The organism is Leptolyngbya sp. Heron Island J (genome assembly GCF_000482245.1).
GTDB lineage: Bacteria > Cyanobacteriota > Cyanobacteriia > Phormidesmidales > Phormidesmidaceae > Leptothoe.
The window spans coordinates 115,344-225,345 of the sequence record NZ_AWNH01000060.1; the positions used below are offsets into that span (position 1 = coordinate 115,344).

Here is a 110,002-nt window from a genome sequence, read left to right on the forward strand (position 1 = left end):
TTTTCCCAAAGCTGCATTGAAAGTAGGCGCTATGGGGTCGGATCTTTGGCGTAAGAGCACGGCTTGGGTAAATGATTCTGTAGCCCAGTGAGGTCGCTATAAGCTGTCAAATCGTAGTGTAAGGGTGTAACGGTAATGTAACCTGCTTTGAGGGCCTTCACATCGGTTGTAAAGCGAGTCATGAAGTCCATATTCTGAGCGTCACTGAGACTATTGGGTAAGGTATGGGAAATGTCACCATCTTCCTCTTCGATCACCTCCCCGGCTAGCCAATAGTAGGTTTTTCCGCGAGGGTCAATCCGTTTTTCAAAGAGATCTTTATAGCGACGTACTCCCAGGCGGGTCACGGCAACACCTTGGATGGTTGATTTAGTGATGGGTGGAATATTGAGATTGAGTAACAAGGGCTGATCAAGTTGTGCCAGCCTTGGAACGAGCTGACAGGCATAGTCAGCTGCTGGTTGAAAATCTGAATGGCTAAAACTGGCTAGACTAAGAGCCAGGCTGGGCACCCCCTCTAGTAACCCTTCCATAGCGGCTGATACAGTTCCTGAGTAGAGAACGTCATTCCCTAAATTAGCCCCGTGGTTAATCCCTGATAGAACGCAGTCCGGTGTACTATCCAGCAACGCATCCAGGGCAAGCTTGACGCAGTCGGCTGGGGTGCCAGAACAGGCCCAAGCTTGAATGCTCTGATGGTATACGGAAGTAACTTGTTCGGCCCGAATTGGATGGTGCATTGTGATGCCATGCCCTGTGGCCGAGCGTTCTCGGTCGGGACAGACGACGGTAACTTGGTGCCCTCTGGTTGCTAGAGTATTGGCGAGACTTCGAATACCGGCTGCAAAGATACCGTCGTCGTTGCTGATTAATAGTTTCATAGGGAATCAAAACTTCGGTGTAGACTAAAGACTGTTCTTTGTGCCCTCCCATTTCAACCTTTTGGCCAGTATGACCACCGACCTAGAGCAGCAACTGAGTACATTACAGCAAGAGGCGAGCGATGCGATCGCGACCCTGGGCAGCCTAGATGAACTTGATAAATTTCGGATTGGCTACTTGGGTAAAAAAGGTAAGCTCTCTAAAATCTTAGGTGGCATGGGTAAGCTGTCTGCCAAAGAGCGCCCTCGCATTGGAGCCCTGGCTAATCAAGTCAAGACAGCATTGCAGAATAGCATTGATGAGCGTAAAACTGCTCTGCAGAATGCCAAAATTCAGGCCCAGCTAGAGGCTGAAACCCTGGATGTGACTATGCCAGGTACCTATTTGCCCCAGGGAAGAGTGCATCCCATCAACAGCATTATCGACCAGATTACCGATATTTTTGTGGGGTTAGGTTATACAGTGGCCAGCGGCCCTGAAATCGAAGAAGACTACTATAACTTTGAAGCGCTTAACTTTTTGCCTGATCACCCTGCTCGGGATATGCAGGATACCCTCTACTTGCCCAATGGCAAGATGATGCGTACCCATACGTCCAATACCCAAATTCGCTACATGGAAAATCATGATCCACCACTGCGGGCATTGGCGACAGGACGTTGCTACCGTCGTGACACGGTGGATGCTACCCATGCAGCCGTCTTCCACCAGATAGAATTCTTTGCGGTCGATAAAAACATCACCTTTGCAGATTTGCGAGGCACTATTCAGCTTTTTTTAGAGGCCCTGTTTGGAGATATTGAAGTGCGGTTGCGACCTAGCTATTTCCCGTTCACTGAGCCATCGGCTGAAGTAGATGTGAAATGGAATGGAAAGTGGTTAGAGGTGCTGGGCTGCGGCATGATTGATCCCAACGTGCTCAAGGCTGTTGGTTATGACCCAGAAGTTTACAGTGGTTTTGCGGCTGGTTTGGGCGTGGAGCGTTTAGCCATGGTTCAGAGTCAGATTGATGACATTCGTCGACTCTATGCCAGTGATTTACGCTTCCTGAAGCAGTTTTAGACTGCACGGAATAACATCCTAGACCCACGTCCACAAAAAATTATCGCTGAGCTATATGTGTCGGCGATAACTCTTTGTGGACGTATATGTTTTTGATAGTCCGATCAATAATTAGCTATCAGAAGCTACACCAACACCAATAGGACAGCTGACATTGGTCCCACCAAGACCGCAATAGCCACCAGGGTTTTTCTCCAGGTACTGCTGATGATAGTCCTCAGCATAGTAAAACTCGGGGGCATCCAAAATTTCAGTGGTGATAGTACCGTACCCGGCCTTACTTAGTGATTCCTGATATAGCGATAGCGATTTTTCAGCAGCGGCTTTTTGTTCTGGAGAGTAAGTGTAAATCCCGGACCGATATTGGGTGCCGACATCATTGCCCTGGCGCATACCCTGGGTGGGGTTATGACTTTCCCAAAAGACCTTCAGCAGCTGTTCATAGCTGATAGTGTTAGGATCAAACACGACCAAGACTACTTCATTATGCCCAGTCATGCCTGAGCACACCTCACGATAGGTCGGATTGGGTGTGTAGCCAGCACTATAGCCAACTCCGGTTGAGAAGACGCCCTCTTGTTGCCAAAAGCGGCGTTCAGCTCCCCAAAAGCAACCCAGACCAAACATAGCTGTTTGCATACCCTCAGGAAAGGGAGGCTGTAATGGGTTGCCATTAACGTAATGCTGCTTAGGAACAGGCATTTTTTCGGAACGGCCTGGCAATGCATCGGTAGGGGACGGCATTGCCGCTTTTTTGCCTAAACCACCAAGTCCAAAAAGCACCATAGATTTGTAATAGATTTAAGAACGCTCATGTCTTAGTCTAATCAATCTAGTTAGTAATCGTCGGATTGACTTGGGCAAAAGTGCTAATTTCATAAATTTAATGACCTGTTGATAATCAGCAGGTCATTAAATCATTGCTTTATTATGTGATGGTCTTATTTGAGGACGGCTGCTTCAAACGCTGCCCGATCTTCAAAGATTTCAAAGACTCGATCCATGCTGGTTAGTTCGAAGAGCATACGGATCTGATCGTTGATCGAACATACATACATTTTGCACCCAGCTGTGCGGGCATTCTTCAAGCATGCGACCAGAACTCCCAGACCAGAACTATCCACAAATGTGATGTCCTTGAGGTCAATAAGCAGTACCTTGGCATCTTTTTCGAGAGCAACATCCACCTGCTGACGAAATGCAGCAGTCTGGGTGCCGTCTAAAATACCACTGGGCTCAATTACATGAACACCTAAGTCCATAGAGATTGTCATAGCTCAATATCAGTAACTTATAGTTTAGCTTTACAGATGTTCAAAACTAGCACTCTTACCGGGTTCATCGGCCGAGGCCTTTAAACTAGAGTAATAGAGCAGTGCCTATCCCCACGTCCGTCAAACTGCTCACTGTTGGGTTTTATGTACAGTTTGGAACATTCAATCCTTCAAAAGAATTGAGACCGTTCCGGTCGATTGATTGACTGTCTGCTCGTAGCTAGTTATTGCGATCGCATCAATTGATTGACTCCAGGGCTGCAAAATAGGCTGTACCAAGGAAAACCAACGATTACTAGATAGAAGACGCCCAACCTCATCCAAAGTTCCGTACATATATCCATAGTTGGGAGTATCCATGGGCTGTACCGTGTACCGGAATCGTTGAGTCTCAAATAAGGGATCATTAGAAGCCTTTAGAGCTGCTGTCAAGCTGTCAATAGATGTGGCAAACACATCACAATCACGGGTTTTGGTGTGTAAGACCACCAAGTCCGTTTCCACTGTGGTTTCCCGATTTCGAGCGTCCAATCGTGTATTTAATCGACTCCAGGCGGTTACAGCTTGACCCATGATCGATAGTTGACTAACTGTCAGACCTTGCTCCATAGCGATGTCATCCAGTCGTTTTGACACCGTTGGGTTGGTATTCATAACAGTTATCAGCCAATTGCCATCTTGCCATTGACCAATCGCGTAATTGCTGGCTAAAAGCTGACTGAGTGGTTCTGAAAGTGATGTGGCTAATTGTGTTGAGAGCCATTGCTGCCCTTGTTGCAACGGCAGCGGTAATTGGTCATAGTGGGCAAGTTCTTCCCAGAAACTTGTCCACAGTGAGGGAAAGTCTTGTCCTATTGCTGCCCAAGCCAAAGAGTCAGGCAAATATTGATGCGATTCACCTAGGGTGTCTGATGAGTCAATATTTAATGATTTTGTCGGTGATAGAGGCAAATTACCTAAGGATGTTAGCTGGGTATTGATGACTAATCTTTGTGGATAAAATGTGGTGGTTGCATGTAGTTGCTGCCATTTTGGAGCTGACATCAAGCCAAAATTGGTCGGGGCTGCTAACCCCAGCCAATCAACAAAATCCGGAATCCGTAAACTTAGCCAGATAGGATGACAACAGTCCTGGGATGATAGCTGTAAACTTGGGGACTGAGCTACCCGCAGACTCTGCTGCAAAACTTTTACGTCATTAGCAATCAGCAAAGTATGATCACCTACAACTGCTGTCGCTAGCTGCTGTTGGCTTGTAGGCAGAAAACCCACAATAATTGGAACGCCGCTAACGGTAGTTAAGGTTGTTTTAGTGCCAGCAATTGCCTGGCGTTGCCAGAACAGTTCTAAAAACTCACGTAGCTGCTCGCCATCGGTTGTATCAGTCGCTAGAAGATACCCAGCTTGCCGTCCATTGCTTTGATCTCGATCTAGATCTTTGCTAGTGATAGCAAAGGCAATATTATTACCTAACCAAGGTTGAATGTCTTGATTAAAGTCGATGTCTAATGGGGTTAACCAGGCATCGATCGATTGGGGTAGGGCTTTAGAAAGATTGGATCTCACCCATGTTTTGTCGGTCGATGCTGCCGTGTTGATGACGCCTGCTAACACTGACTGTTTTGGCACAAACTCTAGCGGAATGTTTTCTGCAGACAGAGGTGATTGTCCTGGAGTGAGGGGCAGCTGTTTGCAACTACTTGTGCTAAAGCTAATGAATACTAGTGCGATCGCAATAATCACTAGCCGCCAGCGCTGCCATGATTCCCCTAACAAATTCACCATAGATAGCTTTACTACTCACTCCTGTGCGCCTCTAGTTTAGTAGAGCAAAGCCATCGAAATGAGGGCTACCAGCTTAATTTTCTAAGATTGAGATAGTTAGTATGTGCCACATCTCCATAGGTCAGCCGCAGGTGCCCTGATGCGCCTAAATTAAATCTTGGCTACGCCAGACTGCCAGGAGACGGCCTTGAATATCAACATCTTGAGCTGGATACACCATGGGCTCATAGTTAGGATTTGCTGGTCGTAGTACAACATCATCACCCTGACGGTACAAATACTTAAGCGTTGTAGCGCTTTCGACACGAGCAGCAACAATAGTGCCATCTTTGACAGTATTTGGATCTTCCACCGGACGCATAATCACAAAGTCGCCATTATCAATCAGGGCGTCGACCATGCTATCCCCCCGCACTCGCAAGGCATAGTCACGAGACTTAAGCGGCAGTGAGGATAAATCAAGACGTTCTTCAGCTACATCTGCAAAGGCTTCAACCATGGAACCTGCTGCAATGGTCCCTTTGATTGGAACTCCACTACCCTGCAAAATCCGAATTGTTCTGGCTTTGCCCTCATTCCAGTCAATATAGCCCTTCTTTCTGAGGTGATCGAGACGACTTTGAATGGGTGCCGGAGACTTTAACCCCATGGCCCGCATCATCTGCCGAATGGAGGGCGAATGCTGATGTTCACGAATATAATCAGCTAACCAGTTGTAAAGCTCCTCTTGAGCGTTGGTAAGAGGTTCCATAGGTTACTCACAGGACGAACCGTAAGGGAACAGACGTACCCCTACAAGAACAACAGTACCAACAAAACAGTCTTTTTGTCTACTTGGTTTTGCAATGCTGCCCCAGCAAATGACCATGACCAGATCATGGCCAAAAAAATTGGGATTGGAGATGTACCTCCAATCCCGAATCAACGATTTGAAAACCGTTAAAGCTAGCTATGGCAAATAGATCTAACGAATATACTCTTTGAGAACGCTATTGCGGTTAGGATGACGTAGCTTACGTAGGGCTTTTGCCTCAATTTGGCGAATTCGCTCACGAGTCACATTGAAGATCTGACCAATTTCCTCCAGGGTTTTCATGCGACCATCGTCCAAGCCATAGCGTAAACGCAATACATCCCGTTCACGAGGACTAAGGGTACTTAGAACACCCTCTAGGTCTTCGCGCAGTAAACTCTTTGAAACCTCGTCCTCAGGGGTTTCACCGTCAGATTCAATGAAATCGCCAAGACGTGAGTCTTCTTCTTTACCAATAGGCGTTTCGAGGGAAATAGGCAACTGAGCGGATTTTGCGATAAACCGCAGCTTCTCAATAGTCATTTCCATCCGAGTCGCAATTTCTTCTTCAGTTGGCTTGCGACCCAATTCTTGCGACAAGAGCTTAGTTGTTTTCTTGATACGAGAGATAGTTTCGTACAAATGAACAGGCAAGCGGATAGTCCGAGATTGATCAGCGATGGCCCGAGTAATTGCCTGACGAATCCACCAAGTGGCATAAGTTGAAAACTTATAACCCTTTTCATGGTCGAACTTCTCAGCAGCACGGATCAAACCCAGGCTACCTTCCTGAATGAGATCCTGAAAAGATAGACCACGATTCATGTACTTCTTAGCAATGGAAACAACCAGTCGTAGGTTGGATTGAACCATTTTGTCTTTGGCACGACGCCCCAAATGCAGCCGACGCCGGAAAGCAGGTAGTGGCATATCAACAGCCGCTGCCCAATCAGCATCATCTGGCTCATGGTCCATGCCATCAGACAGATCATCGCGAATCCGTTCAAGTTCTAATAAGTCAGCAATTTTACGAGCCAGTTCAATTTCTTCCTCTGCACGCAGCAGACGAATACGCCCAATTTCCTGGAGATAAAGCCGAATAGAGTCTTCGGTGTAGTGTTTTTTCTTCGACTGAGCTGATGAGTTACGACGTCGAGATACACCCTTAGCAGCTTTAGCACCCTGGATATCTTCCTCAGAACTTGAAAAAGTTTTCCCAGCTTCAGGATCGATTAGCGAATCCAGCTCATTTCTGGGCCTCAAGTCCTCAAGAACAGTATTTGCTTGGGTCATGCCGCTTTCCTCGTATTCCTTAGATGAAACAGATCAAGATATCGAGACAACAGATCACCAAACTTCAGTAAGCCCAAACATAAAACGCTTAACAGTTAACAACGTAATAACGTCAAAGCAGTTGCATGGGCCTCGTTGAGTTATCAATTGGTGAAATGCTTGCCTGGTGATGTAAACAGTGCGCACAGTGAGCAAGACCTTAGTTTACACCAGTAGACATTTACCAACAGGCTGAACGTAAATTCCGTAGTTAGCAAAGCTTTAATTCCACTACCAGTGTAAAATCATGGTCCAGCTGAGAAACTGTCCGTGTTTCTACAGTAGTAACACGCTTTTCAGTAAAACGCCCAGGGGAATTTGGGCTAGTTGTCATAAATCCATAGCTTTTGATGAACATTGCTTAGCCCAGTTCCTTTTATTTCAAGGCTTACGCGACTGTATCAATGTACACATTAATATTGCCTATCAAAAACTAAATAAAATATAAAAATTTTATTTTGAATCGAATGTTGATATTTCTACTAAAGCGGCTGTAATTAGGAACATTAGTTCTTACATGCTTGAAAATTATCAGAGCTGCATTTCTAATGACTTGTGTTTAAGATTAAGCCATAGGTGACAGTCCTTATCTTCATAGGTTACTAAGATGTCTGCCCCTTTTTGAGCTAGTTGATTAGCGTGTTGATAGAGCTCTTTACGTTGGCTGTAGTCTGAGGTCTGTATGCGTTGAAAGAGAGCATACTGATACTGCATCCCATCTTGCAAATCTTCCTCTAGCCAGAATTTAAAGTGTTTGATTTGCTGTGATTTAAATGATTTAGCTGTCATAGATATTAAGGAACTAGAACTGTTCCATATCTTTTTTGCCGTTGCTGATTTAGAGGAGGATAAATCGGTCTGAAAGTAGTTCAATTGGGCCAGACTGTACAGGTGAAATCATAGTTCGAATCGGCAAAGCCTCTTTATTTAATTGGATTTAATTGGCAAAACCCTATCAGTTCTAGCTGTACTAGATAAAATGCGCATCCTGACCTTTTGCTAGATGGCTAACCAACGACAAGGGATGAGATCCTAAGTGTAGTGCGACTGACGATCTTGCAGCACTCTAAGCAGTCTTTGCTCGATCTATAGTCGTGGGAGCTCTAAAGAATAGTTTTGGCAACAGCCGATTTAACTAGTAGGTGTAAGACCTCATTGCTAATAGGCTCAACTAAAAAGCCATCAATGCCTGGATGTTCTTCTTGAAGAGGCCAGCTGGGCTCATGGGATTCTGTCAGGGCAACGATAGTTGTACCCAAGGGTTTAACGGTTTCTCTTAGTCGATCTACAAAGGCAGGTGACCAGTTGTGATGGGTGCCTGAGAGGATAACTAGGTAAGGAATACTTTGTTCGATGCGAGCCACAGCTTGATCTGCAGAGTGGGCGACAAAAATAGAGCCTTCAACCTGATTCGAAAGCGATTGGACCATCATGTCTGCTCCACAGTTCTGACCCAGCAATAGTATGTAATTGTCAGAACTGTTCATATGCCGTTACCCAGCAAACCTATTTCAGCACCTTCAGTCTATGGGGTGCGGTTGAAAATCGAAGTTGAGTGCAAGGTATTGAAAGGGTTCTTAGGATGGATTATCAAAGTTGGGAACTACTATATCCAAGTTAATGAATTGCAAGATAAGCTAAATGGCTTAGATTACATCTCAGGGGGCAAGGCGTGCTTTCTTGAGGCGATTGCTTTCATACCAGTTTGCGATCGCAGGTACCCACGTCTGAAAATGGGGCCAAATCACCTCGCACAACTTTTGTGCTTCCAGTTGTGCATCTGCTTTCCAACGCAAATCTAGTAAATGCATTAGCGAACGAACATTGGCAGACATGACCCAGTGCTGGCGGACATCAAAGGGAATCAGTCCTCGGGCATGTTCTTCAGAAAAGCCTTGTTCAATACGAGTTTTATATCGCTCACAGGCTGCTAAGCACCAAGCAATATCTTGCTGACGAAGGTCCTCAGTATAGGTGTACTTTTTGCCTTGCCGATCGCTATAGTCTCCAACCGGTCGTAGATAAAATACTTCTTCAACAGTGCGTTTACCGGCTACAACATCCAAAATACGGGAACCTGTGTAGCGAAAAGACTGAACATCAAAGGAAATGCCCACCCGGTGGGTGCGTATCTGCTGCATTGTAGAGTGGGGTAACCAACCGCAATTTAGTACAATCTGCGGATGTTCCAAGGGGCCATAGTGTCCTCGTCCACCCCTGAGCAAGTTGCGAATTACCAGTTCGCCGCATTTTTCTTCAGATGGCCAGTCGTGCCGCTCATTCCACACAAATCCTTCCGCATAGTCTTGGTGCATGGCAGCATAAATGGTCTGCTGAGGATTTGGTGTTTGAGAAATAACTTCGACAGTAAACCGATGCATGGGCAATCGCTGAAAGGACTTGTTGTAAGGAAAACGTTAATGATTACACGAGCTCCTTGGAGACCATTTACTGGCAATTAACTTACCGATAAATAGTTAACCGGTATAGTCTATCGGTAGAGGAGCATCAGCTCAAGACAGTCTGTCAATACGTGTATTTTCCTGAAACTAAGTGACAAAAATCAGGTTTGAACCAGGTAAGTATTATCAAATACTTACACATTGAAACAAAACTATCCTCGTCTGAGTTTCTGCTGTAGTTCATGCTTAAGGCGAGCCATGATAGAAGCCTCGTCTAAGTTATCGATAATTTGAGCGATAGCTGCTTTGGGGCTCTGGTCTCCCCAGCTAGCTCCATTTACCAAGTAAGTCCTGGTAACCTGGCCGATGGCAATTGTGGCAAAACCGGCCACAGTTGCTTGGGTAAGGGCAACAGAAAAATAAGGTGCCAGGCTAAGACCTCCTGTTGCTAGGCCAGCAGCTCCCAAAATGCCCTTTAAAGAACTAAGTCCCAGGGTGATCAACAATTCGCTAACAGAAAGGCTGCCGGTTGCGATCGCAATTGTCTTTAAAAGCTTGAGTGACTCCTGCTGAGTCATAGGTAGTCCATATAGTCTGGATAGACTGACCACTAAGCCTAGGTCTACTGTGACTCCGCCAAAGACATCAGCTAGTAATACCGGATTAATTGCCACTGCGATCGCTTTAGTCAGCGCAGTTTGCCAGATTAGATCATCAGCACGCCGCTGACGAATTTCTAACTTGCGTGCGACGAGTTTGGCTTGCACATCATCTGTGTACAACAAGGTATTCAGCGCAATCAGCGCTTTCCCTTCCCGTGCTAGTACATCTAAGATTTTAAGTTTGAGCGCCTGAATATCCGGTGTCCCTCGGGTCCGTCGACGCTGCCGAGTGCCATCGGCCTTTTGTATAACGGTGCTGCTGAGCGGTGCAGCCGCTGCCAACACAATATCCTCTGACAAAATGCTCAGGGGAGCCACTCGCTGTTGAATTTTTTCTATTAGTAATGCTTGTTCATCTGGAGAATACTGATCAGCTTTGTTGAGGACGAGCAAAATAGGTTTACCTACCTGGCGTAACCAGCTCAGAGCGTCATATTCTACCTGAGTTAAATCAGCTGCAATGACAAATAAGATTAAATCGCTTTGCTGGGCTACGCGTTCTGCCAGGAGCTGACTTTGTTCGCCACCAACTTCATCAATGCCGGGGGTATCAATTAGCTCAACTTGAGCCCTGGTTTTGCCAGTGGCATCAGCCAGGGCGACCCGTTGAATTGAGCTGTTGTCAGGAACTTGCCAGCCGACACTGGCGATATCCTGGGTGACGCCATGAAGGGGACCTGTGATAAAAATTGGTTGACCAACTAAAGCGTTTAGTAACGATGACTTACCCCGACCCACCATCCCAAAGACAGCCAGGTGTAACGTTCCCTGCTCTAGCTTCTGTTGCAGACCAAGTAAGTTGTCAATTTCAGGCTGTAACCCCTCGCGTTCTCGAGGGGTTAAGTCCAGGTGTTCAATGACCTGTTTCAAACTAGCTTGAGCCTGCCCGTAATAAAGCTCGGCCGCAATCTGGTCAAACTCTGCCAGGTTATCGGAGGATAGCTCTGATGGTAAATCAGACAAATTAGTCAACGTACGGTTCTTTACCTAATATTGCAGGCTCTATCAGTTTAGTCTGGGCTGGGCTGCAGCGACATTATCGAGAAACTTTTACGCAGGAAAACATAGGTGAGAGAATGTTGTCTGGATGATGCTCAACATCTCCCCAAGTTGTGAATCTTGCTGCTACTCCATGGATTTTCAAAGTTCAGCTCAGAAAACTTGCTACGATCGTATTGCTCCCTGGATGGATGAGCTATTTGGGGAGGCGACAGTAGCCTTTGAAGATGAGCCCCTCTTTATTATTACGATTGGGTCTGCAGTAGCGTCTACTCGTGTAGTGCCTTGGGGAGAAAATGAGGCGTTGATTACGACTCGTTCCTATGTGGTCACGGATGTGGATGCGACCTCAGAGCTGACTTACTACTTATTGCGGGCAAATGACAATATTTTGTTTGGTCGTTTTGCCCTAGATAGTGAAGACGATATTGTCTTTGAGCACAGTCTGGTAGGCTCCACATGCGATCGCATCGAACTGAAGCATTCCGTCACTACGGTCGTCCGTCTTGCCGACGACTATGATGATGAGATCGTTGCTCGCTGGGGAGGAAAACGGGCTCTCGATCGTTGGGCTTCACCCGATTCTAGGGGCTGAACTACAGGGGGGTGATTTCTTAGCATCGCATATGAAGGGTTCATCAGGGCAATTTTTATCAGGACAATTTAGAGTCCTAAAGCTTTTCTACTTCAAGCATTTCCCTCGACAAACAAAAAAAGGGGCGTTGAACCAACGTCCCTTTTTTCAATTTCTCAGCTACGCAAAAAAAAATGACGGCGAAGTTGTGCCGCGCCGTTTTCTAATGACCTACCCCAATATAAGTAAAGCCACTGTCTTCCAATGCCTTGCGGTCTAGGAAGTTGCGGCCATCAATCAAGTTGGGGGTGTTCATGAGTCCAGCCATCTTACCGTAGTCTAAATCCTTAAACTGTTTCCAGTCGGTTACTAATACCAACGCATCGCAACCATCGGCCAGACGCTCAACATCAGTTTCTACAATCACACCGGTCATGCCATTACGCATGCCGCTTTGGGACACGATTGGGTCATAGGCCTTAACCTTTGCACCGAGACGATTCAAGTGCTCAATTAAGATCAAAGATGGTGCATCGCGCATGTCGTCTGTGTCGGGCTTGAAGGTGAGACCCAGCAGGCCAATAGTTTTACCTTTGAGGATTTTTAGTGCCTGCTGCAGCTTCTCAAGGGAAAGCAGTCGCTGCCGTGTATTGACGTCAATGGTTGCTCTGAGGAGCTGAGCTTCGTAGCCGTAGTCATCAGCGGTATGCAAGAGCGCCGATACGTCCTTGGGAAAACAAGAACCGCCCCAGCCAATGCCTGCTTGCAGAAACTTGTTACCAATGCGGGAATCAAGGCCAATACCCTGGGCAACTTGGACGACATCAGCACCGACACGATCGCAAATATTTGCCACCTCATTGATAAAGCTAATCTTCGTTGCCAAAAAGGCATTAGAGGCATACTTAACCATTTCGGCTGAGCTGAGGTCAGTAACCAAAATGGGTACTTGAGGGGCCGCTTGATCTTCAGCAAACTTACGTTCAACGATGGGCTCATAGAGCTCTTTCATCATGGCAATAGCCTTAGGATTGCTACCACCTAAAACAATCCGATCAGGGTTAAAGGTGTCATAAACCGCTGACCCCTCACGGAGAAACTCAGGATTGCTAACGACATCAAACATGGGAGCTTCAGGTTTGCTTGCTGGTGCGCCTGCGCCTACGGGGACTTGCTGGCGTTCAGCAATGCCATCCATGACAATCATGCGTACCCAGTCACCCGAACCAATGGGCACTGTAGACTTGTTGACAATTACCTTGTAACCGCCGTCTAGGTGTTCACCAATACCCCGAGCAACCGCCTCGACATAGCGAGTGTCGCTTTCCCCTGTTGGTAAAGGAGGGGTGCCCACTGCGATAAACAAAATATCACCATGGGATACACCTGCTGCTAGGTCAGTTGTAAATGTAAGACGCTTAGCTTCCATGGAGGATTGCATCAGTTCAGACAGCCCTGGTTCAAAAATAGGGGACTGCCCTGACTGCATCAGCTTGACTTTTTCCTCGTTGTTATCAACGCAAATAACATCGTGACCAATATGAGATAGGCATACGCCCGTTACTAAGCCAACATAGCCTGTACCAATAACGCAAACACGCATATAAATACTCCTTACTTAAAAGATAAATCCGGTGAAACTAGTCCCAGGAAATTACTATGTTTCCTAAGTTCAAGGGGTTCTCGGCACTGCTGTGCCGAGAACCAACGTCAGAATTCAGAGAAGCGTTTCAACTGCGACCTCAGCACAATCCATTAAGAAGATGATTTTGCTACTGTTGGTACCGCCAGTTTACCCGCTGCTTCAAGACGAGCTTTAAAGTCAGCGATAGTTAACTCCAGTCCTTCTTTGAGGGGGACTGTCGGTTCCCAATCCAGCATAGCTTTAGCCTTGGTAATGTCAGGCTGACGACGGCGTGGATCATCTTGAGGTAAAGGTTCAAACTTCAGCTCAGCATCGGGGTTAATCATCTTCTGAACGGATTGAGCCAGCTCTAGGATGGTGTATTCACCTGGGTTACCCAGGTTCATAGGTCCGATATAGTCACTATTCATCAAGCGGATAAAGCCTTCCACTAAATCAGAAACGTAGCAGAAACTCCGGGTTTGAGACCCATCACCATAAACAGTCAGGGGAACACCCTGTAATGCTTGCACAATAAAGTTGCTGACCACACGACCATCGTTTTCTAGCATGCGAGGCCCGTAGGTATTAAAAATGCGGACGACGCGGATATCGACGTCATTTTGGCGATGGTAATCAAAGGCGAGGGTTTCAGCAACTCGCTTACCTTCGTCGTAACAGCTGCGAATACCAATAGTGTTAACACTACCCCGGTATTCTTCAGGCTGAGGATGAACTTCAGGATCACCGTAAACTTCAGACGTAGATGCCAGGAAAAAACGAGCCTTGACGCGCTTGGCCAGTCCCAACATATTGAGTGTGCCCATCACATTAGTTTTGATGGTTTTTACCGGGTTGTACTGATAGTGAACCGGTGAAGCAGGACAGGCTAAATGATAAATCTGATCGACTTCTAAACGAATTGGCTCTGTGACATCGTGACGAATTAGCTCAAAACGAGGGTGATTCAACCACTGCACAACATTTTGCTTACGGCCTGTATAGAAATTATCCAGGCAGATAACCTCATGATCATCTGCCATTAAACGATCAATCAGATGAGAACCAATGAAACCGGCTCCACCGGTAACTAAAATTCGCATAATACTTTTGAACTAGTAAAGCACTAATATGTAGTCTGCATTTGTTGCTAAGGCTAGAACGTGGTTCATAGCGTTAGATAGGTAGACGTAGTTTTGCGAGCATGTTCGCAAATTATAAAGACCAATCCTTTAATCAGTGCTTTGATATTATCGCTAGCCGTCTTAAAGGTGCTGTGACCATAAAACACCCGTAGTATTTCTGCAATTTAACAAAGTTTGCTAATTAAACAATCGCCTCAAATCAGCGTTCACTACAACTTCAAATCCTTTTTACAGGAATACCCAAAATTTGACTGTAAGTTACCAAGTGCTTGAATTTGCAAGCACATCGGCTGAGCACAAGGCTTGATTTGTCTAGAGTTTGGCTAAGACATCTAGGTCAGTTTTAACCCAGTCGATCCCTGAGCGGCTACCCTGACGCGTATAAATATCGCTAGCTGCGACGAAATCAGCTGCGGCATCTTGTTTTTTGGCTAAATTTGCTTGGGCACGGGCACGGTTGTGAAAGGCTTCAGCCAGTGTGGGTTCATGGTCAATGACTTTTGTGAAGCATTCAATAGCTCGGCTGTAGGCTTTTTCTCGGTAGGCCCATATCCCTTGGTTAAATTGATGACGTGCTGCGCCACCGATAGGGGTAGATAAGTCGGTAATTGGTGTTGTAAAGGGAATATTTTGGCCTAAAGGTCGGAGAATAGAAACTGCGATCGCACCACCACCAATGCCCAAAATTCCTATCATTACAGCGATTACCACCCAGCCATTATTTGAAATTTCCATAATTCCTTATAAAGCTAACTAAAGCCTGACTTTTCCAGTAATATCTGCTGATGCTTGCTAAAATCCTGTTTTGTCGATGGGATCTATGAAAAGGGTTTATGAAGTCCTACAGGTCGCATAAATGTTTAACCGTCTACGGCGATTCCGCTCCACTATATTGCCAGTAGCTTTATCGAATCTTCATTTTTAATGTTGGTCAAGTATTTGCAGGTGTGTACGCAGAGCCTTACGCTAAAATGCTCGTAAATTTGAACAATTTGTGGATACTGCGATCGCTACTTGCTAAAATTTCATGAGGTTCGTTCCAGGCAGTTTGGTTAGCAACAGGGCCAGCAGCCTAGTTTAGAGAATTCGTCATTACGCTCAGCTATCGACTATTTAGAGGATAGTTAATGCCTGATATGTTTCCCGGCATGAACCCTTATTTAGAACATCCCGACCTTTGGCCTGAAATTCATCCGCCACTTATTAGCGCGTTGGCCAGGCTGCTGCAAGAGGATGTGTCTGAACGATACAGTGTCCTTGTACGTCAACGCGTCTATCGTGTTAGCGGTGAAGACAGCCTTGTTGTGGGGCAACTGGCCCATGAGCAGCCCAATCATATTGCAAAAGCAAACGGTTCAAAAGCAAACGGTTCATCCGATTCCTCCTCACAACCAATTCCAACCTATATTGCTGTTCCTCAAACTATCAAGGAAGACTACATCGAGATTGTTGACTGTCAAATTGGTAGGACAGTCACCATTATCGAAGTCCTGACGCCTCAAAAAAAACGTCCTGGACGTGGTCGTGAAAGTTATGAACAACGCTGTGAAGCTATTTTTGGGAGTGATACCCACTTTGTTGAAATAGATTTATTGAGGGGCTGGGAACCAATATCTGCCTATGCTCCTGGTAATGTTGATTATCGCGTGTTGGTTAGCCGTAGTGATCAGCGTCCTAAGGCAGATCTGTATGCATGGCAAGTCAATGCTCCAATTCCACCCTTGATGCTCCCCTTAAACTGTTCTCAAGAGGATGCAGATGCCCAAGCCTATTGCACTGTTGATCTCAAACGTGCCCTTGATGAGGTCTGTATTGAGTCTGCCTGCAGTTCCTTAATCGATTATGACCGCGCCCCGATTCCGCCCCTGCCACCTGAGGCGAATCAATGGTTGACAACTTTATTGGAGCAATCAGGACTGCGACAATCGAGCCAAAGCACAAACCTATATGATGAAGAAAAACTCAAACAACGTAGTGCATATCTGCAGGCATGATTGGCCAGACCATTATTAATAAACCCGTTAATTTAGCTGATTTGACCTGGAATTGGCGAGGCTATGATATTCATTACACTGTTGAGGGATATGGTACCCCTCTATTGCTGATCCATGGTTTCGGAGCATCTATCGGACATTGGCGTAACAATATTCCTGTTTTAGCAGCGGCAGGCTATCGGGTCTATGCGCTGGATCTATTAGGATTTGGGCGGTCTGAAAAGCCAGCCCTGGATTACTCACTGGATCTTTGGGAAGGTTTGCTACGAGACTTCTGGCAACATCATATTCGGGTGCCGACAGTCTTTATTGGTAACTCCATTGGCGGTTTGCTGGCTCTGATGACTTTAGCCAACTCTCCTGACATGGCGCGAGGTGGAGTTTTGCTGAACTGTGCTGGCAGTCTTAATCATCGCCCCGAAGACTTACCTCGGCTCCTCAGTGTTGTGATGGGAGTGTTTGGCAAAATAGTGAGCATGCCAATTATGGGACCGCTGATTTTTAATCAAGTACGTCAGCGATTCCGTATTCGCGGTGCTCTAAAGCAAGTTTACGGCAATCGTGATGCGATTACCCCTGAATTAGTAGAGATGCTTTATCGTCCTTCCTGTGATGTCGGGGCTCAAAAAGTTTTTGCTTCGATTTTGACTGCACCGCCGGGACCGCGCCCTAGCCAGTTACTGCCTAACATTCAGCATCCGCTATTGGTGCTGTGGGGTGAAACTGACCCTTGGACACCGATTCAGGGAGCTAAGCTTTATCAAACTATGGCTGACGACTCCAATCAATCCGTCACTTTTCACTCTATTCCAGACACGGGTCACTGCCCCCATGATGAGCGTCCGGAGGTGGTAAATGAACTAGTACTTGAATGGTTGAGTGCTCACAACATCTGAGTGTTGTGTTCTCTATCCTTGATTGGCTGATGGCTCCTAGATTAAAGAATTTTCGTCTATCACAAATATTGTGAGATGCTTATCTTTATGCGGGATAACAGCTACATGGCTGGCGATGTTCAGGGTGTCAGATTGACGATAGGGGTCTGGTAAGGCTCTAATCTGTTTGTGCTGAATGTCCATCAGGTTAGGGGACGTTATGACTGGGATGGCTAATAGATCACCTGTTTGAGGTTTTATCAGCACAAAATATCCTGGCTCATCCGCTAGGGGGGTATTGAAAAGCTTGCGATGTAAGTCAATGACGACAGCAGTGTGCTCGCCTATATGGGTTAATCCTGTGTAGCCTAGTCCGCTGCTGTGGATTTGGGAACGGTTGACAATTTTGTAAACTGTCTCAATCCGACAAGCAAGGGTTAGCTGACCTAGACTCATGACAATGAGCTTCAAGGTATTTAGGGAGTTGACAGGTGCTCTAATATTCATGGGTGTTGTTGGAGTAGATTTGCGATCGCGCTGACAAATTCTTTTTCGATGTAGGGTTTAGTAAAGTAGTCAGTGGCCCCTAAATGTTTAGCTAACGTTCGGTGCTTTTGATTGCCACGGGATGTGAGCATCACAGTCGGAATCTGAGACCATACCGAATTAGCCCGACGCTGACTCAAAAATTCAAATCCATTTAAACGAGGCATTTCCACATCACAGATAATCAACTCTGGGATTGCTCCTCGCTGTAGCTGATCTAATGCATCACGACCATCTTTCGCCTGCAGTACTTGATAGCCTGCTTTGTGTAAAGTTAAAGCTAGGGTCCGTCGTAGTGCTGATGAATCATCAACAATCATCAGCGTTTGAGCGTGTCGGTGCGGCTGAGGTTGGCTGGGCTTCAATGGTCCAGCATCAAAATGCACCAGCGCAGCTCCATCAATAACCGGTACTAAGCTGCCATCTGCTAATACCGTGCAGCCGTTGATATAAGGCGGTGCTGCAATGGCTTTACCCATAGGCTTAATAACTAATTCTTGCTCTGTCACAATTTGTTCTAAACTCAGCGCGAACATTTCTTGTCCTTGCTGAATAATGAGCATTGTTTTCTGCTGATTTTTAATGGCTCGATTTGCTTGTAGTTCCTGGGGCAGATGTTCTGGAGCCTGGTATTGATAGCTTAAAAGTTTATCTAATTCATAAACTGGGATCAGTTGCGATCGCCAATGGAGAAATCGTTTTCCTCCAGATTGTTTAAGTTGGTGATTAGCAGGTCTTAGAATTTCCTCAATACTGTCAGAGGCAAGTGCGATAGCCGTAGTACCAACACTACCAACCACTAATTTCGTGAGTGTGAGAGTAAGCGGTATTTTAAGAGAAAATAAGGTGCCTTGTCCTTGATTCGTTGTTAGCGATAGCTTGCCGTTAAATGTTTGTAAACTCGCTTTAACAACATCAAGCCCTACGCCACGACCTGAGAGTTCGCTAACTGTTTCTACTGTTGAGAAACCTGGCTCAAATATCAACTGCTGAAGACGCTGTTTGGGCATAGTTTCTATTTGTTCTGACGAAAGCAATTGCCTCTCAATAGCTCGCTGAACAATCTTATTGATATCTATACCTTGACCATCATCTTCAATGTCAATGACAGTATGGTTGCCCTGGTGATAGGCTCGAATTTCAATAGTACCTTGATCAGATTTGCCTAAAGACCGTCGGATCTCAGGCAGCTCAATACCATGATCAAATGCATTGCGTAACAGATGTAGGAGAGGATCATAGAGCTTTTCGAGCATAACTCGATCAACTAAAACACCTGTGCCAGTCAACTTGAGTTGAACAGGCTTTTGATAGGTATTTGAAAGTTCCCGTATGATTCGAGGAAAACGTTTTAATACTCGATCTAAAGGAACCATGCGTGACCACATCAGTTCATCACGAAGCTGGGTAAGCGTACGACGCTGACGCTCAAGTAATTGGTTTGATTGCCCTGCAAATAAAGCAACATCATCAATGGACTCTGCTAATTGAAAAACCTCTTCTAGTACCCCCTCTAACAATAAATTTATTTCGCCATAGCTATCCATTTCCAGGGAGTCAAATGTAGTATGAGTAGAACCTGTCGTACTTTTAGATAGCTGCTGGTTGGGAGAGATCAAAATTTGATCAGAAATGTTTTGTAGCTGTTTGACAATGGCACGAAATGAGGAGAACCGTTGTCCCAGACGACGAACTGTACGCTGAAATTGGTGATTATGTAGTGAGAGGCTGTTACGGTTAATGGCTAGCTCTCCTACCAGGTTGTCCATATGCTCTAGACGCGCTAGTCCAACTTTGGCAGATAGTGTAGATTGTGTCTTCGATTTAGTTTGTAGATTCCTATTCTTTTTGTGCTGTTTCTGATCAGGAACCGGTTTTTTCTCTTCAATTAGTTCTGGTAGTGAGTCGTATACGTTCTCGATGAGACGTATCGCCGATTCAGTGCGATCTAAAATCTCTTGATCGAAAGATAAAACTTGTTCTGTATCTTGAGCGTTAGTGTAATCAGGATGATTGCTTGATAGTGCTGCATTGGGAGAGGTTGAATTTGCCTCAAGCTCTATTCTGACCTCTGGTAAACCATCTGCGATGACAGTTTTAAAATCTGTTTCTTCAACCTCTGATTCTGTCACTGCTGATGTTGGATTACCCCAAACATCTGCTAAAGCTTCGATATCCGACTGTGTTAGGTCTGAACTAAGACCGTTTTCTAATTTTTCTGCTGAAGGCAATTCGGTTGCCTCTATCGACCAAATATCCTCTAGTGTAGAGATCTGCTCAGTCGTACTATCTGATGATGCAAGAGCAAAATCCTCTGTTTCAGAGTAGGTTGCTTGTTCCAGCATATCGAGACTGAGATCAGACAAATCAAAGTCATCTAGTTGTCCGTAAATCTCGCTAGTGTCCGACTCGGCCAACAACCCAATTGCTTCCTTGTTTGCCAATGCTAATAAAGCTTCTGAAGGACCATCGAGTATATTTTTGTTGCCAGTCAGGACAGATGTACGAACGCGGTCTGTGTCACAGAGCACTTGTTCAATCACAGGTAATGGCTGACTAGCATGCCTACTTGCTGCAGTCTGTGCTGTGGTTATAATTGCTATAAATTCCGGGATGTCTACAAGTTCAGCAAAGCCGGTTAATATTTCAATTTGAGATTGTAGCTCTTGGCCACAGTTATAGTTTTGAGGATTGGCTAATATGTCCTTTAGATTTGCGATCACTTCAGCCACATCCACTTCAAAAATTGAGGCTACAATGTCTATCCCCAGATCCGCAGCACTCGGAATAAAACTGTCGGTAGTATTCAAGGCTGGGCCAAGTCGGCTTTCTAACTTGTTAAAAATGTTCTCGCATGCGACTAAAGTTTGTTGCTCATTAAACGTACCTGTGTCAATTTGAGATTGAAGTGGATGTCGTAGGCAATCATAGGCACGAAGCAGCAGCGTCTCTAGGTCTGAATCAACCACCACAGTGTCGCTGTACAATGCCTTGAAAGAATCTTCCAATCGATGGGCAATTGTCTTAATTGTGTTTAGTTCTACACTGGCTGCTCCACCTTTGATAGAGTGGGCTGCTCGCATAATTTCATGCACTTTTTGTACGCTAACATCTGGGCGTAGATTGAGCAGTCCAGTTTCAATGATGTCTAGCAGTTCAGACGCTTCTTCAATAAAAAAATGATAGGCCTGATCGCGAATATCGGGATCGATGGTCATAACCTGCAGTTCATTGAGGGTAAGAATTCAAGCATTGTGGTTTTGACTTAACTCACCTTAAATTGACTCACACTTTCCTGGAGAGCCTGGGAGATTTCTAAGAGTTCTTTAAAGGATGTAGAGACCTTATTAGCATTGGATGATGTTTTCTGGGCAATATTGGCTACACCCTTCATCACTTTAGTAACACTTTCGGAATTCTCAGACTGGGAAAGAGTGGCCTGGTTGATCGAGTTGACTAGGATTTTCATATCGGTGGTCACTTGGGCAATACTATTTAAGCTTTCCCGAGTCTCGTCTACTAGCTGGGTGCCTACAACTACCTGTTCAGTTCCCATTTCCATTGCTTTCACTACATCATTGGTTTCTGCTTGAATTTCAGCGACTAGATTCTCAATTTCTGTGGTTGCTTCTGCTGATTGTTGTGCCAGTGACCGAACTTCATCTGCTACTACGGCAAATCCTCTTCCTTCTTCCCCAGCACGAGCTGCCTCAATTGATGCGTTTAAAGCCAACAGGTTAGTTTGAGCTGCAAATTCATTAATGAGGTTTACTACACCGGAGATTTTTTGGGATGATTCACCTAAACGCTTAACTTTTTTAGCTGTGGCGGCCACTGTTTCCCGAATTGCGAGAATACCTTCCACCGTACGGTTCATAGCTTCATCACTGGATGTTACTGTTGCTGTTGTCTGTTTTACAATAGCTTTGGCTTGATCGGTGTTTGCAGCTACTTCTCGAATAGAAGTAACCATTTGAGCTAGTTGATCAAGTGCAGCAGCAATTTCTTGTGTTTGTTGTTGTGCTGCTTGGGATAGATCTAAAACAGAGGATTCATTTTGGTTGGCAGTAGTTGTTACCTGTTGTGAAGCTTGCTGAACCTGGCCGACAATTTTTTTCAGACTGGCGATAGTAGCATTATACGAGTCTGCGATTGTGCCAATTTCATCAGCTGTGACCTGGGCTCTGACAGTTAAGTCACCCTGGCTTACTGGATCGACTTCTAGCATGAGTTCTAAAGCACGTTTCTGCAGATTTTCTTTAAGAGCTTTCTGTTCAGATGCTAGAGAAGAGAACTGCTGCACCGTCATTAAAACACCCAGTTGATGACCTAGTTGAGTGCAAAAGCCGATTTCTGCGGCTGCCCAAATGTGCAAACTTTTAACATGATGAATGGTAAGCAAACCAAACAGGCGGCCTTGGCCCATGATCGGTACTACTAAAGCAGACTTTACCTGGAGAGTTTGCCATCGATTTCGTAAACTATCCACTAAATCAGCAGTGGCTATATCATCGGCAATTAATAATTGACCATTGGTATAGTTCTCAATTTCTGTTTGAGAAATAAGTAAGGTTGGCACCGCTTCATCCAAAACGCTGGTTTGGTTGATAGTGATTGATTCATTCTGCCCTATTACTTGAGCGCCTTCTATGCGATATAAGACAACACGGTCAGCTTGTAGAAATGTGCGGACTTGCTCAACAAAGAGATTTAGCTGCGCTTGATTATGCTCACTGCCTGGGTCGCCATTCATTGAAGTTGCGGCCGCTAGTAGCTTAGATTGTTGAGCTGTAGTCTGTTGCTCATTGTTAAACTGTTTGAGCTGTTCAGCCATTTGATTGATGTTGTTGCCGAGTTGGGCAATTTCGTCTTGGCCGGTAACTTCTAGACGTGTGTGTAGATCTCCTTGACCAATCTGAGTCACAATATTCGCGGCCTGCAAAATTGGCTGCGTAAAGCGACGAGTTGCCCAAATTGCTAAACCTGTGGCTATACCTGCAGCCGCCAACGTACCTAGTGCGATCGCAAAAAACAATCGTCGCTGAGTTGTCGCTACCAACGCCAAGTCGACTGATTTTACTACACTCCAGTTCAAATCAGGTAATCCATCGACATGTATGAAAGGTGTAAATGCTGCAATTTCGTAGTTGTCTGTCAGTGTATTTTTTGTTTTAACAGTTTGACTACTATCCCCTTGGACAATACCAGAAATATCCGGAAAAATATCTGCCAGGGTTAAAACCTGAATGTCTACAGATTCAGATATATCGACGGGTTGACCTGCAGAATTTATAGGGATAGTGTATGCGGATTCGGTAGAGAGAAATATAGTCCCTGACTCATTAGCCAGATAAAACTCGTTCTCGATGTCTCCAAAGTTATCGAGAGTGGCTTTCAACGCCTCTACAGGAATACGTGCACGGACATATCCTACTGGTTGGCCAGTCATTTTATCTTTGACTACAGAAGCTGAGTAAATACTAAATTCTCCTGAGGTTTTAGAAATTGATGGTTGACTTAAAATAGCACCATTGGCTACCTTCGCAGCCTGAATATATGAACGTTGGAGGTGATTAGAAAGCTTTTGACCTTGAGATGTCTGTGCTACCGGATTACCTTGAAGATCAAAAAACGCAATACTACTGTAAACGCCATTATAGGCTTGCATCATTTGATCTAAAAGCTCAGACTTTTGTTGAGCTGTTACTGTATTCCGCAGTTTAGGATCAATAAAGAGCTCTAAGTTTGCTAAAAAATTGATATCTGAATAGCGATCTTGCATAAAACGTTCTACAGCTGACTGTAGATCATTTGCACGTATTCGTTCTAATTCTGCTAACTTTTCTAAGGTTCCTTGGTTGGCAACATTATAGGCAATTGCGCCTACACCAACGACTGGCAATGTTCCTAACAACATTGCTAAGACTGATGCTTTTGCCCTTAAGCCTATTCGCTGCCACCAAGTCTTGAGTGTACCTTGGCGAACGCTTGATTGATGTTGCCAAGGTAATTGTACTGCAGCCTCTGAGAGGGAGTTGGGAGCTAAACTAGCAGATAATTCATCAGATTGAAATGCAACAGCTTCTTGGCTAGGAACATTACCATTACTGTCGGGATGTTGGGATGTGCTTAACGTCATGGAAGATCCTCGAACTCTTATAATGAAATGGTTTAGGAAATTAAGTTGGCATATAGTCAAAGATTGCTGACCCATCAAGCAATAGCAACATCTCAGCGGCAGCCCCTAGCCAATATCCTTGCAGAAACGGTACTAATGCTTCAGATACAGCAGAGAGCGACTGAATGGTGTCGCGAGATAGTAGCTCTAGGCCCTCTATTTGATGAACTACTAGACCAAGACGACGTTGCTCAGATACTGCTGGCGATGATTGCTCTAGTAATAAAGTGTTGTAATATGTTGGTAGTATTTCCTGTTGATATAGTGGTTTGGCTCCTAGCAAATGCCCCATATCTACAATCCAAAGAACTTCACCATGCCAGTTGTAAACCCCGATGATCCAGGGTGATAAGTGAGGAATAGCTGTGATTTTTGCTACTTCAATTTTCAGTGCTGCGGCCAATTCAGCTACTGGTAATAGTGCTGTGATGTCGGTCAGTACATGAAACTTTAGGTACTGGACCTTATCTGCTGGCTGAGATAACACCTGTGTAGGTGATTGCATCATTGGTTATATCTCTCTAGTGTTAGTTCAAACCTATCGGCCCGACAGCCATACTGATCACCTCTACTAAGTTTCTCTAGCGATGGATTAATTGTTGGACTGTTTTCGATAACTCTTCTTGATCGATAGGTTTTGTCAGATAAGCGTCGGCTCCCTGTTTTTTGCCCCAAAATTTGTCCATATCAGTATCTTTCGTAGAACAGATAATGATAGGAATGTCGCTGGTTGCGTCCTTAGCTTTAAGATCACGACAAATTTCAAATCCACTACGGTCTGGCAATACTACATCCAAAACAATGATGTCAGGTATTTGAGTGGTTAACTGTGCTAATGCATCGGCACCGTTAGTTGCTGTTATTACTGTCAAACCGTCGTGAGTTAGACATTTAACAAGCATCTCCAAAATCGTTTTAGAATCATCAACAACTAGTGCTAGTCCCATGGATTTACTCCATTCCAATAAACAAAAAAACCTTTGAGCTACCCCTGAACAAATGCTTAGAACACTTGCTTAGCAGTATTCCCATCTGTAAGGCTTGATTAGTGATTTGTGTTCGAAGCAATGTGATAACCGTCATAGTATCTAAAGGGGGTATCTAGATTTCAACTATTCCTTGTTTGGAGAGTTGTCTTTCAACAACAGATAAAACTTGATGAGGATTGATGGGTTTTCCCAAGAATGCGGATGCGCCTACCATTCTGGCGCGAACTCGGTCAATAACTCCATCGTTGCCAGTCAAAATTATGATAGGTGTTTCTTTAAAGCAGGAGATTTTTCGTAGTTGGCTACACAGCTCATAACCATTAGTCCCAGGCATAACAAGATCTAAAAAAATAAGATCGGGCTTTCGAGCTAGTAAAATAGCGATTGCTCTTAATGGATCTTGAATGCATTGAGTTTGATAGTCTGCTGTTGTTAGAACTCTTTCAAGAGCTCGACAAATAGCTGGGCTATCATCGATACATGCAATTAAAGGACCTGTAGACGATGGCTCTACTGGTTTGGATGAAAAGACTGGTGCCTCTAAGTCCTCAATTTCAATAAGTTCGACCGCACCCTGTTGGATGTATGGCAATAAGGAGGCTGAAAGAGATACAGTATCGCGACTAATCTTAATACTCAGATCTCTCAGAGTTTGTTGCCCTGTCAGCATCATAGTTAGGTTGCGATATAAAGCCTCGGGTACCCATTTTTTGAGTTCTAATGGATGACGAATAATGGGAGCTAAATCAGGAGAGCGGTCACCTAGTTTAGCTTCAAGCCAGGATTGCCAGAGTTTTTTGGCCTTGTGAATGATAGCCTCAGCGTTGATTAATAAAAGCTGATTGGACAGCTGATTGTCGTTTTGAACTTGATAGACTACCCCGCGCGCTTGATTGATATCAAAAAAGACTTCTATGAAGATATTTTCAATGATTTGGCTGATTTGTTGGCGAGATATCTTTTGTTGGTCGTACCAAAAACTCAAAAGCCTGTATTCCCAACAGTATAGATTTTCCTTGCTGTCGAGCTTATGCAGTTTTTGTAGTTCTGTTTGAAGACTGGAAATTTCTAGGTAAAGATCAGGACAGAAGTGTTTTACATAGCGATACCAACGACGCATTGGCTGTTTGCCACCCGTGACATACAACAAGCGCCCCATGTAGAATTCAAATGTCCACTGATTGTTATTGGCAGTTAAGTGTAACTGCCCATTGAACTGGCTCTGTTTCAGCAGTCCAAAAAGTCGATTTTGTTTTGCTGCTGTAAAATCACTGATAGTGACAACAGGTTTTTGGGTGGTCATTGATATTGACATCGCATGGACAGGGTAAACAGACTTATGAGTGCTATTGATTAGTCCCCTGTGGCAATCACACTTCAGGATTAGCTGTAAAAGTATCGCTTGACTCTTTACTGGTCCGAAGCTGGGCCTGATGATGGAAATAGGTTATTTGTGATGGGTTCTAAGAAAGTGTTGAGTGGTTGAGAGCGTTGAGAAAAATCTGGATAGGCTTCAAGGCCATGTTCGCTCAGGTCTAGGCCGATTGATTCAGCGTGGTTAGACACGCGTAACCCAAATGTGAGACGAAGTATAGACCAACTAAATAGCGTGCTGATGCCAACAAAGACTGCAACGATCGCAATCCCTGCCAGTTGAATGAGCACGGGTTGGATGGTGCCGCCGAGTAAGAAACCTAGAGCTGGACCTGACGTTGCGGAGTGCCAACTGTTGATATTAGGACCAACGCTAAATAATCCGACGGTAATGGTTCCCCAGATTCCTCCTACCAAGTGTACGGGCAGAGCACCTACAGGGTCATCAATGTGCAATCGATAAAACAAACGCTCTGCGAAAACCGCCAACATCCCTCCTATAAACCCGATGAGAATTGCGCTTAGAGGGGTGACATATGCACAGCTAGCTGTGATCGAAACTAGACCTGCTAATGTGCCATTGATAATCATGCTGAGGTCTGGCTTACTGGTGACTAGCCAGGATACGATGGCGGCGGCTACTGCTCCAGTCGAGGCTGATAAATTGGTGGTTAAGATAATCCGGCTAGCTGCTACTGGATCGGCTGTCATTGTTGAACCGGCATTAAACCCAAACCAGCCAAACCAGAGAATTAAGCCGCCTAGGGTAGCGATCGCAAGATTATGGGCTGGCATCGTCTTTTGATTGTCATGGTTGTAGCGACCAGCCCGTGGTCCTAATAACCAAGTACCTGTCAACGCAGCCCAGCCACCGACACTATGGACGACTGTTGATCCAGCAAAATCATAGAATCCTAGAGTCTGGAGGAATCCTCCACCCCAGATCCAATGACCTACTGTTGGATAAATGAACAGGGATAGAATTGCACTAAAGCTAAAGAAGGCAAAGAATGAAATGCGCTCAGCAACTGCACCGGAAACAATGGTTGCGGCGGCTCCAGCAAATACAAGTTGAAAAAAGAATTTTGCATCTAATGGTATGCCAGCTGTGGCTAGGGAACTGAAGACACCGCTGTAGCGATCGCCGGTTAAAGGGCTTAAATCTAAACCCCGTAAAAAGAAACCAGAATGACCAATGACAGCATTGCCATCGCCAAACATTAAGGCAAAGCCGATGGCCCAAAAACAGAGGGAAACAACACCAAATACAATTAAGTTTTTAGACAAGACATTAACGGCATTCTTGCTTTGGCATAAACCTGTTTCTAACATGGCAAACCCGGCATTCATAAAGAATACAAGTACTGCACATAACAAAACCCAGATTGTATCTACGGTCACCTGCAGCGATTCGGGGAATGGTTCAGGGTGGCTATCTGCAGCTAATACAGCTCCATTCCAAACCAGCCAAATGGCAACGGCCAATAGCAGGATAGATTTGCCTCCTGCAAGGCGCTCGTGCAACTGTCTTATCATAAGGAAATCAGTCTAAACCCACATGATTGCTATATGTGAGGGTGTGATAGACCTATATTTCCCAGTGAGAATTTGTTCTCTCATTTGATGAACAAGTCTCATCAAAAAAATTAGAAGAAATGGCTTAACGTGGCCCGGCTATACTCTTTTCTGGAGCCACTTGGGATATGTACGTAAGAGATTTTACGGTTTGGCTAATGTCAAAATCCGTTTCGCTACATCCTCTGTAATTGGCATAACGGATAAGCGATTGCCGCGCTTAACTACCTGTAGTTCATCAGGATCAAACTTACTTTTGAGTTCATCAAGGCTGATGTAATGCTCAAATGTCTCCAGGTAAGTAACCGTAACGGTATGCCAACGCGGGGTTTCGGGGGTGGACTTGGGATCGTAGTATTTACTACTTTGGTCAAATTGGGTGGGGTCGACCACCATTTCTTTGCCAATTTTCATCAGGCCAGCAATACCGGGAGGTTTGGTGTTGGAATGGTAAAAGAAGGCGATATCGCCAATCGCCATGGATTTTAGAAAATTGCGAGCCTGGTAATTACGCACGCCGTCCCAGATTTCATTGCGATCGCGTTCCAAATCGTCAATGCTGTACACGTCTGGCTCAGACTTCATCAACCAGTACTTCATCGTTCTTTAATGTCTCCTGTAAATTGTGCCATAGCGTATCGTGCCAGCCCATGGGCCAGCTCAGCTCAGCCTGGCGGCCAACGTCTGCGTAAGCTAAATTCAACCTAATGGGACTATCCGGCAAATACTGTAACCTTTCGACCCACTCGATCACTAATATTCCAGGGTCTACGTCTTCCCCGTCCCAGTAGGTCTCTAAATAAAGACTATTGGCCCCTGCCCTATCCAAACGATATAAATCAACATGGTAGAGAGGTACCCGTCCCGTTAGATACTCATTGATCAGCGTAAAGGTGGGGCTATCAATAGTCTGCTCAATGCCTAGCCCTGCTCCTAAACCCTGAGTAAAGCTAGTTTTACCACTACCTAAAGGTCCTGACAGTAAGATCACTGCTCCTGCTGGCAAGCGCTGTCCCATCAGCCAGCCCAGGCGATGGGTTGCCTGCAGATCCGGTAACTGAATTGAAATGACCATTGGCATTACTAACGTTGAAGCAGGTTGAGTTCAGGAAACCAACCTTGGATGGGCAACCCTCCAACTGTATCGTTAATCTAATAGCGAGTTACACCGAGTTCAGGACAAGCAGTACTGCATGATTATCACGGTAGCCAGTTTCAAAGGGGGAGTCGGCAAAACCACTACCGCCATTCACCTGGCCGCATTTTTCCAAGGTAAAGGAAAAACCTTATTAATCGATGCAGATCCCAACTGTTCAGCTTTAGGTTGGGCCAGTCGTGGGGAACTGCCGTTTACAGTGGTTAATCAGTGGCAGGCAGAAGCTCAGACTGAAACCTATGAGCATGTCATCATTGATACTCAAGCGCGGCCCACCACCGAAGATTTAGCAGCTTTAGCCAATACGTGTGATTTACTGGTGTTGCCCACCATGCCAGATATTTTGTCTTTGGATGCCCTGGTTTTAACTATCGAATATCTTAAATCTATTCAAACAAGTCAGTATCGCATCTTAATTACGTCCATTCCGCCTAAGCCGAGTCGAGCAGGGGATGAGGTGAAAGAACTACTTAAGGAAGCGGATATTCCTATCTTTGATGTGGGCATTGGCCGTCTGGCCGCGTTTCAAAAAGCAGCTATGCAAGGTGTGCCTGTCTATGCCATTAAGGATCAGCGATCTGAGAAGGGTTGGCAGGAATATGAGGCAGTTGGCAATGAAATTCTTAATTTGATCATGATGAAAGGACAATAACCTTTGGGAGGCAATGGAATTGTCCAGATGAATGCCTGCGTTAACAGTCACTTAAACAAATCCCTGACCATTTGGTCAGGGATTTGTGCGTTTTGTGGGGTGTGGCTATGGTGATTAGCGGCGAGAAGACATCAGGATACGTAACACATACCAGAACAGGAGCATCACTGCAGCAAACAACTCTAACGACGCTGCCACATGTTGGGTTGTGGAATAGCGATACATCACGTTAGATGTTTTGTACAAAATGGCTGCACTTGCGAAGGCAACCATAAAGAAAGAAAAGATTAACCCCAAGGAAAAACCAAAGAGCAAGCTACAGACAATGAGTCCGAGGGCTACCATGCCTGCAATTTTGAGGATGCCCCCTAAAAATGAAAAATCTTTGCCTGAGGTAAAAGCAACTGCTGTTAAACCACCAAAGAGAAATAGGGTAATCACTGCAGCAGTGGGCAAGACTGATGGGTCAGACCTTAACACTGCTACCACCAGCAATGGTGCAAAAATAATTGCCTCACCAATAATGTATAGACCTAAGCCCATATACTGAGCGTTGATATCATCGGCTTTAGCTGCCATGTTACTAGCCAGGTAACCTAGCAAAGCAAATCCTCCCAACAGGGCTAACCAGCCAATCCGACTGCCAAGGAAGAAACTAGCCAGTAATGGGGCAATCCCCAGCTGGAAGAATAAAAATTCAACCACTACAAACGCACCTACTGCCCCAGCAAGATGGGTGTAGGTACGCTTAATAAATTCTGCCCGCTCACTAGGGCGAGCCTGAGCCACCATAACCATTAAAAATGCCTCCTGTAGGCAAAAAAAGATGAGTCAGTGTGACAGCATGCAAATAGCAAACTGTCAATTAGCGATACCTCAATCAGAGGCTAACATACTTACCTGAGGGGCTGCTTCTTCCTAGAATAGGAACGATCTTGGACCCAAACCCTACATCTTTAGACATATAAAAGACATTTGAAAAAACGTTATATCGGATACAAAGATAACGTTTTAGGATATAAAGCTGACAATAAAGTCCTGTATTGCTGATTTCGGTAGAAGTACTGGAATTGTATGATGATTACCACATTGTTCAATATTCACAATGGTTGATTCAGCCACTGCTCGCCTAGGCCAGATGGTCTACGCTCCCAGCCTTTCGGAAACCTCGGTTGAGCTACGCCAATTGCTTCAGGGAGAGCGCATCTTAGCTGCCATTGATGTTGGAACCAACTCAGTCCATATGGTGGTTGTCAAGATTCAACCAGAGTTGCCTGCGTTCACCATTATTGGTCGTGAAAAAGATACGGTACGCCTTGGTAATTTTCGTCCGGGTACTAATTGTCTGTCGGACGAAGCCATGGCGCGAGGGATTGCTGCTCTAAAGCGGTGTAAACAAATTGCTGACAGTCATCATGCTGATGATATTGTCACGGTTGCGACTAGTGCTACCCGTGAAGCTAGTAATGGTCAATTGTTTATCGAGCGGGTGAAGCAGGAGGTTGGCCTTGATATCAGCCTAATTTCTGGTCTTGAAGAAGCCCGACGTATTTATCTGGGTGTGCTGTCTGGTATGGAACTGCACGGCAAACCTCATGCCATCATCGATATTGGCGGTGGTTCTACTGAACTCATTTTAGGCACTGGAGAACGCCATCGGTTTCTGAGTAGTACTAAGGTGGGAGCTGTCAGGCTGAATGCCCAAATGGTGACGACTAATCCCATCAGTCACGAAGAATTCTTGCAGCTGCAAGCCTATGTGCGAGGACGGCTTGAGCCTAGCGTTGATGAGCTAAAAGCTAAGCTGTCTGCAGAAGAATCTTTAGCGTTGGTGGGGACCTCTGGGACGGTGGAATCCCTGGCAATGCTAACAGCTATTGAGAAGCTAGGAACGGTGCCTGCTCGCATTAATGGATACACCATGACGCTGGCAGAGTTGGAGCGGTGTACCCAAAAACTGCGGCGGATGAGCTTTAGTGGGCGGCTCAAGCTGCCGGAGATTTCTACCCGACGAGCTGAAATCATTGTGCCTGGGGCTGTCATCCTACAGGAAGCGATGCGAATGCTGGGTGTTGATCGCATTACTGTGTGCGAGCATGCTCTACGAGAAGGTTTGGTAGTGGACTGGATGCTCACCCATGGTCTGATCGAAGACCGGATGCAGTATCAGCAGTCAGTGCGTGAACGCAGTGTCATGAAAGCTGCTCATAAGTATCGGGTTGATAAACCGCATAGTGAGCTAGTGGCTAAATTTGCCCTGGATTTATTTGACCAAACTCGGGGACTGCTCCATGAGTGGGGGCCTTTAGAGCGGGAAATCTTGTGGGCGGCTGCGATGCTTCACAACTGTGGCCATTTTGTTAGTCATGGTTCTCACCATAAGCATTCTTATTATTTGATTCGCAATGGAGAGTTGTTGGGGTTTACTAGCATCGAAATTGAGTTGATTGCGAATCTTGCTCGCTACCATCGGAAGAGTTCACCTAAACTCAAGCACGACCCGTATAAGGCGCTGACTAAAACAAGTCGCAAAATTGTTAGCCAGCTGAGTTCGATGTTGCGAGTTGCAGTAGGACTGGACCGGCGACGATTGGGTGCGATCGCAAGTTTCCAAACCAGCTATGATCCCCAGACCCATAGAATGACCCTGCGCTTTACCCCGGCCCGCACTAACGAAAAGTGTGAGCTAGAGGTTTGGAGCGTGAATGACAAGAAAGCCTGCTTTGAGCAAGAGTTTGATCTAAAACTAGAAATTCACCCTGCCAGTTGATCTAGAGTTGTTCTGGAACTTAAAGAGTTTGTTCAGCTGTAGACTGCTCTGCACAAATCCCTGCTTCAAATCTAATGGCTATGGCTTCTGATTCTGTTGATACTCCGCAAGTTTGGGATACCGCTCGCTACCAAGACCAACACAGCTTTGTTTGGCAGTATGGGACTGCTCTAATCGACTTGCTCGCTCCCCAGCCAGGGGAGCGCATTCTAGATCTGGGATGTGGCACCGGACAGCTAACCCAGGCTTTAGCAGCAACCGGTGCGATTGTGAGTGGGATCGATGCAGATGCTGCCATGATTGCTACGGCTCAGCAGCACTATCCCGAGCTATCGTTTGCTGTAGCTGATGCCTGTAATTTTCGAGTAAAGCAGCCCGTTGACGCTATCTTTTCCAATGCTGTGCTGCACTGGGTTAAACCACCGGAACAGGCTGTTCAAGCGGTCGTCAATGCCTTGAAACCGGGTGGTAGATTTGTAGTCGAATTCGGCGGCAAGGGCAATGTACACGCTATTGTCAAGGCCGTTGAAACGATTCGACAACAGGAGAATTTGAGTCCCTGGTACTTTCCCCGTATTGGCGAATATGCCCATCTGCTAGAAACCTACGGTTTAGAAGTTACCTTTGCAGCCATGATTGATCGCCCTACGCCCTTAAATGATGGTGAGCAAGGGTTGGCCAACTGGCTCAAGATGTTTGGCAATGCCCTGCTGGCAGGACTGAGTACAGACGATGTAGAAGTCTTGCTGCGAGAGGTTGAAGCCTTTTTGCGACCTCAACTACACGATGGCCGCCAATGGGTCGCAGACTACCGTCGACTACGTCTAGTAGCGATTAAATCATCTGCATGACTTCTGTATAACTGCAGAGAGGTTGGATGAGCTGGTTATCTCAGGAGCGGTGCAGCTGCTGAGCGTGCTGCCATATGATCAGCTGTTTCTAGATAAATCAACCCCTGCAGATTGGTATTTATAAACAAATTTAAGTGAGGCTTTCCGTTATGATGCGATGATGGGGCAAGTCCATTTGGTACCTGAGCATCGTGATCGCGTTGCCTACCATGGGCTCCATAACACCTCACGTTGGCACCACGGAGCGGCTGAAACTATGGCAAATGCAGTGCTAGAAAGCGATTTAGATCTTGAAGCACTCAATAAGACCCTAGCGGATATGGATGCCTCCAAACTCGTAGCCTGGGGCGTTGAGACCTTTGGTGAAACCCTAGTAATGAGTACTAGCTTTGGTATTCAGTCAGCTGTCATGCTGCATCTGGTTACTCAGGTGATGCCAAATATTCCGGTAATTTGGGTAGATACGGGCTATCTGCCTGCAGAGACCTATCGCTTTGCTGAGGACCTGACTAAGCGACTGCAGCTCAATCTGCAAGTGTATCAATCCTCGATGAGTCCGGCTCGTATGGAAGCGATCTATGGGCAACTCTGGGATCAAGATAATGTCAGTGCCCTCAACCGCTACGACTATATTCGCAAGGTTGAGCCTATGCAGCGTGCCCTCAAGGATCTGGGGGCAAAAGCATGGCTGGCTGGATTGCGAGCTAATCAGACATCGCATCGTCAGACCCTGGGGCGGATTGCTCAGCAGAATAATATTTATAAGCTGCATCCAATTTTGTCCTGGAATTCGCGGGATGTGTATAAGTATTTGACGACCTATGATTTGCCGTATCATCCTCTGTTTGATCAGGGATATGTAACGGTGGGTGATTGGCATTCGAGCCGTCCGATGACGGCGGCTGACGAGGATGAGCGGGCGACCCGCTTTAAGGGTTTAAAACAGGAGTGTGGGCTACATTTACCTCAAACTCAAGGGGAAGCAGAGAGTTTGAATTCAAGTTCGTTGTAGGGTCAAGGGAATCGGAGAGACGTTGCAGGCAACGTCTGTACATGATGGCGATATCTCATTTGACAGAGCCTTTAATCTCCAAAGCTAAATCTGCTGACAAGCTTGAGTATCTGGGGCTATTGGTGTCAGGTATTTTGATGGGGCTATGGCCTGCATGGCCACTAGCTTGGGTAGCATTGGCTCCACTTTGGTATGTGATTCATCGTGGAGGCAGTCTGCGTAGGAGTGCTTTCTGTGCTCTGATGTGGGGGGTGGGATACCATGGCGCGATGTTGGAGTGGGTACTACATTTGCATCCGCTGATGTGGTTAGGGGTGCCTTGGTTAGGGAGTATTGCGATCGCACTCTTTGCCTACACCTTTGTTACTCTCTGGGGAGCCGGTATCGCTGTTATGTGGGCTGTTGGTATGGCAGTTCTACGACAGATAGCTTCTTTGGGTAATCTCGGTCGAGTATTTGTTGGCACCGCTCTATGGTGTGGTATCGAGGCGTTGTGGAGTATTGGCCCACTGTATTGGACGTCATTAGCCATCACCCAGAGTCCTAGTAATTTGGTGATTGTGCATTTGGCTCGATTATCGGGACATTTGACAATTACAGCTGCCATCGTGGCGGTCAATGGGGTGTTGGCTGTTTCAGCTGTTCGTTCTTACTCTCGTCGCTGGCTGATGGCGGCTGTAGGATTGTTTGCGATCGCGCACCTGATTGGCTGGGGACTTTATCAACAACCTCTACAGGACCAACCAGCAGCAGCCCTAAACATTGGCATCATCCAGGGCAATATTCCTAGCCGAGAAAAGCTTACCTATCGAGGTGTGCGTCAGGCTGAAGATGTGTATCGCAACAACTATCGCCAGCTAGCGCAGGACGGAGCGGATGCGGTGCTTACACCGGAGGGAGCGATTCCCACCCGGTGGAATCGCGAGACCAGCATTTTTAGTCAGGTTGTGCGCGAGGTTGGTGTCCCGCTGTGGCTGGGGACATTTGTTCCCACAGACAACGCACATATTTACCAAAGTTTGGTGGAGGTTGCTCCTAATAGCGCAGCACAATATAACAAGATTAAGCTGGTGCCACTAGGAGAATATATTCCCCTGCAGTCTGTATTAGGAGATTTAATTTCTCGACTTTCTCCTATCAGTACAGATATGCTGCCAGGGCAGCTTAGCCAACGATTTGACTCTGCTCTAGGACAGGCGGCTGTCGGCATCTGTTATGATTCCGCCTATGATTGGATTTTTCGGCGGCAAGTGGCTCAAGGCGGAGAGTTTATTCTGACGGCGTCTAACAATGATCCGTATCCGCTTCGGATGATGGCGCAGCACCATGGACAGGATGTTATCCAGTCGATTTCGACGGATCGGTGGGCAGCACGAAGCACCAATACTGGACTATCAGCAGTTGTTGATCCCCATGGACATACGCGATGGATGTCAGCTCCTTTGACGGTGGACACGCATATCGCGACTATTTATCGGCGCGATACTCAGACACTGTTTGTCAAACGGGGAGCCTGGTTAGTGCCAGTATTATTGATGTTGAGTGGTGTTTGGGTAGTGCGATCGCGAGACTGAACGATGAAACTACTACATGACCTTTCAGAGTTTAGCTCAGGGAACGATCTATCGTCCGCCCTGCATTATACCTACACGGCAAAATGTTCTCAGACAGGTATGTTATGGCAGTTGCCCCGTACCGATGTAGTGGAGTCAATTGCTAAGGGGCTCATACAGCAACTGGCGATGACAACATCTGACCAACTAGAGACCGGGAACCTCTATGGGGTGCTCTTAGCGCAGACAACGCATGGAGATAGGGTAGTTCTCAAAGGATTTTCCGGGTCATTAGCTGGGCAGAATCAAGGGGCAGGTTGGGTGCCTCCAGTGTCTGCTCAGGCGAAGCTGGCTTTGACTGAGACCCAGACGCTAGCCAAGCTTGATCGGTTGAAGCAGGAACTTGTTATGTTCCATCAGCTCCCTGTGCATGTGGCTTATGGACAGATGGTTCAGTACTATGCTGAGCGACTACAACAGCTAACGGTGAGGCATCGGCAGAGGAAACAGGGGCGCGATCGCGATCGCAGCCATTACCACAACATCCTACAAGGAGATGCCCTAACCAAAGCGCTAAACAGATTAAAAAGAGAAAGCCAACAAGACAGCATTGAACGTCGTCACCTAAAACAAGAGCGTGCTCGGGAGCTTGCGCCCTTGACTGAAGCAATCGCCCAAGCCGAGCAACACATGCAGTTGCTCAAGCAAGAATATACAGCACTTTCTCGACAGTGGCAGGTTCAACTTCAGAGTGCTTATGCGATTCAGAGAATTGGAGACAAAATAGAGCCTAGTGGTAAGGACATTCCAAATACTATCTACGATGCTGTCATAGAGAGAGTTTGTCAGCGGGCTGCTGCTAAACTCTTACACTATGCAGCTACTCACGATCTCAAGCCTCTTGCTATGGCAGAGTTTTGGTGGGGAAAGCCACAAGGAGACTGTTTTTCAGAACAATTTTATGGAGCCTCTTTAGAAGACTGCCAAACCTTGATGCATATCTCTCAGCTGTCGGTTTTACCTCCACCAAAGAACCCATCGTTATCCCTTCCCATTCTCTATCAAGATGATGCAATCATCGTGGTCGACAAACCAGCAGGACTGCTCTCGGTGCCGGGACGTAGGCATGATCTTCAGGACAGTGTGCTCAGTCGTCTTCGGTATCAGTTACCGGACTATGATTTTGTACAAGTTGTGCATCGTCTGGATCAGGCGACGTCTGGCCTTTTAGTCTTATCCACATCCCGTAGTGCTCATAAAGCGTTAGGACAACAGTTTGCTGATCATCAAATTTTTAAAACCTACGAGGCTGTGCTCCGACAACCAATTGCTCCAGTAGTGGGTGTGATTGAGTTACCCCTTTGGAGCAATCCGAATGAACGTCCCAGACAATCGGTCAATGCCGAGTATGGTAAACCAAGTGTGACTCACTTTAAGGTGTTGCAAGCAGGTGATAGCCCCAGGGTTCAGTTTGTACCCCATACAGGACGAACTCATCAGCTCCGGGTGCATGCAGCACATCCACAAGGGTTAAATTCACCCATCGTTGGCGATTCGTTATATGGGCAGCCTAATCAGGCAGAACGGCTACATCTGCATGCTAAGTCTCTTCAGTTAATTCATCCAATTACGAAAAAGCGCTTGCAGTTCACTAGCGAGGTTCCATTTTAAGGGTGATTCTGATTGAGGGACTACAATGTCTGAAGGCATATCTGAGAGTAGGCACAAGGCTTTATCCCTACGAAAGTATCAGTTTTGTTGGAAGATAATGACTAGCTCAACGCTGACATCATTGCTTGCTGAGCTACGCTTTGATAGAGACTGGTAAAATGTCCGCTGAGAACTTGGGCATCGCTAGCAGGTAGAGGCATCGGTCCTAAGAGATCCAATACCGTTTGGTCGGCTGGTGTAATCACTACTAAAGACGAATCTAGAGCGTCATCATATTGCCAAAAGTTTTCTAGGTTCAGTGTTTGAGATTTAGGCTCAGGGGCAACAATAACTTCTTCGGTGTCTTCAGCCACGGTTTCTACAGGATTCTCTTCTACCTGCTGCTTTCGTTTTTCACGAATGGCATCAATGATTTGTTCCTTGGTGCGACCACGTAGCTGGAAAAGAACAAACGGCTCTTCTCGGAAGGCGTCTGCGAGCTGATAATAGACAGCGGCAATGTGTTTGCAAGGATTTTTGGGATCAGGACAATTGCACTTGGAGTGTACATCTGCCAGGGTAAAGGGGAATAAACTGAGCCCATTGGCGGTGAAAACGCTCTCAATATCGGTGGGCATTTCCCCTGCAAGCAGCTGAGCTGAGTAGAGTGCTTTTTGAGATAAGGTATCGATGACAAAGTCCCAGTCTTCGTCGGTGAAGCGCTCAATCCAAATGGAGAGCTGGTAGGGATCAGCGGCGGTTCCTTGGACAGCTGCGAAGACTTTAGATTCTTTAAAGTCTAGTTTGAGAATATGGCCTTCACGGGCATAGCGACGACCTCGTTCTAGCCGCTTTTTGAAGCGGTAAGAGTTGAGCAGGTCCACCCATTGTTGTACCCACCAGGTTTCGGATTCGAGTTCGTAGGGGTTGGTGGGAGCTTGGTATGAGGTCATGGGTGTTAGAGGTGGTGGTTGTGGTTTTGGGAAAAGGGTTGGTTGGGTTGCAATATGAAACCCAACCATTTTTTGGGGGTTAATTTTTGGGGGGGTGGCAATGTTGGGTTTCGCGGGCTCAACCCAACCTACGGCTTTGGGGTGGGTTACTGTGGGAGTGAGTGAAACCTACACCGCCCGTTGGTTAACCCTCCCGAGAGGGGGTTATTCAGGAATTTTGCTCATTTTCTCTAAATCAAGCACTTCATTTAGTTTATCTGCGGGCATCAGATTTTTTTCTAACACGAGTTGACGCATGGATTTGCCGGTTTCTAAGGATTCTTTAGCAATGGCGGCAGCGTTGAGGTAGCCAATATGGGTGTTGAGAGCGGTGACCAGGGCCAGACTGCCTTCGGCAAAGTCGCGGCAGCGGTCAGGACGGGCGGTGATACCGGCTAGACAGCGTTTATCAAGGGCGCTGATGGTGTTGCCGAGGATTTCAATACTGTGGATCAGGTCATAGGCGATCAGGGGCATCATCACATTGAGTTCTAGCTGACCGGCCTGGGCGGCACAGGCGATGGCCTGATCGTAGCCCATGACTTGGAAGCAGACCATGGAGGTCATTTCAGCCATCACCGGATTATATTTGCCCGGCATGATGGAGGAGCCTGGCTGCACCGGGGGTAGCTGGATTTCTTTGAGGCCGGTTTTGGGGCCTGAATCTAATAAACGCAAGTCGTGGGAAATTTTGACCAGGTCCTGGGCCAGGTTACGCAGGGCACTGGAGACGGCAACAAAGGGGGCCATGCTTTGCATAGCGGCCATCAGATGGGGCGCGCTAATGAGAGGTTGACCGGTAAAACCTGCTAGCAGTTCTGCAACACGATAACGATACTGGGGATGGGTGTTGAGACCAGTGCCAGTGGCGCTACCGCCCAAACCGAGAACGCAGAGATCTTGAGCCGCCGCGCGGAGACGACGCAGGTGATCGGTCAAAATGACTGCCCAGGCACGAAAGCTTTCTCCCAGACGGATGGGGACGGCGTCCTGCATGTGGGTACGACCCGAACGAACAATGTCTTGAAATTCATGGGCTTTGGTTTGGAGCGTTGCGATCGCACCCTCCAAGCTTGGATATAGCGTATGCTCCAACGCCAGTAGCCCCCCAATCCGAATCGCTGTCGGAATCACATCGTTGGTGGACTGGCCATAGTTGACATGGTCATTGGGGCTAATGTGACTATAGTTACCCTTCTCATCTCCCAGTAGCTCCAGCGCCCGATTGGCCAGCACCTCATTCACATTCATATGGTGGGAGGTACCGGCCCCTGCCTGATACACATCTACAATGAACTGATCGCGCAAGGCACCCTTAAGGATTTCATCAGCCGCAGTCACGATGGCCTGGGATATTTCAATCGGTATGCAGGCTAATTCTCCATTTGCGATCGCAGCAGCCTTCTTAATCAGCAAACAAGCATCTACGTAGGTAGGCAGTGGCTTTAACCCGCTGATGGGAAAATTCTCTACCGCCCGTAAGGTTTGAATGCCGTAATAGGCAGCTGAGGGAATTTCTTTTTCCCCCATAGAATCTTTTTCAATACGGTGGTTAGCGGGTGCAGTCATGGGGTTGGGTCTGGGATAAAACGAGCCAATGTTGATAGTAGCGGTAGAGCGAACCTCTGTGTATCTCTACGTTACTAAACATGGCGGTGGTTCACAGGTGAGGGTCATGGGTTTGCCGGTCGGATGGATGAATGAAAGCCGATGAGCATGGAGCCAGTAGCCACAGTCGCCAGGAATAGCTTTTCCGTTTGGGTGGGGCTGACCACCAGCAACATAAAGCGGGTCCCCCAGGAGTGGATAGCCCAGAGTCGCCAAATGAATCCGAATTTGATGGGGTCTACCGGTGAGGATGGTGACATCCAGCAGGGTGGCCTCGGGCTGGCGCTGGACTACACTACAGTCGCTGTGGGCGTCGAGGCCATCTGGTTTTGCCCCATAGATATGTCCTAGCTGAGGATAGGGAATTTTGCCGATGGGATGGGTAATGCTGAACTGATCAGGCAGGTCAGCCGCTGGGCCGATCAGGGCGCGATAGGTTTTGCCAAAGCGATGCTGGCGCATTTGCTGACTCAAGTGGGCACGGGCCGTTTTGGTTTTGGCGATCATCATGATGCCTGAGGTGCCCCGACCCAGACGATGGATGGGAGCTGCGGTTGGGTGGCGTTGCCGGACCTGCCACAGAAGCGTGTGTTGCAGGAAATTGCCACCGGGGAGGACGGGTAAGCCTGAGGGTTTGTTAACCACTAGCACCACGTTATCTTCGTGAATAGTGGTGATATCAAGGGGAACCGGAGGCTCCTGCCAGGGGGGCCGGTGGTAGCTAAGATTTTGCCCAGGTTTAAGCGGTGTATCGGCTGCTATGGGCTGGTTATTTAGAAGAATCTGGCCTGTTTCGATGCGAGTTTGCCAGGTGGCGCGGTCTGAATGGCGGTAGCGATGGGTGTAGTAGTCGAGGACGGTGGCGGGTGGATGATTTTTGGGGATGCGATCGCAATATACCCAGCCATCATTAAAAGTCGCAGGGTGAGTAATGTTCACCCTGCGAGGACTGACACATTGTTTAAAGGGGTCTGTTTTGTCCAACTAGTTACCGCTTAAACAATCCAGTTACGCTATTTTTCACCTGGTTAGCAATCGCCTGAACACCACCAGCCATGCCTGGTTTGGGTGGTACAGCTATGGTAATCGGCTCATCCTTAAACGCTTTGACTCGGTAGCCATATTCCAGATTAGTCTTATTCTTCCGCAGGATTGGATAAATCCGAAACGCCCCCTGGAGCAAGTCTTCTTCACTAGCAAAAATTGCTCGATCAATATCAACAGAGCGCTTCACCGCGATGACACCAACTGGGTACCACTGCTTTTTGTCCTTGATGCGAATGTGGACCTCAAATTCAGGATCACCAGAAGCCCGTCGCTCATCCATTTCCTTAGAGGCTTCCTGACGGCGTTTGGTGCGCTCAGACACCTGGGGTTTAGGTTTAGCTTTGCCAAATCCGGTAGCCATAGGAATACCTCTTAGAGTGATTATTTATTAAAAGTTTACATCTTTTTAATTATAGAACCCTATCAATGTGGTGCATGGTGGTCACAATCAGTAGCTGTTAGGGTTAAATGCGCTCTACCGGCATACCGTCTTGAATACCAACTTAAATCCAAAAACAGGTTCACTTTATGCATTTCTTGCCTACGGGTCTTGGGGATTACTCCCCATTTATTGGAAGTTTTTTAAGGCAGCCTCACCCATCGAAGTGCTGAGTCACCGCATGGTGTGGTCGCTAGTGTTTCTGGGGCTAATCTTGACGCTGCAACAGCGATTATCAGAACTGCGCAAACTACCGCGACGTCAAGTACTGGCGCTATTGGCAACAGCTTTGCTGCTGAGTTTTAACTGGGGGTTGTATATCTATGGTGTGAATACAGACCGGGTTGTTGAAACCAGCCTCGGTTATTTTATCAATCCGTTGGTGTCGGTCATGCTCGGGTTTGTTGTCCTGCGAGAGAGACTCTATCGCGGGCAGCAGATAGCTGTCGTGATAGCTACCCTTGGTGTGGGCTACTTTATCTGGCAGTTTGGAGCAGTGCCCTGGATTGCGCTGGGTTTAGCCGGAACGTTTGCGCTATATGGATTGTTGCGCAAAATGGTAGCCGTGTCGCCAATGGTAGGGCTAGCGGTGGAAACTGCATTGATGACACCCGTGGCGCTGTTGATGATTGCTTATTGGGGGGCAACCGGGACCGGCAGCTTTGGCAACGGTCTTGGACTGACATTATTATTTGTTGGTGCGGGTGTTGCAACATCAATGCCGCTGTTATGGTTTAATAATGCTGCAAAGCGGCTGTCGTTAGCGACGTTAGGGTTTTGTCAATATATCGCCCCGTCGATACAGCTCATGCTAGGTGTGTTTTTATATCAAGAACCGTTTACCCAAACACATCTAGTGAGCTTTAGCTTCATTTGGACAGCCTTGTTGATCTATTCAAGTTCATCTTTGTTACGGCCAAAATTGACATCTATGAAGTCGTGATAGGTTGTCTGTTCAGACGCTTTCTCATTCTCAAACGTAGGTTGGGTTGCGCCTTACCCACATACTAAAAATTCTATCGAGATTGTTGTAAACACAACATTGCTGTACCCAAAAAGAACAATTGTGTATTAAGACCATTGATTAGCATCAGATATTGGCGGTGAACTGTTATGGGTTGGCATGTTGGGTTACGCTGACCGCTAACCCAACCTACATCTTGTTGGCTATAGCTAGAATCGTCGTACCAACATGCTGATTAGCTCGTCAGGTTGGGGTCTTAAGATCAATCGGTTTTCGGGTACTTCGATGAGGGGGCTCCACTGGCTGATTTCTACGTAGCGTAGATTGTGCAGCAGGTGGATGGTCTGACGGATATGGTCAGGGTGACCGAGCAAAATATGGCGGATGGACCCGCTGGGGGGTAGGCTGCTGGAAAAGTCGGCAGGCAAATTGGGCGGCACTGGGGTGCCAGATGGGGAAGATGAGAAAGTCATAGGGGCGTTTTCCTTTAGATGTTGGGCAATTGACCCACGAAACGACAGGGAGGAAATGCCCCCAAAAAGATAGCCACCCTGCAACTAAACTCAGGGTGGCTGTAAAATGCTCACAGCTCACCAACTGGGTAAGACAGTTGGCCGGGTTAGCGGGGTGGCGGTGTTGGTAGCACTGCCATCTCGCGCAGCTAAATTTTTGGGTGCGGAAAGACAGCTGTTATCAGTTGCCTAATGTGTAGGCTATCAGGCACAGATTGTTGAGTCAAGCAGGCCATAGCCGGTCTTTTGTTCCCGCATACATTGCCAAAAAATTAGTTAGGGCAGTGCATTGTTAATGCACCTTACGGTTTCTCGGAGGATAGTCAGCTCCTAATAGTCATGGTCTTTCGACGTTTTGGGTAATTTACTCTCGTACCTGCTCAACAATCAGCTGTCCGTCTTCTGACCAGTAGGAATAAGTACCCGCTTCAAAATCCCACTCGCCGACAAACTGCAGCGATGCGCCAGTGTCTGTCCATTCAAGGCTATGACCATCCCGCACAAAATCAAGCGAGTCGCCACCATAAAAAGTACCCTCACGGTCATAGATAGCGATATTGCCGCTCATGTCACTGCCTTGACCGGGCATAGCTGGAATAAAGTGATAAAGCTTAGGGTACGTGATTACGACTTCGTACTGACCGGTGGGATCGGCAAATCGGTCATATTCAACCTGCGCTATCAATAGATAGAGCACACTCACGGCCAGGATGACGCTGAGAAGGATGAATCCACCCAATGCGATCGCAACACCGATCAAAAATTTACGTAAAAAGGACCTCATCTTGATCGTTACTAAACGACTTGAGAAAAGATGCACCCTATTCCAATACAAGATCCTGTATTGATCTACAGATCCTAGAGGAGAGATTTCGAAAAGAATATCAACTAATTAGGTCAGCGACCCCTTCGACTCCGCTCAGGGAGCGCTGGCTGGGAAAGTTGGTAACTCCGAAGGGGAGAACTTGCATTAGGCTGGCCCATGTCCATAGGGCTATACGGCTCCGCTCAACCAGTTAATTTAGAGAAGGTGAGGGCTGAGGCTTCGACGGTGAGGCTTCGGCGTGAGCTCAGTCGAACGCTCAGCCGAACCGCGGAGTCGTTCGCGAAGCGTCTCCCACGGAGATAGCCCAGATTGATGGATAGTTTTGTTCATTCACTTACTAATCCAGTTGCGCTTTATAGCTGCAATGATTTAGGGGTTCCTGGTAGAGCGGTATATTTTGTAATGGGTCATGTCAATCCCCCGCGTTTCTACGGTTCAGTGGGCGGTACCCATGGTCCCAGTGCCCATTGTTTATGCTCCCCATGCACGCTGATTACCTCAAACGCATCCTCAACGCCCGTGTCTACGACGTTGCCCAAGAAACAGCCCTCGAAATTGCACCCAATCTATCCAAGCGTCTGGGGAATCAGCTGCTGCTAAAGCGTGAAGATATGCAGTCAGTATTTTCCTTTAAGCTGCGGGGTGCCTATAACAAAATGGCCCAGCTGCCACCGGAAAAATTAGCCCGTGGTGTAATTGCAGCCTCGGCGGGTAACCATGCCCAGGGGGTGGCCCTGGGAGCACGGCGGCTATGTACCCGTGCCGTTATTGTGATGCCGGAAACCACCCCCGAAGTCAAAGTCAATGCGGTAAAAGTTCGTGGCGGAGAAGTTGTCCTCCATGGTGAAACCTTTGATGATGCCTATGCCCATGCCCGTCAGTTGGAGGCCGAAAAGGGCATGACCTTTGTGCATCCCTTTGATGACCCAGACGTAATTGCCGGCCAGGGCACTATTGGTATGGAAATCCTACGCCAGTATCAACAGCCCATCCATGCAATTTTTGTTGCCATTGGTGGTGGTGGTCTAATTTCTGGCATTGCAGCCTATGTCAAACGGCTGCGACCTGAAATTAAAATTATCGGTGTGGAGCCAAAGGATGCGGACGCGATGTACCAGTCCCTGAAGCTGGGGCAGCGGGTCAAGCTTTCCCAGGTGGGTCTATTTGCTGATGGCGTAGCAGTGAGCCAGGTGGGAGAAGAAACCTTCTGGCTGTGTCAGCAATATGTGGATGACATTATCCGGGTGGGCACCGACGATACTTGTGCAGCTATCAAGGATGTGTTTGAGGATACTCGCTCAATTGTGGAACCGGCTGGGGCGTTGGCAATCGCCGGAGCTAAAGCTTATGTCAAGCAAACTGGCATTAAGGATGAAACGTTGGTGGCGGTGGCCTGTGGGGCCAATATGAATTTTGACCGACTGCGGTTTGTGGCCGAGCGAGCTGAGTTAGGGGAACAGCGGGAGGCGATTTTTGCGGTGACGATTCCAGAACAGCCGGGCAGCCTTAAGCGATTTTGTGAACAGATTGGTAAGCGTAACCTGACGGAGTTTAACTATCGTATTGCTGACCAGGCTGAGGCTCATATTTTTGTAGGGCTGGAGATTTGCGATCGCGACGATGCCATTGCCATGAAAGACCAGTTTGAAGCCAACGGCTTTAAAACTTTGGACCTTACCGATGATGAACTCACCAAAATGCACCTGCGCCATATGGTCGGTGGTCATTCGGCCCTTGCTAAAAATGAACGGCTATACCGATTTGAGTTTCCTGAGCGGCCCGGTGCCCTGATGAAGTTTGTCAGCTCCATAAGCCCCAACTGGAATATTAGCCTGTTCCACTACCGTAACAATGGCTCTGACTATGGCCGGATTGTTGTTGGTATGCAGGTGCCTTCGGAAGAAATGGACGAGTGGCAGGCATTTTTAGAAACCCTTGGCTATCGCTATTGGGAAGAAAACGACAATCCGGCTTACCAGCTTTTTCTGGGAGAGCGACGATAGACTAGCAGACCCACTAAAATTGCGGCTGTGATCAACGCCGGTATCCAGATGGTGGGCAGAGTTGGGTGTCGTTGAGCAATGGCGATGTCTGCCCAGATAAACACTAGCGTAAAGGGGAGGTCCCGTCGTTTGACAATGGCTAGGGCAGCAATCAGATTGGCGATCACAATCATGATGGCAGTCCAGGTGGCTCCTGATAGTCCTAGATCTTGTTTGCCAGATGCATAGATAGCCGAAGCGATATTGACCACGGTCGCCACGGAAATCCACGCTAAATAAATACTAACGGGGCGATTTACCCAGCGTTTACGACGGCTGTTTGGAGGATGCTGGCCTTCTTCTAGTTCGCTGTAGGCCGCAATGAGTGCTAATAAAATCACTAGCATCGCTACCACCGATAGCCAGTAGAGCTGGAGCGTAAACAGATAAATCCAGGCTATCTGGGCGACACAGGCAATAATCAAACACCCGTTAATCCGTTTAATTAATAGCTGATTGCGGTATTGGCGGCGAGACTGGTGCCAGGCATAGGCAATCAGTCCGACATAAATCACACCCCAGATGCTAAAGGCATAGTTAGCGGGGGTGATGAGCACACCACCAAGGGGACCGTTGGCCAAGTCGGCGACGGTATTGCCATCAATTGGAAAAAAATTTGACAGGGTATTGATCACTAGAGTGCCAACAATGGCTACCCAGGTTGCGATCGCCAGTGTTCTATCCCCCATCCGTCCCATCGTGTCACCTACAGTCTATTTCGTAATTGTGACGTTTCTTGCCAATACTGACCAGGTGAATTTGACACAAGGCCTATGAAAACTAATACAGGTGCTATAAAGCACTAAATTCCCTATTTCCAGAGGCCGGAAAAGATTTTTGACCCTAAATGCAAAGATGGCGACTATGCTGTTTCGACAACGTATGTTGCATATTTCAGCGTCAAGACATGCCATGCATTTAGAACAACTAATCATTTATGCAAACACGGAACCCTGTACAGAAAGGTCAAAGCCCCAGGGATTGTTATCGTGTAGTCTTAGTTATTCAGCTTTGATCACCCTGGGCTTTTGAGGACGACAGGGTGAACCAACACAAATATATTGAGCTGGCATATCCTTGAAAACGCTACTGCGAGCTCCGATTAAGGCGTTGGCACCAATTCTGACACCCGGTGCAACAAAGCAATCGGTAGCTATCCAGGCTCCGTTTTCAATCACAATCGGAGCAGTCATGAGTGCAAAGCAGGGGTCGTTAATATCATGACTGCCGGTGCACAGGTAGGATTTTTGAGACACAACACAGTGCTGGCCTAAGCGAATCGGAGCCAAGCTATAAAAGGTGACGTCTTCTCCTACCCAGCTATAGTCACCAATTTCGACTTTCCAAGGATAGGTAAAACGGGCTGATGGACGAATAACTACATTTTTACCAACCTTGGCACCAAAAAGCCTGAGTAAAGCAGAGCGTGGACCATGGGCGGTATGCAGAGTGAGAGGAAATACCACGGCTTGTACCAACCACCACAGCATCACGTACCACTTAGGACGACCAACATCAAAGCCGGGCTGATGATAGCGACTCAAATCGACCAGGGATGGCGGACCAAAATCAGTATCAGGCTGTGGTTGAACGTTAGTAAATGTGCCAGAAGAAATGTTAGACGTGCCGTTAATCATTAAACATCACCTACCAAAGCGGCTTTGGGATTTTCCTTAGTTTTGTCTTTATCAGTCAGATTGAGGCTGCCGCCAAACTGCAATTCATAGAGTTTGACACCAATTTGATATTCATACTGACTGAGCAGCCGTCCGTAGATATAGCCGGGATATCCATCCAAAAAACCAAGGCGAATAAAATAAAACAGCACAAACCGCAGAAATGGTTTGAAAGGTAAACGGACCCAGATTTTTTTAAAAAATCGCTTGCGTTGAACAGAGTCGCCAAAAAGGTTGGCCCCAATGGTGCCATCGTCTCCCATGCCGGTCAGTAAGTTGTAGTATACTCGTGCTTCCCAGTTGGAGTAGCGATTGTGGCGAGCCAACCAATGGAACAAATCACGAAAATCGATATGGAGCATATCGTTCTTGAGATAGCCGACATTACCGCCTTCAATCACGACGTGCTCATGGACTTCGTTATCCCCGGTATTTTGAATTTCTTCGGTATTTAGATTCTCGTAACGGCCTTTGACATGGCGGAAAAACCGCATGTTCCAGTCAGGATATTTACCGCCGTGACGAATCCACTTGCCTAAAAAGTACACCCGGCGATTGAGATAGCAGCCGTCTAATGTATCGGCTGTAATCACCTCTGCCATCTCTGTCCAAAGTTCAGGGGTAATACGTTCATCACAATCGACAATCAGTACCCATTCGTTACGAAACGGTAGATTATCTAGGGACCAGTTTTTTTTCTTGGGCCAACGTCCGTTGAAATCAAACTGAACCACATGCGCACCATAGGATTCTGCAATCTCAACCGAGCGATCTTCGCTATGGGAGTCCACTACAAAGACCTCATCTGCCTGAGCAACGCTTTCTAGACAAGCGGGCAGATTGGCTTCTTCGTTTTTGGCAGGAATTAGTACAGAAACCGGAACTTTGGTGGCAGTGCTCATGGCAAATGGAAATCTAAATAAACGGTAGATAGCTATTTGAAACGCAGATATTGGGGAACGTGCTCCAGGCAACATCTTCGTTGCAACCAGATTTCGCTACAAGCGGTTAATCCATCATTGAGTTAATTTGCCGTTACTAATTCAGAAGATAAACCGATCTGTTAGAAATGCCATACATCAGCATTTTGCAGATGAAATCATAGTTCAGTTCAGCAACGGCTTCATTTAATTATGGTGTCATGCTAAGCAGATGACTTAGCCGATTTGTAGGGTTTTACCAAATATCGTAGAACACTACCTAAATACCCTAGTTGACCGTAGGCATAGGCTAAGTTCTCAAATCGTTGGGCTGGGTCGTTAACATATTTAACGGTTTTGTAGACACCGCGCACAAGTCGTTCACCTCCCCATTTTAGTTGGGCAACACCAGCACGCCCAGACACTTGTTCACGGTAGCATTCACTAATACCCTGCCACCAACTGCGGCTTAAAAACCAACCGGGCTTAAGGCGGGCTGGGGATACGTTATGGGCGGCTAAGGCGTCGGGCACATACACTACATGCCAGCTGTTTTTTAGGGCTAGCTGGGTCATGTGTAGCTCTTCATTGGAGAGCAGGTTTTTGCCAATCCGCCCCAGGTTAACGTCAAATCCGCCTACGGAATCGAGAAAGGTTTTGCGTAGAGAATAGTTGAGGCCGCGAGGGGTGAGATTTGGATTTTTGATGTATTGGACTTGATTGCCGAGATCATAGGCCCCTAATCCACTAGCTAAGTCGTCTGATAGCCAGGCGGGTGGACGGTGTACCCCAGGGGGCCAGAGTAAGGTAACTTTGCCTCCTGCGATCGCAACCTTGCTATCTTTCTCATACACCTCCACCAGTGAGGCGAGCCATTGAGCACTTGCGATCGCATCGTCATCAAGATAGGCCAGAATATCCCCATTAGCTGTGTTTGCCCCAGTATTACGCGCCGTTGAAAGCCCCAATGTGGGCTCATACACGTAGCGTAGTCGCGGGTCTGATAACCGTGGCTGGACTACTTCTGCTGTGGTGTCGGTTGAGGCATTATCCACCACGATGACTTCAATATCCTCAAGTGTCTGGGCCAGCAAACTATCGATAGCGGCCCCCAAATATTGATCGCGATTGTGGGTGCAAATAATGGCGGAAATAGATAGCTCAGCCATAAAAATCTTGAATACAAAAGAGCAATATCAAAAAAAGTAGCGAGTAACGCTATGACAGGAATAAAAAATTAGACAAGCCGGTGCCACCGCCGGTATAGATATCAAATAAGAGTTAGTAGTACACCCGTGAAAAGAATATAAACTCGTAAGGCCAGCTGTATGGAATACATCTGTACAAATGAGCTATGGGGCTCTGCTCAAAATTCCCGATTCACGATCGATGTACTCATTAAACTTTACTGAAGTTATGCAATTGAGTCTTAGATATCAAGTTCTGTTTATGTAGTCTTCAAACGTATAAAGTCTCCTTAGTTGGTTATTCTTCTGCTCCTAATCTGATATTTTTGTGCCTATGAGTTTTGACCCTGATATTGATCTGGCTCCATACATTGATCATTCTCTACTGATACCCACGGCGACCCTAGAGCACGTTGATCACTGGTGTGCAGAGACCCAGCGCTATGGATTTGCCAGCGTTTGTGTATATCCCGTCCATGTTAAACGTGCGGTTGAGAACTTGCATGAAAGCCCGATGGCTGTCAGTACCGTCATTGGTTTTCCTACGGGGGCTGATACCTCAGCTAGTAAACTCTTTGCTGCCCAAGAAGCTACCGAAAACGGTGCTACCGAACTCGATGTGGTCATTAATCTTGGCTGGGTTAAATCGGGTCAGTTAGAGCAGGTCCATACAGAATTGGCCCAAATTGTCGAAGCGACAGGGCAATCTGTAAAAGCAATTCTGGAAATGGCCCTGTTGGATGAGTCTGAAAAAAGGCTGGCGGCAGATGTCTGTATGGAAGCGGGGGTGAGCTTTCTGAAGACCAGCACAGGGTGGCATGGTGGAGCGACTGTCGAAGACATCCGTCTGCTTAAACAAATTGCCCGTGGTCGGGTTGGCATTAAGGCCTCTGGCGGTATTCGGACTCCTGCTCAAGCGATGGCACTGATTGAAGCAGGGGCCACACGTTTAGGTACCTCCCGTGGGCCAGATATCTTACGGCAGCGGACCGCTGAGCCTCAGCTGACCGATTAAAATAGCCACGCTGCCTGGCATACACCCATTAGAAACGCTCAAGGATTAAAAAAACTGCATATTTTTTCTAGTGATTTGCCCTCAACGGTAACTCTGTCGGGCACTATTAAGTATGATGTAGCACTCTGTGACCACACATGACTCCCTCTGCTCAATCGACGGGTAATGCGCCATCCCCCATTGCCGCTCTAGCCCTCAAGCTAGTGGGTGGCATCACTATTTTGGCCGCCTTAGTGGATTTTTTGGTGCTACTCCTACCTCCAGATTTACTTAACCGTGCTTGGCAAATTAGCACCACTACACAGCTAGTGGATCGTGGCATTGTGCCTCTGGTTGGTATTGCTTTGCTATTCACTGGTTATTGGATTGATAGCTATGTTGCTGGCAAACGCGGTCGTGCCAATCTGATGCTAGATGCTCGCTTTTGGACCTGCATTTTGGCGTGTATCTTGGGACTGATTTTTGCAGTTCTCACTCCAATTCATATGAATAATGTGCGTCTCCAGAGTAGAGATGCGCTGACTCAGGTGTCTGAAGAGGCTAGTGAAGCGACAACTCAGTTAGAGCAACGCTTGAATGCAGAGGTGACTCAGCAACGCGATCGCATCAGTACCTTACTGAGCAATCCTGATCAAATCGATCAGCTAGTGGCTAGCGGTAATGTCACAGAGGAGCAGGCGGCTCAAATTCGACAGTTTGAAGAGAATCCAGAATCACTGGATGAGTTTCTCTCGGGTCAAGCTTCTCAGTTACGCACACGTCTGGAAACCGAAATCGGCACCCGGCGTGAAGAAGCAACACAGCGTGTTCGTTCTGAAGCCACCAAAGCTAGCATCCGGATTTCCTTAAGTAGCATTTTGCTAGCCATCGGCTATATCGGTATTGGTATCAGCGGCGTCAGACGACTTCTGGCTATTTAATCGAGCGATTTTTAATGTAGGGCCGTTCCATGGAACGGCCCTACCTGTCGTTGAACGGTTGCTGAATTTTTGCCAGTAGCTCATAAAACGGTTGCCAGTTATCTTCAGCCACAATCGGCTCCCAAATAGCTTCAATTTCAGGTCGTAGTAAAACAACTATAGGATTACTCTGACGTAAACAGTCAGCGACCTGGGTGATTTCAGTTGCTGATAAGGTTGCTAGGCAGGTGTGATAGTGCAGTCGCCAGGCCTCTAGCAGTGCAGCGGCATCATCATCAGACTTGTCCATAGTTGTCTGTAAAATTTGCTCTGGCCCGTTACACCAGTGCTTGGAAAATTGTCCTGTGAGCCCCGAAAAAAAGTCGTGATACCGTACATGGGTGTTTTCCAGTAGCTCCAGGGTAAGCCGCAGTAGTTCATCCCCTAGCTCCGATTGCAGGTCTCTGAAGCCCAATTTAGCCAGAATCCGCTGTTTATAAGCAGCATAGTAATGACTCCGATAGGACGCCAGGCCAGTTTCTAAATCTGATGCCGACATAATCAGCCCCAGCGGCTTTTGTAGCATCCATAAATTCCACTCACAGATTCGAGGCTGGTTACCGTAGCTATAACGCCCCATATAATCGAAGTAAGCGGCTGTAAATCGGGGATTAAACTCGTCCATAAAAGCATAAGGGCCATAATCGAAGCTTTCCCCAGTAATCGACATATTGTCGGTATTGAGAACGGCGTGGCAAAACCCTACGGACATCCATTGAGCTGCCAGTTGAGCTATCCGCTGTACTAGCTCAGCGTAAAACTGGCCATAGCGTTCTTGTGGATCCTGAATTGCCATTAAATGGGAGTAATAGACCTCGATCACATGGTCTATTAAGGGAGTCATCAAATCAGCACGACCCAAATAATGCAATCGCTCAAACGTGCCAAATCGAATGTGAGATTTGCTAAAACGTACCATTACCGAGGAGCGAGTCGGTGATGGCTCATCTCCTCGCCAAAGATTTTCGCCCGTTTCCACCAGAGTCAAGCAGCGAGATGTATTGACCCCAAGCGCATGTAACGCCTCTGAGGCTAGTACTTCTCGAACGCCTCCCTTCAGCGTCAGTCGCCCATCTCCATTGCGAGAGTAAGGTGTGGTGCCTGACCCTTTAGTACCAAAGTCATAGAGCACGCCATCGATGCCTCGCACCTGACCATGAAGAAAGCCTCGACCATCCCCTAGCATGGGATTGTAATCACCAAACTGATACCCGTGGTAACGCAGGGCTAGTAGGGGAGACCGCTGTTGAAACTGTCCAAAGGCTTCAATAAAGTCAAAGTCGTTGACGGTTTCTGGCTGTAAGCCCAATCGAGGTAGTAAATCGTCATTCCGAAACCGCAGAATATGCTGAGGAAAGTCGGCTGCGGTAACAATGTCGTAGTAGTCATTTCCTAGGGCCTCTACCGCAGGCTCATAGGTCAGATTTAGAAAAGGGTTCTCAGTGCTCAAGGTAGATTTTAGATATCAATGTCCTCAGCTTCAGTATCCAACAGCCAGTCAGGCTCTGCTAGGTATTGCTGCGTCTGGCTTGCTTTCCTTTCACGGCGTTTCTAAAGCCAAGCACGACCAAAATATTAGAGAGTGTGAGAAATAACTCAGCGCTGCCGTGGAGCCAATCCACATTGGCTAACTCCAAACCATAGATTTTCTGGGCATAAATGCCAGCTGGGATGGTGACGGCCACAAATATTAACAGCACATAGAATCCAATTAAAGCCAGTCGAGGCGTCTGGCCTGATTTGGTTAAGAAATAAAGAAATCCCAGATAGGGAAATAGGGAAACAGCAAACAATGTTTCTTTAGACACGGGCCTGCCTCCAGATGTGCCAGGCGGCTGCACAGACGGTGCAGTTGCCTACTACGGTCATAGTGGCCTGCAAAATAACTAGCCAGCTGAGATTGGGGGAATTATCAAACAAGTGCCAGGTGCAGGCACACATGGCGCTGATCAAAGCTGGTAGCATGCCGAATGATAGCCACTTCCAGGCGGACCAGCCGCTGACATCAGCAAACTGCCAGACAAAATAGATGGCGGCAATCCATTCAATCACGCTGGAGATGTGAACCATCCAGGTAGGTATCGAGAGAGCGTGCATAGGCGAAGAATGGCAATGGGCAACGAGCAGTAGTGGTATCCCCTGGTGGGTGCCTTGGGATAACCACGGGCACTAGTCTAAAGTAGATTCGGCGGGACAGTAAGGGGTAGCGTTATAAACATGCGAGCAGTGTTGTGTGGCTACTACGGCATGGGCAATGGTGGGGATGAGGCGCTGTTGGCCACATTGCTGCAGCTGTTGCCGAAATCGGTGACGCCGATTGTGCTGTCGGGTAACCCCCAGGAAACAGCACAGCGCTATGACGTAGAAGCCGTGCCACGTAAGTCGTTACCTGCTGTTTGGGCCGCTCTGCGACGCTCTCAAGTATTTATCTGGGGTGGTGGCAGCCTGATGCAGGATGCTACCAGTGCTATAAATCCGCTTTATTACGGGGGAGTGATGAAGCTAGCCCAATGGATGGGGCTACGCACCCTTGCCTGGGGGCAGGGGATTGGCCCTTTGCGACGACGTAGCAGCCAATGGTTTACCCGTTGGGTCCTCAAACACTGTGATGCGGTTAGTGTGCGTGATGGAGCCTCGGCTCGGCTGGTAACTGATTGGGGAGTTGATTGTAAATTAGCCCCAGATCCAGTGTGGGCGCTTAAGTCTTCTCATTTACCGGGATTTGCGGATTTGCCGGCCCCTCGCATTGCTGTTGTATTGCGGGCTCATCCTCACTTGACGACCGAACGATTGGCAAATTTAACCAAAGCGATCGCAGATTTTCAGACGGCTACACAGACCTGTGTGGTTTTGCTGCCGTTTCAACCGGCTAAAGATGGCGCGATCGCAACCCACATTGCCCGACATCTCAAAGGCCCTTACAAAATTATCGAGGTAGGCGACCCGGTGCAGCTCAAGGGTGTTTTTCGCGGGATTGAAATGGCCATTGCCATGCGGTTTCACGGAGTTGTGATGGCGGCGGCAGAAGGCTGTCGTTGTTTTGCCATCAGCTATGACCCTAAAGTCACCCAGATTATGCAAGAACTCTCGCTGCCGGGCTGGGGGATCTTGCCTGACACGCCACTACCGCTGATTCCCGATGATGCTTATGCTATGACCCAGCAATGGTTAGAACACTATGCCAATGGTGATGGCCTTAGCGATGTACAGGTGCGATCGCACGTTGACCGTGCCTTAATTCACAGGGCGCTGCTGCAACAAGTTATTGGTACAGATATTCGAGGTGCAGTGTAATTTCGAATCTCGTGTATTTTTTTAATACATTTTAATGATTGAAATATTGCCTATATATACTGAATTATCAGTAATTTTTGGTAATAGAGCCGACCCAATCAATTTTTCTGTGTTAACACTATGGGGAGATTGACGTAAGATGCCATCGTCTCCGCTTTGTTATCGCAGTGTTTCAGAATAATGTTCAACTTAGCCCAACAAGGCGATAGCCTGCCCGATAAGAAGAACATCACCCAGGGCATTTCGTCGCATGGGGCACAGTTGCCTACTGAAAAATCAGATAACAATGACTGGCAGACCGTCCATTTCCCCGGCACGGTCACTGTTGACCAACTCTCAGGGACACCCCCTAACTTGCAAACTAACGCTATGGATTCTTCTAGCACTCGTCAAAACAGTAGTATCTTTGAACCCGCTACTTCTGAGCAAACGACCAGTCAGCGCGAAACTGAGTTGCTCAATTTAGTACGCGACCTCAATGAATGCAACGATGTGCTGCTAGCTAAGGTATCTCAGTTAGAAGAGTCCTTGGAGCGATCGCAAGCGGCTCTCCAATCCGAGATTGATCGTGCTGATGGCGATCATCACGTTGGTGACCGTGAAATTGCGCAGTTAGTGACCGAATTAGAACAAAGCAATCAAGCGCTGCAGCATCACCAGATGCTGAATGAGACCTTACAAACAGAACTCACCGCATTTCGTGAACGTTCAGGACAGCTAGAGGCTGAACATAAGGCATTGCTGCGCCAGCATACTACTCAGGCTCAAGAATTACTGCAGGCTAACACTAACTGCCGTGATTTGAGGGCACGTCTACAGCGACAGCAGCGCTATACCCTGCAGTTTAAAGCTGCCCTCGAAAAGTGCTTAAGCATGGCACCAGAACCAACTACGAGTTCTAGTACTAGTGTGGATGCATCCAGCTTAGCGATGCCTAAATCTGATGAAATTCGTCCTTGGGACTCAACCCTGGGCAACACAAGACTTGATCCTCAGCTTGAATCTATGATTCGTGGTCTGCAAGGAGGAAATCAAACTGCTGCTCAGCCGTCTGATACTACCCTCATAGAAGCGGCAGCGGAAGATCAGCTCTGGCATGATTTAGCGCGAGTGATGGAGCCAGGTGAGGTGGCCGCTGAGGATAAAACACAGAATCTTGTTATAAATGAGCAAGAGTCTCCTCAGTTTACAGAGCCTTCTCCCTGGACCCGCGAATCGGATGGTGTGGTTAACACCGCTGATGACGATTCCTCAGAGAAAGTGTCGATTCCTTCTCAGCTATCTCCTCAGGCCAGTGAAATCCTTGCCCGTGTCCAATCCGCTCAAGTAGGCATGGTTAGTGATACCTATCTACCAGCGATGTCCGCCCAGAGTAGCCCATCGCCCGTGGTGAATCCCCTACGACCACAGAAGCGAATTAGTTCATTGTCTGCGATTGATTTACCAAATTTCCCCCGTCTAAAAAAGCAACCTCCTACCGCTAAGGCTTAAGCGGAAATTTACGCATAATTCCCTAAAATAAAAACTTTTTGTTGGCCAACTTAGGTTAGACTTTGTTAACTTCTGGTCAACATGTGTGAGTGACAAGCTCACTATTGCTTGCTAGCGCTGGTCTGCAGGTTTTTCTGGGCTGCTCTACAGGCAACTAGTTAATAAATAATCCTGCGGTTTACCTGAGCCCATCAGGTCGAGATTGCATCTTACTTATTTCGATAATATGAGCCCATCATCCTTAAAAACTGTTTTAGAAAGCTCTTCCCCAGACAAATCTGTTAGCGAAGCGCATATAGCTACAGCTATTGTTCATGTAATAGAAACTGCCCGTTCTCAAGGGCAGAGTTTGGATGATGTCATCACTGAATTGATGGCCGACGATGCATTGCTAGATTCCAAGAGTCGACATCTACTTGGAGATATCTTGACTCAAGCCTGGAATACTCTTTAAGGGACTGTGCAATGTCACTACGTTTCTTAATTATTACTTAAATTCAGACATACTGAGTGAGGAGTAAACGGTGCTGCTCACTCAGTATGTCTGAAATGATCATAAGCAACCAATCTTCTAGAAGATTGGCTTAAGCTAGCCATCAACATCTCCCATACCCAGGGCCATCTGTAAGACCATCGGTTCACCACCAGTCTGATGATATTTGTCGGCCCATTTTCGCAGGAGCAGATCTAGTTCGTCCAGTGCCTGCTGGCGATTCTCTGCGGGAATATCGAGAGATTCTAAAACTCTCATAGTCCCATCCTTACGAGCCACCCATTCGCGCATGATGCGAAAATAACGGGCTGTATCCTCAATCATGGTGTAGGTTCTTTCGGCATCATCCGTCGGGATGTAGGAAGCCCGAGCCAATGCATAGAAAGGCATTCCCCATGGAGAATCGATACGAGCTACAGTGCCTGAATAAAGTAAGCGACGCCGAATATGTTCTGCTAAAGCTTCGCTCAAGGGTAACTGTCGTCCGCTGGGGACAGACTCTTGGGAGCGAGCATGGAGAAACTCGATGAGCTCAGCAAACTGAAAAGAGGTGATCAACTGAGCCTCAGGTAAATTAGGCGGCAGCTTTTGCTCGATCTGCGCTTTTTCCTCTGATGTTAAATTGGTGCCTACTAACCTGGAGCGTCCGGATTCCCAGGGATATTGTTCGAGCCAAACGTAGGGAAATTGGATCAAATAGCGGGGCTCTTGTGCTCCCAGCATCTTGAGTAATTTGCCTTCGCTCAAAGCCTGTCGTACTTCCTCTACGATGGCTTTGACACGCTTTGGTTCAATATGGTGCAGATGTCCTGTCATGCGCAGGTTTTGTCCCTGCTCCATATAAGTTGTGTAGATAGCACATTTAGCTGCCGTGGCGGCAGCATCTAGAAACGCACCGTGGCGATGACCGCCAGTGCGCATAGCGCTGAAGGCAAGGTACATCATGATCTGATCAATGGCGCTGGGTTCCAGGCGTTTGATCAGATCGGTATCAGCAGTTATCGGTGATTGAACATTGGTCATGGACGCTTAGGGATAGACACACGCTGATAGAGCGGATAGAACTTGTTGATCAAATCTTTGTGGAACTAGGCTACCTCAAGAAGACCAATTATTCTTGATTTGTTCGGCTCAGAGAAGGGATTTTTCATAGTGATAGCTAATTTCATCGTTAGCTTGTAACGGTTAGCGTAAAACTTTTTCTGATTAATATCTATAGTTCTTTATTTGGCCCTTTGCTGAAAAAGTTTACTTAGAGTACAGTTAGGAGTATCGCTTAAGCACTTAAACGACCGCTACCACGATAGGCTTGATCGACGGTATCATGGTTAAAGCGTCCACTGCCGCGATAAGTTTGTTCAGTGCCAATGCGTCCACTGCCGCGTTCCATGTGTTCTGTTTGGATGCGTCCGCTGCCACGCTCACTTAGCAGCAAGTTAGGTGCAGTAGTTGCCAGGGTTAGAAGGCTGAAAACGCTGATGGTGGCAGCAACTGACATTACCGGTAGAGAAATTCTCATGGGTCAGAAAATGAGTAGTATTGCTACTTTCTGATTACATGAAATTAATAAATAACTCAGGAAAAACTGTGTGAAAAAAATGTGGATGGAAGCTTAGATTTTCAGTGTTGCCTGTTACATTTCGTCAATGACTTGGACATGAGTCACTAGAACCCAGTCACCGCCCGCATTATGGATTCCCTGCACGTTAATCTGACTATTGTCGTCGAGCTGCATTAATTGGTCTGCTGCCCAGGGCTCAATTGCAACAAGATTCATAACTTTTGTGCGATCGCTAATTTTATAGAGCAGTTGGTGGCTGTTATCCTGGCGCTGCTGATACTGACCGCAAAAAGTGCTGGTGCCCTTGGCTGCTATCGATGGTGTTTGTTTTAAAGAATCTGTAAAGCCACTAGGGGGATAGGTCTCTGGATGGCCCAAGTATGCTAGTTGTCGCACTAACCACTGCTGATCGTCGGGTAGTAGATCAAAGCACGGTACGAGCATGGCTGGGGCATGGGTGTCCTGTAGCAGGCATTTTTGCAGGTTCTGCACGGATAGTTCTCGTGGGTTGCATGCTTGTTGTACACACAGCGCCGCTGCTGCTCCAGCGGCTTGCCCAATGCCCAGGACAACAGGCTGTAACCGAGTGGCACCGTTGGCAATATGGGTGATGGAAATATTTTTATCACAGGCTAATAGGCCATCAATCTTAGCTGGAATCAGTGCTCTGTAGGGGATGGTAAAAGGGGTGCCGGTCCAGCGTCCTCCCCAACGGATAGCTTTAGGGGTAAGGGGCATGGTGAAGCCAGGGTAGTGATGATCGTTGGGGTAGTTACCGATTACGATCGCATCCACCACTCCTTCTGCATTCAATGGCAGCGGTGCCACCTGTCCCCCAGGCATAGGTAGAATATCCAGCTCACTCACCGTTGCCAGCCCCACCAACCGTCGACTCTCACGGTAGTAAGGATAAAGTGCAAACCCGCCACCGCCCGGAGTTCCCTCCAGCTCAGGAAAAATATTCTCGGCTAAACCATAGCGTTGTCCCAGATTAGCTTGGATAAAATGAGCAAACTCTTGACTGTGATTTTTAGCCTCTTGCCAATAGGCATACCGGGCTGAATCTGACTCAATCAGCCGTTCGAGACCTACACCGTAGTCATTTCCCTGCTGCGGCCAGTTGATCATAAAGCGATTGCCCGGCAGTCGCCCATAGTTGAGAAATTGAGTTGGACCGTAGCCCTCCCAAGCACCCATAAACGAAGCCTGCGACCCCATTGATGGAATCAACGGTGCTGTAACTCCTGCGCCATAGTCCTGCATCACTACCACCCAAGTGGGGGACTGGACTGGATATTTCTCAATTACCGGCAACAGTGGTTCGACGGCATCATTCAGGGACTTGGGGGCACTGGGTTCCTGCCACTGGTTTTGAGTTTCCCAGCCCCAACGATAGGGCACCTCTCCCAGCGCTAGTAAATCTCCCAGCTCAGTGCCATCAAGGGTGATTTGAGCCTCTACGATAAATGGATCAAACGCTACCCCTGTAATCCGATTCCCTGAGCGTAAAACCTCGCGAGGGTGATATCCCCAGCGCCAGGTCAGATTGGGGAGTGCTGCGACCCAATCCGCAAAAATGCTTGCACCGACTGCTGGTTCATAGGTGAAGAAACTTACCCAGCCATGGTGCAACCCACCGGGCTGCCGTCGTTCCAGCTCTCGTAAAAACGCGCCCCAGAGACCAGTCTGAAAGGCAGCTAGCTCATTGCCATCCGGAGCCGTGACTCCAGCAGCAGTCAGCATACCCCCAAGCCAGGGCCACTCGCTGACTAACATGACCTGAACACCCAGCCGGGCGGCCTGGATGGCGGCTGCTGTACCGCCTGTGCCGCCACCAACGACTAAGACTTCGGTAGTAAGTTGTTCCATACTGCGGTGAGTTTGAAATTAGTCGGCCTTAGACATTTCCGGGTAAATGAAACATCTGAGATCGAAACCTCAAAACTACTACATATAAGGCGTAACATCCTCACCTAGATCATCTGCTAGATGTGACAATGCGCGGAATCTCAGGCCCACCAGCTGCTCGTAGAGGGGATTGATCTTGCACATGGGGGGAATGTGAACCACCTTTTTGCCAAACAGGGTGACATCCCGCTCAAAGGGACATTGGGATGGAATCATTTTGCAGACAAATCGAGCCAGACGCGGGTCCTGGACTTCTAACTGATCGAGCCACTCGCGCATAGGTTTGAGCGGATCAGGGCCTTCTCTGGGTTCGGGGGGCTTGAGGGGGCTAGCGGCGGCGGTCGGTGCTGCTTCGGTTGGTGCTTCAGAGATGCTGGTGCCTGGCTGGACCTCTTCTTTGACTTCTCTTAGGTTGTAAAGAGTGGATTGGAGGGACTGTAAGACGGCTGTATTTAGATTGAGGGCCTGGCAGAATTCCATCAAAATTTTGTCTTCGGCGGCGGAGTAGATGCCGTCTGCGATCGCAACCATCACCGCCATCCGCAAAAAGTTTTCCGCTGCTACTGGATTCGGTTTCAGCACAGCCGCTAGTTCTGTTGGTGCGATGGGCTCAAACGTTTCAAAATCTAGACCAGGAGCAAAGTCCTCGTCCATCATCGTGTGGATCAGCTCTTGCTCTTGAGCATCAAAATCACCATCGGCCCACGCAATGGCCAACAACCCTCGCAACCAGGCCTTAATCTGGTCTTCAGTGTAAAGAGAGTCCTTAAGTGTAGATGTCATAGCCAGCCTCGAAAAACATCAAATGTCTGCCAGAGGGGCCCCTATTGCCCCAACGACTAGGGAAGAGCAGGCAACTTGGACGATAGCTGAGCCAACTCCGATCCAGTTTTACCAGTAAATACCCATAAAATAGAGCGCCCTCCGTCACGCAAACTTCTGATCAAGGATTCGGGTGGGCGCTCAGATGCCACAGGTAGGGGTTTGTAGTGGATGCCGCGACTACCTAAAACAATGGCGGCAATGGTATTTGCCCGCCGCATATGATAGTCCGATGTAATTAAATAAACGCTTGTGATTCCCAACTGCTCAAAGTCGTCTACCAGCGTTGTAAAGTTCGTTACCGTATCCACAGCTCGATAGTCCAAATGCAGTCGCTCCAGAGAAACCTGGGATTCTTGGAATACCCAGGTGGAGTATTCAGGATTGGCCCCCGACGAAATCCAGACATCAATATCAGGATTCTCGATAGCGAACTGAGCAGCAAACTCCTCCCGTTTAGCATCCCCGCCCAGCACCAGCGCAACGGTGGGTGATGATAAGCGACCCCGGATTTGCCATTGCCCCAGCCATAAGCCTGCTGTTAAAAGCAGTAGAGAAGCAATGGTCAAGCGATGATTTCTGCGGCGCACGTTGGGCACTGATAGAACTCCTCAAGCAGGGGCGTGGTTAGCTGGAATAGTAAAAACGAACTATAGATGGATAGATAAGTCTAACTGACGACTATTCATTCTAAAGGAAGCTACCATGCTCATTCGGAAAAATATGCGCTTGTTTTAACAATAATCTTCATGGGATGGGGGTGCGATCGCATCTAGCGATTATTCTGAAGTCTCTAGTTCTTCTGCTTTCTCTGCGGCAGTCTGTTGAACGGCTTCTGACAATGTTGGATTTTCAGCAACTTCTCTCAATGCCCTAATTGCATACTCCCTCACATCACCGTTATCGATATTGCCAATCTTAAAAATGCTAGTGATGAATTCCTTTGCTTTCTCTTCTGAGGTGGCATTCAGTACCAGAGATTTAGTGCTGTCAATTAAAGCGGTTTGACTGTCAATTATGGTGTTCGGGGCAAGGGGCTCAACCTGTTGTGGAGACGACTGCCCGTGGAGGGGTGATGGCTCTAGGTATGTAGAGTCACTACCTAAAAGTTCTATCTCGTTAATGATTTGATCGTGTGCGACATCCTCTAAGTTTTCTGCTTGCTGAGTCTTTTCTCTCACTTGCTCTTCAAGCACATTTCTCTCGTTGTCGGCTTTAATAAGCTGGGCTTGTGACATGGCATTTTCTTGAAAAACCGTAATCACAGAAGGAAAAAAGAGTGCAAACATCAGGGCTGTGGCTGCCAATTTTGACTTGTTGTTGGCGTGTTCTGGTGGTCCATCCAGACTCAGAATGGTACCAATAAAGCCGACTACCGCCCCCAATAAAACGCTGGAAGTAACCAAAATTGAAAACTCTAATCCAGCTCCCATCTGGATAGACGGAACAAAGTCGTGGACGATGGCTTCTTCCGTTATCGTTTGCGACTCCTGTATGTCAGATGCATTGTCGTCCTGTGTTTCAACTCCTAGCTCAGTTTGCCCTAAATTCTCTTGGCTACCCTGTTCTTCACCCTCTGACTCGGTCTGTGCCGTAAGCTCTTCGCCATCCTGCGTTTCGATCGCTTGGGCATTGGCTGCAGCCATAAACGAGCCCCCCTCCTGAATAAGCCGCAATGCAACGCTACCAAGCCCCCCAAACATGGCTGGTACCACCACGTATCTGACCGTATCGTTGCTTAGTAACGTGCGATTCAGCTCGTTTACAGAGCTATTCACTGTTTTCGCAGCAGCAGTTGATAACTCAGAAATCGCTGGTGGAGTAGGCAGAATTGTTTCAGGTACAGGTGTAGTTTCAGGCTCAGTCGTGTCGATTTGTGAGTCTAAGGGGGGCAGAGCAAGAAATGCGGTATACATAGTGATTTTGTCTGAGGGGCGATTGGCATCTAGCAAGTTATTCAATCGACCTCAGCCATTTTGCGGAGTGTTTTTACCCCAAAAGCTTGACATGGCAATATTTTAGAGTTTTGTATAACGCTGGTTGTTTTTTTGCAAAAGCAACGTAGTTATTTAGTCGTAGTTGGGTGCCGTATACCCTCAGGCTATGCATCTGTTTCTTGCGCCTGATGTGGGACCCAACCATGCCGATTGTTTTCAATGTGGGTTTACCAGCGATCGCAACCGCATAATTTGTTTTTGCTGGGTTTAGCACATCAATCCTGCGACGCTCGGTTTCGCGAGGTGTTGGGAATTTTGGTGAGGAAAACATGTTCAACCCAATCTACGGTTCATCCTCATAAAACCGATAGAACAGATATTCATCCTTGAAGGGGTGTTCATCGGTGACGTGGTGGAAAATTCCCTGTTCTACCATAGCTTGGCCGATTCTGACGGCAGCTTCTCGGGTAGCGTTTTGGGTTTTTGCTAACCAGGTGACGGCTTCGTTACCGATAAAACAATTGGCATACACCGTTAATCGAAATCGTCGGTTTTGAATCTCTAACCCATCCTCCGCACGCATTTGTTGTACCAGGCGTTCAAGTATTGCACCTTGTAGGTGCTGATGGTTTTTCAGCAGACTGGAATAGTCTCTAACATCGGCTAATAAGTCGTGGGTTGTTAAGCCAGGAGGTTGTTGTTCTACCTTTTCTAAAACAGGTGATGTTTGTTTAGAAAGCCCTTGTGTCCAGTCTGCTGCATCCCACTGAGGAGAGCGAATATTGAGATCGCGTTGGGGGAATGGGATCTCGATGTGGTGGCGACGAAAATTGGCTTCGAGCATGTAATATAGGTCGCTTTTGATGTCAAACTGCAAACGTGGGTCGCGAATCCACACGAGAACATCAAAATCTAGAGAGCTATTACCAAAGCCTAGAAACCGTAGACGGGGCTGGGGATACTGCAATACGCTGGGATGGGCACTGGCTACTTCTATGACCGCTGTATGTACCTGACGAATATCTGAGCTGTAGGCGACGCCGATGGGTAGATGTAGCTGTGATACCGGATGCCCATGGCTCCAGTTAATCACCTTGTTTTCCAGCAGCTGGGCGTTGGGGACAATAATCGCTACTCGATCTAAGGTGCGAATTTCCGTACTACGCACGCCAATGCTTTCTACTGTCCCAGCCAGGTCACCCAGGTTGATAAAGTCGCCTACTTGAATCGATCGTTCAAATAGCATCATCCAGCCGCTGACGACATTATTGGCGATATTCTGCAGACCAAATCCTAGACCGACACCCAGGACACTGGCGAGGATGGCCAGGGCACTGAGATCAATGCCCAATACTTGCAGAATCAGGAAAAGACCAATACCGGTGAGGATCACCTGCATCAGCGTTGCGATCGCATCCTGCACCCCTCGATCTGGTATTGCCGCCTGCAAAAACCGCGATTTTACCGCTGAGGTGACAAGCCGCACCCCAATCCATAGTGTCAAGGTAAGCAACACCACGTTAAATATGCTGACCAGAGAATACCCCTGACCATCAATATCAAACAGGGGGTCAGTAAAGGTGCGTCTTAAAAATTGAAAGACTCGATAGCGGATAGAGCGAGCTTCAGGAAATAGCTCACATATATAGATGCCAGCAGCCAGCCAGACCAATACCTGAGCCCCTAGCAGCGATGGCAAAATCCACATAGGTAGTCTGCCCTGTCGGGTTTGCTGTCGCCAGAGCCAGCGGCGAACGTTGTAGAGCAGCACCCAGGCGAGAAGTGCGATCGCAAACACCCCTAAACTCACCCAGGCCATTCGGCGTTGATAGGCAGGTTGTCGTTCCATCTGGGCTCGATCTAACGCCCGTTGCAAAATATCAACCCACAGATCGGCCCGTTCTTGGGGGGGAACTCCTGCCATCAGGTCGCCACTAGTTACCGTTAGCAAATGACGACCATTGGCCCGCAGCGTCACCAGACCATCTTGCTGTCGGGTACGTACCCGAATTGGAGGTGGCACAGCCTGCCGCTGTGCATTGCCCAGAACCTGCCATAGCGCCTGATTAGCAAAATCTGCACGTTCCTCAGCGCTGATATTCTCAATACTGCCAAGCTGGAACAGCACTCGACCATCAATGACCACATCTGCTTTTTGAGGTGACGTTTGGGCCATGCTGGGTAACGGCAGCAAAAGGCCTAGGAGCAAGAAGATGACGAAAGCGATGTGTACTAACCTGGCGATCCAGAACCTAGTGGGTAAGGTCCACTTTATGCAGTTGATTGCCTTTGTCGGTCGTCCCCACCAATCATTGCTCATTGCCCATTGCTTATTGCCCAAAGCTCACTGCCCCCGTCGCCAATTACCCATTGGGCTTTATTCATGCTTGCCTTTAAATTCTTAGTCCAACTATCAAGAAACCTAAACTATGAGACCGTGTCGTAAAAAATAACTTTTTTCTTAGGATCACAGACGGCTTTGCGGTGTCTACAACAAAAGTCCTCAATCTACTTGAGTTTTACCCATTGGGGTAAGTAATTACTCAAGGAAAAATCAACGTTCCGCAAAAAAGGTCCTTCATAAGTTGGCATAATAGTCCAGCAGCCATGTGTCACAATGTAGGCGGTTTTGCCAACTCAGGCGAGCAGGCAACAAATAAATTATGGAATCCTTGGAATCTCTTTATTCTTACGCATGGCTCATACCCGTATTGCCACTCCTCGGTGCAGCAATTGTGGGTGTGGGTCTGATCAGCTATAGCGACGCCACAAGCAAGCTGCGTACGCCAAGTTCAATATTTATCGTGAGCCTGGTTGGGGCAGCGATGGTGATGTCCTTTGGCATTTTTTGGAGCCAGTGGAATGGCCATGAGCCCTACTCATTTATGTTTGAGTGGGCCTCAGCGGGCAACTTTACGATTCAGATGGGGTATACCATCGATCATCTTGCCTCGCTAATGCTGGTGATTGTGACCACAGTGGCCTTTCTGGTGATGGTTTACACCGATGGCTATATGGCTCACGATCCAGGCTATGTCAGGTTTTATGCCTATCTAAGTCTGTTTAGCTTTTCAATGTTGGGTCTGGTGATTAGTCCCAACCTGCTACAGGTATATGTATTTTGGGAGCTGGTGGGGATGTGTTCCTACCTGCTTATTGGTTTTTGGTATGACCGCAAGCCAGCGGCGGATGCTTGTCAGAAGGCATTTGTGACCAACCGGGTGGGTGACTTTGGTCTGTTGCTAGGCATGCTTGGTCTATTCTGGTGTACCGGCAGCTTTGACTTTGGCATCATGGGCGAGCGCCTGACTCACTTGGTGGAAGTTGGTAGTGTGCCAGGTAGTTTGGCGGCACTATTTGCCATCCTGGTGTTTATGGGACCCATGGCAAAGTCAGCCCAGTTTCCACTCCATGTGTGGTTACCGGATGCAATGGAAGGCCCAACGCCTATTTCCGCTCTGATCCACGCAGCAACGATGGTGGCTGCTGGCGTATTTCTGATTGGCCGCATGTATCCGGTATTTGAAGAAATCCCTGTGGCGATGACGACCATCGCCTATGTCGGGGCTTTCACCGCCATGATGGGGGCCACAATCGCTATAACCCAAAACGACATTAAGAAAGGTCTGGCTTATTCCACCATGTCCCAGCTGGGTTACATGGTCATGGCTATGGGGGTGGGTGCCTATAGTGCTGGTTTGTTCCACCTGATGACCCATGCTTACTTTAAAGCCATGCTGTTCCTGGGCTCTGGCTCGGTGATCCATGGTATGGAAGAGGTAGTAGGCCACAATCCCACATATGCTCAAGACATGCGTCTGATGGGTGGGCTGCGCAAATATATGCCAGCCACGGCGATTACATTCTTAATCGGCACCCTGGCGATTTCCGGGATTCCTCCATTTGCAGGTTTTTGGTCTAAGGATGAAATTCTTGGCTCTACCTTCCAGGTTAGTCCTGTGCTTTGGGCTGTTGGTTGGGTAACCGCTGGAATTACGGCGTTTTACATGTTCCGCATGTACTTCTCGACATTTGAAGGGGAGTTTCGCGGTACCAATGGCGATATCAAGGAGCAGTTGCGTATCGAGCAGCTACAGCGGATGGGGGCTTCCCTCGGACCTGGTGCTATGAGTACTCGTGAAATGCCTGCAGCGGAAGAAGAGGCCCATGGCGATCATCATCATGCGTCTGAACCCCATGAATCACCGATCACAATGACACTGCCGTTAGTTGCCCTAGCTATTCCTTCGATTCTGATTGGTCTGGTTGGTACCCCCTTTGGTAACTACTTTGAGGCGTTTATTTCGGCTCCCGGTGAGGTGGTGACTGTTGCTGAGTTGGCTGAAGAGGCCGATTTGCATGAGTTTGCTGTCATGGCGGGTAGTTCCGTAGCGATCTCAGTTGTTGGGATTATCCTGGCTGTGCTGATGTATGTGACGAAGACGATAGATGTGGGTGCGATCGCAAAAAAAATCAATCCCCTTTATAATCTCTCTCTCAACAAGTGGTACATCGACGATATCTACGAAGTCGTCTTTGTCCAGGGCAGTCGTAAAATTGCCAAAGGTGCCCTCACCATGGATGTTAAGCTGGTGGACGGCATTGTCAATCTCACAGGCTTCCTCACCCTGATCACTGGAGAAGGCCTTAAATACCTGGAAACCGGTCGCGCCCAGTTCTACGCTCTAATTGTATTTGGGGCTGTATTGGGGTTAGTGCTGTTGTCAGGTTTGACCTAGTTTGAATGAGGGAACCCCTGTTTGCTCCTATGAACATTCCTAGGGGCGTTGCATGCAACGCCCCTAGGAATTATTTGTGGTTGTGGTGTTGCACCGTTTGCTTGGTGCTGGTTTTTGCCTTTAGCAGTTTGGCCCAACCTGTGGGTAAAGTCCCCGTTGCCAATGGCTTGGCTGGAGCAGTGGCTTCGGTAGATGAAGATGCTAGTCGTATTGGAATTGAGGTGCTGCGTCAGGGAGGGAACGCAGTGGATGCCGCAGTCGCGACCGCTGCTGCCCTTGGGGTAACTGAGCCATTTTCCGCTGGTATCGGTGGTGGTGGTTTTATGATGATCTACCTCCACGATCAAGATCGCGTCATTACCCTTGATGGTCGTGAGGAAGCGCCAGCCGCAGTGACTGCTGATCTGTTTCGCGACCCTGAAGATCCGGCAGGGGAGAATTTACCGTTTTTTCCAAACCGGATTAGTAGTGGTCTAGCTGTTGGTGTGCCGGGCACACCTTTAAACTGGCAAACAGCATTATCTCGCTATGGCACGTTGTCCCTGTCAGCTGCGCTAGCACCAGCTATTGAGCTAGCAGAGTCTGGGTTTACTGTGGATGAAACCTTTGCTCAGCAAGTGGCTCGCAATCAGGAGCGGTTTGGTGCGTTTACCTCCACAAGTCAGCTCTATTTGCCGGATGGGTTGCCACCAGCGGTGGGTTCACAGTTTAGCAACCCGGATATGGCTGAGACATATCGTTTACTGGCTAATCAAGGCATCAATAGCTTTTACCGAGGTGATATTGCTCAGGCAATCGTGGATACGGTGCAGTCACCCCCTGTAGTCAACGATCCGCCGTTTACAGTCCATCCAGGAGCAATGACCCTGGGTGATTTAGACCGCTATGAGGTGCGAGTGCGGCCCCCGGTGGTTAGCGACTATCGTGGCTATCGGTTCTATGGCATGGGATTGCCCAGCAGCGGTGGGATCACGGTGGCACAAATACTGGCATTGTTGGAGTCCAGTGATTTGGCCAGCCTAGACCGTAGCGAGGCCCTGCATCGAATAATTGAGGCAGAGCGATTGGCGTTTTGCGATCGCAATGCCTACCTGGGCGATTCCGAATATGTCGATGTGCCCTTAACCGGCCTGCTCAACTCTAGTTATATTTCCAGTCGTCAATTGCCTGCTAGAGCCAGCGAACCCTGCACTACACCTGGTAATCCGCTGCCTTATCAAACTGATCCTAGTCCCAGTCTCACCCAGGCGGCTGATGTTGCGATCGCCAATCCTCAAGAAGGACTCTCCACGACTCACCTGGTAACAGCTGACCAGTTTGGTAATGTGGTCTCCTATACTTTGACTATTGAATCCACAGGAGGCACAGGGATTGTCGTGCCTGGTTATGGATTTATTCTCAATAACGAGCTAACTGATTTTGATACGACTGTGCCCCATCCCAATGCGCCGGAACCGGGTAAACGACCCCGCAGCAGCATGGCACCGACTATAGCTTTTGCCCCCGACGGTCGGATGCTCGCCTTTGGTAGTCCCGGTGGCTCAACAATTATCACTACCGTTGTCGGTCTTGTCACTAACCTGATTGATTTTGATATGTCTCTACCCGAAGCGATTAGTGCTCCTCGGTTATCCCAACGTAATGGTAGCAGCACAACGATTGAGCCGAGTGATGCTATCGACATAACAGCCCTGACCCAACTGGGTCATCAGTTTCGGATGGTGGATGAAATTGGTGCTGCGACTGGTCTAGAAACCTCTACCGATGGGGCGTTTCAGGCAGCTGCGGAGCCAAGTAGGCGTGGCGGTGGTGCTGCGATGGTTGTTAACTTCATGTCAGAATAAGTGAGTCTTAGGAGTGCTGGTTCCTATGCTGCAGTATTTCTGTGAAAATCGCCTACAGACGGATATTTCAAGAGCTTTTAACATATGCCCAAATAGCATGTAGACAGTCTAATAACTGCATCCGCATCGACATATTATGTTGGGTTATTGGGGATACTAGAGGAACTGATAAGACTCAGGGATATCGTATACAAGCTTCATTTCAACACCAAAGTAACAGGGACGCGATCTGCTAATAGTGCTCCAAGAGTTTGACATATCAATTACAGCCGTCGGCGATGACCGATATCTGGTGCGTACGGAGCAAGTCGCACCTGGGGTTCCCCTGGCGCAGGAGCAGTTTCACTGGCCCATAGACCAGTGGCTCACCGAGGCAGCGACCCTGATGCACGATCCATTGCTGGGAATTCTGAAAGGAGAGTCGAGTCAGCGTTGGGCATCCAGATCAAGTTTTCGCTCTGGTGGCAGGTCTGCTGGTTCATCCTCTAGTCAACCGCCAACACTTGTCACTCTAGGACAGGCTCTTTACAACAATTTATTTGATAAGACATTACGCGATAGCTGGTTGACCGCTCAGGGAGTTGCCCAGAATCGTCGTGCTCCACTACGGTTGCGGCTGGGATTAAAAGGAGAAAAACTACAGCAGCTGCCTTGGGAAGTTTTGCATGCAGGTGATCGTCCCCTAGGTACCGGCACCGATGTAACTTTTTCTCGCTATCCTCTAGACCGTCGACAAGGATACGATCGTCCCGGTGCAACGGTGCCTGATTTTGATCAGCCGTTGCGAGTTTTAATGGTAATTGCTGCTCCTAACGATCAAGATCGGCTAGAACTTGCCCGTGAAGCCAATCATCTTAAAAATGAGCTGCACCCCACTTCAATGCGTTCTGGACGCGGCTACGATATTCTGCCTAAGAAACAGCTTGATGTGCAGCTAACGGTGTTAGAACAACCGGGGCGTAGTGAGCTGACCCAGGCGTTGGAGCACGGTCAATATCAAGTGTTGCACTACGCAGGTCATAGCAATTTAGGTAATGCTGGTGGCGATTTGTACCTGGTCAGTCGTCAAACTGGATTGACCGAGCGCATCAGTGGCGAAGATTTGGCCGGTTTGCTTTCTAACAATGGCGTTAAGTTGGCCGTTCTAAACTCTTGTCGCGGTGCCTATGCCCAAAATACTGATACAGAACTGGGCTGGCACGAGCAAAATTTGGCCCATGCTTTAGTTAACCGTGGTATTCCTGGGGTGATTGCTATGGCCGAGCGGATTCCTGATGATGTGGCTATTACCTTTACCCGATTACTCTATCGAAATTTAAAGCAGGGTAATCCCATCGACCTATGTCTTAATCGCACTCGTCAGGGGCTAATCTCTGCCCATGACTCCAACTACAGTTACTGGGCGCTGCCTATTTTATATATGCAGCCCGGATTTGACGGTTATCTGGCCAGTAAGCCAGGGACTAATAATAGTGCTCTTGACAAACTGCTCAGTGAGTCTGAGTCGGCTTTGGCCTCGTTAGGGCCTGTGTCAGAGGAGCCTGTAGTGGTTGCATCAGAAGCCAAAGCCAATGTGGATTTAGGGCCTGTTGATTTAGATGATGTCGATTTAGACAATGTTGTCGAAACTGTCGAATTAGAGGAAATTCTGAGCTACAACGAGGAAGATGCCTCGACTATGACAGAGTTGGTGGAGCAACTATCTAAACCAACTGTGACTGATGATGATGTCACAGTTGGGGATGTGGATGAGTCGCTGCTCCCTGACGAATTAGAAACTCCAGGTCTCGATCTGTATGATCAGCTACCCAAAAAGGCTGCACAGCCGACATCTGTAGAGACCAGTGAAGATGCAACAATTTACCATGACCAGGATGAGGAGGATGTTGAGCAGCCACTAGCGCTTCCTAGTCGGAAAACAGGATGGCAAAAACATCGCGTAGCTACAGGCATAGGCGTTGTAGCTCTGGTGACACTAGCTGGTGTAGGCATCAGTGATCCATTGAACCTATTCTCCCAGTCATCACGTCCTATCACTGATACGGAGGTGTCATCAGAGACTCTTGGAAGTAGTGGTCTTCTCAGCGATAATCCTGAAAGTAATGTTCTAGTTCTCAATCAGATGGCAGCGGCTGGCAATCAAAGTAAAGCGCTGTCGCGAATTGTGTCTCTGGGCGGTATTGATGATCCTACCCTGCTGTTTTCAAAGGGGCAGCTGCAGTGGGATTTAATGAATCAAAGTACATTTACAGACAACACAGTTGGTGCTGCAGAAGCGGCGAGATCGTGGCAAGATGCCCTCAATGTGCAGCCTGATTGGTTAGATGCCCAGGTTGCTTTGGGCTTTGCCTATTATGAAGGCGGTTTTTTAGAGGATGCGATCGCCGTCTGGGGAAATGCTATTGATACCGGTCAAGCCTATGAAATTCCAATTTTGACACTCCATGAGATGCCCCAGGATGCGGTTCTTCAAAATGCACCGACTAAGCTCCATGCACAACTGGGTCTGGCTATGGCTCATTATCAGAAATCTAAGCAAGGTTTGACAGAAGATGATAGTCAACCCTTTTTAGTGTTGGCGGTAGCCTACTGGCGAGATGGACTTCGAGCTGCTAGCAATGAAGACGTGACGGATGATTTATCATCTCATTGGCTATGGTCTGAGCAGGCATTAGCCGATTGGCAAGAAGCTCGCATTGCAATTGCCAATTATTTAGCCGAGCCCAATTAAATGTGGTCTATTACCATGCCTGAATCTGTATTGAGAAACAGTTGGTAGCAATCTCCAAGTTTCATATTGGACGAATAGTAGACGAATAGTGTAATAAGAGGCGGTTAGGATAATTTAGAGCCTTGAAACGTTACTCTTTCAGGGGGCTTCTTTGTTTCTCCGTCCTCATTTTTCCGTTATTTGCTATGGTTCGGTGTCTTAATAGAGTTGGATTTTTAAGAGAAGGCTTGAAAGTGGTATTTGATATTGTCTTGCTGAGATTTGATGATGTACCAAATGTTGACAGAAAAACATTTCTTAAATTCCTCCAAATTTTGAGGATTTAGGAGGCTGGTTAACAGCTTAGATACTATTGATACGGATATTTAAAAAATATTTAAAGCAACCAAGGCATCTGCTGAAGAGTTAGTAGATGCCTTGGTTGCTTTATGAAAGAGATACAGTAACTTGTTAAAACTTAAAATACTAAGCTATCACCTAGACCAAACAACTTTTATAGTTTCCTAACATTGTTATGGGACTCTAGGATATTTGAAAAGGCCTGAGTTACTTAAGTTTTCCAGGTCGCCGGTATTCTTTTTCCCAACACCGTTCTAGATGCTGAATGGTATGTTGTTGCCAAAACCTGAGCGGGCTAAAGATTGTATTGTAATCAGAACTGAAGACCGGTTGTTGAAGGTACTGCCAAAAGGGAAATTTCATTGTTGAGAGACTCAGCAAAACAAACAAAAACAGCAACTAGAGGCCAGATGTAGAAGATACAGAACAACAGTGTTTGATATATCTACTTCACCCATGGGCTGGGCCTATTGTTAGTCATTCAAACTACTGTTTGTAAATCCGTATCTAAACTAGATAAATCTAAGTTTTCTTGTGTATAATCTTCGACTTGAAAGCCTTGTCACTTCAGTATAGGCACCTTAGTTTTTGACAACTAACCTTGTTCCAAAGTTGGAAAAATACTTCACTCAGCTTAAAGAAAAAAAATAGTAAGCCCTGGCTAGTACCGTGAATTAGCTGAGCTTTATGGGAAGGTCAGCTAATTATTCAATAGACCAATAAAAAATAGCACTCTGCAAAAACTTCATCCTTGCAGAGTGCATACTGATATGAAATTTGTGTGAAATAAAAATGGAGCTGACGGGAGTCGAACCCGTGTCCGCCCTAAGTAATAACACGCCACTCATTCACAGGCTTAGCCTATCTAATCCTCTAGGCGGGAATCGCTCATTATCCCGAGCAATGGGATGCTCTGGTAAAGGTCTTTGTCAAGCGGCTCACCAGAGAAATTAGCCTGACGCATCCGTTGGGGTTAGGCTTATCATCCTTAACGGAGTCAGACAATAAGCGCTCGAACCTAAGAGAGGTGTTTAAGCGGCAGCTACAGCTACTTGCTTACGAGCAAAAGGTACGATGTTGTTTGCATCTGTATTTAGTTGAGTCTTGATTTTCGAGAGTGGACTCGCTCTCGGCCTGCATCACAACGCGACTTTCGTCAAAACGTCGAAACCGTTACAGCCCCTTGAGAATAATCCCAGCTGAGATTACTTTTGGAGTACCCACTATTCTAGCGTATGGTTTTTGGTTTGACGAGTTGCCAGGACAAATTCCTAGAGCTTTTAATGGGGGCTTAACATATAAGGCTTTATGGGACTGATTAGCTTTAATAAACTAAAGCAGCTGTTTTTTAACTTATAATTATTGAGTTATTTGTACCACTGGAGCTTGTGACGCCCTGATGCCTTATGGGTTTTTGCTCAGTGCTTTGCAGGGTAATTGTTTTGGTGGTACCGAAGTTTGATATGCAGTTTTGACGCTGTCTAGATCTTCGGCCAAATGGATTCCACAGGAATACTTTCACCAGTAGAAGGGGTTATAGGGTTATGAGCAGCGACGCACCGGAAACTACTAGTAGTAAAACGACTCAAAAATCTAGTTCTTCGAGTACTACTCAAAAGAAATCAACCACATCAGCTGCGGCTAAGGGTGGTGGCATTGTTAAGGCTGAGAAGCCTGATATTATTGTGCTTGAAGACAATACTCGCGTTGTTGAGACGAATACGTTGCCTAACAATCGCCCGATTACGGTGAGTGATGTCGAAGTTGTTCATACTCTTTCATCAGCTGGTGTGCGTCCGGTAATGGCGGATAGTTTTGAGGTTGCTAGTACCGATCACTTGCCTGGTCATCGTCCTGTGGCTGTGAGTACGCTGGTGGTTTCCGATTTAGATACTCTGCCTGGCCATCGACCGATTGCGTCTAATGATATTGATGAAGATAGCTCTGTGCTGATGGGTTATTTGGACTAGGCTATCTGGGCTTGCGATCGCACAAAGTTTGCCTACAGTAGCTCTCTGCATTACTAATTTTTTGAGGGATGGGTTCTAGCTCATCCCTCTTTGCGTTGACCGGGCTAGTCCAGGTTATGGCCAGTCAATTGAACGAAGATATCTTCTAGGTTTGATGGACGGGTCATCATGCCAGTTTTATCAGTTTGCTGGTCAAGAAACTGGTTGGCATCTTCGAGGGTGGGGAAGAAAGTATAGTTCCAGCGATCGTCGGTCTGTTGGATGACTATGCCCTCGCCATGGTGCGATCGCAATTCTGCCAGTGTCCCCATTTCAATCAGTCGTCCTTGATCCATAATGCCGATGCGATCGCATAAATATTCCACCTCTTCCATATAGTGGGTAGTCAGCAACATGGTCATGTCCCTCTGTTTATTGAGGTCCAGGATAATTTCCCAGAGACGACGACGGGTTTGTGGGTCCAGACCCACGGTGGGTTCATCTAAAAAAAGAATTTTGGGTTGATGCAGTAGGGCCCGAGCAATCTGTAACCGTCGTTTCATCCCGCCAGAGAGGGTTTTCACCTTATCGTCACGCCGCTCCGCCAGGTCTACATAGTCCAGCCATCGATCAATTTCTTGCTGCCGTCGTGGGTTAGGCAGATGGTGCATTCTGCCATGGAATTCCATATTTTCCCAGACCGATAAATCGCCATCAACGCTGGTTTGTTGAAGCACCACCCCGATTTGACGACGTACCTCGGCCTTTTGCCGATGGACGTCATAACCCGAGACGACGATATCGCCTTGGGTGGCCCGAGTCAGCGTGGTTACCATGCGGATGGTGGTGGACTTGCCTGCACCATTCGGACCCAGTAGGCCGAAAATTTCACCTGGCTGGATAGTCAAAGAAAGGTCATTGACCACACAGGTGTTGTTATAGACTTTGTGAACATTACGCAGGCAAACGGCCGCCACCATGGGATGTTGTAGAAAAAATCAAGTTATGGATACAGTTGTAAAACATTGACCCCCATGAGAGCAAAGATCAGCAACCAAGTTTTATTCATCCATCAGGATGATGTGCCTCCATACAAAAAAAAAGGGTCAGTGGTTCGCAATAGCTATTTTTGGGCGCTTAAGTCCATTGCTGACCGGGCAGGCTTTAACCACGATTGGGAATTTGATGAAACGGTTTGGATTGCCTTAGCTCGCATGCTGATGTCGTTTACGGAGTCGGGTTACTTAGGCTATCGGGAAACGACATTGGAATTTCATCCCGATGATGGCATTCCGCCGGAGTTGAAGGCTGTGGCGACCTGGGCAGAGCTTGAAGAGGAGGAGTAACCATTCTTGGGGTGAAGTTTGTCTTAGCAACTGGTTGCTCGAAACACGAAAACCTAAGGTTCTTAGCTTCAATTGAAGAATTCGTTTAGAGGCTTAAACTCTGCTACTTCAAACATTGTCCTCATTCTTCCGCCTTATTCCTCCGGCCTCCTCACCTGCCCGCAAAAAAAAGGACAAGCTGTAAGCTTGCCCTGGAGTTCTCTGACTGTACGTAAAAAGATTGATACTGGAGAGAGAGCTCTAGATGACCTGTCTAATCACAGGTCTTACATCAAGCCCAACTGAGACAGGATGCCCTGACCAGTCAGTAGCTCAGTAGCTAGACCGATTACGAAACCTAGCATGGCCAAGCGACCATTCCAGTTTTCAGCAATCTCAGTAAAACCAAACTTTGCGTTGTCTTCAGCCATGATCGGTTATTCCTTCAAACGAAACGTAACGACGAGTAACATCGTGTAACTAAATGTTAATCACTATTTTTTAAATCGGCAATGGCGGTTGGAAAAAACTTGGATAAGCCTTCGATAAAAGGGTTTAGATGTTTGCTACGGACCTTGTTCCAGTTGGATGGGCGGTTATCCGTTCGTTACTAAAATAACCATTATGAGAATGATAGTTGCGATCGCAACTGCCAACCCCACTTTCCAGGCAGCTACCGGTCGTTCACCCATGATCACCCCGGTTTGAGCATTGATCATTACCTGATAGGTTTTGCCACCATAGCGATAGCTAGCCATCCACACAGGTAGCAAAATATGTTTAAAAGTCTCTTGTGAATAGGTCGTCGATACTGAACGAATGCGCTGTTGATCACCGCCAATATCGGTACGTATATCGCCACGGATAATGTTGGCCATCATCCCCTTTGCCTGTTCATATCCTTCTTTGACCATGATTTCGTAGCGTTGAGCCTGAAATCCTGCTAAGTACTCAGCGCTGTAGGGTTTCAGTTGAGATACTGGCAAACTAGGCCATAGCCGCTGCAGCTTTTTCGAATCAATCGCTCGCGTAGCCGGAACGAGGACATCATCAAAGAACCTTGACACACGTCCTGAGGCATGAAGCCAGCGAGTTTTTCGAACTCGCTCCGTACCTTCTTTAGTCTGCTTGGTGACATAGTAGTAGGTTCCTCGCTGCCCCTGGTAGTGACTTTGGGTTTGGGCATCGTAGGTCCAAAAAGGCAAATAAACGCCAGTCAACGCCTGGTTTTGTGCCAGCTGCTTCAATTGTCCTGGTAGAAATATAGCCTTAAGGTCTTTCCAGTCCCAACGAAAAGCTAGCCACTCACGTAAATTGGTTACGGCTACCTTACGACCCACCTTAAACGGAACTAATGCCGACGGGGCCAGGGTTGGGTCGGCAGGATGACTCTTCTGCGCAACGATGCTGGTGGTACAAAATGGGCATTTACCTGCAACATCTGGTGGTTCAAAGGTGATTGTGGCTTGACAACCGGGGCAGGTGACCTCCTGGGCTGTGGTTGCTAATTGAGCAAGGTGGGTCCGGTTGGTTTCAATGAATGTCGCTAGGTCATGCTCTTGTAACGTGGCCCTGAGTTTAGTAGCCGTTACGTTGGGCATAGCCTCGGTACGGCCACAATAGGAGCATTTCAGCTGCCCTAGGTCAGGATCAAACGCCATATCGGCTTTGCACCCAGGGCACTGATATTGGTTAATGGATGTGGTGTTCACCATGGGACAGTCAGCTAATTTCCCGGTGGTGGTGGCGGTACGCTGCTGAGCAGTGACTGTAGCTCAGGGACTGTATGGGCTGGTTGCCAGCCGGCCATACCCTGCTTCCACACATTGGATTGAGCGGTTAAGCCATTAGTGAGTAGCTGTTCTTGAGAGTAAGGGCCAAAATTTTGACCACCACGGGTGATATACCAGCTGGAGATTGGCATTGGCGGCGGGGGCGCTGCTGGGCCAGGGGAGACCGGAGGCGTAGGCTTCGACGTGAGCTCAGCCGAATGGGCGGCCGCCGCGCGTGGATTCATCGCGTTGGCGATTTGCTGACCCATAGCAATGCCGACACCGAGGTCGAGGCCAGGACTCGCGCCAGCAGGGTTTTTGGCCGATTGTTCGATAGCGTTGGCAGCCTGGTATTGTGTGTACTGCTGCATATTGCCCAGAATGCCAATGGAGGCACGTTTATCAAGGGCGGCTTCGACTTCAGGGGGTAGGGAGATATTCTCGATTAGCAGCTGACGCAGCTCCAGCCCAAATTGCTGCATGTTGGGCTGCATGGCGTCACGTACCTGTTCACCCATGACCTGATAGTTGGCCGCCAGGTCAAATAAGGGAGTTTGATCTTGGCCAACCCAGCTGGCAAAGGCGGAGACGATCATATTGCGCAGATGATCGCTGATCTCATCAGTTTGAAAGAGCCCGTCGGTACTAATTAGCTGCTCTAGCAAGATACGGGCGTCACTTACGCGCATGGTGTAGGTACCGTAGGCTCGCAACCGGACTGGACCTAGTTCAGGGTCCCGAATGGTGATGGGATTGGCAGTACCCCACTTGAGGTTGGTAAAAACCTTGGTATTGAAAAAGTAAACCTCGGCTTTGAATGGAGAGTTAAAGCCGTACTTCCAGCCCATCAGTGTAGTGAGGACTGGCATATTTTGGGTTTCTAAACGGTGCCGACCTGGCTCATAGACATCAGCAACCTGTCCCTCACCGACTAAAATGGCAACCTGTCCAGGGCGCACTGTTAGCTGTGCCCCCATTTTGATCTCATTCTGGAACCGCTCAAAGCGATAGGCAATGGTATCTTGCGATGGATCGAGCCATTCAATAATGTCAATGAATTCGGCCCGAACTTTCTCAAATAATCCCACTGTGCGCTCTCCGTAGCGAAGATGTATCTGTTCTAAGAGTTACCCTAGCTTTCCCATGAGCTTGGGAAATTTTGTTGAACTGTTATAGAAATCAATACACGTTAATTAGTTCCGGTTCCGTAAGGCATCGGAGCTTTGAGAGGGGCGTAAGCTAATGGTCAGATGGGTTAGCAGGTTACTGTCATGCCGCTTCTTGATATTGAGGCTTAATCTTATGCAACCTTTTGCTCAACGCCAAAGCCGACGAGACCTAATTTTTCTAACGGTTGGCCTGCAGGTGGACGCAAGTAATTAAGAATACGACGGATACGTGTGCTCGGATTGATCAGGGTGATTGAGTCTACGGAGACCACGCGGGTGTAGTTTGTGGTCATTAACAGTTCGCTGGTGTGGGTATCAAAGCGAAAGTGGGAGATGATAGGACGAGCTTCTTCGTAGGCGCGATCGCGAAGATAATCGCCCTCTAAAATATTGCCTGTTTCTATATTGGTGACAAACAACAGATTCAAGGTTTGAGAGACTTTTTCACCCTTTTCCGATACGGTATCAAAGGCAAGACGAAAGCCCGGTAGTGTTGCTAGGTCTTCAACCTCGCCGTAGGCATTATCAGCCAGCACCCTAGCCTTAATTTCATCAGTGATTGGGGATACTTGAAAGTCAGTATGGGAACGTTCTACTTCGTTTTGGGTGAGATAGTGGTAAGTACGCTCTGTAGACCAGCTGCCAATGCAGTGGTCAAAGAATTGATGGAAGACTGAGCTTAGCGCCATAGGGTTGCTCTCAAGGGGGTTCTATCTTTTCATAATAAATGGCGAAGCTACATCACCTGATGAGTTTAGGTGGCTCTTCTATCGCTCTTTAGCTAAAAAAGCTGTTTGGAGAAAAATCCTTCAATACACAATCAAAATCAATCTGATGTTGTTTGACGCCCAAAATCTCCATAATTAAACCGATAGCTCTTTTGATATGTCCCACGCAACTGATGTTTCGACCTTGCTGAAGTGGATGGCTGCTGATTTTAGCAATCAGGCCCAGGCAATTGAGAATCCTCCCTTTTTTGCGCATATCCGGGTATGTATGCGACCTTTGCCCTCAGATTTTTTGCCAGGGAGTTGTTTGTATTTAGAGCAAGCTTATGACTTTATGCTGGGGCAGCCTTATCGGGTGCGGGTGCTGCACTTTTTACCGCAGGATGATCACATTTTGCTTGAAAACTATACGTTTGAGGAGCAGGATGCTGTCATTGGTGCAGCCCGTGATGTTGAAAAGCTGGCTACTATTTCAGCCGACCAGATCGAGAAAATGCCTGGCTGTGATATGACCGTACGCTGGACTGGTCATAGCTTCATCGGCAAAGTTGTGCCAGGCAAAAATTGCATGGTGGTGCGCAAGGGCAAAACCAGCTATCTAGACAATGAATTTGAAATTACGGACGATAAGCTAATCAGCTACGACCGTGGTCGCGATCCAGAAACTGATGAACTACTTTGGGGTTCGGTAGCCGGACCGTTTGAGTTTGAGAAACGGCAACGATTTGACCATGAAGTGAGGGTCTGAGACAGAGCGACTGTTCTGGGCATGAAAGCGCTTTAATGCACTATGGTGGGCTGCTTTGCCAGGATAAATTCTAAAAATGCATAAGTGGTCGCTGTATCGAAGCGATAGGTTTTTCCTTCATAATCCACCAGGTATTCACCTTCAACTTCGCCACAGGCTGTACAGGTAAATGCCTTAGAAGCTAAGGCATCAATACTGAGGTCACGAATACGTTTGGCCAGCCATTGCTCTAACTGACCAAATACAGGGGATTCTAGGCTAGCTTGACGCTGTGTTTCATGAGCCATAACAGATGTCCTCTCTGAGGGGGCACTGCTATTATGCATGGTCAAGTCTGGCTAGATCTGAAAAATGATTAGGAACTCACTGAGTGTTTCTTGAACATTCTCAGACGGGGGCGCAGAGGACTGTCTGGCTGATGACATTGTGGGCAACTCTGCTACTAAATGTGGTTTTAGTGCATGGCATCGACGAAGTCAGCTTGCTGGTCGCGGGGTATAGGCCAGTCTTCGTTTTCGCCACCGATGTAAACACGTTTAATGACGATGTAGTCTTTGCTAAATTGCTTGAGGGTGTTGACTAAGATATCTAGCGAGATCGCATCGGTGGTACCCAAATCAAACCAGCAGCGAGCCCAGGTCCCTTCAAACTGAACCTCTGACATATTGTGCATCACCGACATCAGACTGCTTTCAGCTTCATCGTTGTCGTAGTCCATGTAGCTAATCTCATGACCACCGTCTTGGACTTGTAGATTCTCGGCATTAAACCCACCCAGCTTGCCCAGGAAAAACCAAGAGTCAAAAATTTCTTCGATGTACTGCTGTTCCATGGTGGAAGGCACATTCTCTAGCTCTAGCCAAATCCACAGATTGAAGAAGTCGCACTCGCGAAAGCGAATTTCCATAGTGTCGGTTGCATGATTCCAGTTATCTAGAATAGCAAGCGCTTTGCTTTCCCGTAGATAACTGCCTTAGACGAGATTGATGAATAGAGACAGATGCACAGCCCTGAGCATACAAAACATTGGCTATAGTGTGAGATGGCCCTTCTTGTTGCCCCAATGCTCACCCTTGATAATGTTTCCTACCATCCAGCGGCTAGTGCAGCGCCCATTCTCCAGCATATTTCGTTTACCTTAGAGCCTAAAAAAATGGGGCTGATTGTCGGGCCAAGCGGCTCAGGTAAGAGCACTTTATTGGAAATTTTGGCGGGATTAGTGGCTCCGTCTCAAGGCACGTTGCACTGGCGCGATCAGGAGCTGCAACCAGAAACGCTTCAACAATTAGCAGGGCTTGTCTTTCAGTTTCCAGAACGCCATTTTTGTGGTCACACGATCTTAGAAGAATTGCGCATTGGCCATCCCGAGCTGGGTTCTGAACAGGTAGCGAAGACTCTGGATTCCGTTGGCCTTGGGCAAATTGGATTGCAGACTGCACCGCATGCCTTGAGCGGTGGCCAACAGCGCCGCTTAGCTTTAGCTGTGCAGCTGATTCGACAGCCGTATTTGCTATTGCTAGATGAGCCAACGGCTGGGTTGGACTGGTCGATGAAGCAGCAGCTGATTAGTTTGTTAGCGGATTTAAAGAAAAATTGGAGTCTGCTGGTGGTTTCCCATGATGCGAGTGATTTGGCCCACTTGGCAGATTATTGTTGGACATTGCGGAATGGGGAGCTAGTGATGCAGTCGTTAGAGGTGGCTCCAGTTTGATTGCGTTGGCATTCGGGAGTAAAAGTATGGATCTAACGGGGGCAAACGAAATAAGTGATGACAGATATGTTGGCTAAACAGCTGCCAATTAACGGTCATATATGGCAGGAGACACTGCACTGGCTGCCGTCTGACGAGCAGCAAGGATTGTTTGAGCAGCTGTATCAGGGAATTGTGGCGGGTAATCGTCAGGTAAACCTAACGCGGATTACAGAACCAGATGGATTTTGGGAGAAGCATCTGTGGGATTCACTCAGTGGTCTTGCGCCCTGGTGTGAACCACAAAAGCCGGAGTGGTTGCCGACGGTCAAAACAGTGATTGATATTGGCACGGGTGGGGGCTTTCCAGGAGTGCCGGTTGCGATCGCACGATCCCAATGGCATGTTACCCTGCTTGATTCCACCCGCAAAAAAATCGCGTTTTTACAAACCCTCTGTGAGCAGTTAGGTTTGACTAACACCACATTTCTGGCTGAACGAGCAGAAGTGCTAGGGCGCGATCCAAAGCACCGGGCTCAGTATGACCTGGCAATGGTGAGGGCAGTTGGTCCAGCGTCTACCTGCGCGGAATATGCCTTACCGTTGCTCAAAAAAAGTGGCTTCGCCGTCCTGTTTCGGGGCCAGTGGACCGATGAAGAAGAGGACCTCTTTGTGGGTGCTTTAGATACCCTAGGGGGTGAGCTAGTGGCTATTTGCCCTTGGGAAACACCGCTGACGCAGGGTGTAAGGCATTGCCTATATGTAAAAAAGGTAGCAAAAACAGATAATGATTTTCCTCGAACTGTGGGTATGCCTGCTAAGCATCCACTTTAGGGCATCATCAATCGCGTTTAATATTGGCCTCAGTAACCAAATGGGTAATTATTGTTAGCTTTGTTACTAACTGATGGTTACTTGCCGATGGCTTTGACCATAAAGATGCCGCCAAAGTACAAGAATAGGACGGCTCCTGCTAAAAGACTTTGAGTAATGGGATCCGTGGATGGTGTGAGCACAGCCCCAAGGACAACAGCTCCTAACATCACATAGCGCCAACCCTTAAGCATAGTTGCCGAGTTGGTGATGCCCAGCAATCCTAAAAGTATCTGAATAACAGGAATTTGAAACGCAAGGCCCGTACTAAATAACAGCAGTAGTACAAACTCGAAGTAGCGGTCGATAGACCAAAGCTGTTCGACCACGCCTTCCCCGTAGTTGATAAAAAAGTTCAACGCTGCTGGAATCAGGGCAATGTAGGCGAAAAAGATACCTGTTATAAATAAAACGCTGGAACCCAGCACAATGGGGCCAATCAACCGTCGTTCGCGTCGGGTCAGTCCGGGTAAGACAAACAGGGTGATTTGATAAAGGATAAACGGGCTAGCAACTAAAATGCCGCTATAGCCAGCTACCTTGATTGATACAAAGAAATATTCGCCAGGGGAAAGCTGTAGAAACTTGGCTCCTTGGGCAGGAATTTCTAGGAGTGCAACAATGCGATTAACGACACAAAAACAGCCGATAACCCCCACTAAAACACCAATTAACGAATAGAAAATACGCATTCGCAGCTCTTCGAGGTGATCGAAGAGGGACATCTCTATCTCGTCAGGTAATTCGTCGAGATAGTCAAGCTGCTCAGTAGACTCTACCGTCTCTAGATTGGACGTCATGGGCTGCAGTGCCAGTATTGTATCGATATGTTTTCTATTGTATCGCTGTGATTGTAGTGTGGTTTCCCTAATCCACGTGGTTAGAGTGGAAACACTGACTATTCCTCAGCATTGTTGGCGGCACTGAAGGTTAAAAATTCAGCGCCGCCAGGGTTGCCCGCAGGTATGGGTTCACTGCCGTTAGATGAGATCAGGGCTGCCCCTGCATTACCGACGTTCATGGTGATTGATTCTTGGCCTTCCCAGGTTTCTGTGGTTCCAGGGTCCAGCAGGCCTTCAAAGGCAAGCTCGCCATCAATTACAATCCGCATCCAAGAAGGGCCTGCTTCAGTAATTTCTACCTGCAGATTGACTGGGGCACCGCTAACAGCTGGTTCAGGCTCTGTCACGGGGGCCGGTGCTTCAACTGGAGGTGGGGCAACTTCAGTTTGAGGAGCTGCCGCTTCTGTCGGCTCGGGCTGCTGGTTAGTGCCACCGCCCATTATTCTAGGACCGATTAGCGCGATCGCACCTACAAGTAAGGCTGCACCAATACTCCAGGGCAGCCATTTAATACCTGAGCTTTCACCGCTCGATAAGTCAGACACTGCAGGAGTAAGAGGCGGCATGACGCCTACCGATGTATCAGTATCCGGCAGTGACGACGTTGCTTCTGGTGCCAAAGGAGCGCTTTGATGATTATCAGAGCTTTTGGGATTATCAGAGCTTTTGGTCCCAACGCCATTACTCAGAGTATCCAGACCTAAGGTTGAGCGCTGGCTGTCAACCACAGGTGATGGCTCTAGGGCTAAATTTCCAGAGCCATCAGCATCAGCTGGTACCTGCACCCTCTGCTCAGGTGCAGGCTGTTCAGAGGGTGTCTTTTCAGGCGCACCGACGCTTTCGAGCACAGGAGCATGCTCGGGCTCGGGGTCCTGCTTTATCGGCATAGACTCGACAGCTGGCTTAGATTGGCTTGGTGTGACCTGAATCGGTGGCTTTTGAGCTGCTGTCGGGTAAGACATCTCCACCGGAGTCGCTGGTCGAGGGACGGGACGGGGCGTATTGGGAATGGAGTGAACTGGAAACTGCTTCGCAAAATTAGTTCCGTCTAACCCTAAAGCATCCGCATAGCGACGAATAAAGCCTTGTACAAAGATAGGTTGAGGTAAATCGGACGTATCACCGGTTTCCACGGCTTTAAGCAATTGAGCACGGATATAGGTTTGTAGAGAAATATCCTCCAAGGACTTTCCCTGCTCCTGACGTTTTTCTTGAAGGTAAGCGCCAAGTTGACTTAGTTGCTGCTTCTGAACGGTGCTATAGCTAGTCACGTTACTCTGCTGGTTGTGATGAACGGTGGTTGACTGTCTGTTGACTGTCTAGGTGTATCCCTCGTTTATCTGACCTATTGTATGGTTAACCGTTCGAATAGCATAGAGCTTGCAATACGAATCAGTCCTTAGGATGAGGCAGCCTACTGAGCGGTAAGCTGAGCCATTTGCTGACTAATGGCAGGATTATAGAGTCTTAGATAGTTCCAGTAGCCGCCAAATACAGCTTCCACATAGCCTTGAGTCTCAGCGAAGGGAATATTTTTGACAAACACATCTGGATCGTCATATCCCCGAGTAATCCAATCAGCAACAGCGCCAGGACCCGCATTATAACTGGCAACAGCGAACATAGAGTTATCGTTATATTCACGGTGAGTGTAGTCCAGATACCAGGTACCCAGCTTAATGCTTTCATTGGGATTTTCTAGGGTGGCTTCCAGGTCATCTGTGCTCTCACCAATTTGGGTTAAAACCCAGTCGGCTGTACTGGGGATCACCTGCATTAGTCCAATGGCTCCGGCAACAGAGCGAATCTTAGGCTCAAATCTGGATTCTTGACGCATGAGGGCAGTCACCAGTAGCGGATTGAGCTGACGCTGTTGGGACCACGTTTGGATGAGGTCAGAAAAGGGAAACGGATAAACCGTTTTCCAGTAGTTGGAACTGACACGGATCTGTTGGTATTCCTCTTGTTCGGCGGCCTCATCGCGCCAGGCTAAGCTAGTGAGCATGAAGATACCGTCAAGATTATCACCTACACCTACCCGCATAACGCCGTCGGTAAATTGTTCTGCCACGGTGGGATCTTTAACGTTTTCAAATTCGGTTTGCCAAAGGCTCCAGGCATTGGCGTTTTGACCTAGACGATAGAGCAGCTGCAGTGTTTCTGAGCCAGCTGGCAATGGATCTCTCTGTTGAGGCAGGCTGACTTCAGGCGATAGATAACGCACGCTGGTAAAGTCCCCCACATCCCAACCTAGCAGTACAGCTGAGCGCCAGGCAAAATAAGACTCGGGATATTGTGTCAGGGTGCGTTCATAGGCCTGACTGGCATCGCTGTCTTGTCCCAATTTTTGCGCCCATTTCCCAGACCAAAAGCTGGCTTCAGCGGCCAGTTCACTCTGGGGGGTAGCGGTAACTAGCTCCTCTGCTAGCTGGCGAGCTGTGGCCAGGTCATTGGCTTTGGCAGCTTTGTGAGCACGACTGAGACGGAGTTCGGCGGCGGCTTCTGAATCGCTATGTTGGCTAAGGACCGATGTGCGAGCATCTTTGGCGGAGGTGGGGCTATTTAGCTGGTCTAGAATATTGGCTTTTTTGAGTAATGCTTCCCCAGCTCGATCAGGAAAGCTTTTCATGGCCTGATCGAGCGGAGCCAGTGCTGCTTTATCCGGTAAAGAGTCTGCTAGCCGAATCAGGCCAAGACCGGTTTCAGGTGCGTTGGGATAAGTTTTGGCAAGTTTTTGATAGTTTGCGATCGCAACCACCCGCTGATTGGCGATTTGTGCCCCCCGAGCAGTTCGATACAGACTCGTAGGGGAAGTCGGAGCTTTTGCATAGGCTGCCGACGCTTTGCCGTAGCGCAGATTTTCCCAGTAGCCAAACCCTACAGTTTCCCACTGCTCAGGTGTAAGTTCCTGACCATATTCCTCGGTCAACCGATCGAGACTGGCCTCATATTCCTCTCGATAGAGACCATGGGCCGCTACCAGCAGTAGCTTCTCTTTCGAAGTACCCGTTTTTAGCTTTTGTAATGCTACCTCCACTGCTCGCGGATGGCTTGGGTTCTTTGCCAGCAAAGCTTCCCACTGCTCAGGCTCCTGCTTCCCAAGTTCGTAGCGTGCCTCAGCAGTCGCACTATGGGTGTCATGATTAGCCAGCAACTCATTCCAGCTAGTTGGTGACTCCCCTGCCATCAGCTGTGCCTGACCCCGGTTTAACAACACGTAAGGGACAAGGACATGGCTTTGATCGTCGGTCTTTTGCTCCTCCAGAACAGCTAATGCCTCAGCAGCTTCTCCCTGATTCAATAAGTCCGTTGCTAGCAAATATCTAGCTAGATATGCCTCACCCTCCGCTGCTGAAGCCGCTAGCTGTTGCAGCATATCTCGACGCACCTGCGGCGGCTGTAGCGCTAGTTGAAAGGTTTGATTAGGGGCCTGTTGCTGCTGAATGTCGGCTGTTTGTTCAGCCGGTAATAACTGCCTAGCAGCCTGCCCAAAAAATGCAATTAGGGCTAGACTTGCTAGACTAACACCCCCCAATAGCAACAGTGGTAAGCGCTCTTTTCCTAGATCTATGAGACGTTTTCCCATGGTGAATCAACTAAATGAGTGGTGTAAAAAGCGGGATAGATAATGGTCACATCCGGAATTGTAGTTTTTGATCAACGCAGCGCCAGGTTTCAACTTGGATGTGGTTTAGAACGTGCGATGATACGCTACCGTGCTGTCAAAATGGATAAATACTAGCTACGAATGTTCTATCTAGAAATTATCGGCATAATAAAGAGCCGTATATGATATTCAGTCAAGAAACACGCCGAAATCATTAGATACTAAGACGGGAATTAGCACTGAGATGGGAATGAAGTTTGTAGCATCGGATAAGTCTTGTTTAACTTGGTCAGGTGATTGTCTTGTTGTTGGGCTATCTGAAGAGTCGTTGCCACTGACTGGGCTATTGTCCGATCTAAATGAAAGAGTGTCTGGACTGCTTCAAGAACTCATCGACGAAACAGACTTTAAGGCAAAAGCTGGTAGCTCTGCTGTGATCCGAGTCGGTGGTGAGATCCGTAAGTTGGCCATTGTCGGCTTAGGTGCTGCCGAAGAATTGAAGCTGGAAGGTTTACGTCGTGCCGCCGCTACTGCTGCCAAACTAGCCAAACGCGAAAAATGTGCATCCCTGGGTATTAGTTTCCCTATTTGGAACAATAGTCCGGAGCGAACCACCCAAACTATTGCTGAGGGCATTACCCTGGCAATGCATGAGGACAAACGTTTTAAGTCCGATACTGACGCTCCAAAAGTAGTGCTGAGTGATGTGGCACTGCTAGATCTCTCCGGCTATGAAGCCTCGCTGGAGACGGCAGCCAACGTCTGTGATGGTGTGATTTTGGCCCGTGAGCTGGTGGCAGCTCCCCCTAATGTTGTCACTCCGGCCACCCTGGCTGAGACCGCTGCGGAGATTGCTAATGCCCATGGTCTCAGCCTGAAAGTATTAGAACAGGCGGAGTGCGAAGAGCTAGGTATGGGGGCCTATCTCGGTGTTGCTATGGCGTCCGAAATGCCACCCAAGTTTATCCACCTTACCTATACTCCTGACGTTACACCCAAGCGTAAGCTAGCCCTGATTGGTAAGGGGCTTACCTTTGATTCCGGTGGTCTAAATATTAAGGCCGGTGCCGGCAGCATGATCGAGCTGATGAAGATGGATATGGGTGGGGCTGCAGCTGTGCTAGGTGCAGCCAAGGCCATTGCCCAAATCAAGCCGGATGTCGAGGTGCATTTTATTAGCGCTGCTACTGAAAACATGATCAGCGGCCATGCAATGCATCCAGGAGATATTTTGACCGCGTCCAATGGTAAAACCATCGAAGTAAATAATACCGATGCTGAGGGTCGTCTGACCCTAGCCGATGCATTGGTCTATGCAGACAAGCTGGGTGTTGATGCCATAGTAGACCTGGCTACTTTGACCGGTGCTTGCATTGTAGCTCTCGGTAATGATCTGGCTGGTCTATTTAGCCCGAATGATGAGCTGGCGCAGGCCTTGGCCCAGGCGGCAGAGTCGGCGGGTGAAAAGCTGTGGCGCATGCCCATGGAGGAAAAATATTTTGATGGGCTCAAGTCGATCGTGGCGGATATGAAAAATACTGGCCCCCGCCCTGGTGGTTCGATTACTGCAGCTTTATTCCTAAAGCAGTTTGTCAAAGAGACGGCCTGGGCTCATTTAGATATTGCTGGCCCTGTGTGGAGTGAAAAAGATAATGCGTACAACAACCCTGGTGCAACGGGGTATGGTGTACGCACTTTGGTGCAATGGATTTTAGAGAGTGTTTAGAACGCAGTTAGTTGCCACGCTCTTATTCCACAGTTAATGAACTTGGACCTCAACTCGTTTGTTGGGGGTAATGGTTTTCGTCAGTGGATACTGTTGGGTTGGTTGACTAAAATGAGCTGCCTTGTTTGGAGGCTCTTCTTGCTTTTCGCTCACCATTTCTTGGCGGCAGCTAGGACAATACCAAAATATTCTGCTTTGGTTGATGTGGCGCAATAGTGTGTCCTGGCAAAGGCTGCAAAGAGCGCCATGGTGTAATGGTGAATTGTTAAGCAAGTTCTTCATATGAGGTCGTCGTATCGTTCCGATACGTCATTGACTTTTCTTACGATGCCCAGCCTTTGAAAAAATTGCTGTAACTTTGCATAGATTTGTACAAAATTTAAAGAATGGATGTTCCATGACATTTGGGTTGAGGTGTGCATGATGTCCTCACCCAAGTCTTTCACGATCAAAGCCGTGAGCTGGGCGATCTGCGCAAACAAGATATTAACCCTGACGAGTTTACCCGCATTGAACTAGAACAGTTGCTGAACGGTGGTCCACCGAAAGATGGCATTCCCAGTATTGATGTACCTGAGTTTGACATGGCAGAAACCACACCGTTTGTACCGGATGATATTGTCGTAGGCATGGTGGTTAACGATGAAGCCAAAGCCTATCCCTACAACATTTTGAACTGGCACGAGATCGTTAACGATGAGATTGGTGGTGTCAATGTAGCGGTGAGCTACTGTCCGCTGTGCGATACCATCGTTGCCTTTGACCGAGGTGAAACCACCTTTGGCGTTTCAGGTAAACTGTATCAGAGCTGTTTGGTGATGTACGATCGGGCCGATGATACGCTGTATGCTCAGCCTTGGGGTGCAGGAAGTGTGGGTCCTAATGTGAAGGCGAGACACCCCATAATCAGTTTTCGGGTGATAGTCTGCAGTTTGTGCATGATGAGCTAAAGCAGCTCGGTAGTCAGGAAGCTTAGCTTTCTGGACGGACGATACGGGCTCGGTGGGATGAAACTCTGGATACGATAGTGGTTGAAGAGCTGGATGGAACCGTAATTCCCAGTTCGACTGCCTTTGCGTTTGTTTACCCTGCTTTTTATGGGGAATTGTTTCAATAGCTATACTAGGCCTAGCTTTACGTGCTCAGCGCTATGTTGACTCTGCCCATCACCCTTGATCTCAAAACCGTCAAACTGCCCGACGAGCAGTTTTATCAGCTTTGTATTACCAATCTAGCAATCCAAATAGAATGAACCCCTTAAGGAGATTTAATCCTAATTTCCCCAGTTGGTGGTGATAGCGGTAATCAAGAGATTGAGCTGGGGCAGACTTAGTTATTTGGAATCGGCAAACCAAGCTGGGTAAAGTTTTTAGCTCATCAACTATTTTCCGACTGCCCAATGGTGGTGACCGTTCTCCCGATGCTGCCTGGGTTGAGCTTTCCCGTTGAGAAGCCCTTACCCCAGAGCAACGTCGTAAATTTCCACCGATAAAGCAACCTATTCACTGCCTATCACCCTATCTGTTGGTGGCTTGCCAGGATTTACAGTACACATCAATCGATTTGACGCCTAATCGCTATTGTCAGGAGTAGATCCTTACGCGATCCATCCTTTGGCCCGCTCAACTGCTTGCTGCCAGGTTGCAAAATTTTCTTGTGCGGCTGCTTTGTTAGGTCCGGGTTCAAAGGTCTTGTCGATTTTGCGGCTGTTTACTAGCGTTGTGTAGTCATCCCAGAAGCCAACGGCCAACCCGGCAGCAAATGCAGAACCCTGGGCTGTCGCGTCCAGTACAGCTGGTCGCTCCACTGGAATACCCAACACATCTGCCTGATATTGCATTAAAAAGTCGTTATGGCAGGCACCGCCGTCTACCTTCAGTGTCATGATCGGTGTACCACTGTCGTCATTAATGGCTGTTACCACTTCACGGGCCTGGTTTGCGATCGCTTCTAACACTGACCGCACCATGTGAGCCTTAGTTGCGCCTCGGGTAATGCCTAAAAATGCACCGCGAGCGCCCATATCCCAGTGAGGGGCACCCAATCCGCTCAGGGCCGGCACAAAGTAAACACCACCGTTATCTTTGACAGATTTTGCTAGGGGGTCGCTGTCTGCGGCACTGTCGATGATCTGCAACCCATCTCGCAACCACTGGATACAGGCTCCAGCGGTAAACATACTGCCTTCTAAGGCATAGCCCAGTTCGTAATTGCTATCTTTTTTGGTTGTGGTCCAGCTAATGGTGGAGAGCAGCTGGTTTTTTGAGCGTACAATTTCTTTGCCGGTGTGGGCGACTAGGAAAGCTCCGGTGCCGTAGGTGCATTTGAGTAAGCCGGGGCGATCGCACCCATGGGCAAATAGTGCGGCCTGCTGGTCACCTAAAAGTGCGGCGATGGGAATTTCCACACCTAGCAAACTGGGGTCGGTGTACCCAAAAATTCCCTGGCTGGGTTTAATCTCTGCTAGTAGCGATCGCGGCACCCCAAAAATATCTAGCAGCTTGTCATCCCATTGCTGCGTTGCTAAATTCATCAGCAATGTGCGGCTAGCATTACTATGGTCCGTTGCATGCACCTTGCCATCCGTCAGATTCCACAGCGCCCAGGTATCGATGGTGCCTGCCAGGACATTATCCAGATTCTCTGGTTGAACTTTATCCAGCAACCATCGCAGCTTAGTGCCTGAGAAATAGGCATCCAAAAACAGACCGCTGCGTTCATAAATCTCTGCTTTATGGTCCACCAATGTGGTACACATATCCGCCGTGCGGCGGTCCTGCCAAACAATGGCTTTATGTAAAGGCTTGCCCGTTGTCTTATCCCACAGCAAACAAGTTTCCCTCTGTACCGTCAGACCGATGGCTGCAATCTCACTGGCGTCAACATTCGCTTCGCCAATAGCTGTCTTGATCGCCCATTGCACCTGCTGCCAAATTTCTATAGCATCATGCTCCACCCAGCCCGGTTGCGGATAATACTGGGTCAGCTCTTTATAAGCTTGACCGACAATATCTCCAGCCTGGTTGAACACAATAGCGCGGTTACCAGTGGTGCCCAAATCCAGGGCCATGACGTACTGTTTTGCCATTGACGATTCCTCTTGGAAATAATTAGTAGTTAATGATTAATAGATAGATCCGGCGATTGGGCTCTGCTCACCTGTTCGATTACATCAGGTTCTCAAATAGCCCAATCAAATTACCCTCAGGGTCCCGGCAGTAGGCAATTTTGAGATTAAAGTCGCTGTTTTGTGTGGGTGGTTCATCAAAATGAACGCCGGCTTCCCGCAGCTGAGCATAGGTGCTATCTAAATCCGTGATAGTAAAGATTAGAAGGGTTTTATCTTGGCTATCGACGGAGGCAGGTTTATCGCTGGTGTGAATAATAGAGGCCATTTCCTCTTGATGGAATAGGGAAATGGTTTGACCTGCTGCTTCAAACTCAGCATAACTTGGGGTCTCTACAATTACCTTGAGACCAAGCAAATCCCGATAAAACCTACAACAGTGAGTAATATCTGATACCAGTAAGCGTGTAGACGCGGCTTTGACATCCATGGAAAAACCGATCTAATTAAATAACTCCACCTATTGTGTCGCGGGTTTTCTTTTGTGGAAAAAAACGTGGGAAGTCTTAGAGGAAATTAATAAAAGTTGGGGTTTGGAGCAGCAAAATTGTAGAGCTGCCTAACTCCTCAATATATATGGGTCAGAGTGCAAAAGAGTTTGACATAGTGATGTGGATGAGGCGCTGGCATCGGCTGCTTTAAAGCAAAAAGGAGGAGGCAATGCTGCCACCCTCCTTGCTGAAATTTTTGAGTTTTGATTCCGTTTCGCAATGCCAACACTTTCTCAGGGTCTGGTGTAGGGCATGCCAAATAAACTAGCTAATTGCAGTCAGCTACTGTCAAAGATGATTTTGTTCGACTAATCTTCTTGATCCAACAGTCTTGATAGTTGTCCACGAATAGCATCAAGTTTCTTATCAACTTTAGGGACAGTCAGTAATCTGACTTCAACTTCAGCAATGTTGTCAATGCGGGTCGTTTTTTCCCACAGTTTGCGCTCAACCTCAGACTCAGACTCGTAACGGAACGTAATAGTGGTGTCGGTCACCTCTAAGATTTCCACATTCTTAAACCAGCCGTTGCTGCTTTTGACATAGAGCCATACACTGCTTTGACCGACAAGTTCCTTGAGCTTTTTTTCCATATGGCAATTCCCCAGACACTGAATAGGTCTACAAGAGATAATTCTGTTTTCTTAAGATTGATTTTATATATCGTAGCACTTTGAAAAGTTATATGTAGACAAAAAAATAAATGTTCTACGATCTCTAAAATCCTTCTGGGATAAATAATCGACAGCGTCTCATTAATTGTTATTAAAGAAAAATTGATAGCCTTAATCACAATCGGTATTTGTCATTCTGGAGGCCGATGCTGTGGCTCTAAGGACGGTTATTTTTTCTGTTCAAAGAGAACACCCTGGCTATCTTTTAGAATGAAATGATGTGGATTCTTAAGGTCGGTGTCACGGTTAAGATCGGGAGTGGCGATCGCAACCTGCCAATTTCCCATATCGATGCCTAACCAATCCTGTAGCTTAATGGTTAGCGGTTCACCCCCCATGTGAGCGACCACCACAATCGGAGACGCCTTGGGTTCATGGGGATTGCGCCTTAGGCCATAAAAAACCGTACGCTGATCATCGCTAACTCGGTTAAATCGATCATGACCCGTCAAATTATCTTGAAGCCAAGGATGGTGGCGGCGATACTGTCTGAGAGCTAGATGGAATTTAGCAACACCTGTATCAATCTGATCATAGGAGCGGGAAACGTTACATAGATCATGGCCATCTTCCATAAAGGCCTTGGCAAATCTTTTTAGCTTAGGCACGTCTAGGTTTGCCAAAAAGCCAGCTAAAGAAGATTCATTCAGCTCTGCCAGATTGGGAAGTTCGCAGTTATCAGTATTGGGCCCCAAACACTGACTGCAAATGGTTGCCACCTCTTGTAGGTTGTAGTCCGTCGCGATCATGGCATCCTGAAGCGTTTGCGAAAAATCTTTCAGCTGCTGAAAGTCCCGAAATCCCATCTGTTTTAGTTGGGGGAAAACTTCAGGTAAGTCATACATATCGGGCTCAATTTGCCAGTCCAGGAAGCTAATTTCCTCCGAGACTACTTTGACACCGTACTGTTCATCCGTATTCCTAAAAAATCCCCAGGGAGCCCCCACATTGGCATTGATAAAATCCATAGGTAGGCCAGGGCTAAAGCCACAGACCCACAGCTGGGTAGCCGGATTGTTGTAAGCCTTGTGTAGTACCTCTGGTAGGGTCTTACCCAGATTCCAGTTAATTGTCTGCTCTTTGTTTACCTGGGTGCCACGGCGTACCGTATCGTGGTTGCCGCACCCTGTAATCCAGCGATTACCTTGGAAAATAACTTCCCCTACACGTCGCCATTTACGATCCCAAAATCCTTGTAATGACGGGGTGTTATGGGCAAAAATCAAAGGTCCCCATTGAAATGACTCAGGTTTTTGTTCAATCAGCTCTCGATAGCGAGATATTTCTTCCCAGCCTTCCTGGGGCCAGGGGCGGCCATCCTCAAAAATGGTAAACATTAACCGTCGATAGCCATTGATGTTCTGCACCACATCACTCATGGCCAGCAGATAGGCATCGTCTTGCTCGACTCGATCCGTTAATGGATTAAAAAAACGAAAGTCCTGACCGCCATCCACTCGCACACCGTCAGCCCCTGTATTAATTTTGCGTCGTTGCATCTCTAGCAAAATTGCCCGTACCTGCGGTAGCTGGTGGTTGAGGTCTTGACCATACATGTTGGGTCCCTTAAAGAACTGATGGGTCATGATCTCTAGGGCCTGATTATCAGCATGGCCATAGACCAGGTCATAAATCAGTTGAATTGGGCCTTCAGAAAAGTTGTGGAGCGTCGCGATAAAGTCGATCACCTCATCGGGGCGCAGGCTACCGAGTACTGAAGGATTGGTGGCACCTGAACCGAGAATAGGCACGTCGTAGCCCCAATTTTGGGTGTCAGGCTTGCGTAAAGTAGCCTGAGCTAATTTAGGCGATAGGTCAGGTGTCAGATTTTCGGCTAACGATGGTTGCGGTAACTCGTGCTTGTCGGGCAGCAGTGCGAAAAATTCGTAGTCCCCATGGGAGTCTTCGCGGCGATACTCAATGGTTGGTACGACGGGCAATAGTTGAATAGCATCATAGCCCGCATAAACTGCTTCCTCAGCCGTTAGCTCCTCACCTGCAGCCAGCTTGTCGGAGATGCGCTGGTAAATTTCTGTCAGACCCTCAAAGGTTCCTTTAGGGGAGGCAGTCTTCACATGGATTTGCAAAATATTGGTGGGTGCACCAATGCGAGGAGTATCTGCGTCGGTGTAGCTGCTGCCTGTGCGGCGAAAATAGCTACGGTCGGCTCGCTGACGCTGTAGCAGACGCATATCGTATAGCTCTGCCGGGGCAAATATGCCGTAGGGCAATGAGTGAGCTAGCGGATCACGGATAATATGCACCCGGCCATCCTGGTCGGTGTAGCGTAACCAGTAAAAACATCCGGCGCGATCGCGACGCCCCGGTCGCATACCTTCAATCACTCCCCAGACAAATTCTCCCTGTTTAACCAAAGGAATTTGGACTCGATTAAACGTAACGGTTTGCTCTATTGCCCGAAAGTTAATATCCTCTTTCGGCGTGTAAACCTCTAGTACAATTCGATCTTCTGATTGGATAATGTCCCCCGTTAAATCGGGGGTCCAAAACCCTATTTCAGTCAGCCGATCAGCTCGATAGTGTGCTCCTAACCGTCGAGCAATTTTCTGAGCCTTTTCAAAAAAAGTTGCTTCTGAACGTTGGATGTTTTCAGCCCATATGAGCAGGCTTTGGGTTTCATCTTCAACCAGTTGAATTTGTTTAGGGGCAGTTGCAATCACCGTATGTCTCGTTATTGAAGGGAGTACATGGATTTAGTTAAAAGCGCCACATTAGCTCAGAATGTTGAACGCGCCTATAGTTCCCGTCGTTCAAAATAGTACGAAAGTGCATCCATGATTTACGTCTCTAGACAGAGTGTAAGATCGACATTGAGTGAAAACATATCTGTAACTCATGTTGTTAAATTCGTTCCTGAAAATGTTTTCCTCTACTCACATTTAGAGCTGCGAGGAAATGTTTGTCTAATTGCGCAATAAGGCTCAATACGATAACGTAACTCAATGTAAACCCTGATGTATTGGCAGAAATCGTCAGCGGATTCTAACTACTATTTCATGCATTTTTTGAAGCTCAGCAGAGGCAGCTTGTGGAAAGAGTTGTCTCTCCTGAGTTTTATTTTGTTTGAAACTTACATTGATTAACCGCTGTTAAGAAAACTGCAGGAGAAATCAACATGAAATCTTCTTTGGTGATCCTATACCACCGTGAACCCTATGATGAGGTAAAGGAAAATGGCAAGATTTACTACCGTGAGAAGAAGAGCCCCAATGGTATTGTCCCTACATTAAAAAGCTTTTTTGCCAATGCCGATCAGAGTACTTGGGTAGCTTGGAAACAGATTACTGATGCTGAGCGTACCAATTTCATTGATCGGGTGACCATGGAGGGAGGCAGCGATAGCTGTGTGGTGCGCCGAATTCCCCTTGATGCAGATCAAGTCCGAAATTTTTATCACATCACATCCAAAGAAGCGTTCTGGCCAATTTTGCACTCTTTCCCAGAGCACTTCACCTATGACAGCTCTGACTGGGAAAACTTTCAAAATATTAATCGCTTGTTTGCTGAAGCGGCCTGTGAAGATGCTGCCGATGATGCGCTGATCTGGATTCACGACTACAACCTCTGGCTGACACCCTATTACATTCGCCAGAAGATGCCCCATGTGAAGATTGCTTTCTTCCATCACACACCTTTCCCTGCAGCGGATGTCTTTAATATTCTCCACTGGCGAGATGCCATTATTGACAGCCTACTATGCTGTGATTTGTGTGGTTTCCATATCCCTCGCTATGTCCAGAACTTTGTGTCGGCTGCCCGTAGCTGTCGTGATGTAGACATCGTGGAGCGTATCCCCGTGCCAGAAGCGTTTACCAAGACAGGGACTGCCCTAGCCGAGCCTGAAATGGTGACTAAACTACGCTACAACGGTCGCATTGTTACCATTGATGCATTCCCTGTGGGAACCAGTCCCCAAAAAATTCACGATGTGGTGATGCGCCCATCGATTCAAGAGCGGGTGAAGGTACTGCGTGCTGAGATTGGTGATAACAAGCTGATCATGTCCGCTGGTCGGGTTGATTATGTCAAAGGTGCTAAGGAAATGCTGGCCTGCTACGAACGGTTGTTAGCCAGACGCCCTGAGTTGATTGGCAAAGTCAACTTAATGATGACGGCGGTGAAGGCGGCCAAAGGGATGCGGGTTTATCGCATTGCTCAAGAGCAAATTGAACAAATGGTGGGTCAGATCAATGGTCGCTTTGGTTCCCTTAACTGGACGCCTGTGCAGCTCTTTACTGAGCCTTTGCCCTATGACGATTTGATGGCATTGTACAAAGCCGCAGATATTGCATGGATCTGCCCGTTAAGAGATGGTTTAAACCTGGTCGCTAAGGAATATGTAGCTGTTCATAACGGCGAAGACGGTGTCCTCATTTTGTCTGAGTTTACGGGGTCCGCTGTGGAGCTGCCTGATGCGCTACTCACCAACCCCTATTCCTCCACACGTATGGATGAGCGTATTGATGAAGCGCTGGCCATGTCTGCTGAGGAACAAGCCGAGCGCATGAAGAAGCTACACAAGGCTATCTGTCGTTATGACGTTCAGCAGTGGGCCAATCATCTATTTAGAGAAGCCAAAGCGACGGTAGCGATTGAGCCAGAGACGAAGGAGGTCGCTAGAGTTTAAGGAAATTTGAAATTGTAGGGGCGTTCCATAGAACGCCCCTACAATTTCAACCTCTTTCTAACAAACTGTGCCATCTTGAAGCATGGGGAACTCTAGTTCGTAATCTAATACATATTTTTCTACAGATCGTTACTTTTGGTGGCAACTATGCCTGATTACTCAACAGTAGAAGCGACGACCTACGATTTGATTGTGATTGGTGGTGGTATCAATGGCGTGGCTGTGGCCCGTGATGGTGCACTCCGTGGCTTAAAGACAATTCTGATCGAGAAAGGGGATTTTGGTAGCGGTACCACGAGCTGGTCGAGCCGTCTGGTACATGGTGGTTTGCGCTACTTAGAGTATTTTGAATTCAACTTGGTGCGAGAGTCGCTGCGGGAGCGGGAGATTTTGCTGCAGACAGCCCCTCACTTGGTAAAACCAATCCAGATGACGATTCCTATTTATGCTCAGGGATCTCGCAGTTACTGGGAAATTCAGGCAGGGATGGTGCTATATGACCTGCTGAGCTATGACAAGAGCTTGCCCAATCACCGCATGTTAGGGGCCAAAAAAATGAAGCAGTTATTTCGGGCGGTGGAACCGGAGGGCTGTCGTGGTGCGGCTCAATACTACGATGCTCAAGTGGAATATGCTGAGCGGCTGTGTTTAGAAGTGATGTTGTCGGCCCAAGAGGCTGGGGCGACTATGCTGAGCTATGTAATTGTGGCCCAGCTGCAACGGCAAGGTAATCGGGTTTCGTCGTTGCTCTGTCGTGATAGTGAGACGGGTGAGGCATTTACGGTGCATGGTCATGAACAAACAGTCGTGATCAATACGTCTGGTCCCTGGGTCGATCAGGTGTGTCGTAGTGGTATTCAAGGGAATGCCCCAGCCCCCGTGGGTAAAACTCGAAAAATTGGCGGTACACGGGGTAGCCATCTGATTGTAGATAAATTCCCTGGGGCACCGGATGAGGCCCTTTATGTGGAGGCATTGACGGATGGTAGACCTTTCTTTATCCTGCCGTGGTTGGGGATGTGCCTGATCGGCACCACAGATATTCGCTTTGAGGGTGATCTAGATAAGGTTCATGCTAGCAATGACGAAATTGATTATTTATTAAATGAAACCAATCGGGTGATTCCGACGGCGCAGCTGACACGGAAGTCGGTGCGGTTTACCTATGCCGGGGTGCGGCCTTTGCCCTATAGCGATAGTAAAAAGACGAGCAGTATTACGCGCAGCCATATACTGTACGACCACACCTCTGAAGCAGTAGAGAATATGGTTTCTCTGATTGGCGGCAAGCTGACGACTCATCGCCAGGTAGGAGAGGAAATGGTGAATGCTGCATTGAAGAAGTGCAAGCAGCCGCCTCAAGGTCACTCTGCTACCAGACAAGCTCCTCTGCCGGGGGCGATTTTGGCTGGCGAGGCTAAGAAGCTGATGACGATGGCTAATCGAGATTTGGTGGCTCATCTTTTATCGCTTTATGGTGCTCGTACACCCCAAGTATTGGCCATCATTGAGGAGTTTCCTGAATTAGCTGAGCCTATTGTGCCAGGTCAGCCTGATGTTAAGGCCCAGATTGTTTACAGTGTGCGTGCGGAGTTAGCTCGTACCTATGTGGATATTTGCCGACGACGGACAGCCTTGGCGATGCGAAGGGATTATGGTTTTGTGGCCTTACCAGTGGTGGCGGAGGTCTTAAAGCGTTACTGTGACTGGTCTGAGGATAGATGCGATCGCAACCTGCGCGACTACTACACCTATATGCGCGACAACTGCATTCCTGACTATCAGCTTGATCAATATCAGCCCCCCGTGGCTGCGCCAGTGGCTTAGGCTAGTGATAGGTTCTTAAAGCTTGAGTTTTGGGTTTTGAGTTGATTGCGATTGCTGATTTAGGGGATGAGTTGATCGGTAGCACTTGCTATTTGACTATCTCTTACAGCTAAAGCCATTCTGAGGATCAGCGATGCCAATCTTTTAATTCAAAACTCAAACTTCAAACTTCAAAATTATGTAGAGCCTTTTTTTAAGGGAGCATTGTCCTGTGGTTACATCATCTGCACCATCTGAAACTCCGACGATTCCGTTGGCCCAAGCGCTCAAGCAAACAGCTCGTGTCACTGTGTTGGGGGCTGGTGCCTGGGGAACTGCTTTGGCCAGACTGGCTTTAACCAATGGTAATCAGGTGCAGATTTGGTCACGCCGAGGGCCGTCGGATCTGGCAACGGCTGTGGCAGATGCCGATATTGTGGTTTCGGCAATTTCTATGAAAGGGGTGGCTGCTCTAGCAAGTCAACTACAGACGGCTAAGCTTAAATCCTCCACGATTTTGGTGACGGCAACCAAGGGTTTAGACCCCGAGACCACACGTACCCCGTCGAAAATTTTTAACGACACATTTCCAGATAATCCAATTGTGGTGATGTCTGGTCCTAACTTATCTAAGGAAATTGAGGCGCAGCTACCGGCGGCTACGGTGGTGGCTAGCACAGATGTGGAGGCCGCAGCGAAGGTACAGCAGGTCTATGCATCCGAGACTTTTCGCATTTATACCAGCCCTGACCCAGTGGGCGCTGAGCTGGGGGGTACCTTGAAAAATGTGGTTGCGATCGCAGTGGGTGTTTGTGATGGCCTAAAACTTGGGTCCAATGCAAAGGCGGCTCTGATTACTCGGGCGATTCCTGAAATGTTGCGCATTGGCGTACACATGGGGGCTCAAATTGAAACCTTCTATGGGCTCTCAGGATTAGGGGATTTGCTAGCAACCTGCGATGGTACTCTCAGCCGCAATTATCGAGTCGGTTATGGCTTAGCCCAGGGTAAAAAACTAGACCAGATTTTGGCAGAGTTAGGCAGCACGGCTGAAGGTGTTAACACTACCCATGTCCTGATTGACATTGCCAATCGAGAAGGGATTCCAGTCCCGATTGCCCGCCAGGTACATCGGCTGCTGCGCGGTGTGGTGACGCCTCAAGAAGCTGTAGAGGGTTTGATGGAACGGGAGCTAAAGCCAGAAGCCTGTGATCTGCAAGCTAGAAATTAGCGATCGCCTCCATAGGTTTGCATGGAGCGATCGCGATAGTCATAGAGCCGTTGCAGATACCGTCGGGTTTTAGCAGTAGCTCCATCCTCATCTGACTCTGCCTCCTGAGATATCTCCTCTACCTCTTCATCAACTGTTTCCGTTGACGATTCATCAGACACCTCATCATTGATAACAGGATTAGAGGTAACAGGATTAGGACTTGATTCAGACTCCATTGTCATCTCTGGCTCTGTTACCATTTCTGGGCTGGAGCTGGATTGATTTTCCAGTGTGTCAAATACCTCAGTGTCTGGTGCAGTCTCCTCCACTGGCTGAGGTTCATTAGCAGACTCATCCGGCTCAATATCAGGCCCACTAGACTTTTGATCTGCCGCCGCGCTATCTAACAATTGATCAGTATTGTCTGAGGACTCGGTTCCAATTTTTTCTGGTGGGCTCTCAGACTCGGCTTCAGCCGCTTCCGGCTCAGTCACGTCTGGAATGATACTGTCAGAATCTGACTGGTCCTCAGACTTGGCGTCAGTCGCCTCGGGCTCAGTCGTATCTATCACGACGTCATTAGATACCGGAGTCTTCTCTGGCTCCTGCACTGCATCTAGATCCTCAGGTAGTAATTTTTCAGCAGGCTCAGGCACTTCAAGAACCGGTGGCTCATAGGTCGGATCAACAATGCTGCCTACCTCTGCTAACGTCAGGTCTCCTCGGGTAATTTTGGCCAGACCGTCATCAAGAGCAGGATCGTATTCAATCAGGCGCACAGTGTTGTTAAACACACCTTGGATTGGCTGGCCATCATCATCAACCAGGGTAAGCTGCACCCAATTTTTACCTGGTTTCAAGCCCTTGATATAGACAGCGTCCCAATCTTTAAGAGTGAAACTGTCGCCATTAATGGTGTAGCGCACCTGCCAATCAGAAATTGTTGGATTATCTTGGGCGACCTGATGCAAAGGAGCATCGGTAAGATAAAAGTCCAGTAAAACCGGTTCAGCACCATAGCGACCGACTGGCGCACCGTAAGTCAGCAAAGGCTGGCCTCCAACCGGAGAGTTTTCGTCCGTTTTGGCCAAGACGTGAAACGTGACCTGGGCATAGGCACCTGTATTTTTGAAGCTTTCATGCCAGGGACGGGTGGCAAAGGCTCTGATCGTATGGGTCCCTGGCGTTAAATTTTCAATAATAATAGGCTCCTCAAGGTTATAAACCGAGCCATAGGGCTGATTGTCAATCATTAGCTCTATGTGAGGCCCCATATTCCAGGTTTCATCCTTATATATAGGTAAATCCTGTACTTGGAAAACGACGGTGACGGCGGTGTCGTCAAAAATCTGCTCAGCTTGGGGCTGACGAATTTTCACCTGAGGCTCATAGGTATCCAGCCATGGGGTTAACTCACGAATCAGACTGGGGGTGTCTACCTGTTTGATTGACGGACGAGATGTAGATAAAGGCGAGGTCTCACGGGCATTAGACGGCTCAATTGTCTGGGGTTGGCTGCAGCCATTGATTAATAGCAGCACCACTAAAATCAACGGTCCAACCATCTTGGTTAACTGCTGCTGTAAATGTCCCAAAACATTAAAGACCAAGGCCATGGTGTGCATCTTCCGTGACAGTTAAGTTCGGCTCCGTTCGCCTCCGGTCACGAACTCGCCTAATCGATACTAGCTGCCTGTCGGTCAAGCTTGATCGACAGATTTTGTTTGACCTTAGCCCTGGAGAACAATTCCTTATTTGATTTGCAAAACTTAATAAAAGTAGTCATATGTATATATGGATTTCAGGCTCTGTCCATTGGTAGAGCCTATGGTGTTCATTAAGAAAAAGAGGCCGAACTTTCCAGGTTGTATGCAGGTTTTATGGCCTGACGCCAGAAATAGAGGACTATATTGAGATTTGTTAATGTCATCCATGCTTGATGTCAATTTTGTGCAAACGACTACCTTGCGACCCTTACCCTAAGAGGATTTCGGAGGTTGAATTATTGTTAACTCGACGGGGGATCGGTGAAGCGCCGAGACTATAATGCTCAAGAGCAATCCCGTTAAGTGTTGAGCATCAGCGTTTCTACTGCGTTAACATCTCGGTAGCAAATGTTTGCAATTGTTTCGAAACTAAAGAAGCATTTTGCTTGTCTCGCCTTTTTGGGCTGTTCGTTCTTTGTCTAGAGAGAGGAGAGTCTCCATGACAACTACCCCGCGGGAGCGGGAGGCAGCAGTCAAGGTGACAGTTGATGAAAATCCGGTACCTGTTTCTTTTGAGAAATGGGGTAAGCCTGGACACTTCAGCCGCGCCTTGGCTAAGGGACCCAAAACCACCACTTGGATTTGGGATCTCCACGCCGACGCTCACGACTTTGATAGTCACACCAGTGACTTAGAAGACATTTCTCGTAAAATTTTTAGCGCTCACTTTGGTCATTTGGCCATCGTGTTCATTTGGCTGAGTGGCATGTATTACCATGGCGCTCGGTTCTCTAACTTTGAAGCTTGGTTAGCAGACCCCGTTAATATTCATCCCAGCGCTCAGGTGGTTTGGCCCATTTTTGGTCAAGAAATCCTGAACGGTGAAGTGGGCGGAGGCTTTCAAGGTATTCAGATTACGTCTGGTTTATTCCAGATGTGGAGAGCAGCTGGTTACACCAATTCATTCCAGCTTTTGTGTACCGCCATCGGTGCGCTAGTAATGGCTGGTTTGATGATTAATGCTGGTGTATTCCACTACCACATCAAAGCTCCTAAGCTTGAGTGGTTCCAGAATGTGGAGTCCATGATGAACCACCACCTAGCTGGTTTGTTCGGCTTGGGTTCATTGAGCTGGGCTGGTCACCAGATCCACGTTGCTCTGCCTGTTAATGCTTTATTGGATTCCGGGGTGGCTCCACAGGATATTCCTTTGCCCCACGAGTATCTACTAGATAAAGCGTTCATGGCTGACATCTTCCCGAGTTTTGCTCAGGGACTTACGCCATTTTTCACCCTGAATTGGGGTGTCTATGCTGACTTTTTGACCTTCAAGGGAGGCCTTAACCCCGTTACGGGTGGTCTTTGGATGACTGATATTGCGCATCACCACTTAGCGATCGCAGTCATGTTCATCTTTGCTGGCCATATGTACCGCACTAACTGGGGTATTGGTCACAGCATGAAGGAAATCCTAGAAGGTCAGAAGGGTGATCCGTTGCTCTTCCCTGCTAAGAATGGCCATGATGGTTTGTTTGAGTTCTTGACCACGTCCTGGCATGCTCAGCTGGCTATCAACCTGGCTATGGGTGGTTCGGTAACGGTAATTGTGGCTCAGCATATGTATGCGATGCCTCCGTATCCTTACCTAGCAACTGACTACGCAACTCAGTTGTGCCTGTTCACTCACCATATGTGGATTGGCGGTTTCTTGATTGTGGGTGGTGCTGCTCACGCTGCGATCGCGATGGTTCGTGACTACGATCCGGCCATGCATGTCGACAACGTGCTCGACCGCGTCCTTCGCGCTCGTGATGCCATCATTTCTCACCTCAACTGGGTATGTATTTTCCTAGGCTTCCATAGCTTTGGTCTATATATCCACAACGATACTATGCGTGCCTTGGGTCGTCCCCAGGACATGTTCTCTGACAGTGCGATTCAGCTTCAGCCAATTTTCGCCCAATGGCTGCAGAACCTGCACACCTTAGCTGCTAGCGGTACAACTGCTCCTAATGCAATTGGTCCTACTAGTGTTGCTTTCGGTGGTGACATGGTTGCCGTTGGTGGCAAAGTCGCCATGATGCCTATTGCCCTTGGCACAGCTGACTTTATGGTGCACCACATCCATGCGTTCACCATTCATGTAACTGTCCTTATCCTGCTTAAGGGTGTGCTGTACTCCCGTAACTCTCGCCTCATCCCTGATAAGAGCGAGCTGGGTTTCCGCTTCCCTTGCGACGGCCCCGGTCGTGGTGGTACTTGCCAGGTATCTGGTTGGGACCATGTCTTCCTCGGTCTGTTCTGGATGTATAACTCCATCTCCATTGTGATTTTCCACTTCAGCTGGAAGATGCAGTCGGATGTATGGGGTACCGTTTCCGGTGGTACGGTGTCTCACCCCGCTGGTGGTAACTTCGCGACGAGCGCCATTACTATCAACGGCTGGCTCCGTGACTTCCTCTGGGCTCAGGCTTCCCAGGTAATCAACTCCTACGGTTCGGCTCTGTCCGCCTACGGTTTGATGTTCTTGGCTGCTCACTTTATCTGGGCATTCAGTCTGATGTTCCTGTTCAGTGGCCGTGGCTACTGGCAAGAGCTGATCGAGTCCATTGTTTGGGCTCATAATAAGCTCAAGGTCGCTCCTGCAATTCAGCCTCGCGCACTGAGCATCACTCAGGGTCGTGCGGTTGGTGTAGCTCACTACCTACTGGGTGGTATTGCTACAACTTGGGCGTTCTTCCATGCTCGAATTCTGTCGATTGGTTAGCAGGGAGGACTTAATAGAAACCTATGGCAACTAAATTTCCAAAATTTAGCCAAGACCTCGCTCAGGATCCAACCACAAGACGGATCTGGTACGGGATTGCTACATCCCATGACTTTGAAAGCCACGATGGCATGACGGAGGAAAATCTTTATCAAAAGATTTTTGCTTCTCACTTTGGTCACCTGGCAGTCATCTTCCTCTGGGTATCCGGCAACCTGTTCCACGTTGCTTGGCAAGGTAACTTCGAGCAGTGGGTCGCTGACCCCCTCGGTACCAAGCCCATCGCCCACGCGATTTGGGATCCTCACTTTGGCCAGAATGCGGTGGATGCGTTCACCCAGGCTGGCGCTACTGGCCCTGTTAACGTTGCGTTTTCTGGGGTTTACCACTGGTGGTACACCATCGGTATGCGGACCAACGGCGACCTTTATTCGGCGTCCTTGTTCTTAATAGTGCTGTCCTCAATCTTCCTGCTTGCAGGTTGGTTGCACCTACAGCCTAAGTTCCGTCCCAGCTTGTCCTGGTTCAAAAATGCTGAGTCTCGCCTAAACCACCACCTAGCTGGTTTGTTTGGTGTTAGCTCCCTGGCTTGGACTGGTCACCTGGTACACGTTGCAATTCCTGAGTCCCGTGGTGTGCACGTTGGTTGGGATAACTTCCTGACTGTCATGCCTCATCCCGCTGGCTTGGCCCCCTTCTTCACTGGCAATTGGGGTGTGTACGCTCAGAGCCCTGACACTGTAAACCATGTGTTTGGTACATCTGAGGGTGCAGGTACTGCAATCTTGACCTTCCTGGGCGGTTTCCATCCTCAGACTGAGTCTCTATGGCTCACTGACATGGCTCACCACCACCTAGCTATTGCGGTTGTCTTCATCATTGCTGGCCACATGTACCGGACTAACTTCGGTATTGGCCATAGCATCAAGGAGATCCTCAATGCTCACAAGCCTCCTAGCGGTAAGCTTGGCGATGGTCACAAGGGTATGTTTGATACTCTCAACAACTCCTTGCACTTCCAGCTAGCTCTGGCTCTGGCTTCCTTGGGTGTGGTAACTTCTCTGGTTGCTCAGCACATGTATGCGTTGCCTCCTTATGCTTTCATGGCTAAGGATTACACCACCATGGCTGCGCTTTACACCCACCACCAGTACATTGCTGGTTTCATCATGATGGGTGCCTTTGCCCACGGTGCGATCTTCTTGATTCGTGACTATGATCCAGCTGCGAACGCTAACAATGTGTTGGCTCGTATTCTGGAGCACAAAGAAGCGATCATCTCTCACCTGAGTTGGGTATCTTTGTTCCTCGGTTTCCATACTCTGGGCCTCTATGTACACAACGATGTTGTAGTTGCCTTTGGTACTCCCGAGAAGCAAATCCTGGTTGAGCCTGTATTTGCCCAGTGGGTACAAGCTGCTTCTGGTAAGGCCCTATATGGCTTTGATGCCCTACTTTCCAATGCTGATAGTGCAGCTACTGCTGCTGCTAGCGGCATCTGGCTACCTGGTTGGTTCGAAGCTATCAACAGTGGCACTAACTCTTTGTTCTTGACCATTGGCCCTGGTGACTTCCTGGTTCACCACGCTATTGCCCTAGGTCTCCACACCACTACTTTGATTTTGGTCAAAGGTGCGTTGGATGCCCGTGGTTCTAAGCTAATGCCCGATAAGAAGGACTTTGGCTATAGCTTCCCTTGTGATGGCCCTGGTCGTGGCGGTACTTGCGACATCTCTGCATGGGATGCCTTCTACCTAGCCATGTTCTGGATGCTCAACACTATCGGTTGGTTAACCTTCTACTGGCACTGGAAGCATCTGGCTATCTGGTCTGGTAACGTAGCGCAGTTTAACAACAGCTCTACTCACCTGATGGGTTGGTTCCGTGATTATCTGTGGTTGAATTCTTCCCAGTTAATCAATGGCTATAACTCCTACGGCATGAATAACTTGGCTGTTTGGGCCTGGATGTTCCTCTTCGGACACCTGGTTTGGGCGACTGGTTTCATGTTCTTGATCTCCTGGAGAGGTTACTGGCAAGAGCTAATTGAGACCATCGTTTGGGCTCATGAGCGCACTCCTCTAGCTAACCTAATTAGCTGGAAGGATAAGCCGGTTGCTTTATCCATCGTTCAGGCGCGTCTGGTTGGTCTAGCTCACTTTACTGTGGGTTACGTTCTGACTTATGCTGCCTTCCTAATTGCATCGACCTCTGGCCGATTTGGCTAAGTTGATTGCTCCCTAGGAGAATGAAAAAAGCCCTTCAGCTCAGCCTGAAGGGCTTTTTGTTTGCTAAGCTTTTGTCGCAATAAAAAGTGCTTAGTAATTTAGTGGAACTTGTTTGGCGATATTGTCAATGGTCTTTCAGGTACTTAGCTACTGTTGAGTGTCCTTAATTGTACGGGAACTCTTGATATTGCTTGGTCTGTATCAGGAGGTTGACATGGGGACGAGGGCCAATATTATCCAGCTGTGTCGATCAATGGTTCACTCCCATGGGAGTAGTCACCTCCAGGTTGAGGCAAATAGCGTGACCTGGAAAGTCTTTGTCCATAATGGTCAACTTCAATATGCTGTCCATTCCCTGCAAACGTTAGAGATGCTGATGCATCATTTAGCAAAATTGGGGTGTGCTTTGTCAGTATCAGTGCGTGAAGGTTTAACCTCTTCAATGAAAGACGCCCAACCATGGGATCTGCACCTTCAGAACGCGATTAAACAGCTTGAACAGCAAGGCCTGATAACGGCTGCAGTTTCTAAAGCCGTAAAGCTTTCTCTGTCTAAGGATGCTTTAGAGTCATTGCTGTGGTTACCAGAGGTTAAACATAGTATTGAGTCTTATCAGACTGACTATATGTCTCTAATGCCATTAGAGACAGTTCTCGATGAACTAGAATCCCGCTTGCAGAGTTGGCAGCAGCTACAGCCTGTGGTGAAATCACCTTATCAACAGATTTCATGTCCTGATAATAGCCGCCTTAATCAACCTGTTGTTAATGGCCAGCTTAATCAATCACTGCTGTCAATGCTGGCTCAGCTGATGCAGGGTAATAGTCTTTATCACGTTGCATTTTTACTTAAGCAGGATAGCCTGAGGGTAGCACAGCTGTTATCTCCTTATATTCAGCAACATACGTTTGTGCTAACCTATCCAGTTTTTCCTTTAAATAAGCTGCCGAGTGTGCCGCGTCGGATATTACCTCAGATATCGCATCAAACACTTTCAGTGTCTCAGCCTCAAAAGGCTCCAAAGATTGTATGTATTGACGATAGTCCAGCAATGCTGGACACGTTGAAGAGTTATTTGGAAACAGATGGCTTTGACGTCGCTACACTGGAAAACCCCATGGAATCGATGTCAATGTTGTTTGCCATGAAGCCAGATATGATTTTGATGGATGTATCTATGCCTGGTATTAATGGCCGACGTTTATGCGAAATCCTTAGACGGAGTAGTGCGTTTAAGGATTTACCGATTATTATCGTTAGCAGCAATGCCAGTGTATTAGATAAAGCAAAAGCCGAATCTTCTGGTGCGACAGATTACTTACAAAAGCCTTTCTCGCAGGCTGAGCTTCTAGCTATAGTAAAAGCCCATCTAAAGATGGCGACGCATGTCTAGAAAGCTAATCATAGCCCTGATGAGAGCAGGATGTGGCCTTAATTGCAAAATCACACTAACTTCGGGCTCATGGCCGTTTTTGGTGCTCGCGCTACCCTCACCTGAACCATCGCCTCAGGAGACTATCTATTCCTCCAAATCAGTCGCTTGGCCAATAGGTCTAATACCAATTCTGTAATTAAGAGCTACACATGGTAGAACTGAGGTGCAGCCTTCAATGTGAGCGATGTCAGGCATTTACCATCTTGAAATTACCGAAAGTGAAGACGAGCTCAAAGCTCTCCTGAGAAGTCAAAAAACGGCCTCGTCAAAAGAGCGAATTCAATTCCTCTATTTGCTTAAAAGCGAACAGGCTTCGACAATCCAGCAAGCTGCCAAATTATTAGGTCGTCATCGGGTCACGGTCCAAAAATGGGCGAAGCGTTATCGAGACGGTCAGCTAGCGGGATTGTTGAGTCATAAGCC

Annotated in this window: 94 protein-coding genes and 1 other RNA gene; 36 read left to right on the top strand and 59 right to left on the bottom strand. The window is 47.8% G+C overall.

Going from position 1 to position 110,002, the window contains the following annotated elements; translation table 11 throughout:
- Positions 1 to 29: 29 nt before the first annotated feature.
- The gene (gene surE / locus N836_RS56765; RefSeq protein WP_023073760.1) at positions 30 to 881 is read right to left on the bottom strand and encodes a 5'/3'-nucleotidase SurE; all 852 of its coding nucleotides are present in this window, start codon (positions 879 to 881) and stop codon (positions 30 to 32) included.
- 70 nt (positions 882 to 951) lie between these two features.
- Between surE and pheS the strand changes: the two genes are divergently transcribed.
- Entirely contained in the window at positions 952 to 1,944 is a 993-nt protein-coding gene (gene pheS, locus N836_RS56770) for a phenylalanine--tRNA ligase subunit alpha (RefSeq protein WP_023073761.1), read from the top strand.
- Positions 1,945 to 2,055: 111 nt separating this feature from the next.
- Here the strand turns inward: pheS and msrA are convergent, their stop codons facing one another.
- The 9 genes from msrA to N836_RS56815 all read right to left on the bottom strand — a co-directional run bounded on the left by msrA (position 2,056) and on the right by N836_RS56815 (position 11,164).
- Positions 2,056 to 2,730: a peptide-methionine (S)-S-oxide reductase MsrA gene (msrA, locus tag N836_RS56775; protein WP_023073762.1), complete on the bottom strand. Its 675-nt coding sequence runs from the start codon at positions 2,728 to 2,730 to the stop codon at positions 2,056 to 2,058.
- Positions 2,731 to 2,885: 155 nt separating this feature from the next.
- Positions 2,886 to 3,218: an STAS domain-containing protein gene (locus tag N836_RS56780; RefSeq protein ID WP_235071117.1), complete on the bottom strand. Its 333-nt coding sequence runs from the start codon at positions 3,216 to 3,218 to the stop codon at positions 2,886 to 2,888.
- A gap of 162 nt (positions 3,219 to 3,380) precedes the next feature.
- A complete protein-coding gene (locus N836_RS56785; RefSeq protein WP_023073764.1) occupies positions 3,381 to 5,003 on the bottom strand; it encodes a DUF3352 domain-containing protein in 1,623 nt (540 codons plus the stop codon).
- A gap of 145 nt (positions 5,004 to 5,148) precedes the next feature.
- Complete coding sequence (gene lexA, locus N836_RS56790; RefSeq protein WP_023073765.1) at positions 5,149 to 5,754, bottom strand: transcriptional repressor LexA; 606 nt, start codon at positions 5,752 to 5,754, stop codon at positions 5,149 to 5,151.
- 213 nt (positions 5,755 to 5,967) lie between these two features.
- Complete coding sequence (rpoD, locus tag N836_RS56795; protein WP_023073766.1) at positions 5,968 to 7,089, bottom strand: RNA polymerase sigma factor RpoD; 1,122 nt, start codon at positions 7,087 to 7,089, stop codon at positions 5,968 to 5,970.
- Between the two features lie 570 nt (positions 7,090 to 7,659).
- Positions 7,660 to 7,917: a hypothetical protein gene (locus N836_RS56800; protein WP_023073767.1), complete on the bottom strand. Its 258-nt coding sequence runs from the start codon at positions 7,915 to 7,917 to the stop codon at positions 7,660 to 7,662.
- A 314-nt stretch (positions 7,918 to 8,231) separates the two neighbouring features.
- Entirely contained in the window at positions 8,232 to 8,561 is a 330-nt protein-coding gene (locus N836_RS56805) for a hypothetical protein (protein ID WP_152532180.1), read from the bottom strand.
- Positions 8,562 to 8,786: 225 nt separating this feature from the next.
- Positions 8,787 to 9,509 carry an FAD-dependent thymidylate synthase gene (thyX, locus tag N836_RS56810; protein ID WP_023073769.1) on the bottom strand — a complete coding sequence of 241 codons (723 nt, stop codon included), beginning with the start codon at positions 9,507 to 9,509 and terminating at the stop codon, positions 8,787 to 8,789.
- 233 nt (positions 9,510 to 9,742) lie between these two features.
- Entirely contained in the window at positions 9,743 to 11,164 is a 1,422-nt protein-coding gene (locus N836_RS56815) for a GTP-binding protein (protein WP_031293158.1), read from the bottom strand.
- Between the two features lie 160 nt (positions 11,165 to 11,324).
- Between N836_RS56815 and N836_RS56820 the strand changes: the two genes are divergently transcribed.
- On the top strand, positions 11,325 to 11,786 hold the full coding sequence (locus N836_RS56820) for a T3SS (YopN, CesT) and YbjN peptide-binding chaperone 1 (RefSeq protein ID WP_023073771.1): 462 nt from the start codon (positions 11,325 to 11,327) through the stop codon (positions 11,784 to 11,786).
- Positions 11,787 to 11,988: 202 nt separating this feature from the next.
- On the opposite strand, the gene N836_RS56825 is transcribed toward N836_RS56820, so the two are convergent.
- From N836_RS56825 to N836_RS73500, 3 genes are all read right to left on the bottom strand, one after another.
- Positions 11,989 to 13,368, bottom strand: coding sequence for a UDP-glucose dehydrogenase family protein (locus N836_RS56825; RefSeq protein WP_023073772.1), 1,380 nt, complete (start codon positions 13,366 to 13,368; stop codon positions 11,989 to 11,991).
- A 152-nt stretch (positions 13,369 to 13,520) separates the two neighbouring features.
- Positions 13,521 to 14,492 (bottom strand): UDP-glucuronic acid decarboxylase family protein, encoded by a 972-nt coding sequence (locus N836_RS56830; RefSeq protein WP_023073773.1) that lies wholly within the window; start codon positions 14,490 to 14,492, stop codon positions 13,521 to 13,523.
- Between the two features lie 354 nt (positions 14,493 to 14,846).
- Positions 14,847 to 15,269 (bottom strand): tetratricopeptide tpr-1 repeat-containing protein, encoded by a 423-nt coding sequence (locus N836_RS73500; RefSeq protein WP_023073774.1) that lies wholly within the window; start codon positions 15,267 to 15,269, stop codon positions 14,847 to 14,849.
- A gap of 392 nt (positions 15,270 to 15,661) precedes the next feature.
- Here N836_RS73500 and N836_RS56835 point away from each other — a divergent pair, with 392 nt between their 5' ends.
- Together N836_RS56835 and N836_RS56840 are read left to right on the top strand one after the other, a co-directional pair.
- Complete coding sequence (locus N836_RS56835) at positions 15,662 to 16,528, top strand: DUF4058 family protein (RefSeq protein ID WP_023073775.1); 867 nt, start codon at positions 15,662 to 15,664, stop codon at positions 16,526 to 16,528.
- Positions 16,525 to 17,424: an alpha/beta fold hydrolase gene (locus tag N836_RS56840; RefSeq protein WP_023073776.1), complete on the top strand. Its 900-nt coding sequence runs from the start codon at positions 16,525 to 16,527 to the stop codon at positions 17,422 to 17,424. The genes N836_RS56835 and N836_RS56840 overlap by 4 nt, the downstream gene beginning before the upstream one ends.
- 36 nt (positions 17,425 to 17,460) lie before the next feature.
- On the opposite strand, the gene N836_RS56845 is transcribed toward N836_RS56840, so the two are convergent.
- From N836_RS56845 to tsaE, 9 genes are all read right to left on the bottom strand, one after another.
- On the bottom strand, positions 17,461 to 17,910 hold the full coding sequence (locus N836_RS56845; RefSeq protein ID WP_023073777.1) for a chemotaxis protein: 450 nt from the start codon (positions 17,908 to 17,910) through the stop codon (positions 17,461 to 17,463).
- Positions 17,907 to 21,167 carry a hybrid sensor histidine kinase/response regulator gene (locus tag N836_RS56850; RefSeq protein ID WP_023073778.1) on the bottom strand — a complete coding sequence of 1,087 codons (3,261 nt, stop codon included), beginning with the start codon at positions 21,165 to 21,167 and terminating at the stop codon, positions 17,907 to 17,909. Before N836_RS56850 ends, N836_RS56845 begins: the two co-directional genes overlap by 4 nt.
- 47 nt (positions 21,168 to 21,214) lie before the next feature.
- Entirely contained in the window at positions 21,215 to 24,088 is a 2,874-nt protein-coding gene (locus N836_RS56855; protein ID WP_023073779.1) for a methyl-accepting chemotaxis protein, read from the bottom strand.
- Between the two features lie 40 nt (positions 24,089 to 24,128).
- Positions 24,129 to 24,635, bottom strand: coding sequence for a chemotaxis protein CheW (locus N836_RS56860; RefSeq protein ID WP_023073780.1), 507 nt, complete (start codon positions 24,633 to 24,635; stop codon positions 24,129 to 24,131).
- 73 nt (positions 24,636 to 24,708) lie between these two features.
- Positions 24,709 to 25,074 (bottom strand): response regulator transcription factor, encoded by a 366-nt coding sequence (locus tag N836_RS56865; protein ID WP_023073781.1) that lies wholly within the window; start codon positions 25,072 to 25,074, stop codon positions 24,709 to 24,711.
- A 154-nt stretch (positions 25,075 to 25,228) separates the two neighbouring features.
- Positions 25,229 to 26,419 (bottom strand): response regulator, encoded by a 1,191-nt coding sequence (locus N836_RS56870; protein ID WP_023073782.1) that lies wholly within the window; start codon positions 26,417 to 26,419, stop codon positions 25,229 to 25,231.
- A gap of 107 nt (positions 26,420 to 26,526) precedes the next feature.
- Positions 26,527 to 28,026, bottom strand: a complete 1,500-nt coding sequence (locus N836_RS56875; protein WP_023073783.1) for an ammonium transporter — start codon at positions 28,024 to 28,026, stop codon at positions 26,527 to 26,529.
- Positions 28,027 to 28,209: 183 nt separating this feature from the next.
- Complete coding sequence (locus N836_RS56880; protein ID WP_023073784.1) at positions 28,210 to 28,650, bottom strand: EVE domain-containing protein; 441 nt, start codon at positions 28,648 to 28,650, stop codon at positions 28,210 to 28,212.
- Entirely contained in the window at positions 28,640 to 29,140 is a 501-nt protein-coding gene (gene tsaE / locus N836_RS56885; RefSeq protein WP_031293166.1) for a tRNA (adenosine(37)-N6)-threonylcarbamoyltransferase complex ATPase subunit type 1 TsaE, read from the bottom strand. The genes N836_RS56880 and tsaE overlap by 11 nt, the downstream gene beginning before the upstream one ends.
- 118 nt (positions 29,141 to 29,258) lie before the next feature.
- Between tsaE and N836_RS56890 the strand changes: the two genes are divergently transcribed.
- Positions 29,259 to 29,873, top strand: a complete 615-nt coding sequence (locus tag N836_RS56890; protein ID WP_023073786.1) for a ParA family protein — start codon at positions 29,259 to 29,261, stop codon at positions 29,871 to 29,873.
- Positions 29,874 to 29,987: 114 nt separating this feature from the next.
- Here N836_RS56890 and N836_RS56895 read toward each other — a convergent pair whose 3' ends face one another.
- A complete protein-coding gene (locus tag N836_RS56895) occupies positions 29,988 to 30,671 on the bottom strand; it encodes a Bax inhibitor-1/YccA family protein (protein WP_023073787.1) in 684 nt (227 codons plus the stop codon).
- A 307-nt stretch (positions 30,672 to 30,978) separates the two neighbouring features.
- Between N836_RS56895 and N836_RS56900 the strand changes: the two genes are divergently transcribed.
- The 5 genes from N836_RS56900 (at position 30,979) to N836_RS56920 (ending at position 37,730) form a co-directional block, all read left to right on the top strand.
- Positions 30,979 to 32,643 carry a Ppx/GppA phosphatase family protein gene (locus N836_RS56900; RefSeq protein ID WP_023073788.1) on the top strand — a complete coding sequence of 555 codons (1,665 nt, stop codon included), beginning with the start codon at positions 30,979 to 30,981 and terminating at the stop codon, positions 32,641 to 32,643.
- 80 nt (positions 32,644 to 32,723) lie between these two features.
- A complete protein-coding gene (locus tag N836_RS56905; RefSeq protein ID WP_031293167.1) occupies positions 32,724 to 33,494 on the top strand; it encodes a class I SAM-dependent methyltransferase in 771 nt (256 codons plus the stop codon).
- Between the two features lie 157 nt (positions 33,495 to 33,651).
- Positions 33,652 to 34,506, top strand: a complete 855-nt coding sequence (locus N836_RS56910) for a phosphoadenylyl-sulfate reductase (protein ID WP_023073791.1) — start codon at positions 33,652 to 33,654, stop codon at positions 34,504 to 34,506.
- Between the two features lie 41 nt (positions 34,507 to 34,547).
- A complete protein-coding gene (gene lnt / locus N836_RS56915) occupies positions 34,548 to 36,080 on the top strand; it encodes an apolipoprotein N-acyltransferase (RefSeq protein ID WP_023073792.1) in 1,533 nt (510 codons plus the stop codon).
- A gap of 3 nt (positions 36,081 to 36,083) precedes the next feature.
- Entirely contained in the window at positions 36,084 to 37,730 is a 1,647-nt protein-coding gene (locus tag N836_RS56920) for an RluA family pseudouridine synthase (protein ID WP_031293170.1), read from the top strand.
- A 101-nt stretch (positions 37,731 to 37,831) separates the two neighbouring features.
- Here N836_RS56920 and N836_RS56925 read toward each other — a convergent pair whose 3' ends face one another.
- The 4 genes from N836_RS56925 to N836_RS56940 form a co-directional block, all read right to left on the bottom strand.
- The gene (locus N836_RS56925) at positions 37,832 to 38,662 is read right to left on the bottom strand and encodes an SWIM zinc finger family protein (protein ID WP_031293171.1); all 831 of its coding nucleotides are present in this window, start codon (positions 38,660 to 38,662) and stop codon (positions 37,832 to 37,834) included.
- A gap of 204 nt (positions 38,663 to 38,866) precedes the next feature.
- Positions 38,867 to 40,270 (bottom strand): aspartate ammonia-lyase, encoded by a 1,404-nt coding sequence (locus N836_RS56930; RefSeq protein WP_023073795.1) that lies wholly within the window; start codon positions 40,268 to 40,270, stop codon positions 38,867 to 38,869.
- 66 nt (positions 40,271 to 40,336) lie between these two features.
- Positions 40,337 to 41,248 carry an RluA family pseudouridine synthase gene (locus N836_RS56935; protein ID WP_023073796.1) on the bottom strand — a complete coding sequence of 304 codons (912 nt, stop codon included), beginning with the start codon at positions 41,246 to 41,248 and terminating at the stop codon, positions 40,337 to 40,339.
- A 49-nt stretch (positions 41,249 to 41,297) separates the two neighbouring features.
- Positions 41,298 to 41,717, bottom strand: a complete 420-nt coding sequence (locus N836_RS56940) for an HHL1-like protein (protein WP_023073797.1) — start codon at positions 41,715 to 41,717, stop codon at positions 41,298 to 41,300.
- A 130-nt stretch (positions 41,718 to 41,847) separates the two neighbouring features.
- Here N836_RS56940 and rarD point away from each other — a divergent pair, with 130 nt between their 5' ends.
- A complete protein-coding gene (gene rarD, locus N836_RS56945) occupies positions 41,848 to 42,738 on the top strand; it encodes an EamA family transporter RarD (RefSeq protein ID WP_023073798.1) in 891 nt (296 codons plus the stop codon).
- Between the two features lie 230 nt (positions 42,739 to 42,968).
- Here rarD and N836_RS75350 read toward each other — a convergent pair whose 3' ends face one another.
- Both N836_RS75350 and N836_RS56950 read right to left on the bottom strand, forming a co-directional pair.
- Complete coding sequence (locus tag N836_RS75350; protein WP_081716905.1) at positions 42,969 to 43,232, bottom strand: hypothetical protein; 264 nt, start codon at positions 43,230 to 43,232, stop codon at positions 42,969 to 42,971.
- A gap of 403 nt (positions 43,233 to 43,635) precedes the next feature.
- Positions 43,636 to 44,055: a hypothetical protein gene (locus N836_RS56950; protein ID WP_023073801.1), complete on the bottom strand. Its 420-nt coding sequence runs from the start codon at positions 44,053 to 44,055 to the stop codon at positions 43,636 to 43,638.
- Positions 44,056 to 44,579: 524 nt separating this feature from the next.
- Here N836_RS56950 and ilvA point away from each other — a divergent pair.
- Entirely contained in the window at positions 44,580 to 46,100 is a 1,521-nt protein-coding gene (ilvA, locus tag N836_RS56955) for a threonine ammonia-lyase, biosynthetic (RefSeq protein WP_031293175.1), read from the top strand.
- On the opposite strand, the gene N836_RS56960 is transcribed toward ilvA, so the two are convergent.
- From N836_RS56960 to N836_RS56975, 4 genes are all read right to left on the bottom strand, one after another.
- Positions 46,070 to 46,828: a tryptophan-rich sensory protein gene (locus N836_RS56960; protein ID WP_235071118.1), complete on the bottom strand. Its 759-nt coding sequence runs from the start codon at positions 46,826 to 46,828 to the stop codon at positions 46,070 to 46,072. The two genes, ilvA and N836_RS56960, sit on opposite strands and share 31 nt — an antisense overlap.
- Before the next feature lie 312 nt (positions 46,829 to 47,140).
- Entirely contained in the window at positions 47,141 to 47,776 is a 636-nt protein-coding gene (gene hpsU / locus N836_RS56965; protein WP_023073804.1) for a hormogonium polysaccharide biosynthesis acetyltransferase HpsU, read from the bottom strand.
- The gene (locus tag N836_RS56970; RefSeq protein WP_023073805.1) at positions 47,776 to 48,717 is read right to left on the bottom strand and encodes a glycosyltransferase family 2 protein; all 942 of its coding nucleotides are present in this window, start codon (positions 48,715 to 48,717) and stop codon (positions 47,776 to 47,778) included. Before N836_RS56970 ends, hpsU begins: the two co-directional genes overlap by 1 nt.
- 242 nt (positions 48,718 to 48,959) lie before the next feature.
- Positions 48,960 to 49,904, bottom strand: coding sequence for a glycosyltransferase family 2 protein (locus N836_RS56975; RefSeq protein WP_023073806.1), 945 nt, complete (start codon positions 49,902 to 49,904; stop codon positions 48,960 to 48,962).
- Positions 49,905 to 50,256: 352 nt separating this feature from the next.
- Between N836_RS56975 and deoC the strand changes: the two genes are divergently transcribed.
- The gene (gene deoC, locus N836_RS56980; RefSeq protein WP_023073807.1) at positions 50,257 to 50,937 is read left to right on the top strand and encodes a deoxyribose-phosphate aldolase; all 681 of its coding nucleotides are present in this window, start codon (positions 50,257 to 50,259) and stop codon (positions 50,935 to 50,937) included.
- 137 nt (positions 50,938 to 51,074) lie between these two features.
- Positions 51,075 to 51,857 (top strand): hormogonium polysaccharide biosynthesis protein HpsJ, encoded by a 783-nt coding sequence (gene hpsJ-B / locus N836_RS56985; protein WP_023073808.1) that lies wholly within the window; start codon positions 51,075 to 51,077, stop codon positions 51,855 to 51,857.
- A gap of 40 nt (positions 51,858 to 51,897) precedes the next feature.
- Here the strand turns inward: hpsJ-B and N836_RS56990 are convergent, their stop codons facing one another.
- The 3 genes from N836_RS56990 to N836_RS57000 are packed head-to-tail and all read right to left on the bottom strand — an operon-like array spanning position 51,898 to position 53,993.
- On the bottom strand, positions 51,898 to 53,346 hold the full coding sequence (locus N836_RS56990; RefSeq protein ID WP_023073809.1) for a protein adenylyltransferase SelO: 1,449 nt from the start codon (positions 53,344 to 53,346) through the stop codon (positions 51,898 to 51,900).
- A 58-nt stretch (positions 53,347 to 53,404) separates the two neighbouring features.
- A complete protein-coding gene (locus N836_RS56995; RefSeq protein ID WP_023073810.1) occupies positions 53,405 to 53,704 on the bottom strand; it encodes a DUF3593 domain-containing protein in 300 nt (99 codons plus the stop codon).
- Positions 53,697 to 53,993 carry a DUF2499 domain-containing protein gene (locus tag N836_RS57000; protein ID WP_023073811.1) on the bottom strand — a complete coding sequence of 99 codons (297 nt, stop codon included), beginning with the start codon at positions 53,991 to 53,993 and terminating at the stop codon, positions 53,697 to 53,699. The genes N836_RS56995 and N836_RS57000 overlap by 8 nt, the downstream gene beginning before the upstream one ends.
- A 120-nt stretch (positions 53,994 to 54,113) precedes the next feature.
- On the opposite strand from N836_RS57000, the gene csaB reads away from it, so the two are divergent.
- The 3 genes from csaB (at position 54,114) to N836_RS57015 (ending at position 57,135) form a co-directional block, all read left to right on the top strand.
- Positions 54,114 to 55,190: a polysaccharide pyruvyl transferase CsaB gene (csaB, locus tag N836_RS57005; RefSeq protein ID WP_023073812.1), complete on the top strand. Its 1,077-nt coding sequence runs from the start codon at positions 54,114 to 54,116 to the stop codon at positions 55,188 to 55,190.
- Positions 55,191 to 55,370: 180 nt separating this feature from the next.
- Positions 55,371 to 56,681, top strand: coding sequence for a hypothetical protein (locus tag N836_RS57010; RefSeq protein WP_023073813.1), 1,311 nt, complete (start codon positions 55,371 to 55,373; stop codon positions 56,679 to 56,681).
- Positions 56,682 to 56,907: 226 nt separating this feature from the next.
- Positions 56,908 to 57,135: a hypothetical protein gene (locus N836_RS57015; protein WP_023073814.1), complete on the top strand. Its 228-nt coding sequence runs from the start codon at positions 56,908 to 56,910 to the stop codon at positions 57,133 to 57,135.
- Between the two features lie 135 nt (positions 57,136 to 57,270).
- Here N836_RS57015 and hetR read toward each other — a convergent pair whose 3' ends face one another.
- From hetR to N836_RS57055, 7 genes are all read right to left on the bottom strand, one after another.
- Positions 57,271 to 58,197, bottom strand: a complete 927-nt coding sequence (gene hetR / locus N836_RS57020) for a heterocyst differentiation master regulator HetR (RefSeq protein ID WP_023073815.1) — start codon at positions 58,195 to 58,197, stop codon at positions 57,271 to 57,273.
- Positions 58,198 to 58,450: 253 nt separating this feature from the next.
- Positions 58,451 to 58,693 (bottom strand): hypothetical protein, encoded by a 243-nt coding sequence (locus N836_RS57025; RefSeq protein ID WP_152532181.1) that lies wholly within the window; start codon positions 58,691 to 58,693, stop codon positions 58,451 to 58,453.
- 114 nt (positions 58,694 to 58,807) lie between these two features.
- Positions 58,808 to 60,604: an FAD-dependent oxidoreductase gene (locus tag N836_RS57030; protein ID WP_023073817.1), complete on the bottom strand. Its 1,797-nt coding sequence runs from the start codon at positions 60,602 to 60,604 to the stop codon at positions 58,808 to 58,810.
- 78 nt (positions 60,605 to 60,682) lie between these two features.
- On the bottom strand, positions 60,683 to 61,426 hold the full coding sequence (locus tag N836_RS57035; RefSeq protein WP_023073818.1) for a DUF533 domain-containing protein: 744 nt from the start codon (positions 61,424 to 61,426) through the stop codon (positions 60,683 to 60,685).
- 56 nt (positions 61,427 to 61,482) lie between these two features.
- A complete protein-coding gene (locus N836_RS57040) occupies positions 61,483 to 62,064 on the bottom strand; it encodes a YdcF family protein (protein ID WP_023073819.1) in 582 nt (193 codons plus the stop codon).
- Positions 62,065 to 62,244: 180 nt separating this feature from the next.
- Positions 62,245 to 63,381, bottom strand: coding sequence for a hypothetical protein (locus N836_RS57045; RefSeq protein WP_031293178.1), 1,137 nt, complete (start codon positions 63,379 to 63,381; stop codon positions 62,245 to 62,247).
- Between the two features lie 364 nt (positions 63,382 to 63,745).
- Positions 63,746 to 65,578, bottom strand: coding sequence for a mechanosensitive ion channel domain-containing protein (locus N836_RS57055; RefSeq protein WP_023073822.1), 1,833 nt, complete (start codon positions 65,576 to 65,578; stop codon positions 63,746 to 63,748).
- Positions 65,579 to 65,615: 37 nt separating this feature from the next.
- Between N836_RS57055 and N836_RS76590 the strand changes: the two genes are divergently transcribed.
- The 4 genes from N836_RS76590 to N836_RS57070 all read left to right on the top strand — a co-directional run bounded on the left by N836_RS76590 (position 65,616) and on the right by N836_RS57070 (position 72,716).
- Complete coding sequence (locus N836_RS76590; protein ID WP_161634988.1) at positions 65,616 to 65,807, top strand: hypothetical protein; 192 nt, start codon at positions 65,616 to 65,618, stop codon at positions 65,805 to 65,807.
- A 267-nt stretch (positions 65,808 to 66,074) separates the two neighbouring features.
- Positions 66,075 to 68,141, top strand: coding sequence for an NAD(P)H-quinone oxidoreductase subunit 5 (locus N836_RS57060; protein ID WP_036053770.1), 2,067 nt, complete (start codon positions 66,075 to 66,077; stop codon positions 68,139 to 68,141).
- A gap of 29 nt (positions 68,142 to 68,170) precedes the next feature.
- On the top strand, positions 68,171 to 69,985 hold the full coding sequence (ggt, locus tag N836_RS57065) for a gamma-glutamyltransferase (RefSeq protein WP_235071119.1): 1,815 nt from the start codon (positions 68,171 to 68,173) through the stop codon (positions 69,983 to 69,985).
- Positions 69,986 to 70,223: 238 nt separating this feature from the next.
- Entirely contained in the window at positions 70,224 to 72,716 is a 2,493-nt protein-coding gene (locus N836_RS57070; protein ID WP_023073825.1) for a CHAT domain-containing protein, read from the top strand.
- 1,129 nt (positions 72,717 to 73,845) lie between these two features.
- Here the strand turns inward: N836_RS57070 and ssrA are convergent.
- Positions 73,846 to 74,238, bottom strand: a transfer-messenger RNA (tmRNA) gene (gene ssrA / locus N836_RS74220).
- A 361-nt stretch (positions 74,239 to 74,599) separates the two neighbouring features.
- On the opposite strand from ssrA, the gene N836_RS57075 reads away from it, so the two are divergent.
- Positions 74,600 to 75,025 (top strand): hypothetical protein, encoded by a 426-nt coding sequence (locus tag N836_RS57075; RefSeq protein WP_023073826.1) that lies wholly within the window; start codon positions 74,600 to 74,602, stop codon positions 75,023 to 75,025.
- Between the two features lie 104 nt (positions 75,026 to 75,129).
- Here N836_RS57075 and N836_RS57080 read toward each other — a convergent pair whose 3' ends face one another.
- On the bottom strand, positions 75,130 to 75,984 hold the full coding sequence (locus N836_RS57080; protein ID WP_023073827.1) for an ABC transporter ATP-binding protein: 855 nt from the start codon (positions 75,982 to 75,984) through the stop codon (positions 75,130 to 75,132).
- 54 nt (positions 75,985 to 76,038) lie between these two features.
- Here N836_RS57080 and N836_RS57085 point away from each other — a divergent pair, with 54 nt between their 5' ends.
- Positions 76,039 to 76,350, top strand: coding sequence for a hypothetical protein (locus N836_RS57085; protein ID WP_023073828.1), 312 nt, complete (start codon positions 76,039 to 76,041; stop codon positions 76,348 to 76,350).
- 266 nt (positions 76,351 to 76,616) lie between these two features.
- Here N836_RS57085 and N836_RS57090 read toward each other — a convergent pair whose 3' ends face one another.
- The 4 genes from N836_RS57090 to N836_RS57105 form a co-directional block, all read right to left on the bottom strand.
- Complete coding sequence (locus N836_RS57090) at positions 76,617 to 76,760, bottom strand: chlorophyll a/b-binding protein (protein WP_023073829.1); 144 nt, start codon at positions 76,758 to 76,760, stop codon at positions 76,617 to 76,619.
- Positions 76,761 to 76,925: 165 nt separating this feature from the next.
- Positions 76,926 to 78,044, bottom strand: a complete 1,119-nt coding sequence (locus N836_RS57095) for a replication restart dna helicase (protein ID WP_023073830.1) — start codon at positions 78,042 to 78,044, stop codon at positions 76,926 to 76,928.
- 11 nt (positions 78,045 to 78,055) lie between these two features.
- Complete coding sequence (locus N836_RS57100) at positions 78,056 to 79,189, bottom strand: SPFH domain-containing protein (RefSeq protein ID WP_023073831.1); 1,134 nt, start codon at positions 79,187 to 79,189, stop codon at positions 78,056 to 78,058.
- A gap of 212 nt (positions 79,190 to 79,401) precedes the next feature.
- Positions 79,402 to 79,959, bottom strand: coding sequence for a phycobiliprotein lyase (locus tag N836_RS57105; RefSeq protein WP_023073832.1), 558 nt, complete (start codon positions 79,957 to 79,959; stop codon positions 79,402 to 79,404).
- Positions 79,960 to 80,155: 196 nt separating this feature from the next.
- Here N836_RS57105 and N836_RS57110 point away from each other — a divergent pair, with 196 nt between their 5' ends.
- Entirely contained in the window at positions 80,156 to 80,746 is a 591-nt protein-coding gene (locus tag N836_RS57110; RefSeq protein ID WP_031293185.1) for a chromophore lyase CpcT/CpeT, read from the top strand.
- A 32-nt stretch (positions 80,747 to 80,778) separates the two neighbouring features.
- Here N836_RS57110 and N836_RS57115 read toward each other — a convergent pair whose 3' ends face one another.
- Together N836_RS57115 and N836_RS57120 are read right to left on the bottom strand one after the other, a co-directional pair.
- Positions 80,779 to 81,033 (bottom strand): hypothetical protein, encoded by a 255-nt coding sequence (locus tag N836_RS57115; RefSeq protein WP_023073834.1) that lies wholly within the window; start codon positions 81,031 to 81,033, stop codon positions 80,779 to 80,781.
- A gap of 167 nt (positions 81,034 to 81,200) precedes the next feature.
- Complete coding sequence (locus N836_RS57120; RefSeq protein ID WP_023073835.1) at positions 81,201 to 81,653, bottom strand: DUF3531 family protein; 453 nt, start codon at positions 81,651 to 81,653, stop codon at positions 81,201 to 81,203.
- 135 nt (positions 81,654 to 81,788) lie between these two features.
- On the opposite strand from N836_RS57120, the gene N836_RS57125 reads away from it, so the two are divergent.
- Positions 81,789 to 82,457 carry an ABC transporter ATP-binding protein gene (locus tag N836_RS57125; protein ID WP_023073836.1) on the top strand — a complete coding sequence of 223 codons (669 nt, stop codon included), beginning with the start codon at positions 81,789 to 81,791 and terminating at the stop codon, positions 82,455 to 82,457.
- 57 nt (positions 82,458 to 82,514) lie between these two features.
- Positions 82,515 to 83,270 (top strand): 16S rRNA (guanine(527)-N(7))-methyltransferase RsmG, encoded by a 756-nt coding sequence (rsmG, locus tag N836_RS57130; RefSeq protein WP_023073837.1) that lies wholly within the window; start codon positions 82,515 to 82,517, stop codon positions 83,268 to 83,270.
- 77 nt (positions 83,271 to 83,347) lie between these two features.
- Here rsmG and tatC read toward each other — a convergent pair whose 3' ends face one another.
- From tatC to N836_RS57145, 3 genes are all read right to left on the bottom strand, one after another.
- Entirely contained in the window at positions 83,348 to 84,109 is a 762-nt protein-coding gene (gene tatC / locus N836_RS57135; RefSeq protein WP_023073838.1) for a twin-arginine translocase subunit TatC, read from the bottom strand.
- Between the two features lie 98 nt (positions 84,110 to 84,207).
- Positions 84,208 to 85,422: a helix-turn-helix domain-containing protein gene (locus N836_RS57140; protein ID WP_023073839.1), complete on the bottom strand. Its 1,215-nt coding sequence runs from the start codon at positions 85,420 to 85,422 to the stop codon at positions 84,208 to 84,210.
- A gap of 143 nt (positions 85,423 to 85,565) precedes the next feature.
- Positions 85,566 to 87,737, bottom strand: a complete 2,172-nt coding sequence (locus N836_RS57145) for a lytic transglycosylase domain-containing protein (RefSeq protein WP_023073840.1) — start codon at positions 87,735 to 87,737, stop codon at positions 85,566 to 85,568.
- A 265-nt stretch (positions 87,738 to 88,002) separates the two neighbouring features.
- Between N836_RS57145 and N836_RS57150 the strand changes: the two genes are divergently transcribed.
- From N836_RS57150 to N836_RS77605, 3 genes are all read left to right on the top strand, one after another.
- Entirely contained in the window at positions 88,003 to 89,484 is a 1,482-nt protein-coding gene (locus tag N836_RS57150; protein WP_327058713.1) for a leucyl aminopeptidase, read from the top strand.
- Positions 89,485 to 89,900: 416 nt separating this feature from the next.
- The gene (locus N836_RS57155) at positions 89,901 to 90,434 is read left to right on the top strand and encodes a DUF3179 domain-containing (seleno)protein (RefSeq protein ID WP_023073843.1); all 534 of its coding nucleotides are present in this window, start codon (positions 89,901 to 89,903) and stop codon (positions 90,432 to 90,434) included.
- Positions 90,435 to 90,840: 406 nt separating this feature from the next.
- Positions 90,841 to 90,933 (top strand): Uma2 family endonuclease, encoded by a 93-nt coding sequence (locus N836_RS77605; RefSeq protein ID WP_235071121.1) that lies wholly within the window; start codon positions 90,841 to 90,843, stop codon positions 90,931 to 90,933.
- A gap of 148 nt (positions 90,934 to 91,081) precedes the next feature.
- On the opposite strand, the gene glpK is transcribed toward N836_RS77605, so the two are convergent.
- From glpK to gghA, 4 genes are all read right to left on the bottom strand, one after another.
- Positions 91,082 to 92,572 carry a glycerol kinase GlpK gene (gene glpK / locus N836_RS57165; RefSeq protein WP_023073845.1) on the bottom strand — a complete coding sequence of 497 codons (1,491 nt, stop codon included), beginning with the start codon at positions 92,570 to 92,572 and terminating at the stop codon, positions 91,082 to 91,084.
- Between the two features lie 79 nt (positions 92,573 to 92,651).
- Positions 92,652 to 93,041, bottom strand: coding sequence for a VOC family protein (locus N836_RS57170; RefSeq protein ID WP_023073846.1), 390 nt, complete (start codon positions 93,039 to 93,041; stop codon positions 92,652 to 92,654).
- Positions 93,042 to 93,410: 369 nt separating this feature from the next.
- The gene (locus tag N836_RS57175) at positions 93,411 to 93,695 is read right to left on the bottom strand and encodes a DUF6679 family protein (RefSeq protein WP_023073847.1); all 285 of its coding nucleotides are present in this window, start codon (positions 93,693 to 93,695) and stop codon (positions 93,411 to 93,413) included.
- A 248-nt stretch (positions 93,696 to 93,943) separates the two neighbouring features.
- The gene (gene gghA, locus N836_RS57180; RefSeq protein ID WP_023073848.1) at positions 93,944 to 96,457 is read right to left on the bottom strand and encodes a glucosylglycerol hydrolase; all 2,514 of its coding nucleotides are present in this window, start codon (positions 96,455 to 96,457) and stop codon (positions 93,944 to 93,946) included.
- 455 nt (positions 96,458 to 96,912) lie between these two features.
- On the opposite strand from gghA, the gene ggpS reads away from it, so the two are divergent.
- The 3 genes from ggpS to N836_RS57195 all read left to right on the top strand — a co-directional run bounded on the left by ggpS (position 96,913) and on the right by N836_RS57195 (position 101,461).
- Positions 96,913 to 98,424, top strand: a complete 1,512-nt coding sequence (gene ggpS / locus N836_RS57185) for a glucosylglycerol-phosphate synthase (protein ID WP_023073849.1) — start codon at positions 96,913 to 96,915, stop codon at positions 98,422 to 98,424.
- A gap of 147 nt (positions 98,425 to 98,571) precedes the next feature.
- Positions 98,572 to 100,251, top strand: a complete 1,680-nt coding sequence (locus N836_RS57190) for a glycerol-3-phosphate dehydrogenase/oxidase (RefSeq protein ID WP_023073850.1) — start codon at positions 98,572 to 98,574, stop codon at positions 100,249 to 100,251.
- Positions 100,252 to 100,462: 211 nt separating this feature from the next.
- Complete coding sequence (locus N836_RS57195; protein ID WP_023073851.1) at positions 100,463 to 101,461, top strand: NAD(P)H-dependent glycerol-3-phosphate dehydrogenase; 999 nt, start codon at positions 100,463 to 100,465, stop codon at positions 101,459 to 101,461.
- Here N836_RS57195 and N836_RS57200 read toward each other — a convergent pair.
- Positions 101,458 to 103,059, bottom strand: coding sequence for a hypothetical protein (locus tag N836_RS57200; RefSeq protein ID WP_152532183.1), 1,602 nt, complete (start codon positions 103,057 to 103,059; stop codon positions 101,458 to 101,460). The two genes, N836_RS57195 and N836_RS57200, sit on opposite strands and share 4 nt — an antisense overlap.
- Positions 103,060 to 103,648: 589 nt before the next feature.
- On the opposite strand from N836_RS57200, the gene psaA reads away from it, so the two are divergent.
- The 4 genes from psaA to N836_RS57220 all read left to right on the top strand — a co-directional run.
- Positions 103,649 to 105,916 (top strand): photosystem I core protein PsaA, encoded by a 2,268-nt coding sequence (psaA, locus tag N836_RS57205; RefSeq protein WP_023073853.1) that lies wholly within the window; start codon positions 103,649 to 103,651, stop codon positions 105,914 to 105,916.
- A gap of 23 nt (positions 105,917 to 105,939) precedes the next feature.
- Positions 105,940 to 108,144, top strand: coding sequence for a photosystem I core protein PsaB (psaB, locus tag N836_RS57210; RefSeq protein ID WP_023073854.1), 2,205 nt, complete (start codon positions 105,940 to 105,942; stop codon positions 108,142 to 108,144).
- A 214-nt stretch (positions 108,145 to 108,358) separates the two neighbouring features.
- Complete coding sequence (locus N836_RS57215) at positions 108,359 to 109,537, top strand: response regulator (RefSeq protein ID WP_023073855.1); 1,179 nt, start codon at positions 108,359 to 108,361, stop codon at positions 109,535 to 109,537.
- A gap of 226 nt (positions 109,538 to 109,763) precedes the next feature.
- Positions 109,764 to 110,002 (top strand): helix-turn-helix domain-containing protein (locus N836_RS57220; protein WP_023073499.1); only part of this gene is annotated, 239 nt, incomplete at its 3' end.

Bases quoted from the DNA above. Each gene is read 5' to 3' on its own strand.
- surE (WP_023073760.1), bottom strand. From the start codon at position 881: ATGAAACTATTAATCAGCAACGACGACGGTATCTTTGCAGCCGGTATT.
- pheS (WP_023073761.1), top strand. From the start codon at position 952: ATGACCACCGACCTAGAGCAGCAACTGAGTACATTACAGCAAGAGGCG.
- msrA (WP_023073762.1), bottom strand. From the start codon at position 2,730: ATGGTGCTTTTTGGACTTGGTGGTTTAGGCAAAAAAGCGGCAATGCCG.
- N836_RS56780 (WP_235071117.1), bottom strand. From the start codon at position 3,218: ATGACAATCTCTATGGACTTAGGTGTTCATGTAATTGAGCCCAGTGGT.
- N836_RS56785 (WP_023073764.1), bottom strand. From the start codon at position 5,003: ATGGTGAATTTGTTAGGGGAATCATGGCAGCGCTGGCGGCTAGTGATT.
- lexA (WP_023073765.1), bottom strand. From the start codon at position 5,754: ATGGAACCTCTTACCAACGCTCAAGAGGAGCTTTACAACTGGTTAGCT.
- rpoD (WP_023073766.1), bottom strand. From the start codon at position 7,089: ATGACCCAAGCAAATACTGTTCTTGAGGACTTGAGGCCCAGAAATGAG.
- N836_RS56800 (WP_023073767.1), bottom strand. From the start codon at position 7,917: ATGACAGCTAAATCATTTAAATCACAGCAAATCAAACACTTTAAATTC.
- N836_RS56805 (WP_152532180.1), bottom strand. From the start codon at position 8,561: ATGATGGTCCAATCGCTTTCGAATCAGGTTGAAGGCTCTATTTTTGTC.
- thyX (WP_023073769.1), bottom strand. From the start codon at position 9,509: ATGCATCGGTTTACTGTCGAAGTTATTTCTCAAACACCAAATCCTCAG.
- N836_RS56820 (WP_023073771.1), top strand. From the start codon at position 11,325: ATGGATTTTCAAAGTTCAGCTCAGAAAACTTGCTACGATCGTATTGCT.
- N836_RS56825 (WP_023073772.1), bottom strand. From the start codon at position 13,368: ATGCGTGTTTGCGTTATTGGTACAGGCTATGTTGGCTTAGTAACGGGC.
- N836_RS56830 (WP_023073773.1), bottom strand. From the start codon at position 14,492: ATGCGAATTTTAGTTACCGGTGGAGCCGGTTTCATTGGTTCTCATCTG.
- N836_RS73500 (WP_023073774.1), bottom strand. From the start codon at position 15,269: ATGGAAATTTCAAATAATGGCTGGGTGGTAATCGCTGTAATGATAGGA.
- N836_RS56835 (WP_023073775.1), top strand. From the start codon at position 15,662: ATGCCTGATATGTTTCCCGGCATGAACCCTTATTTAGAACATCCCGAC.
- N836_RS56840 (WP_023073776.1), top strand. From the start codon at position 16,525: ATGATTGGCCAGACCATTATTAATAAACCCGTTAATTTAGCTGATTTG.
- N836_RS56845 (WP_023073777.1), bottom strand. From the start codon at position 17,910: ATGAATATTAGAGCACCTGTCAACTCCCTAAATACCTTGAAGCTCATT.
- N836_RS56850 (WP_023073778.1), bottom strand. From the start codon at position 21,167: ATGACCATCGATCCCGATATTCGCGATCAGGCCTATCATTTTTTTATT.
- N836_RS56855 (WP_023073779.1), bottom strand. From the start codon at position 24,088: ATGACGTTAAGCACATCCCAACATCCCGACAGTAATGGTAATGTTCCT.
- N836_RS56860 (WP_023073780.1), bottom strand. From the start codon at position 24,635: ATGATGCAATCACCTACACAGGTGTTATCTCAGCCAGCAGATAAGGTC.
- N836_RS56865 (WP_023073781.1), bottom strand. From the start codon at position 25,074: ATGGGACTAGCACTAGTTGTTGATGATTCTAAAACGATTTTGGAGATG.
- N836_RS56870 (WP_023073782.1), bottom strand. From the start codon at position 26,419: ATGACCACCCAAAAACCTGTTGTCACTATCAGTGATTTTACAGCAGCA.
- N836_RS56875 (WP_023073783.1), bottom strand. From the start codon at position 28,026: ATGATAAGACAGTTGCACGAGCGCCTTGCAGGAGGCAAATCTATCCTG.
- N836_RS56880 (WP_023073784.1), bottom strand. From the start codon at position 28,650: ATGAAGTCTGAGCCAGACGTGTACAGCATTGACGATTTGGAACGCGAT.
- tsaE (WP_031293166.1), bottom strand. From the start codon at position 29,140: ATGGTCATTTCAATTCAGTTACCGGATCTGCAGGCAACCCATCGCCTG.
- N836_RS56890 (WP_023073786.1), top strand. From the start codon at position 29,259: ATGATTATCACGGTAGCCAGTTTCAAAGGGGGAGTCGGCAAAACCACT.
- N836_RS56895 (WP_023073787.1), bottom strand. From the start codon at position 30,671: ATGGTTATGGTGGCTCAGGCTCGCCCTAGTGAGCGGGCAGAATTTATT.
- N836_RS56900 (WP_023073788.1), top strand. From the start codon at position 30,979: ATGGTTGATTCAGCCACTGCTCGCCTAGGCCAGATGGTCTACGCTCCC.
- N836_RS56905 (WP_031293167.1), top strand. From the start codon at position 32,724: ATGGCTTCTGATTCTGTTGATACTCCGCAAGTTTGGGATACCGCTCGC.
- N836_RS56910 (WP_023073791.1), top strand. From the start codon at position 33,652: ATGATGGGGCAAGTCCATTTGGTACCTGAGCATCGTGATCGCGTTGCC.
- lnt (WP_023073792.1), top strand. From the start codon at position 34,548: ATGATGGCGATATCTCATTTGACAGAGCCTTTAATCTCCAAAGCTAAA.
- N836_RS56920 (WP_031293170.1), top strand. From the start codon at position 36,084: ATGAAACTACTACATGACCTTTCAGAGTTTAGCTCAGGGAACGATCTA.
- N836_RS56925 (WP_031293171.1), bottom strand. From the start codon at position 38,662: ATGACCTCATACCAAGCTCCCACCAACCCCTACGAACTCGAATCCGAA.
- N836_RS56930 (WP_023073795.1), bottom strand. From the start codon at position 40,270: ATGACTGCACCCGCTAACCACCGTATTGAAAAAGATTCTATGGGGGAA.
- N836_RS56940 (WP_023073797.1), bottom strand. From the start codon at position 41,717: ATGGCTACCGGATTTGGCAAAGCTAAACCTAAACCCCAGGTGTCTGAG.
- N836_RS75350 (WP_081716905.1), bottom strand. From the start codon at position 43,232: ATGACTTTCTCATCTTCCCCATCTGGCACCCCAGTGCCGCCCAATTTG.
- N836_RS56950 (WP_023073801.1), bottom strand. From the start codon at position 44,055: ATGAGGTCCTTTTTACGTAAATTTTTGATCGGTGTTGCGATCGCATTG.
- ilvA (WP_031293175.1), top strand. From the start codon at position 44,580: ATGCACGCTGATTACCTCAAACGCATCCTCAACGCCCGTGTCTACGAC.
- N836_RS56960 (WP_235071118.1), bottom strand. From the start codon at position 46,828: ATGGGGGATAGAACACTGGCGATCGCAACCTGGGTAGCCATTGTTGGC.
- hpsU (WP_023073804.1), bottom strand. From the start codon at position 47,776: ATGATTAACGGCACGTCTAACATTTCTTCTGGCACATTTACTAACGTT.
- N836_RS56970 (WP_023073805.1), bottom strand. From the start codon at position 48,717: ATGAGCACTGCCACCAAAGTTCCGGTTTCTGTACTAATTCCTGCCAAA.
- N836_RS56975 (WP_023073806.1), bottom strand. From the start codon at position 49,904: ATGGCTGAGCTATCTATTTCCGCCATTATTTGCACCCACAATCGCGAT.
- deoC (WP_023073807.1), top strand. From the start codon at position 50,257: ATGAGTTTTGACCCTGATATTGATCTGGCTCCATACATTGATCATTCT.
- hpsJ-B (WP_023073808.1), top strand. From the start codon at position 51,075: ATGACTCCCTCTGCTCAATCGACGGGTAATGCGCCATCCCCCATTGCC.
- N836_RS57000 (WP_023073811.1), bottom strand. From the start codon at position 53,993: ATGCACGCTCTCTCGATACCTACCTGGATGGTTCACATCTCCAGCGTG.
- csaB (WP_023073812.1), top strand. From the start codon at position 54,114: ATGCGAGCAGTGTTGTGTGGCTACTACGGCATGGGCAATGGTGGGGAT.
- N836_RS57010 (WP_023073813.1), top strand. From the start codon at position 55,371: ATGTTCAACTTAGCCCAACAAGGCGATAGCCTGCCCGATAAGAAGAAC.
- N836_RS57015 (WP_023073814.1), top strand. From the start codon at position 56,908: ATGAGCCCATCATCCTTAAAAACTGTTTTAGAAAGCTCTTCCCCAGAC.
- hetR (WP_023073815.1), bottom strand. From the start codon at position 58,197: ATGACCAATGTTCAATCACCGATAACTGCTGATACCGATCTGATCAAA.
- N836_RS57025 (WP_152532181.1), bottom strand. From the start codon at position 58,693: ATGAGAATTTCTCTACCGGTAATGTCAGTTGCTGCCACCATCAGCGTT.
- N836_RS57030 (WP_023073817.1), bottom strand. From the start codon at position 60,604: ATGGAACAACTTACTACCGAAGTCTTAGTCGTTGGTGGCGGCACAGGC.
- N836_RS57035 (WP_023073818.1), bottom strand. From the start codon at position 61,426: ATGACATCTACACTTAAGGACTCTCTTTACACTGAAGACCAGATTAAG.
- N836_RS57045 (WP_031293178.1), bottom strand. From the start codon at position 63,381: ATGTATACCGCATTTCTTGCTCTGCCCCCCTTAGACTCACAAATCGAC.
- N836_RS57055 (WP_023073822.1), bottom strand. From the start codon at position 65,578: ATGGCCCAAACGTCACCTCAAAAAGCAGATGTGGTCATTGATGGTCGA.
- N836_RS76590 (WP_161634988.1), top strand. From the start codon at position 65,616: ATGACGAAAGCGATGTGTACTAACCTGGCGATCCAGAACCTAGTGGGT.
- ggt (WP_235071119.1), top strand. From the start codon at position 68,171: ATGAACATTCCTAGGGGCGTTGCATGCAACGCCCCTAGGAATTATTTG.
- N836_RS57075 (WP_023073826.1), top strand. From the start codon at position 74,600: ATGAGCAGCGACGCACCGGAAACTACTAGTAGTAAAACGACTCAAAAA.
- N836_RS57080 (WP_023073827.1), bottom strand. From the start codon at position 75,984: ATGGTGGCGGCCGTTTGCCTGCGTAATGTTCACAAAGTCTATAACAAC.
- N836_RS57085 (WP_023073828.1), top strand. From the start codon at position 76,039: ATGAGAGCAAAGATCAGCAACCAAGTTTTATTCATCCATCAGGATGAT.
- N836_RS57090 (WP_023073829.1), bottom strand. From the start codon at position 76,760: ATGGCTGAAGACAACGCAAAGTTTGGTTTTACTGAGATTGCTGAAAAC.
- N836_RS57095 (WP_023073830.1), bottom strand. From the start codon at position 78,044: ATGGTGAACACCACATCCATTAACCAATATCAGTGCCCTGGGTGCAAA.
- N836_RS57105 (WP_023073832.1), bottom strand. From the start codon at position 79,959: ATGGCGCTAAGCTCAGTCTTCCATCAATTCTTTGACCACTGCATTGGC.
- N836_RS57110 (WP_031293185.1), top strand. From the start codon at position 80,156: ATGTCCCACGCAACTGATGTTTCGACCTTGCTGAAGTGGATGGCTGCT.
- N836_RS57115 (WP_023073834.1), bottom strand. From the start codon at position 81,033: ATGGCTCATGAAACACAGCGTCAAGCTAGCCTAGAATCCCCTGTATTT.
- N836_RS57120 (WP_023073835.1), bottom strand. From the start codon at position 81,653: ATGGAAATTCGCTTTCGCGAGTGCGACTTCTTCAATCTGTGGATTTGG.
- N836_RS57125 (WP_023073836.1), top strand. From the start codon at position 81,789: ATGGCCCTTCTTGTTGCCCCAATGCTCACCCTTGATAATGTTTCCTAC.
- rsmG (WP_023073837.1), top strand. From the start codon at position 82,515: ATGACAGATATGTTGGCTAAACAGCTGCCAATTAACGGTCATATATGG.
- tatC (WP_023073838.1), bottom strand. From the start codon at position 84,109: ATGACGTCCAATCTAGAGACGGTAGAGTCTACTGAGCAGCTTGACTAT.
- N836_RS57145 (WP_023073840.1), bottom strand. From the start codon at position 87,737: ATGGGAAAACGTCTCATAGATCTAGGAAAAGAGCGCTTACCACTGTTG.
- N836_RS57150 (WP_327058713.1), top strand. From the start codon at position 88,003: ATGGGAATGAAGTTTGTAGCATCGGATAAGTCTTGTTTAACTTGGTCA.
- glpK (WP_023073845.1), bottom strand. From the start codon at position 92,572: ATGGCAAAACAGTACGTCATGGCCCTGGATTTGGGCACCACTGGTAAC.
- N836_RS57170 (WP_023073846.1), bottom strand. From the start codon at position 93,041: ATGGATGTCAAAGCCGCGTCTACACGCTTACTGGTATCAGATATTACT.
- N836_RS57175 (WP_023073847.1), bottom strand. From the start codon at position 93,695: ATGGAAAAAAAGCTCAAGGAACTTGTCGGTCAAAGCAGTGTATGGCTC.
- ggpS (WP_023073849.1), top strand. From the start codon at position 96,913: ATGAAATCTTCTTTGGTGATCCTATACCACCGTGAACCCTATGATGAG.
- N836_RS57190 (WP_023073850.1), top strand. From the start codon at position 98,572: ATGCCTGATTACTCAACAGTAGAAGCGACGACCTACGATTTGATTGTG.
- N836_RS57200 (WP_152532183.1), bottom strand. From the start codon at position 103,059: ATGGCCTTGGTCTTTAATGTTTTGGGACATTTACAGCAGCAGTTAACC.
- psaA (WP_023073853.1), top strand. From the start codon at position 103,649: ATGACAACTACCCCGCGGGAGCGGGAGGCAGCAGTCAAGGTGACAGTT.
- psaB (WP_023073854.1), top strand. From the start codon at position 105,940: ATGGCAACTAAATTTCCAAAATTTAGCCAAGACCTCGCTCAGGATCCA.
- N836_RS57215 (WP_023073855.1), top strand. From the start codon at position 108,359: ATGGGGACGAGGGCCAATATTATCCAGCTGTGTCGATCAATGGTTCAC.